At 63.9% G+C, this 115,343-nt stretch carries 95 protein-coding genes (1 of these 95 cut by a window edge); 63 read left to right on the top strand and 32 right to left on the bottom strand.

Features of this window, described 5'->3' with window-relative positions:
* Nucleotides 1-329: 329 nt before the first annotated feature.
* Both FHW96_RS09750 and FHW96_RS09755 read left to right on the top strand, forming a co-directional pair.
* Nucleotides 330-2,543, top strand: coding sequence for a TonB-dependent receptor (locus FHW96_RS09750; protein WP_172340376.1), 2,214 nt, complete (start codon nt 330-332; stop codon nt 2,541-2,543).
* A 112-nt stretch (nt 2,544-2,655) separates the two neighbouring features.
* Complete coding sequence (locus FHW96_RS09755; protein ID WP_172340377.1) at nt 2,656-6,084, top strand: glycosyl hydrolase; 3,429 nt, start codon at nt 2,656-2,658, stop codon at nt 6,082-6,084.
* A 103-nt stretch (nt 6,085-6,187) separates the two neighbouring features.
* On the opposite strand, the gene FHW96_RS09760 is transcribed toward FHW96_RS09755, so the two are convergent.
* A complete protein-coding gene (locus tag FHW96_RS09760; RefSeq protein WP_172340378.1) occupies nt 6,188-7,174 on the bottom strand; it encodes a DUF1080 domain-containing protein in 987 nt (328 codons plus the stop codon).
* Between the two features lie 33 nt (nt 7,175-7,207).
* Entirely contained in the window at nt 7,208-8,425 is a 1,218-nt protein-coding gene (locus tag FHW96_RS09765) for a Gfo/Idh/MocA family protein (RefSeq protein WP_172340379.1), read from the bottom strand.
* 313 nt (nt 8,426-8,738) lie between these two features.
* On the opposite strand from FHW96_RS09765, the gene FHW96_RS09770 reads away from it, so the two are divergent.
* The 4 genes from FHW96_RS09770 to FHW96_RS09785 all read left to right on the top strand — a co-directional run bounded on the left by FHW96_RS09770 (nt 8,739) and on the right by FHW96_RS09785 (nt 12,256).
* Nucleotides 8,739-10,196, top strand: a complete 1,458-nt coding sequence (locus FHW96_RS09770; protein ID WP_172340380.1) for an MFS transporter — start codon at nt 8,739-8,741, stop codon at nt 10,194-10,196.
* 33 nt (nt 10,197-10,229) lie between these two features.
* Complete coding sequence (locus FHW96_RS09775) at nt 10,230-11,132, top strand: sugar phosphate isomerase/epimerase (protein WP_273620335.1); 903 nt, start codon at nt 10,230-10,232, stop codon at nt 11,130-11,132.
* A gap of 21 nt (nt 11,133-11,153) precedes the next feature.
* Entirely contained in the window at nt 11,154-11,558 is a 405-nt protein-coding gene (locus FHW96_RS09780; RefSeq protein WP_172340381.1) for a DUF6379 domain-containing protein, read from the top strand.
* Between the two features lie 92 nt (nt 11,559-11,650).
* Nucleotides 11,651-12,256: a TetR/AcrR family transcriptional regulator gene (locus FHW96_RS09785; RefSeq protein ID WP_172340382.1), complete on the top strand. Its 606-nt coding sequence runs from the start codon at nt 11,651-11,653 to the stop codon at nt 12,254-12,256.
* 9 nt (nt 12,257-12,265) lie between these two features.
* On the opposite strand, the gene dld is transcribed toward FHW96_RS09785, so the two are convergent.
* The 6 genes from dld to FHW96_RS09815 all read right to left on the bottom strand — a co-directional run bounded on the left by dld (nt 12,266) and on the right by FHW96_RS09815 (nt 18,292).
* On the bottom strand, nt 12,266-13,957 hold the full coding sequence (gene dld / locus FHW96_RS09790; RefSeq protein WP_216650846.1) for a D-lactate dehydrogenase: 1,692 nt from the start codon (nt 13,955-13,957) through the stop codon (nt 12,266-12,268).
* Nucleotides 13,958-13,970: 13 nt separating this feature from the next.
* The gene (locus FHW96_RS09795; RefSeq protein ID WP_172340384.1) at nt 13,971-14,750 is read right to left on the bottom strand and encodes an SDR family oxidoreductase; all 780 of its coding nucleotides are present in this window, start codon (nt 14,748-14,750) and stop codon (nt 13,971-13,973) included.
* A complete protein-coding gene (locus FHW96_RS09800; RefSeq protein WP_172340546.1) occupies nt 14,747-15,481 on the bottom strand; it encodes an SDR family oxidoreductase in 735 nt (244 codons plus the stop codon). Before FHW96_RS09800 ends, FHW96_RS09795 begins: the two co-directional genes overlap by 4 nt.
* 5 nt (nt 15,482-15,486) lie before the next feature.
* Entirely contained in the window at nt 15,487-16,341 is an 855-nt protein-coding gene (locus FHW96_RS09805; RefSeq protein WP_172340385.1) for a fumarylacetoacetate hydrolase family protein, read from the bottom strand.
* Between the two features lie 64 nt (nt 16,342-16,405).
* Nucleotides 16,406-17,068 carry a TetR/AcrR family transcriptional regulator gene (locus tag FHW96_RS09810; RefSeq protein WP_172340386.1) on the bottom strand — a complete coding sequence of 221 codons (663 nt, stop codon included), beginning with the start codon at nt 17,066-17,068 and terminating at the stop codon, nt 16,406-16,408.
* A gap of 18 nt (nt 17,069-17,086) precedes the next feature.
* Nucleotides 17,087-18,292 (bottom strand): MFS transporter, encoded by a 1,206-nt coding sequence (locus FHW96_RS09815; protein ID WP_172340387.1) that lies wholly within the window; start codon nt 18,290-18,292, stop codon nt 17,087-17,089.
* A 567-nt stretch (nt 18,293-18,859) separates the two neighbouring features.
* On the opposite strand from FHW96_RS09815, the gene FHW96_RS09820 reads away from it, so the two are divergent.
* Both FHW96_RS09820 and FHW96_RS09825 read left to right on the top strand, forming a co-directional pair.
* Nucleotides 18,860-19,639, top strand: coding sequence for a TIM barrel protein (locus FHW96_RS09820; RefSeq protein WP_172340388.1), 780 nt, complete (start codon nt 18,860-18,862; stop codon nt 19,637-19,639).
* Nucleotides 19,640-19,810: 171 nt separating this feature from the next.
* A complete protein-coding gene (locus tag FHW96_RS09825; RefSeq protein ID WP_172340389.1) occupies nt 19,811-20,917 on the top strand; it encodes an alkaline phosphatase in 1,107 nt (368 codons plus the stop codon).
* A 45-nt stretch (nt 20,918-20,962) separates the two neighbouring features.
* Here the strand turns inward: FHW96_RS09825 and FHW96_RS09830 are convergent, their stop codons facing one another.
* From FHW96_RS09830 to FHW96_RS09845, 4 genes are all read right to left on the bottom strand, one after another.
* Nucleotides 20,963-23,446 carry a glycosyl hydrolase 115 family protein gene (locus FHW96_RS09830; protein WP_172340390.1) on the bottom strand — a complete coding sequence of 828 codons (2,484 nt, stop codon included), beginning with the start codon at nt 23,444-23,446 and terminating at the stop codon, nt 20,963-20,965.
* Nucleotides 23,447-23,470: 24 nt separating this feature from the next.
* On the bottom strand, nt 23,471-24,592 hold the full coding sequence (locus FHW96_RS09835; RefSeq protein WP_172340391.1) for an acyltransferase family protein: 1,122 nt from the start codon (nt 24,590-24,592) through the stop codon (nt 23,471-23,473).
* Complete coding sequence (locus FHW96_RS09840; protein ID WP_172340392.1) at nt 24,589-26,874, bottom strand: alpha-N-acetylglucosaminidase; 2,286 nt, start codon at nt 26,872-26,874, stop codon at nt 24,589-24,591. The genes FHW96_RS09835 and FHW96_RS09840 overlap by 4 nt, the downstream gene beginning before the upstream one ends.
* 112 nt (nt 26,875-26,986) lie before the next feature.
* Nucleotides 26,987-29,650, bottom strand: a complete 2,664-nt coding sequence (locus FHW96_RS09845) for a TonB-dependent receptor (RefSeq protein WP_253950856.1) — start codon at nt 29,648-29,650, stop codon at nt 26,987-26,989.
* 540 nt (nt 29,651-30,190) lie between these two features.
* On the opposite strand from FHW96_RS09845, the gene FHW96_RS09850 reads away from it, so the two are divergent.
* From FHW96_RS09850 to FHW96_RS09880, 7 genes are all read left to right on the top strand, one after another.
* Nucleotides 30,191-31,216: an SIS domain-containing protein gene (locus tag FHW96_RS09850; protein ID WP_172340394.1), complete on the top strand. Its 1,026-nt coding sequence runs from the start codon at nt 30,191-30,193 to the stop codon at nt 31,214-31,216.
* The gene (nagA, locus tag FHW96_RS09855) at nt 31,213-32,352 is read left to right on the top strand and encodes an N-acetylglucosamine-6-phosphate deacetylase (protein WP_172340395.1); all 1,140 of its coding nucleotides are present in this window, start codon (nt 31,213-31,215) and stop codon (nt 32,350-32,352) included. The genes FHW96_RS09850 and nagA overlap by 4 nt, the downstream gene beginning before the upstream one ends.
* A gap of 1 nt (nt 32,353) precedes the next feature.
* Complete coding sequence (ptsP, locus tag FHW96_RS09860; RefSeq protein WP_172340396.1) at nt 32,354-34,861, top strand: phosphoenolpyruvate--protein phosphotransferase; 2,508 nt, start codon at nt 32,354-32,356, stop codon at nt 34,859-34,861.
* Entirely contained in the window at nt 34,861-36,564 is a 1,704-nt protein-coding gene (gene nagE, locus FHW96_RS09865) for an N-acetylglucosamine-specific PTS transporter subunit IIBC (protein ID WP_172340397.1), read from the top strand. Before ptsP ends, nagE begins: the two co-directional genes overlap by 1 nt.
* Nucleotides 36,565-36,701: 137 nt before the next feature.
* Complete coding sequence (locus tag FHW96_RS09870) at nt 36,702-37,460, top strand: GntR family transcriptional regulator (protein ID WP_172340398.1); 759 nt, start codon at nt 36,702-36,704, stop codon at nt 37,458-37,460.
* 215 nt (nt 37,461-37,675) lie between these two features.
* Complete coding sequence (locus tag FHW96_RS09875; RefSeq protein WP_172340399.1) at nt 37,676-39,880, top strand: TonB-dependent hemoglobin/transferrin/lactoferrin family receptor; 2,205 nt, start codon at nt 37,676-37,678, stop codon at nt 39,878-39,880.
* A 36-nt stretch (nt 39,881-39,916) separates the two neighbouring features.
* Nucleotides 39,917-40,903: a DUF6607 family protein gene (locus FHW96_RS09880; protein ID WP_172340400.1), complete on the top strand. Its 987-nt coding sequence runs from the start codon at nt 39,917-39,919 to the stop codon at nt 40,901-40,903.
* 55 nt (nt 40,904-40,958) lie between these two features.
* On the opposite strand, the gene FHW96_RS09885 is transcribed toward FHW96_RS09880, so the two are convergent.
* The 4 genes from FHW96_RS09885 to FHW96_RS09900 form a co-directional block, all read right to left on the bottom strand.
* Nucleotides 40,959-42,383: an efflux transporter outer membrane subunit gene (locus tag FHW96_RS09885; protein WP_172340401.1), complete on the bottom strand. Its 1,425-nt coding sequence runs from the start codon at nt 42,381-42,383 to the stop codon at nt 40,959-40,961.
* An 11-nt stretch (nt 42,384-42,394) separates the two neighbouring features.
* Nucleotides 42,395-45,574 carry an efflux RND transporter permease subunit gene (locus FHW96_RS09890; protein WP_172340402.1) on the bottom strand — a complete coding sequence of 1,060 codons (3,180 nt, stop codon included), beginning with the start codon at nt 45,572-45,574 and terminating at the stop codon, nt 42,395-42,397.
* Between the two features lie 19 nt (nt 45,575-45,593).
* On the bottom strand, nt 45,594-46,865 hold the full coding sequence (locus FHW96_RS09895; RefSeq protein ID WP_172340403.1) for an efflux RND transporter periplasmic adaptor subunit: 1,272 nt from the start codon (nt 46,863-46,865) through the stop codon (nt 45,594-45,596).
* A gap of 438 nt (nt 46,866-47,303) precedes the next feature.
* The gene (locus FHW96_RS09900; protein ID WP_172340404.1) at nt 47,304-47,945 is read right to left on the bottom strand and encodes a TetR/AcrR family transcriptional regulator; all 642 of its coding nucleotides are present in this window, start codon (nt 47,943-47,945) and stop codon (nt 47,304-47,306) included.
* 160 nt (nt 47,946-48,105) lie between these two features.
* On the opposite strand from FHW96_RS09900, the gene rutB reads away from it, so the two are divergent.
* The 5 genes from rutB to FHW96_RS09925 all read left to right on the top strand — a co-directional run bounded on the left by rutB (nt 48,106) and on the right by FHW96_RS09925 (nt 52,975).
* Nucleotides 48,106-48,846, top strand: coding sequence for a pyrimidine utilization protein B (gene rutB / locus FHW96_RS09905; protein ID WP_172340405.1), 741 nt, complete (start codon nt 48,106-48,108; stop codon nt 48,844-48,846).
* Nucleotides 48,846-49,229, top strand: coding sequence for a pyrimidine utilization protein C (gene rutC, locus FHW96_RS09910; protein WP_172340547.1), 384 nt, complete (start codon nt 48,846-48,848; stop codon nt 49,227-49,229). Before rutB ends, rutC begins: the two co-directional genes overlap by 1 nt.
* Nucleotides 49,229-50,035 (top strand): pyrimidine utilization protein D, encoded by an 807-nt coding sequence (gene rutD, locus FHW96_RS09915; RefSeq protein WP_172340548.1) that lies wholly within the window; start codon nt 49,229-49,231, stop codon nt 50,033-50,035. The genes rutC and rutD overlap by 1 nt, the downstream gene beginning before the upstream one ends.
* A gap of 4 nt (nt 50,036-50,039) precedes the next feature.
* Nucleotides 50,040-51,098 carry a pyrimidine utilization protein A gene (rutA, locus tag FHW96_RS09920; RefSeq protein ID WP_172340406.1) on the top strand — a complete coding sequence of 353 codons (1,059 nt, stop codon included), beginning with the start codon at nt 50,040-50,042 and terminating at the stop codon, nt 51,096-51,098.
* Nucleotides 51,099-51,217: 119 nt separating this feature from the next.
* The gene (locus FHW96_RS09925; RefSeq protein ID WP_172340407.1) at nt 51,218-52,975 is read left to right on the top strand and encodes an amidohydrolase family protein; all 1,758 of its coding nucleotides are present in this window, start codon (nt 51,218-51,220) and stop codon (nt 52,973-52,975) included.
* Here FHW96_RS09925 and FHW96_RS09930 read toward each other — a convergent pair.
* The 6 genes from FHW96_RS09930 to FHW96_RS09955 form a co-directional block, all read right to left on the bottom strand.
* On the bottom strand, nt 52,962-53,519 hold the full coding sequence (locus FHW96_RS09930) for a nucleoside 2-deoxyribosyltransferase domain-containing protein (protein WP_253950857.1): 558 nt from the start codon (nt 53,517-53,519) through the stop codon (nt 52,962-52,964). The two genes, FHW96_RS09925 and FHW96_RS09930, sit on opposite strands and share 14 nt — an antisense overlap.
* Nucleotides 53,520-53,556: 37 nt before the next feature.
* Nucleotides 53,557-54,678, bottom strand: a complete 1,122-nt coding sequence (locus tag FHW96_RS09935; protein WP_216650847.1) for an adenosine deaminase — start codon at nt 54,676-54,678, stop codon at nt 53,557-53,559.
* 11 nt (nt 54,679-54,689) lie between these two features.
* Nucleotides 54,690-56,000 (bottom strand): NCS2 family permease, encoded by a 1,311-nt coding sequence (locus FHW96_RS09940; protein ID WP_172340409.1) that lies wholly within the window; start codon nt 55,998-56,000, stop codon nt 54,690-54,692.
* Nucleotides 55,997-57,112: a nucleoside hydrolase gene (locus FHW96_RS09945; RefSeq protein WP_172340410.1), complete on the bottom strand. Its 1,116-nt coding sequence runs from the start codon at nt 57,110-57,112 to the stop codon at nt 55,997-55,999. Before FHW96_RS09945 ends, FHW96_RS09940 begins: the two co-directional genes overlap by 4 nt.
* Nucleotides 57,113-57,131: 19 nt before the next feature.
* Nucleotides 57,132-58,430 carry a M20/M25/M40 family metallo-hydrolase gene (locus tag FHW96_RS09950; protein ID WP_253950858.1) on the bottom strand — a complete coding sequence of 433 codons (1,299 nt, stop codon included), beginning with the start codon at nt 58,428-58,430 and terminating at the stop codon, nt 57,132-57,134.
* A 62-nt stretch (nt 58,431-58,492) separates the two neighbouring features.
* Nucleotides 58,493-60,823 (bottom strand): TonB-dependent receptor, encoded by a 2,331-nt coding sequence (locus tag FHW96_RS09955; RefSeq protein ID WP_172340411.1) that lies wholly within the window; start codon nt 60,821-60,823, stop codon nt 58,493-58,495.
* 285 nt (nt 60,824-61,108) lie between these two features.
* Between FHW96_RS09955 and FHW96_RS09960 the strand changes: the two genes are divergently transcribed.
* From FHW96_RS09960 to FHW96_RS09980, 5 genes are all read left to right on the top strand, one after another.
* Complete coding sequence (locus tag FHW96_RS09960) at nt 61,109-61,774, top strand: response regulator transcription factor (protein ID WP_172340412.1); 666 nt, start codon at nt 61,109-61,111, stop codon at nt 61,772-61,774.
* Nucleotides 61,764-63,299 carry an ATP-binding protein gene (locus FHW96_RS09965; RefSeq protein ID WP_172340413.1) on the top strand — a complete coding sequence of 512 codons (1,536 nt, stop codon included), beginning with the start codon at nt 61,764-61,766 and terminating at the stop codon, nt 63,297-63,299. The genes FHW96_RS09960 and FHW96_RS09965 overlap by 11 nt, the downstream gene beginning before the upstream one ends.
* Before the next feature lie 41 nt (nt 63,300-63,340).
* On the top strand, nt 63,341-64,615 hold the full coding sequence (locus FHW96_RS09970) for a dicarboxylate/amino acid:cation symporter (RefSeq protein WP_172340414.1): 1,275 nt from the start codon (nt 63,341-63,343) through the stop codon (nt 64,613-64,615).
* A 67-nt stretch (nt 64,616-64,682) separates the two neighbouring features.
* Nucleotides 64,683-65,777 carry a Gfo/Idh/MocA family protein gene (locus FHW96_RS09975; protein WP_172340415.1) on the top strand — a complete coding sequence of 365 codons (1,095 nt, stop codon included), beginning with the start codon at nt 64,683-64,685 and terminating at the stop codon, nt 65,775-65,777.
* 8 nt (nt 65,778-65,785) lie between these two features.
* Nucleotides 65,786-66,085 (top strand): Dabb family protein, encoded by a 300-nt coding sequence (locus FHW96_RS09980; RefSeq protein ID WP_172340416.1) that lies wholly within the window; start codon nt 65,786-65,788, stop codon nt 66,083-66,085.
* Here the strand turns inward: FHW96_RS09980 and FHW96_RS09985 are convergent.
* Nucleotides 66,058-67,668, bottom strand: coding sequence for a sigma-54-dependent Fis family transcriptional regulator (locus FHW96_RS09985; protein ID WP_172340417.1), 1,611 nt, complete (start codon nt 67,666-67,668; stop codon nt 66,058-66,060). The genes FHW96_RS09980 and FHW96_RS09985 overlap by 28 nt on opposite strands.
* Before the next feature lie 303 nt (nt 67,669-67,971).
* Here FHW96_RS09985 and FHW96_RS09990 point away from each other — a divergent pair, with 303 nt between their 5' ends.
* The 14 genes from FHW96_RS09990 to FHW96_RS10055 all read left to right on the top strand — a co-directional run bounded on the left by FHW96_RS09990 (nt 67,972) and on the right by FHW96_RS10055 (nt 79,854).
* Nucleotides 67,972-68,304 carry a hypothetical protein gene (locus tag FHW96_RS09990; protein ID WP_172340418.1) on the top strand — a complete coding sequence of 111 codons (333 nt, stop codon included), beginning with the start codon at nt 67,972-67,974 and terminating at the stop codon, nt 68,302-68,304.
* Between the two features lie 6 nt (nt 68,305-68,310).
* On the top strand, nt 68,311-68,643 hold the full coding sequence (locus tag FHW96_RS09995; RefSeq protein ID WP_172340419.1) for a cytochrome c: 333 nt from the start codon (nt 68,311-68,313) through the stop codon (nt 68,641-68,643).
* 20 nt (nt 68,644-68,663) lie between these two features.
* The gene (locus FHW96_RS10000; protein WP_172340420.1) at nt 68,664-70,235 is read left to right on the top strand and encodes an FAD-binding oxidoreductase; all 1,572 of its coding nucleotides are present in this window, start codon (nt 68,664-68,666) and stop codon (nt 70,233-70,235) included.
* Between the two features lie 27 nt (nt 70,236-70,262).
* Entirely contained in the window at nt 70,263-70,655 is a 393-nt protein-coding gene (locus FHW96_RS10005) for a cytochrome c family protein (protein WP_172340421.1), read from the top strand.
* A complete protein-coding gene (locus FHW96_RS10010; protein WP_172340422.1) occupies nt 70,652-72,112 on the top strand; it encodes an aldehyde dehydrogenase in 1,461 nt (486 codons plus the stop codon). The genes FHW96_RS10005 and FHW96_RS10010 overlap by 4 nt, the downstream gene beginning before the upstream one ends.
* Before the next feature lie 62 nt (nt 72,113-72,174).
* A complete protein-coding gene (locus tag FHW96_RS10015; RefSeq protein WP_172340423.1) occupies nt 72,175-73,116 on the top strand; it encodes a transporter in 942 nt (313 codons plus the stop codon).
* 45 nt (nt 73,117-73,161) lie between these two features.
* Entirely contained in the window at nt 73,162-74,235 is a 1,074-nt protein-coding gene (locus FHW96_RS10020; RefSeq protein ID WP_172340424.1) for an FUSC family protein, read from the top strand.
* Nucleotides 74,228-75,136: a LysR substrate-binding domain-containing protein gene (locus FHW96_RS10025; protein WP_172340425.1), complete on the top strand. Its 909-nt coding sequence runs from the start codon at nt 74,228-74,230 to the stop codon at nt 75,134-75,136. Before FHW96_RS10020 ends, FHW96_RS10025 begins: the two co-directional genes overlap by 8 nt.
* Nucleotides 75,137-75,208: 72 nt before the next feature.
* Nucleotides 75,209-75,949 (top strand): MgtC/SapB family protein, encoded by a 741-nt coding sequence (locus FHW96_RS10030; protein ID WP_172340426.1) that lies wholly within the window; start codon nt 75,209-75,211, stop codon nt 75,947-75,949.
* 37 nt (nt 75,950-75,986) lie between these two features.
* Nucleotides 75,987-77,033: an FUSC family protein gene (locus FHW96_RS10035; protein WP_172340427.1), complete on the top strand. Its 1,047-nt coding sequence runs from the start codon at nt 75,987-75,989 to the stop codon at nt 77,031-77,033.
* Nucleotides 77,034-77,137: 104 nt separating this feature from the next.
* Entirely contained in the window at nt 77,138-77,725 is a 588-nt protein-coding gene (locus FHW96_RS10040) for a YceI family protein (protein ID WP_172340428.1), read from the top strand.
* Between the two features lies 1 nt (nt 77,726).
* A complete protein-coding gene (locus FHW96_RS10045; RefSeq protein ID WP_172340429.1) occupies nt 77,727-78,311 on the top strand; it encodes a cytochrome b in 585 nt (194 codons plus the stop codon).
* Nucleotides 78,312-78,329: 18 nt separating this feature from the next.
* A complete protein-coding gene (locus tag FHW96_RS10050; RefSeq protein WP_172340430.1) occupies nt 78,330-78,881 on the top strand; it encodes a YceI family protein in 552 nt (183 codons plus the stop codon).
* 13 nt (nt 78,882-78,894) lie between these two features.
* Nucleotides 78,895-79,854: a glutathione S-transferase family protein gene (locus FHW96_RS10055; protein ID WP_172340431.1), complete on the top strand. Its 960-nt coding sequence runs from the start codon at nt 78,895-78,897 to the stop codon at nt 79,852-79,854.
* Between the two features lie 42 nt (nt 79,855-79,896).
* Here FHW96_RS10055 and FHW96_RS10060 read toward each other — a convergent pair whose 3' ends face one another.
* Nucleotides 79,897-82,359 carry a TonB-dependent siderophore receptor gene (locus FHW96_RS10060; RefSeq protein WP_253950859.1) on the bottom strand — a complete coding sequence of 821 codons (2,463 nt, stop codon included), beginning with the start codon at nt 82,357-82,359 and terminating at the stop codon, nt 79,897-79,899.
* A 269-nt stretch (nt 82,360-82,628) separates the two neighbouring features.
* Here FHW96_RS10060 and FHW96_RS10065 point away from each other — a divergent pair, with 269 nt between their 5' ends.
* Complete coding sequence (locus FHW96_RS10065; RefSeq protein ID WP_172340432.1) at nt 82,629-83,234, top strand: alpha/beta hydrolase; 606 nt, start codon at nt 82,629-82,631, stop codon at nt 83,232-83,234.
* A gap of 10 nt (nt 83,235-83,244) precedes the next feature.
* Here the strand turns inward: FHW96_RS10065 and FHW96_RS10070 are convergent, their stop codons facing one another.
* Complete coding sequence (locus tag FHW96_RS10070; RefSeq protein ID WP_253950860.1) at nt 83,245-84,393, bottom strand: ThuA domain-containing protein; 1,149 nt, start codon at nt 84,391-84,393, stop codon at nt 83,245-83,247.
* Nucleotides 84,394-84,638: 245 nt separating this feature from the next.
* Between FHW96_RS10070 and FHW96_RS10075 the strand changes: the two genes are divergently transcribed.
* From FHW96_RS10075 to FHW96_RS10095, 5 genes are all read left to right on the top strand, one after another.
* Nucleotides 84,639-85,352, top strand: a complete 714-nt coding sequence (locus FHW96_RS10075) for a glycosyltransferase (RefSeq protein WP_172340433.1) — start codon at nt 84,639-84,641, stop codon at nt 85,350-85,352.
* Nucleotides 85,353-85,422: 70 nt separating this feature from the next.
* Entirely contained in the window at nt 85,423-85,623 is a 201-nt protein-coding gene (locus FHW96_RS10080) for a hypothetical protein (protein ID WP_168601450.1), read from the top strand.
* A gap of 60 nt (nt 85,624-85,683) precedes the next feature.
* On the top strand, nt 85,684-86,544 hold the full coding sequence (locus FHW96_RS10085; RefSeq protein ID WP_172340553.1) for a DMT family transporter: 861 nt from the start codon (nt 85,684-85,686) through the stop codon (nt 86,542-86,544).
* A 111-nt stretch (nt 86,545-86,655) separates the two neighbouring features.
* Nucleotides 86,656-87,870 carry an MFS transporter gene (locus FHW96_RS10090; RefSeq protein WP_172340434.1) on the top strand — a complete coding sequence of 405 codons (1,215 nt, stop codon included), beginning with the start codon at nt 86,656-86,658 and terminating at the stop codon, nt 87,868-87,870.
* 99 nt (nt 87,871-87,969) lie between these two features.
* Complete coding sequence (locus FHW96_RS10095) at nt 87,970-88,827, top strand: cupin domain-containing protein (RefSeq protein WP_172340435.1); 858 nt, start codon at nt 87,970-87,972, stop codon at nt 88,825-88,827.
* Here the strand turns inward: FHW96_RS10095 and FHW96_RS10100 are convergent.
* Nucleotides 88,821-90,050 carry an MFS transporter gene (locus FHW96_RS10100; RefSeq protein WP_172340436.1) on the bottom strand — a complete coding sequence of 410 codons (1,230 nt, stop codon included), beginning with the start codon at nt 90,048-90,050 and terminating at the stop codon, nt 88,821-88,823. The two genes, FHW96_RS10095 and FHW96_RS10100, sit on opposite strands and share 7 nt — an antisense overlap.
* A gap of 172 nt (nt 90,051-90,222) precedes the next feature.
* On the opposite strand from FHW96_RS10100, the gene FHW96_RS10105 reads away from it, so the two are divergent.
* The 6 genes from FHW96_RS10105 (at nt 90,223) to FHW96_RS10130 (ending at nt 96,866) form a co-directional block, all read left to right on the top strand.
* Nucleotides 90,223-91,038 (top strand): alpha/beta fold hydrolase, encoded by an 816-nt coding sequence (locus tag FHW96_RS10105; RefSeq protein ID WP_172340437.1) that lies wholly within the window; start codon nt 90,223-90,225, stop codon nt 91,036-91,038.
* Entirely contained in the window at nt 91,035-91,682 is a 648-nt protein-coding gene (locus FHW96_RS10110; RefSeq protein WP_172340438.1) for a hypothetical protein, read from the top strand. The genes FHW96_RS10105 and FHW96_RS10110 overlap by 4 nt, the downstream gene beginning before the upstream one ends.
* 109 nt (nt 91,683-91,791) lie before the next feature.
* Nucleotides 91,792-93,177: an MFS transporter gene (locus tag FHW96_RS10115; protein WP_172340439.1), complete on the top strand. Its 1,386-nt coding sequence runs from the start codon at nt 91,792-91,794 to the stop codon at nt 93,175-93,177.
* Between the two features lie 171 nt (nt 93,178-93,348).
* Entirely contained in the window at nt 93,349-95,517 is a 2,169-nt protein-coding gene (locus tag FHW96_RS10120; RefSeq protein ID WP_172340440.1) for a TonB-dependent receptor, read from the top strand.
* Between the two features lie 57 nt (nt 95,518-95,574).
* Nucleotides 95,575-95,961, top strand: a complete 387-nt coding sequence (locus tag FHW96_RS10125) for a cytochrome c family protein (RefSeq protein WP_172340441.1) — start codon at nt 95,575-95,577, stop codon at nt 95,959-95,961.
* Nucleotides 95,958-96,866, top strand: coding sequence for an alpha/beta hydrolase family protein (locus FHW96_RS10130; protein ID WP_371815684.1), 909 nt, complete (start codon nt 95,958-95,960; stop codon nt 96,864-96,866). Before FHW96_RS10125 ends, FHW96_RS10130 begins: the two co-directional genes overlap by 4 nt.
* Before the next feature lie 90 nt (nt 96,867-96,956).
* On the opposite strand, the gene FHW96_RS10135 is transcribed toward FHW96_RS10130, so the two are convergent.
* Complete coding sequence (locus tag FHW96_RS10135) at nt 96,957-97,337, bottom strand: hypothetical protein (protein ID WP_172340442.1); 381 nt, start codon at nt 97,335-97,337, stop codon at nt 96,957-96,959.
* An 8-nt stretch (nt 97,338-97,345) separates the two neighbouring features.
* Nucleotides 97,346-98,575, bottom strand: a complete 1,230-nt coding sequence (locus tag FHW96_RS10140) for a class I SAM-dependent methyltransferase (protein ID WP_172340443.1) — start codon at nt 98,573-98,575, stop codon at nt 97,346-97,348.
* A gap of 204 nt (nt 98,576-98,779) precedes the next feature.
* On the opposite strand from FHW96_RS10140, the gene FHW96_RS10145 reads away from it, so the two are divergent.
* Nucleotides 98,780-99,820: a DUF1838 family protein gene (locus FHW96_RS10145; protein WP_172340444.1), complete on the top strand. Its 1,041-nt coding sequence runs from the start codon at nt 98,780-98,782 to the stop codon at nt 99,818-99,820.
* A 66-nt stretch (nt 99,821-99,886) separates the two neighbouring features.
* On the opposite strand, the gene FHW96_RS10150 is transcribed toward FHW96_RS10145, so the two are convergent.
* Nucleotides 99,887-101,446, bottom strand: a complete 1,560-nt coding sequence (locus FHW96_RS10150) for an FAD-binding oxidoreductase (RefSeq protein WP_172340445.1) — start codon at nt 101,444-101,446, stop codon at nt 99,887-99,889.
* A 191-nt stretch (nt 101,447-101,637) separates the two neighbouring features.
* On the opposite strand from FHW96_RS10150, the gene FHW96_RS10155 reads away from it, so the two are divergent.
* The 9 genes from FHW96_RS10155 (at nt 101,638) to FHW96_RS10195 (ending at nt 110,683) form a co-directional block, all read left to right on the top strand.
* Nucleotides 101,638-102,258 carry a cytochrome b gene (locus tag FHW96_RS10155; RefSeq protein WP_172340446.1) on the top strand — a complete coding sequence of 207 codons (621 nt, stop codon included), beginning with the start codon at nt 101,638-101,640 and terminating at the stop codon, nt 102,256-102,258.
* Nucleotides 102,255-102,824: an ureidoglycolate lyase gene (locus FHW96_RS10160; protein WP_172340447.1), complete on the top strand. Its 570-nt coding sequence runs from the start codon at nt 102,255-102,257 to the stop codon at nt 102,822-102,824. The genes FHW96_RS10155 and FHW96_RS10160 overlap by 4 nt, the downstream gene beginning before the upstream one ends.
* The gene (locus FHW96_RS10165; RefSeq protein ID WP_172340448.1) at nt 102,817-103,179 is read left to right on the top strand and encodes a hypothetical protein; all 363 of its coding nucleotides are present in this window, start codon (nt 102,817-102,819) and stop codon (nt 103,177-103,179) included. The genes FHW96_RS10160 and FHW96_RS10165 overlap by 8 nt, the downstream gene beginning before the upstream one ends.
* A 13-nt stretch (nt 103,180-103,192) precedes the next feature.
* Nucleotides 103,193-104,398 carry a class I SAM-dependent methyltransferase gene (locus tag FHW96_RS10170; RefSeq protein ID WP_172340449.1) on the top strand — a complete coding sequence of 402 codons (1,206 nt, stop codon included), beginning with the start codon at nt 103,193-103,195 and terminating at the stop codon, nt 104,396-104,398.
* A 105-nt stretch (nt 104,399-104,503) separates the two neighbouring features.
* A complete protein-coding gene (locus tag FHW96_RS10175; RefSeq protein ID WP_172340450.1) occupies nt 104,504-105,583 on the top strand; it encodes a DUF3089 domain-containing protein in 1,080 nt (359 codons plus the stop codon).
* The gene (locus FHW96_RS10180) at nt 105,580-106,542 is read left to right on the top strand and encodes an alpha/beta fold hydrolase (protein WP_172340451.1); all 963 of its coding nucleotides are present in this window, start codon (nt 105,580-105,582) and stop codon (nt 106,540-106,542) included. Before FHW96_RS10175 ends, FHW96_RS10180 begins: the two co-directional genes overlap by 4 nt.
* Nucleotides 106,543-107,008: 466 nt before the next feature.
* Nucleotides 107,009-109,441 carry a TonB-dependent receptor gene (locus FHW96_RS10185; RefSeq protein ID WP_371815685.1) on the top strand — a complete coding sequence of 811 codons (2,433 nt, stop codon included), beginning with the start codon at nt 107,009-107,011 and terminating at the stop codon, nt 109,439-109,441.
* 106 nt (nt 109,442-109,547) lie between these two features.
* Nucleotides 109,548-109,841: a DUF1330 domain-containing protein gene (locus FHW96_RS10190; RefSeq protein ID WP_172340453.1), complete on the top strand. Its 294-nt coding sequence runs from the start codon at nt 109,548-109,550 to the stop codon at nt 109,839-109,841.
* Nucleotides 109,838-110,683 carry a DUF1838 family protein gene (locus tag FHW96_RS10195; RefSeq protein WP_172340454.1) on the top strand — a complete coding sequence of 282 codons (846 nt, stop codon included), beginning with the start codon at nt 109,838-109,840 and terminating at the stop codon, nt 110,681-110,683. Before FHW96_RS10190 ends, FHW96_RS10195 begins: the two co-directional genes overlap by 4 nt.
* Here FHW96_RS10195 and FHW96_RS10200 read toward each other — a convergent pair whose 3' ends face one another.
* Genes FHW96_RS10200 through FHW96_RS10210 form a run of 3 tightly spaced genes read right to left on the bottom strand, consistent with a single transcriptional unit; the run spans nt 110,684 to nt 113,806 of the window.
* Nucleotides 110,684-112,018 carry an MFS transporter gene (locus FHW96_RS10200; protein WP_172340455.1) on the bottom strand — a complete coding sequence of 445 codons (1,335 nt, stop codon included), beginning with the start codon at nt 112,016-112,018 and terminating at the stop codon, nt 110,684-110,686. It abuts the gene before it with no gap.
* On the bottom strand, nt 112,018-113,031 hold the full coding sequence (locus FHW96_RS10205; RefSeq protein WP_172340456.1) for a phosphotransferase: 1,014 nt from the start codon (nt 113,029-113,031) through the stop codon (nt 112,018-112,020). The genes FHW96_RS10200 and FHW96_RS10205 overlap by 1 nt, the downstream gene beginning before the upstream one ends.
* Entirely contained in the window at nt 113,006-113,806 is an 801-nt protein-coding gene (locus FHW96_RS10210) for an alpha/beta fold hydrolase (protein ID WP_172340457.1), read from the bottom strand. The genes FHW96_RS10205 and FHW96_RS10210 overlap by 26 nt, the downstream gene beginning before the upstream one ends.
* Nucleotides 113,807-113,975: 169 nt before the next feature.
* Here FHW96_RS10210 and FHW96_RS10215 point away from each other — a divergent pair, with 169 nt between their 5' ends.
* A complete protein-coding gene (locus FHW96_RS10215) occupies nt 113,976-115,064 on the top strand; it encodes a Gfo/Idh/MocA family protein (protein WP_172340458.1) in 1,089 nt (362 codons plus the stop codon).
* Nucleotide 115,065: 1 nt separating this feature from the next.
* Nucleotides 115,066-115,343 carry the beginning of a formylglycine-generating enzyme family protein gene (locus FHW96_RS10220; protein WP_216650851.1) on the top strand. 622 nt of this gene lie beyond the right edge of the window, so the window shows 278 of its 900 coding nt (coding positions 1-278); it begins with the start codon at nt 115,066-115,068; the stop codon falls past the right edge of the window.

The raw sequence follows: 115,343 nt of genomic DNA on the forward strand, positions 1-115,343 counted from the left end.
CGACCCTATTGGGCAGCGGCCACCCGGCAGCCATTCTGAGGGGGCCACAGATCGGCTTCAAATTTGCCATCCATGTTTGCGCCTGAAGGTATGAGCAAAGCTGGGGTGGGCGTGATTGGGCCGGGTGCGTCCGTAATCGGTCCGTTCGTCAGGGCTGACCTCTCACAGTCTCCAATCAAAATTTCGCTGCCTGCCACGCTTCGAGTTGACTCGTGTTTAGATAACAATTAAACGACGTTTAGATAAGGCGTGGACCGGCCGATAGCACGGTACCCAAAAGCCTATGAGGAGCGCGCTCGAAAAATGAGCGGCAAAATGGGAGGAGCGATATGAACAAAATTTTCAACGTCATAATGGCCTCGACGGCGCTTGCTGTCTGTTCGCCTGCGTTGGCGCAGACCGCGCCGGGCAAGCAGGCAAAGGGCGAGGACAAAGGCGTGCCTGACATTGTTGTGACCGCCAATCGCGTGGAATCCAGCGCGCAAAAGACGCCGGTCGCGCTCACCGTTTATCGAGGCGCGGAACTGACCGCGGCGGGCGTCACCAGCGTTGCCAATCTCTCGCGCGTCGATCCCAGCGTCAATTTCACCGCGCGCAATGGTGCGGGCTATATCGCGGTGCGCGGCATTGCCTCGACCGACGTAACCGAAATCGGCGATCCTTCGGTGCCGATTGCCCGCGACGGGTTTTTTACCAACCGTTCCTTCAGCATCAACACATCCATGTATGACCTTCAGCGCGTCGAAGTCCTGAAAGGACCGCAAGGCACGTTGTTTGGTCGTAATTCCACCGGCGGTCTGGTCAGCCTGATCACCGCGCGCCCGGGCAAGCAACTGGGGGGCTTTGTCACGATCGAGGCAGGCAATTACCGGGAAATGAATGTCGATGCAGCGGTCGACCTGCCCTTGTCCGACAAGGTGCAGTTGAGGTTGGCAGGGATTTCCCATCGCCATGACGGCTATCGCGAACTGCTCTCGATCGGCGGTCGCGGCGACGATGATGCAACGCTTTCTGGCCGCGCCACGCTGGCCTTTCAACCCTTCGAGAATTTTGAAGGCCTGATCCAGTATCAGCATGATGATATCGACAATGTGGGCGACGTGGCCTTTAATACGACCATCGCCACGGTGCCGACCAATTACGATCCCAAGCGCTTTGCCAGCTATGCGCCGACCAGCAACCGCCTGACGGGTGATCGCATTCGCTGGGAATTTGCGCTGCACGGCCTGCCGCTGGACGCTACCCTGTCCTATGCGGGCGGCTATGATAAGCAGAAGTGGGCGCACAAGCTGGACGGTTCGGGTTCGGCCTCGTCGCCTGCCACTTTCATTCAGAGCGAGCAGCCCGCGACATGGAACCATGAGGTTCGCATCGCCACGCCGCAGGACCGCATGGTGTCGGCGCAGGTGGGCTATTTCCACTTTGACGAAACCAGCCCGCTTTCAGCCGGTTTCCAGAACCTGTCGGGCGCCTATGCCGGTCAGTATCTGGTCCACTTCAATTATTTGACGAAGACCCAATCGGACGCCGTTTTTGGCCAGTTCGGCTTTAAGCCGGCCGAAACGATCCGTCTGACCGCCGGCGCGCGCTACACCTGGGACAAGAAACAGCGGACGGGCGACTCCCAGTTGCGCTGTGATATCGCGGGCATTCCGCCGTTTCTGTATGGCGTCATCGGTTGCTCGGGTACGCCGCCGATCCATCCTGCCACGGATGCGGGCAACATTGCCCAGTCCAAGCCGACATGGCTGCTGGGTGCCGACTGGACGCCGACCAACCGCAATATGGTCTATGCCAAATTCTCGACTGGCTACAAATCGGGCGGCTTTAATTCCAACGGCTCTGCGCCGCCGGTGCCCTATGGCGCCGAAAATATCACCTCGTGGGAACTGGGCACCAAGAACCGGCTGCTGGATGGGCAATTGCTGCTCAACGGCGATGTGTTTTATCAGACCTATCGCGGGTATCAGGCATCGCAGGCCACCCCGGCGGTTTCCAGCGGCAGCGGCGTGTTTAACGTCGGCAATGCCACGATCTATGGCGCCGAAGCGCAGGCCGTGTTCAATGCGGGCGATCTTCGTTTTGAGCTGAACGGCACCTACCTGCACACCGAATTCGGTGCGGGCACTCAACCAATCCTGACCACCGATCCGGCCACCGGAAATGGCATCTCGCGCAATGTGGTTGGCCATCGCCTGCCCAACGCGCCGGGGCTGGCGGTCTCGGCCTCGCTGGAATACCGTTTCGACATGGGCAAGTCGGGGTCGCTCACCCCCCGCATCGACGGCAAGTATAGCTCGACCTATTATTTCGATGTGTTCAACGATGTGGACACCGCGCAAAAGAGCTATGCCACCGGCAATCTCAGCCTGACCTATCAGCCGACGAGCAGCAAGTTGCAGATCGCCGTTTTTGTCCGCAATTTCACTGACAAGACCGTGTTCGCCAGCGCCCAGCGCAACTTTACGCCCACGCCATTCGTCAACGCCTATCAGTTTCAGGCGCCCCGCACATTTGGCGCGCGTGTGAACTACTCCTTCTAAACCCAATCGAAATTCTCACCTTCGGGCCTGCCGACGATCCTGCGGCAGGCCCATTTTTCTGTAATTCCATGTCATTGGGGAGAAATCCGTGGCCCAATTGTCCAGATCCTCCATGCCCAGATTCTCCATGCATCACCTGCTTTGCGGCGTCGCGGTGTTTTCGATGTTTGTGGCGGGCGACCATGCGCGCGCCGCCTCGCCGCTACCGGCTTCTCCCGATGCCGATCGCATGGAGGAGGGGTTCCGCGCCCCGCCCGCTTCGGCGCGCCCGCGGGTATGGTGGCATTGGATGAACGGCAATATTACCAAAGAAGGCATTGCGGCCGACCTTGCATGGATGAAGCGCGTGGGCATCGGCGGTGTCCAGAATTTCGATATCGATCTGGATACACAGCAGATAGTCGACCAGCGCCTCGTCTATATGACCCCGCCATGGAAAGACGCCTTCCGCTTTGCCGCCTCCGAGGCCGAGCGTTTGGGGCTGGAACTGGCCATTGCCTCTTCGCCCGGCTGGTCCGAAACCGGGGGGCCTTGGGTCGCGCCGGAAGATGGGCTCAAGAAACTGGTTTGGAGCGAGACACTTGTCCAGGGCGGTCGGCGCCAGACTATTCGCCTCAAACAGCCTCCATCAGTTGCCGGACCTTTTCAAGATCTGGGCAGCCAGGTTGAGGTGACGGAGCTGATTTCGGGCGCAGCGCCCAAGGCCGGACCCGCCTTCTATCGCGATGTGAAGGTGTTGGCCGTGCCGGTCCAGTTGGCTGAGCCATTGCCTGCGCCGCAATTGACCGATGGCGAAGGCAAGGCGCTGGTGGCCGCAAAAGATCAAAGGGGGGCGCTGGTCGCCAATGTTCAGCTTGGGCCGGTGATCGCAAAGAAGGCGCCTGAGCTTAGATTGGATTTTGGCCGTCCCGTCACCGTCCGCACTGTCACGCTGCATATTCCGGGCGGAGCCATCCCCCTCATCGGCCCGCTCCTCGCCCCGGTCTTGCAATCAAGCGCAGACGGCAAGACATGGTCCGACATCGCCACCGTTCCGCTCGAAGCGACCCCGAGCACGCTGGCCCTCAACCCGGTCACCGCCCGCTATTTCCGGCTGGTGATCAAGCCCGCTCACGCCGCCGCCAACGGCAATCCGGCGCCCGACGAGCACACCGGCGATCTGGCCATGGGCGATGTGTTCGGCAAGGGCATGGGCCGTCTGATCTCTGCGCCGGTCACCATTGGATTGCTGGATTTCGGCGTGGAAACAAAGATCGACCGCTATGAGGTCAAGGCGGGTTTTTCCATCGCCCCGGACTATTACGCGCTACCTGGCGTGAAAGACGGCGCCACCGGCCCGGCGGCGGACCGCACGCTCGATCTGACCGATCGGATGAAGCCGGATGGCACGCTGGACTGGACCCCGCCGCCTGGAACGTGGAAAGTCTTGCGCTTTGGCTCCTCGCTGGTGGGCAAGACCAACCATCCGGCCCCGGCAGAGGCCACGGGATTGGAGGTCGACAAATATGACGCCGGTGCCGTCCGCCGCTATCTTGAACATTACCTTGCCAATTACCGGGATGCGGCAGGGGAGGGCATGATGGGCGCGCAGGGCGTGCGGGCGCTGCTGAACGATTCCATCGAGATCGGCGCGGCCAACTGGACGCCGCGCATGATCGAACGGTTCAAAAGCCTGCGCGGCTATGATCCGGTGCCGTGGATGCCGACGCTGGCCGGAACGCTGATGGGCACGCGCGAGGAAAGCGAGCGCTTTCTGTTCGACTATCGCCGCACCCTGTCCGACCTGATGGCCAGCGAGCATTACGGCACCATCGCCGATGTGGCCCATCACCACGGCCTGAAAGTCTACGGCGAGGCGATTGAGGGTAACCGGTCGAGCTTTGGCGACGACATGGCCATGCGCCGCTTTGCTGATTATCCGATGGCGGCCATGTGGGCCTTTCCGGCAAAGCAAGGCCCCGCGCCGTCCTATGTGATCGATGTTCGCGGGGCGGCCTCGGTCGGCCATCTGTATGGCCAAAACATCATTGCGGCGGAATCGATGACCGCCGGCATGGCGCCCTGGGCGTTCGGACCCTCCGATCTTAAACATATTGCCGATCAGGAATTCGTGCTGGGCGTCAACCGGCCGGTCGTCCACACCTCGGTGCATGTGCCGGTCGAGGATCGCAAGCCGGGCCTGTCGCTGGGCGGGATCGGACAATTCTTCAACCGCAACGAAAGCTGGGCCGAACTGGCCAAACCCTGGGTGGATTACCTGTCGCGCAATGCCTTTATGCTGCAACAGGGGCGCAACTGGGCCGATGTCGCCTATTTCTATGGCGAGGAGGCGCCTCTTTCGGGCCTGTACGGCACGCGGCCCGTGGCCGACGCGCCGAGCCGTTACGCCTATGATTTCGTCAATGTCGATGCCCTGACTTCGGCGCTGACCAATGATGGGGATGGATTGGTCTCGCCCGGTGGCGCGCGCTATCGCGTCCTTTATCTGGGTGGATCATCGCGCCGGATGACATTGCCGACCTTGCGCCGGATTGCCGAATTGGTCGAAGGCGGGGCGACGGTGATCGGTATGGCGCCGGAAAGCTCGCCGGGGCTGATGAACGACCGGGCGGAATATGATGCGCTGGTGCGCAAACTGTGGCCCGCATCGGGCGGGACAGGCGCGGCGGTCCGTGTCGGCAAGGGGCAGGTCATCGCCTCGGCCTATATTGACGGGGCGCTGGCGGATCTGGGTATTGCGCCGGACTTTCTTGCCGTGGGCGCCTCCGACAAGGCCGATATCGCCTTTGCCCACCGCCACTTTGCCGATGGCGAAAGCTATTTTCTGGTTAACCGCACCGGGCGGACCGAGCGCTTCGAGGCCCATTTCGCGGTATCCGGCAAGGCGCCGCAGCTGTGGCATGCCGAAACTGGTGCGATTGAGGAGGCATCCTATCGGATTGCCGGGAATGAAACCATTGTCCCGATGGAGCTTAAGGCTGGCGATGCCGTGCATGTGGTGTTCCGCCGCCCGGCCGAAAGCGGCGGGCGGCGCACCGCACCGGCCACCGGGGGTGCAGTGGCCACACTGACCGGCCGATGGGAGGTGCGGTTTGAAGCGGGACGCGGCGCCCCGGTGCAGATCGACATGGCGGCTCTGGCGCCGCTTGATCAGAATGCCGATCCACGGGTCCGCTATTTCTCCGGCATCGCCACCTATTCCACGAGCTTTGCTCCGCCCAAAGGATGGCGCCCGGGTCAACCGCTTTCCCTCGATCTGGGCGAAGCGCGGGAAATTGCCGAAGTGACGGTGAACGGAAAAGCGGCAGGCGCTGTCTGGCGGGCGCCCTATACGGTCGAGGTGGGCGCCTTCACCCGGCCGGGCAAGGCCAACCGTTTGGAGATCCGCGTGGCGAACCTGTGGGTCAACCGCCTGATTGCGGATGCCGATCCTGCGGTGAAGGACAAGGTTTCGTGGACATCTGTGCGTACCTACAAACCTACTGCGGCCTTGCGCCGTTCCGGTCTGATCGGGCCGGTCACGCTTCAGACGGGGCGGTGAGAATCCGGGCGACGTTGGAAAGTCCCGCGTCGCACGAATATACAAAAACCGGCGGACCCTGTTGGGACCTGCCGGTTTTTATTTGCCGCTATGATCGCTGTGATCAAGGCTTGCGCGTGATCCTGGGCAGATGGTCGATGGGTTGCAGGGTGATATTGCGGAAATAGGTTTCCGCGCCTTCCGATTGCAGTTGGATGCGTCCTGCCGTCAGCGGGATCACCTTGCCGGTCTTTTCATCCTTGGTGGTCAGCGCGCCTGCCGCCATCACCGGCACGCCATTGACCACGTGGATCGACTTGTCCCCATACACATAGAGATCAAGCGTGTTCCATTCGCCCAACGGCTTTTCGGCATCGGTGCCCGCATCCACATTATAGGCGGGGAACTGCACCGGAGCCAGCTTGCCCCCCGGCATGTAGCGGCGGCCGGGATAGATGATGGCGGGATCATGCGCCACTTCCACCTTGGCCCCCACGCGCCAGTCCACCGTGGTGAAGGAATGCGTGCCCTTGGAATCGCCCACTGTCAGCAACATGCCCACCGAATGAGGCACGATCTCGAATTCCACCGCCGACATCCATGTGCCGAAAAACGCGCCATAGCCGCCATGTGAATGATAGAGCACGCCATTGTTGCGCGGCATGGGCATCCATTGGCCCGCGCCCCATTTGAACTGCAGGTGCAGATGGTAATTGCGATAGGGCTGTTTGGTGATCAGGCCGCCGAACAGCTTGCCGCTGGAATAGATTGCCGGGGTGCCATCCTCCTTCACGACCTTGAAGACACCATAAGTATCATGGTTGAGGCCGATGGGCTCGCTGCTGGGCGTGCCATAGGTGGTGGCGGGCACTGTATAGCCCAGCCAACTGTCCCAGCCGGTCAGATCGCGCCCGTTGAACAACGCCACCGGCTTTGCCTTGCCCTTGGGCAGGTCGGTCAGCGTCAGGTGCATCGGCTGATAGGCAGGATCAGCCGCGATGGCCGCCTTCTGCTCCGGGGTGGAGCCATCGGGCGGCCCCTCCTGGGCATGGGCGGGGGTAAGGGTGGCCGTCAGCAAAGTGCAGCCCAGCAGGGACTTGCGAAAAAGCATCAAATATCTCCGATAGGATCAAAAGAGGGGCGATCAGGACGCTTCGGCATCCAGCGGGGTCAGATGTGGCTTTGCCTGTGACAGTGCATCGGCCAGATCAAAGGGCGATGGCGTCAGCGCGATCAGATCGGCATCGGCCACCGGATCGATTGGGTCGGGGCGGCGGCACCGGGTTTGCATGGCGATCGATTGGCCGATGCGTGCCGATTGCGCGATGGCTTCCATCACTTCCACCGCATGGACGATGAAGTCGGGCGCGGTACGGTGTCGGCGGCCATTGCGCAGCGCAAGGACCAGATCGGTCAGACCGACGCCGCGGTAATCGGCCACGGGCTGGCCCGCGTGGTTCAGGCGATTGGGCTGGGAAAAGGGCAGATCATTGCCGGGCAGGGCGGTGCGTCCTTCGCCGGGGCGCAGCAGCGACGGCTCGCCGCTGAAAAAGATCGGATCGGCCAGCGAGAGAATGCCCTGCGCGCCATACAGTTCGCCCGGCCGCTGGATCGGCGCCACCACATCCAGCGACATGGTCAGATTGACGAAGCCGGTTTCAAATTCCAGCGTGGCATTAAAGGTGGTGTCGACCTCAACGTTAAAGGAGGTGCCCTGCAGCGGCCCGCGCCGGATGGTGCGTTGCGCCTGCCCGTTGCCCGATGCGGCGAACACACGGCGCACGGGCCCCAGCAGATGCAGCCACATCGTGATGTAGTACGGGCCTACATCGAAGGGCGGCTCGCCGCCAGGTTGATAGAAGGCCGCCGGATTGGGGTGGAAATGTTCCAGCCCCGGCAGGCCCAACAGCGATGTGCCGAACACCGGGCGGCCAATCGCGCCGCCATCCAGCGCGCGGCGCGCGGCCTGATGTGCGCTGCCATAGAACGTGTCGGGCGCCGATCCGATCAGCACGCCGCGCGCTTCGGCCCGTTCGGCCAGTTCCTCTGCCACTCTGCGCGACAGGGCGAAGGGCTTTTCGGAATAGACATGTTTACCCGCCTCAATCGCGGCGCGGTTGATCTCTTCATGCGCGCTGCCGGGGGTCAGGTTGACGACCAGTTCGATCGCGTCATCGGCCAGCAATTCCGCCACGCTGCACCCGGTTGCGCCATAGGGCGCGGCGATGGCTTGAACATTGTCGCGGTTGCGGGTGGCGATCTTGCGCAGCGTCACGGCCGACGAGCGCGCGATGGCGCCCAGATACACCGCACTGATGTCGCCTGCACCGATCACGCCGATGCAGACCGGATCGATAGCCATAATTTCTCTCCCGGACTGTTATCTAAACAATGTTTAAATAAATCCGTTTCACTGTCAATGGCGAAACTGTGTCTGGCGATCAAAGAGGGAGGGATGGCCTTCGCATCGTCAAAACGCGGCTGGTTCGGCCCCGCAATTCAAGGGAGAAGCTGCGCCTGCCGGCCCAGCTTGCGCGCATTTGACATTGCCCGCCCCTTAATCTAAACGACGGTTAGATTAAGGGGCGCCGCTCTATCCATAGCTTGGCCCGAACTGCGGGGCGCGTCGGTTATGGCGTCTCCCGCGATTTGCCCGAAGGTTGAGGTTTGTCATCATGAAGACCCCAGTGGCGCCTGCCCCACTGTCGATATCCTTGCATCGCCATGGCGAGGCGGCGGCGGAACTGTCGGCGCGGCAGAAGTCGCTGGCGTTTTTTACGCTGCTGACGGCTCTGGCGCTGGAAATCATCGACCTCACCATCGTCAACACGGTGCTGCCGGCCATCGAACATGACCTCAGGGCCGATTCTGCTCAGTCGCAATGGGTGATCGCGGCCTATTCGCTCAGCTTTGCCGTACTGCTCATTCTGGGCGGACGGCTGGGCGATCTGTTTGGCGGGCGGCGGATGTTCCTGGTGGGCGTGGGCGGGTTTACGGCATCCTCGCTGCTCTGCGGACTTGCTTCAACGCCGCATCATCTGATCGCCGCTCGCGCGCTGCAAGGCATGACCGGCGCGATGATGGCGCCTCAGGTGATGACCATGATCCAGCTGCTTTATGATCCGGTGGAGCGCATCGGGCGGATTGCGTGGTTTGGCGTGGTGGGAGGCCTGTCGGCCATCGTCGGGCCTTTGCTGGGCGGGGTGTTGATCGCGCTGAACCTGTTCGGGCTGGGATGGCGGGCGGTGTTCCTGCTGAATGTGCCGATCGGGCTGTTGGCGGTGCTGGCGGGGATCGTTTTGCTGCCTCGTGCCGAGCGCCACCCGGATCGCAGGATAGATATTGTCGGCACGGCACTGTTTGGCGCGGGCTTGTTCGCCTTCCTTTTTCCGATGATTCAGGAAAAGCGCCATGGTTTTGATGCGGCGATGGTGGTGTGGTGGCTGGCCGCACTGGGTTTGGCCGGGGCAGGGCTGATTCATCAACGCCGCCGTCAGCGCAAGCGACAGGCCACCGTTATCGAGCCGGGCATGTTTGCCAACGATACTTTTCGTCTGGGCGTCCTGATCTCGTTGAGCTTTTCGGCAGCCAACACGGGGTTTCTTTTCGTGTTCGCCTATGCGCTGCAACGCGAACTGGGCTTTTCCGCCTTGCAGACCGGCCTGTTGCACGTGCCTTTCAGCGCCGGGGTGATGTTTGCCATGGCCTTTCTGGTGCGCCGGTTTCTCACGCAATATGGCCGTATGGTGCTGATCGTTGGCGCCATCATCATGGGCGCAGGGTGCATGGGCATTCTGGGGTGGATGGCTCTTGGCGCTGTCCGGCCGGTGCTGCTCATTCCGGTTCTCTTGCTGGCCGGGGTGGGCATGGGGCTGGTTTCGGGGCCTTTGGGCGCGGTTTCGGTGGCGCGGGTGGAGCGACAGCAGGCAGGATCGGCCAGCGGCATCATCAAGACTGTCCAGCAAATGGGCGGGGCGCTGGGCATTGCCTTGGTCGGCTCGGCCTATCTCCAGTTTGCCGAAAACGGGCGGGGCGAGGCGGCTGCGCTTGCCGTGATGCTCGCCCTGTTGGCGCTGTGCCTGTTCTGGGCTGCGCGGCTGCCGCAGGAAATTTTCCCGCGCAAGGCGGGTTGAATATCAAACCATTGAAGAAAAGGAGAGTTTCAGGTGGAGGATCGCTTCAAATACGGCGTGTCTCTTTACAGCTTTACCGAGGATTTCGGCAGCGTCATGTCGATCGAGGAAGGCTTTGACCATATTGCCGACACTGGCGCCACAGGTATCGAGATCCTGGGTGAAACCCATGTGACGGGCTATCCCACGCCGGACAAGGCGTGGCTGGACCGCTGGTTCGGCCTGCTGGACCGTACCGGGCTGGAGCCGACCAACATGTGCTCGTGGGTGGACACCAAGCTGCGCCTTGGCCAGTCGCTGTCGGTGGACGAGGGGGCGGCCGAGCTGGTGCGCGATCTGACGCTGGCGCATCAGTTGGGCTTCAAGTTTCTGCGGCCCAAATTCGGCGTGATCTCCGCCGATCTGGTGCCGGACCCGATCTGGGCGCCCGCGGTAGAGCGCGTGCTGGATCTGGCGCACAAGCTGGACATCGTGATCTGTCCTGAAATCCATTCGCCAACGCCGATCAACCATCCGGTCGTCCATGGCTATATCGATTTCATCGAACGCACCGGCACCAAGAACTTCGCCTTGCTGATCGACACCGGAATCTTTCAGGACCGGCCGCTGAAGAGCTGGGTACATGAGGTGCCCGAAGGCGACAGCGACCATGCCAAGCTGATCAACGGCATGAAGGTGAACCCCGAGGAACTGGTGGGCATCGCGCCCTACATCGCCTTTATCCAGGCCAAGTTCCATCACATCGACGACAACCTCCATGACGAGAACATCCCGTGGGAAAAGGTGATCCCGGTGCTCAAGCGCATTGGCTACACCGGCTATCTGTCGAGTGAATATGAGGGCGTGCGCGAACCGTGGGTGGCGATCGACCAGGTGCGCCGACAGCATGTGCTGCTGCGCCGGCTTGAGGCTGCCTGCGACGCTGTGCCCGCCTAACCCCTCTTCAGGATGACCATCATGTATGAATTCCAATTGATCCAAAGCACCGGTTTTCGCAACCACGGACCAGAGGGCGCGCGCGATGGCGTTGAAGTGCGCCTGCGCCTGCCCAATTATCGCGGCATGCGCCTCTCGCTGCTGGACGGTATCGACGTTACGCTCGACGGCGAGTTCTTCAGCCACGAAGTCACCAGCCTGATCCTGGGCGGCACGGTGTATGACCTTGCCGCCATGCGCGATGCCACCACTGTGCGCTGGGCGATGGGCGAACATGCCAGCGTGCTGGTGCCCAAGCCGGGCGGGCTCCTGCCCGGCATTCACCATGTCAAGGTGGCCGCCCTGGTGCGCTCGCCCTATTTCCCGCCGCATCTGCAACCTTTGCCGGTGCATGGCGAGCGTCTGGCCACCATCGTGCTGCCCTGACGATTGCCGGGAGTGGGTCGGGGCCGGTCAATTCTGGCTGGCCCCGATCCGATTTGCTGCTAAGGGAACCGGCATATCGCAGGAAAGACATCATGGCGGAAAAGAAGCCCTATCACCGTGAAAACCTAAAACGGGATCTGTTTGAGGCAGGGCGGGACTTTGTGCAGAAGCACGGCCACCATGAGCTTTCCATGCGCACGCTGGCCCAGTTGGCAAGCGTATCGCCGGGCGCCGCCTACCATCACTTCGCTGATCGACGGGCGATCCTTTTGGCTGTGGCGATCGACGGTTTCGAACGGTTGCTCCATCAGGTCATCGAGCCGCAGGAAACCGAGCTTTCGCCGGTGGAGATGATCAAGGCCGGGGCATCGCGCTTTGTCCGCTTCGCATTGGAAAACCCCTATCTGATCGAACTGATGTATGAGAGCGAACTGACCCGTCCTCAGATCGATCCTGCATTGCACCACTATCAGGAAATCAGCCACGCCAAGGGGGTGGCGGTTATCCGGCAATTCCTGCCCAATATCAGCGACAAGGAAGCCGATCTTCGCAATATCACCTTGTGGACGTCGATTTATGGTCTGGTGTCGATGATCAACAAGGGCATCATCAGGCCGTTCGAGAATGGCAAGGCCACCATTGACGACATTTCCGATTGGGTGCTTGAACGCGCCGCCCGCAGCACGATCGGCGATTGAGCAGGGACACTAACAACAACCTTCCTGATCGCCCCAGTGCCGCTGTCGACTGGTGTGTCCGATGCCGGGGTTCAGCCGATTGCCCGGGTCCAGCGCCCGATAATGGGCGGCCAGCTCAGGCCCGGCCTCGTAGAGATGCCCTACATTGTGTTCCGCAGGATAACGCGCGCCGCGTTCATCCAGCAGGTGCCACATGCGATGCTCCAACGCGATGGGGTCGACGCCGGGTTTCAGCACGTAATCCTGATGAAAGACGTGGCAGAAGAAGTGCCCGTAATAGAGTGCCTTATCGATGCAGGCGGCGATGTCGGGGGGCAATTGTTCGCGCCAGTCGCGTTCATTGCGGCGCAGTGCAACGTCCAGCGCGATGATTTCGCCCACCGCCGGGGTGTGCATGGCGCGATAGCGCAAGGCCGCGCCCGCCACAGCAAAGCGTTGGAGAAAGGCCTTTTGCGCCTCCGCCGGCGTACATTCGAACAGATCGCCATCGGCGCTGGGGAACAGCGATGCGAGCAGGGCGCGCGTCTCATCGATCCCTTCATCGGCGACCTTGAGGATCAGGTGATGTTCGAAGCGGTCGCGCCACTGGCGCATGCGCGGCGGCAGATGTTGTGGCAACAGCCTGCTGACGGCCTGCAAGACCCGATCGGAAACATGGTCGGGCAGCCACCGCAGCCTGTCTCCCAGCCGGTCCAGCCGGTTCTTGAGCGCAAAGAACAGCGGCAGGCGGTCCGTACCGAACCGTTCGATGGCGACGAACACATCCTTGCCATAGGTGGCCGCGACATCGAACGCCTCGCGGTGGATATACTCGCCCGAAACCGGCAAATGCCGCAATTCGCCCAGCGCCCGCCGCCGCAGCATATCCAGTTCGGCCGGATCATTCGTGCCGATATAGAAAGTGGCGGTGCGCTGGTCCTTGGGGAATGTGTCGAGCCGCACGGCCAGCACCATCAGCTTGCCCGCACAGCCCGATGCCTCGAACAGGCGCGTGGCATCGGCGTTGAAGCGGGCGGGGGAAGGGGCATCGACTGCCCGCACCCGCTCGGCATAATCGGGGGTTGAGGCCGTGCCCCCGGCCGCCCCCGCCGTGAACCGCCCCTTGGCCACCGCGCCCAGCATCGCTTCGGCATCGGCGCCCAGATCAAGCCCCAGATGGTTGACCAGTTCCACCCGCCCGTCCGCCGTGGCGCGGGCATAGAGCGCCAGTTCGGTATAGGCTGGGCCGCGCCGGATCAGCGCGCCGCCTGAATTGTTGCAAACGCCCCCGATCACCGATGCGCCGATGCACGAGGAACCGATCACCGAATGCGGCTCGCGCCCGATGGAGCCCAGCACGCGCTCCAGTTCGAACAGGGTGGCCCCGGCAAGGCACACCACCTGTTCGCCCCCGCCCAGCAGGTGGACGCCCTTGATCCGCATGGTGTTGATGATGACAACCGGGCGATCATACAGCCCGTCCGGCGTTGATCCGCCGGTAAGGCCCGTGTTGGCGGCCTGCGCGATCACGATCACATCGGCCGCCACGCAGGCGGCGAACACGCGGAATTGCTCCAGCGGGGTGGCGGGCCGCACCACGGCCAGCACCGGCCCTGTGCCATAGCGATAGCCTGTGGCATAGGGCCGGGTTGCGCTGTCCTGTGTCAACACATGGCGGTTGCCGACGATGGCGGCAAGCTGATCGAGCAGGGTCTGGGTCATAGCGCCATTCATCTCACTGGGCATAGGGCCACGCGGCGCGGGTAAAGACGCCGCCATCGACCCACAGGGTCTGGCCGGTGACAAAGCGCGATCTGGCGCCGGCAAAGAACAGCACCGCGCCGAGAAGGTCCTCGGGCGTACCCACCCGGCCCAGCGGGGTGATGGGCGCCCATGTCGCGGCATAATTGGGCGCTTCTTCGGCCGTGCGCTCTGTGGCGATGGCGCCGGGGGCCACGCAGTTGACCGTGATGCCATAGCGGCCCAGTTCCACCGCCGCTGACTTGGTGAACTGCTCGATCCCGCCCTTGGATGCGGTGTAATCGACCAGATTGGGGAAGGCGAGCTTGTTGCAGCCCGAACCGATGTTGATGATCGAGCCGCCCTGACCGGCATCGGCCATCAGGCGGCCCACGATCTGGGTATGCAGGAAGCAGCCCTTGAGATTGGTGCGGATCACGTCATCCCAACGCTCTTCTTCCAGATCGAGCAGGGGCGACCATGTCTGGATGCCCGCATTGTTGACCAGCAGCGTGGGCGCTTGGCCTGCCCACGCCACCGCCTGCCCCACAAAGGCTTTGACCTGCGCCTTGATGCCCACATCGCACGGCAGGGCCAGCGCGGTCAGTCCTTCGGCTGCCAGCGCCTGCACACTGGCCTGGGCGGCGTCGGGCGATGAGCGATAGCTGAAGGCCACCGCATAGCCCGCCCGCGCCAGCGCGCCCACCAGATAATGCCCGATGCCGGTGCTGCCCCCGGTCAGGATGGCAAGGGGCCCTGAAACAGGCTGTGTCACAGGCTCATTCCTCCATCAATCACCAGATTGCTGCCGGTCATGAAACGCGCTTCGTCGCTGGCCAGCAGCACGGCGGTGGCGGCGATCTCCTCGGCCTGCCCCATGCGCCCCATCGGTTGGCGGGCGATGAAGGCGGCCCGTGCGGCCTCTGCATCGCCCGTGGCGGCAAAGCGCTGGTGCAGGGAAGGGGTCTCGACCGTGCCGGGGCTGATCGCGTTGCAGCGGATGCCCCGGTCGATGAAGTCGCGCGCCACCGACATGGTCAAGCCGATCACCGCAGCCTTGCTGGTGCCATAGGCAAAACGGTTGGGCGCCGCCATCACGCTGGAAACCACCGAGGCGATATTGACAATCGAACCATCGCCGCGCGCCAGCATCGCGGGCAGGAACGCCCGGATCATCAGGGCCATCGAGCGCACATTGACACTTATGCTGCGGTCGAAATCGGCCATCGCGCCATCCAGAATGGTGCCATGCGCCACCAGCCCCACACAATTGACGAGAACGCCTACATCGCCCAGCGCGGCCGCCGCCCCGGCCACGGCGGCTTCGTCCGTCACGTCAAGCGGCAGCCGTTCAATGCCATCTGTGGCGGGGGGCGTGTCATCAAAGTGCAGATCCGCCGCGATGACCCGCGCCCCTTCGGCGGCAAAGCGCTCTGTGATTGCGCGGCCGATGCCTTGCGCCCCGCCTGTGACAAGACAGGTCTTGCCCCTAAGTCGCCCCTGCATGGCCATCAGACCCCGTCATTCCATGCGCGCACGGTATGGCGCTGGCTGCCCAATTTCTCGATGCCCAATTCCACCACATCGCCTTCCTTCAGGAATACCGGCGGCTTCATGCCCATGCCCACGCCCGGCGGGGTGCCCGTGGTGATGATGTCGCCCGGCAACAGGACCATGAACTGGCTGACATAGCTGACGATGGTGGCGCAATCGAAGATCATGGTGCGTGTGTTGCCGGTCTGCATACGCCGGCCGTTCACGTCCAGCCACATGGCAAGGTTCTGCACATCGCCCACCTCATCCCGCGTGACCAGCCAGGGGCCCACGGGGCCAAAGGTGTCGCAGCCCTTGCCCTTGTCCCACGAACCAAGGCGTTCAAGCTGATATTCGCGCTCGGACAGATCGTCGCACACGACATAGCCCGCCACATGGTCCAGCGCCTTGTCCTTGTCGACATAGGCGGCGCGGGTGCCGATGACGATGCCCAGTTCGACTTCCCAGTCCATCTTGTCCGATCCGCGCGGGCGGCGCACATTGTCATTGGGGCCTTGGATGCAGGAAACGCCCTTGGTGAACATGATCGGTTCGGCCGGGACCGCCATTCCGGCTTCCTCGGCATGGTCGGAATAGTTGAGGCCGATGGCGATGAACTGGCGCGTGCCGGAAAACGGCGTGCCCAGACGCGACGCGCTGTCCACCAAGGGAAGGGTCTGTACATCAAGCGCCTGCAGCGCGGCCAGACGGTCGGGCGCCAGCCAGTCGGGCGTGATGTCTGCGACATGGGCCGAAAGGTCACGCAATTGCCCCTGCGCATCGATCACACCCGGTTTTTCCGCGCCGACAGCCCCATAACGTACCAGTTTCATAGAATTCTCCAAAAATAGACGTGATTTCTTGGTTCAGGATCGCCGCGGCGCCCCATGCGGATGGTCACGGCGCGTGTTGCAGATAGGCAAGACAGGCCAGCGCCAGCTCTGTTCGAAACGCGGCCCAATCGATCCATCGGGCAGAATCGCGCGTCGCTCCCAGCCCGAATTCCCGCGCCAGCGCCGCAAAGATCAGGCGGAACGCGACGTCCGCCTTTGCCCGCTTGCGTGGCCCGCCGATTTCTTCGGGAAAGGCCAGAAAGATCTGCATGGCGGCGGCCACCGAGTGTTCGGCCTGAGCTTTGCCGATACCGGACAGTTCCCGATCATGTTCGGCGCGGTTCATCGCGGTGCGCAGGATCAAGGCATTCGCGGCCAGAAGGTGCCCATACCCTTCGATGTACAGCGCGACCGCCTCGGCCAGATTAAACGCCTTGTTCAGAACGCTTCGGATCATTTGCACCTCTTCTGCGGCAATCCTGTCCAGCTCAAGGCTTAGCGCAGTGCGGATCAGCCTGTCCTTGGAGGGATAGCGAAGGTAGATCGAACCCACGGAAACCTTGCCGGCAAGGGCCACATCCTTCAGCGTGAAATCGTCGCTGCCATGGTGGGCGATCAGTTGGCGCGTGGCGGCAATCATGCGTTCATGGCTGGCCTTGCTGCGGTCCTGCTCGGGCAGTTTGGCCGCCGCTGCGGGGTGTCCTGGATCACCATGGAATGATGGCATGGGCCGCATGGTGATCCCTCAAATAGCCAGGCGAGCTTTTCCGCGTCCCAGCAGACCCCACAGAATGACCACGCCGCAAGACGCCACGGCGATCAATCCCGCGATCAGGAAGCCGCCTCGCATGGAGCCTGCCGCTTGCGCCAGATGGTTGGCAACCCATGCCGAGGCAAACTGGCCCATGAAGAAGGCACTTGTCCACGCGCCCATCCCGCGCCCACGGTGTTCAAAAGTGAATTTCGTCTGCGCCCAGGCGATGAGCGTGGGCACGGCCATACCGGCGCCGATTTGCTGAACGGTGACAGCCATAATCATCGAGGGCAAGTTCTTGGCCATCCCCACGCCGACCAGACCGGTTCCCAGAAAGAGGAGGAAGGCCGTCAACTGGACGGCATTGGACCGCTTGGCCAACATACGAAAGATCACCGCGCCAAGCATGACAAACAGGCTGGGAATATAGGTGAGGCGGCTGAGTTCAGCGGGGTCCTTCACGCCGATTTCGGCAAAGGCGATGCTCCCGTTGACGATGAAAATGTAGTAGAGCGCGGACGCGGAAAAGGTGACCAGTGCCACCGCAATGGTCTCGATCCACGGGAAAGGCGTGCGGGTTCGCGCCGCGGCTTGGGTGCATTGATCTTTGGACTGGGGCTCATAAATGAACGCCAGCATGGCCGCAAAGATCGGAAAGGCGACCAGATAAATCAGGAAGCCGCCGTTCCATCGGACGCCCGCGATCAGACCGGACGCCAGCATGGCCGCAGAGCCGAAAAATGTGCCGACGAAACCTTGCACAAACAGCCAGTTTTTGCGGCCTGTGTCGTCCCAATAGTCTGCGATCAGCGTGTTGACGATGGTGAGAATACCGGCTTCGCAGGCGCCCAGCAGCAGCCGTGTCGCGAAAATCTGATTGATGTCGTCGAGCAGGAACGGCGCGCTGCCCAAGGCGCCATACAACAGCGTGCTGACAAGCAGCAGGCGCCGCCGCCCGAACCTGTCGACAATCAGCCCGGCAAAGGGCGAGAGCACCGCCACGGTGAGCCCCGGTGCGGTCACCATCAAGGGCACCTTGCTGGCCGCGGCGGGATCGTTGCTGAAATGCTGGATCATGGCGGCAACGATGGGAAACATCGTTACAATTGCGAACACCGGCAAAAAACCTGCCGCGATCAGAGTAAGTCCCTGCGGGCGCAGGGGCATACCGGCGAGGAAACGGCTGAACGGGTTCATCTTCTCTCCCTGTGCGGCGTGAGTGCCTGCATGATAGTATGCTTGGCCCCCCGCTCGGCTTTGTCCCGCCGATGTTAAACTAAACGATGTTTAGAACGCGTGAGCACGGACTGGCAAGCGATTCTTTGCTCGGCTCTTTCCAATGGCCCCCACCCGCGAAACATTCGAAACCGCGAACCGTGGCGTGGCCTTGTTCCTCGAAATTCATGGGCTGCCTATGCGGCGGGGCAGGACCGGGAAATAGGGCTTGACCGGTCGCCGGGCGAAAACTAAACATTGTTTATATAGGGCGATCGGCTGCCGATTTAGATTGCTTCGAAAGGGCTTTGACACGGCCACGTCTACGGTTCCGGGAGAAGTCGTTCACCGGGCGCGGCGCTGCTTCAGGCAGCCGTTGGGGGCTTGGCGCCGCTTCTAAAATAGGCGCAGCTGCGGGAAATATTTTCGGTTCCAAGGCAAGAGGTTGCGCTCAAGCCTAAATTGTTGGGCCCTCAAGGAGCGTTGTGAGCGCTTTGGGCACGTCCTGGACTCGGCCTTTTTAACATCCGCCTCCAAGTGAGATAGAGCATGTCTTTCGAAATTTCAGTCAATCTTGAGTATGCATTCCAGGATGCCGGTGAAACAATCGAGCAGAGAATTGATGCCGCCGCCGCCGCCGGGTTCCAATATGTCGAACTGTTCCTGCTGAAGGGGCGCGATCTGCCCGCAATTCGCGACGCGTTGGAGCGCAATGCGGTGCAGCTTGTCAGCACGGTTGCAGATTATGTAACCCAGTTGGTCGATCCGCAAACGCATGATGGCTTTTGCGACATCTTCCGCAAGGCGGCGCAAAACGCGCTCTTTTTGGGCTGCCGCAATGTGGTGGTGACATCGGGACGCGGGGTTCCTTGGCTGACCCGCCCGGTCCAGCTTCGCATTTTCGCGGATGCGTTGGTGCGGTTGCTGCCGATCGCAGAGGAACTGGGCGTCACGATTTATCTGGAATCGGCCAATACGCGCCATGATCATCCCGGGGTGCTGTGTTCGACAACACAGGACAGCGCCTGCGTCGTGGAGATGCTCTCCTCGCCGCGCGTCAGGCTGATCTACGATCTCTATCACTCGGTCGTGGAAGGTGAAGATCCGGCGATAGAGTTGCCGCGCGTCATCCATCTTACCGACCATATCCAGATCGGCGATGTTCCCGGCCGGGGTGAACCGGGTTCGGGCACCATCGACTGGCCCGCGCAACTCGCCTTGTTGAAAACGCTCGGATACAAGGGCCTGATCGGCCTCGAACTGAAACCCACCAGAGCGCCGACCGCCGATGCTCTGGCCTATATCCAACGGATTTGCGCCGACGCCTGACCCTGTTGGCGTAATGAGGGGCGCGGGTTGCAGTGCGGGGCGATGCTCCGGGCTTTGGTGATGCTTGTGTCTTGTAATGGTAATATATATGTCATACCCGTTTCACTGATCCGATGGTGGTGGTGCGCCAACCGCCTGTATTCGGGTAAGATTTGATAAGGGGTTGTTTTGATGAAATTTGGATCCATCGCGGTCATGACGGCGGCGGGCGCATTGCTGGCTGCGGCTCCGGCCTCGGCGCAAAAGGCGCGCAATGTCATCCTGTTTCTGGGCGATGCGGGCGGGGTTCCCACGCTCAATGCCGCAGGCATTATGGCGCATGACCGGCCGCAATCGCTCTTTATCCAGTCCATGCCCCATGTCGCCCTGTCGGACACGTCGTCGCTCAACAATTGGGTGACGGATTCGGCGGCGGGGATGACCGCGATCATGACCGGCAACAAGACCAACAACGGCATGGTGTCGGCCCTGCCCGCGCCCGACGGTGGCAGCAGGCCGCTCAAAACCTTCCTCGAATATGCCGAGCAGCGCGGGCTTTCGACCGGCGTGGTCACCAATATGCCGATCTGGGATGCGACGCCTGCGGCCACCTTTGCCCATGTCCCCTCGCGCAAGGACAAGGATCAGATCTTTCGCCAGATGCTAGCGCCCCGCTTTGGCAATGGCGTCGATGTGCTGATCGGCAAGGGGCAGGCCGATGCTGTGGCCTCCTTTGCCAAGGACGGCGTGACGCCCGATCAGGCCTTTGCCAAAGCGGGCTATCGCTTTGGCCATGACATGGCGCTGGTGGGCGGCGCGGGCCGGGCGGCGGTGCTGCGCGACGAAGATTTTGCCCCAATCCCGGCGGTGGAGGCAACGCTGCGCCAGCTTGCGCGCAATCCCAAGGGCTATTTCCTGATGGTCGAATGGGACATGCATACCGATGACCCGCAAAAGGGCCTGCGCCATGCGGCCGAGATGGATGACATGATCCGCCGCATCAGTGCGATCGCGGGCAAGGACACGCTGATCCTGTTCACCGCCGATCATAGTTTCGGGCTGCGCATGGGCGGCGGCAAGCGCAATGCGCCGATGGCACAGCAATATGCCGAAGCCGCCGCCAAGCCGGGCACGACCATTGCCGGCAATCCGGTCATCAGCGTCGAGGATACCCACACCGGGGAAGAAGTCATCGCCGCAGCCAGCGGGCCGGGCGCAAACCGGGTCCATGGCTTCCTTGCAAACACCAGCCTTTTCGACGTCATGCTGGCGGCGATGGGGTGGAAGAAAGAGAATTGATCCGATGTTGCGGGCCGGATGGCGCCATCCGGCCCGCAACAGAATTTAAGGCCCGAATATCAGCCGGTCGAGTGCGATGCCTCCGCTGCGCGCGGTAATGGCAATGTGATGCGCGCCCGGCGTCAGCGTGGCCGGCACGGGAACGCGCAGCAGATTGGCCAGTACGCCCGTGACCCAAGGCGCGCTGCCCACCTGACGCGGCACGGCGATGGTGATGGGCGCGCCGCCGTCGATGGTGACCTCCAGCTTCAACTCGCGGTCCTCACCATCGGGAAACATCGGCAGCAGGCCAAGCGTGATGCCGTTCTGGCCCGCCGCCAGCGTGAAATTGGCCGACCATGGTGCCCCTGGCGCATCGGCGATCATCACGCCATGGCCGCGCCCCATGCCCTCCACCTTGCGCCAGCCCTTGGCGGGAATGTCCCCGGCCTCGATCCCCGGCGATGGCGGTGTTTGCGTGGCATCGACGCGGGCAAAGAAGCGATCCGGCGCGCTGCGCAGCGAGGCGGCGGGCGTGACCAGCGGGCGCGGACGATAGATGCGCCATTGCGGGTCGGCGGGCTCTGCTGGCATGATGTTGCGCCATTTGCCGCCTGCGATCCTGTTGTTGAAACGATCGGTGATTGCGGCGATTTCTTCGTCCGCCCATGCCATCGCGCCGCCTGCCGAATAGGCTTCGGCAGGGATGACCTCGATCATTTCGTCATAATATTCCGCCGCGAAATAGCGGATATTGGCCGCCGAGGCGGCGCGGATCGGAAATTCGACCAGCTCGAACCATGCATCCTGCCGGTCGGCGGGCACATTTGCGGCGATGGCCCGCGCTTGGGCCGCCAGAGCGCGCCAGCGGCGTAGGCGGTCATGCGCCTCGGCCAGGGTAAAGTCGGAGAGGTGGCGGTCCTCGGCCTTGGCGGGCCATTCGAGATGTTCGGGGCGGCGGGCGAAATTCAGGCGGAAATATTCATCCATCATTGCGCTTGCCTGCGCGCCCAGTTCCGGCCCGAAGGCATCGCCCAGCCAGCCCCTCAGGTAATCCTGCTGGCTCTCGCTCCGGTGCTTTTCCACGTCCCATGCCATGTCGAGGAAATGGGTCGTGCCGATCTCGGCGGGCTTGATATCGCCCACATTGACGATCCAGATGTTGCGCGCACCCTTGTCATAGGCGCGCGTCATTTCCTCGCGCACCAGCGCGGGCGGGGTGGTGGAAAGCCAGAGATAGGAGAGCGGATAGCCCAGGTAGGACAGGTGATAATAGACCCCGGCGCCGCCCGAACGATGGGCCTCCGCCTTGCTGGGGAATTGGCGGATATAGCCGAAATTGTCATCGGGCCAGACGATGGAGACATTGTCCGGCACGTTCAGGCCCGAGCGATAGATGTCCAGCACCTCTTTATAAGGCACGAAAATCTGCCCGGCCTTTTCGGCCCCGCCCGCCACATGCTGGTCGAGCAAGGCGCGCTGGTCCTTGATGACGCGGTCAAGCAGGGCGACCTTTTCCGCCATCGTGCTGGTGCCCACCATGCCGGTGTCGTGCAGGCCCCGCATGCCAATGGTCCAGAGGTTCTCATAGGCCCCGTTCTTCTGCACCCGCTCCTCCCAATAGAGGCGGATCTTTTCGGGGTTGGCGGCATAGTTGAAGGCCTCGGGCGCCTCCTTCCATTCGCCCACATTGTTGCGCAGCATCACCTCGGAATGGGACGAGCCCATGACGATACCGTAATCATCGGCCAGTTTCGCATTGGCGGGGTCGGAATTGAAGGCCGCCGTGGTCTTGTGCATCGCGGGCCAGAGCGTGTTGGCCTTCAGCCGCAGCATCAGCTCGAAAATGCGGGCATAGGTCTTGGGGCCGATATCCTTGCGCTGCGGGTCAAAGGTCTGCGCGGCCCAGGGGAACAGGCCCCAATCCTCGTCATTCACGAAGATGCCGCGATAGCGCACCGAAGGCGGGCCGAAATGATGGAGGCCGGGCGCGGCATAGATCGCATCATGATGGCGTGGGGCCAGATCGGCCCACCAGCTCCACGGATTGACGCCCATCGCGCGCGAGACTTCATAGGCGCCAAAGGCGGTGCCGCGCCGGTCGCTGCCCGCCACCACCAGCGCGCGGGCAACGCCGGGCAGGGGGTTTTTCACCGAGAGGATGAGGAAACTTTCCCATTTGCCCGCCAGCGCTTCGGGCTTGATGGCGCCCTTTTTGACCATGGCGTCGATGATCGGGCTTTGGCCCAGCGTGCCGATGATGATCGCGGCGGGGGCGGGCGTGGCTTGGCCCAGAACCTGCGGGGTCTGCCCGGTCACCTGCGCCATGTCGCGGGCCAGATCCTGCGCGGCATGGCGCACGGCCATGCTCTCGCCCGGCGCGACGATGATGGGGGCGATGCGGTTATGATCGGCCCCATGCTCGACCAATGCAAAGCCGCCCTTGACCGGGGCAAAGCGGAGGATCTCATCCCCGGCGGCGCGCGCGGGGGTGGAAAGGCTGGTCGCGCAAAGCACGGCGGCCAGCAGGGCGTTTTTGGCAATCTTCATGATACTCTCCCGGCCTGATCGGCCTTATGCTTTGAGGATCAAACCCTTGCGGTCCATCCACCAGCCCACCGCCCAGCACGCCATCGTATAGGCCAGTGCGCAGAGCAGCGAGCCCAAGGCGCCGGGCGCCACGGCCTGAAACAGGCGGATGCCGATCCAGTCGTAAACGCCGTCCTCGCCCACCGGCACCATGTTGAGTACGGTCACGAACATTTCGGAGAACAGATAGATCGCCAGCGGATTGCGCCCCAGAATGGTGAAGAAACGGACGCCTCCCCGCTTGCCGCGCAATTCAATGATCCAGATCGTCCAGGCCAGCAGCAGGAGATCAAGGCCCGTGGTCAGCAGGACAAAGGGGCTGGTCCACAGTTTCTTGGCGATGGGGAACGCAGGCTCCCACGCATGAGCCGCTGCGATACAGGCAAGGCCCGTCACCAGCATCATGCGAAGGGCATCGCGCAGATCACCGCCCCGCTGGACCAGCAATCCGGCCAGATAGCCTGCCAGCACATTGACCACGGCGGGCAGCGTGCCAAGGAAGCCTTCGGGGTCAAACCCGCCATCCTTTTTATACAGATGCCCCGGCGAGAGCAGCCACATATCCAGCCGTGTCCCCGCATTGCCCATCTTGCCATAGACATCGCCCGGCGCGCCGAAATGCAGCAAGGTCGCCCAATAGCCCAGCAGGAGCGCGCCGCAGGCCCCCAGCACCACCCGCCAGTCGGCCCAGCGCACGATGACGCCCGCCAGCACATAGCACAGCGCCAGCCTTTGCAGCACGCCCGGCACGCGGGTCTGGGCAAAGGGGATCATATCCCAGCCGGCCTCGGTGTGATGCACAAAAGGGAACCAGTACATCAGGAAGCCCAGCGCAAAGATGATCGCGCCCCTGCGCAGCAATCGCGCCAGATAGGGCGCGGCGGGCAGGGGCTTGCGCATGGCAAAGCTCATCGCATTGCCCATGGCGAAGAGGAAGGTGGGAAAGATCAGATCGGCCAGCGTGAAGCCGATCCATTTGGCATGGATCAGCGGCTCATAAGCCCGCGCGCCCGGCCCTGCCGTGTTGACGAGGATCATCAGAAACATCGTCGCCCCGCGAAACACGTCAAGCGAGACGAAACGCTGGGGCCTGGCGAGATCACTCATGGCAGTTCTTTCAGCAATTGCGTGGCGGCTTTGACCGGATCGGCGGGGGCGGCATGGGGATAGGACTGGCCATTGGCCACCCATTGCTCTTCCCATGCGCGGATGCGGGCGATGGCGGCGGCTTCATCCAAAGGCTTATGGGCGATGGCGGCGGCGCGCGCATCCTCCAGCATCATTTGCCAGCGCGGCAGATAATAATCCGCATAAAGCCCCGACCATGCCCGCGAGGCATAATCGGACAGATGGCCCGTTCCGCCCCAGATGGTGACGATGGCCTTGGCCTGCGTCGCGTAATCGGATTTCTCGCGCGAGCTGTCGCCATAGGCGCGGGCGTCCTTGACCCAGCTTGCCAGCGTTTCCTGCTGATTGGCGGCCAGCGTGTCGATTTTGCGCGCCAGATCGGAGATTTGCGCGCGCGCGCGGTCGCCGCCCGCCACATCGCCTGCCTTATAGGCCGAAAGCGCCGCCTTGAGCCGATCGTCCAGCATCATGCTGGCATAATGGCGGGTGAGATCGACAATATCTTTGGCGAAAAGCGGCGAAGGATGCGCAGGGGCGGCGGCCAGCATCGCCTCGATCCCTCGGCGCAGCGCCGCCGGATCGCCCGGCGCGGTGGGATAATCCGCGCCCGTGAATGAGGGCCGTTTGAAGAACAGATAGGCCCCCGCCATCTGGTTCCACCAGCGCGGGGTCCAGTAGCGGGTCTGATAGGCGCCGCCGATCGCCGCCTGCCACGCGGAAACCAGCGCGGGCGAGGTCGCCCCATAGCGGGCGGCGGTGTAATTCTTCAGCCATTCGCCCAGATCGCGCTTTGGCCCCCATGCCAGATCATAGGCATAGGCATAAACGATGCTGTTCGAATGCAGCCCTTCGGGGAACAGGCCAAAGCCCGCCATATGGCCCTTGCCCGGATGGTTCAGCGCCGCCGCAATGTCGGTTTTATAGAAACCAAGATCGCCATAGGCCGGGTTGCTGCCGCCATAATTATGGACATAGCCATAGACCCACTGCTTGCCGTAAAAAGCCTGGGTCTGCTGCCAGATGCCGGGATAGCGGTCATTGCCGATGTCGAGCACCAGCATCTTGTCATCGGGCACCTTCGACAGGAAAGCGCGCACGGCATCGGGCGTCCAGAACGCCTTGTCCGCGCCGAACAGCCAGCCTTGCATCACCCAAGTCGCTTTGGGCGCCGCCGCCGTGATCGAATGATAGAGCTTCTCGCCATAGGCGGCCAGACGCGCATCGCGCACCGCGGGCGGCAGGGTAGCGACCTTTTCGGCCTGGGTATTCGCGGCGGCGGTGTTGGCGATGGAATCGCCATATTGCGCATTGGTTGCGTCCGATCCGTCCTCGGCAATCGGGGGGACCATTTCGTTGAACGCATCGGCAAGGTAATAATCGCCCGCGCCATACGTAGCGTTGTAGATCTCGATGAAGCGCTTGGCCAGACGCGCAAAAAGCGGATCGGACGGGTCGAGCCAGTAGGTCGGCGGGAAACCTTCCCAGCTGCGCATCTTATAGATTCGCGCCTTGGGATGGGCCTTGGCGAAGCCTTCGGGCACATAGCCGGCAAAGGCGGGCAGCACCGGCTTCATGCCAAGGCTGCGCATCCGGCCAAGGATCTGGATCTGAAGCTGATGCTTCTTTTCGATCCAGCCGGGCGAGAGCGGCGCGCGATAGCCCGCGATATTGCCCATCCGCTGCCACGGCAGAAAGGGCGCGGCGGACAGGCTTTGCCCGATGGCGGCCTCGTCCATGCCCTCCTCGCGCCAGAGCGCGCGCCAGACATATTCCTGCCCTTCCATGGCCAGCGGCGTGTCGACGCCATGCGCAGCCATCCAGTCGATTTCGCTGCTCCATCGGGCCCAGTTCCACCACGGCGTGGTGTAGCCATAGGTGCAGGTGTTGAGATAGGCGCGCAGATCGAAGGGGGAGGAAACCTCGCCGCTGTCGAAATTGTCGGCGCGCGAAAGGGGGGCGGCGCGGCGGCCTTCCCAGCTTAAATGCAGTTTGCCCTTGGCCTCCAGCGCCTGCGCCACGCCATGCACCAGCGCTAGGGCTGAGGAGCCGGTGGCGGCAATCGCGCCGTGGCGGATGCGTACGCGATAGGTGGGATGGGCGGCGGGGCGGATGGCAAGATTGACCTGCGCGGCCTTGACCCCAAGGCGCGCAAGGGCGGCCCGCGCGGCGGCCACATCGGGCGTATCAGCGGCCTGCGCTGTGCTGCTTAACGCCAGAGCCAAGGCGAGGCTGGTAACACGCAAGGTGGGCAGGATCGGCATACGGGGGTTTTCTTCCGTGCAGGCGGGCAGGACAAGCGGGCAAACACAAAAAATCCGGCGAGGGAAAGAGCGACGCATCGCTCTCCCCCCGCCGGACAGTCAGGGTAGGTTCTTAGAACTTGTAGGAAGCCGAGGCATAGAAGCTGCGGCCATAGAAGCTGCTTTCCTGCCACACGGAGGTGCCGGTGTAGTTTGCCTTCTCGCTGCTGTTGTTCAGGTTGATTACGCCTGCGGTAAAGCTGAGATGGGCGTCGGGCGTATAACCGGCGCTCAGGTCAATCTGGGTGCGGGCCTTGACCGTATGGCCTTCGCGGGCAAAGAAGCTGTCCGCGCTGTTCTGGTCATAGGCGCTGCGATAGTTGAGCGAAGCGCGCAGCGAGAACATGCGGTTTTCCCAATAGGGCGTCACGTTCCACGTCACCTTCGACAGGTTGCGGATGGTATAGCCCGTGCCCACAGCCAGCTTTTGCGGGATCACGCGGGTATAGTTGGCAATGAGGCCAAAACCCTTGACCGGCAGCATCTTGTCGAACGAATGGTTGAGGCTGATTTCATAGCCCTTTACCTTGATCGTGCTGGGATCGTTGAGCGACTGGGTGATGTCATAGGCATTGCCTGCGGCATCGGCGCAATCGCCCGCCGAGTTCTTGGCCAACGCCGTGCCGTTGAACGAGGAGGGGCAGATCAGCGAGGTGTAGGTGCCGTTCTTGATCCACTTGTAGAAGCCGTTGATGGCAATCGCGCTGGAGCGTTCATAATACCATTCCACGCCCAGATCGACCTGATTGGCGGTCAGTGCCTTGAGGCCCGCCTGACCCAGATCGACGGTATAGGTGCGCTGGCCGCCGCTGACCGAGGAGGAGGAGGTCTGTGCCATCGAAGTGTTGCTGTCCATGATCGGACGCACCAGCACCTTGGCGGCGGCAAAGCGCACCTGAACCGCCTTGGCCGGTTCCAGCACGAGGTTCATGCTGGGCAGCAGATTGCCGTATTTCTGGCTCAGGTTGTAATTGCCGATCTTTTCCTGAACCTCGCTATAGCCATCGCTGCGCGGGCCGGTCACGTTGCCCTGCACCTTTTGCGTGGTGTATTCATAGCGCAGGCCGACGTTGCCGCGCAGCGGCATGCCTGCGATTTCCGTCTCGATCGTGGCCTGACCATAGACCGAGGGCATATAGCGATCGACGTGATACGAGGCTTCGGGCGCGAAGATTTCGGGCACCACGATGCCTGCGGTGGCCAGCGCCTTGTCATAGGCGGCCAGATCCGGCGCGACCCATGCGTTGGGGATGCCCGATGCATTGTTCAGAAAGCCGGAGACCGAATAATTATAGGTCGCCATCGCCGGGAAGATGCTGCTCGACGCGGCGGGCTGGGCCGAACCCAGCGCGATCAGGTCGTGGCGCGAAACGAAGCGGTTGAACGTTTCGTGGCGGAACTTGACGCCCGCGGCCAGCTTGCTGATCGGGCCGAAGCCGACTTCCTTATAAAGGTCCGCCTGCCCCGACCATTCGGTCGTGCGCATCTGGCGGGTGGCGCCATTGGGATATTCGTTGCGCGTCAGCGTCGAGGGCGCATAGGTCGCGGTCGAATTCAGCGCCGAAGAGGTGTTGAAGCTGATCGCCTCGGGGTTCGAAATGTCCAGCGTGGCGCTGGCGATATTGATGCCCACGATGGCGGCCGCTTCGCGCTGATACGAGGTGCCCTTCGAATAATTGGCAATCGTGCGCCCGCTCCAGCCATTGTCGCCCTTCCACTTGGCCGACAGGGTGTAAAGCTGGGTCGTCAGGTTGCGGTCTTCGTGCTGGCGGTTGTTTTCCATGGTGAAATTGGTGGCGGTCACATTGGTGGCCGCACCGTTGGAAACCGAATTGACCGTGATGCGCGAGGTGTCGAACAGGAACACCTGCTGGTTCACGTCATAGGTGGTCTTGTCCTTGGCATAGATCGCGTTGAAGCCCACCTCGATGCGATCCGAGGGGCGCCATTGCAGACCGCCGCTCGCCATCAGGCGTTCGGTTTCGCGGTCGATACGGCGATAGCGCGGACGGCGCGGGGTCAGGATGCCGCTGACGCCGCCAACGGTCTGGGTGGTCCAGCGGTCCATCCACATGTAGTCGGCGCGGTCATTCAGCTTCTGATAGCCAAGGTTGACATAGACGCCCAGCGTGCCGTCAAGGAACTGATCGATATAGCTGACGCCCACCTTGGGCGTGATCTTGCCCCCGGCATATTGCGAATTCTGCGCTTTGGCCGAGACGACCAGCTGACGCTTGTGATAATCGAGCGGCTTGGTGGTTTCGATGTTCACCGTGCCCGACAGGCCGCCCGCGTCCATATCGGCGGTGGGCGACTTGATGACCTGAATGGCGCTGGCCAGTTCGGTCTGGATGATGTCGAAACGGAAACCGTCGGTGAAGTCGGCGCTCTTGATGGTCTGACCGTTGATCGTGGTCATCGCATATTGGGGGCCAAGGCCGCGAATGCTGATCGTGGCGCCGCGACCGTTGATGTTCGACATCTGGACGCCGGAAATGCGCTGGATCGATTCGGTGATGTTTTCCGCCGGGAACTTGCCGATGTCTTCGGACGAGATGCCGTCCGAAACGCGCGTATCCTTGCGCTTGGCGTCCAGGGCGGACTTGAGGCTGGCGCGGAAACCGGTGACGACGATGCCATCGCTGGCATCAGCAGCGGGCGTCGCGGGCGCGGTTTGCGCATGGGCAACGCCTGCGACCATCAGGGCCGAAACGCCGCAGGTGGAAAGCATGGCCATTCTGGCAGCACGTGAAAGCGGCGAAACAAGCGAAGCACGCAAGATCGTCATAAAACCCCCTCAAGAAATTGAGCTGAACCCTGTATCCTCCCGGGGGTGGCGCATATCTGTGCCGTATCTGCCCCGTTCGCCGTCAAGAGATCCGTCGGAAGGACGAGTCTGTCAAGTCATTTCAATGACACATTTGTTCAAATTGGTATTGCAAATATGGGCTGAATGATGACGAAAAGGGCTGATTGGCCTGTCCAAAGCGGACGTTAAAATTCTATAAATCAATGAATATGTGCTGTTTTATGGTCTTTCCGGGGGCATCTGTCTGTGGTTTATCCCGATCTGTGCCAAATGCGCCTGATACGTCAAATTGCGAATGCAGATGAAAGCTGTTGCAATGATGACGAGCTTAAAATAATACCAATTGCATATCACTTGCCGACATATTGGCATGACAGACTCGTCCCCTTCGCGGGGGCAGCGCAAGGCAGGACCCCATTCGTGACACCTTCACTTGATGACCATCGCCCCCCTCTCGCCTCAACCCTGATGTATGCCGAAGCCGCCGAGGCGGGCGCTGCTGTTGCGCGCTTTGTCGCTGGCAATCAGGCTGAGCTGGCCCGGCTGGCCGCGCATCTGGCGCAATGCCCGCCCGCCTTTGTCATCACCTGTGCGCGCGGCTCGTCCGATCATGCTGCCACCTACGCCAAATATCTGATCGAAACGCGCCTTGGCCTGCCCACGGCATCGGCGGCTTTCTCGACCGTTTCGGTCTATGACGCCCCCGTGGTCCACCCGGCGGGCGGCGCGGCGCTTTGCCTTGCCATTTCGCAATCGGGCCGCAGCCCGGACATGCTGGCCACGGTCGAGCGGCAGCAGGCCTCGGGCGCAACCGTGGTCGCGCTGGTCAATGACGAGACTTCGCCTTTGGCCCAGATGGCCGATTTCACCCTGCCGCTTTATGCCGGGGCCGAACGTTCGGTGGCTGCCACCAAGTCCTATATTACCTCGCTGGCCGGGATTGCGGCAATTGTCGCGGCATGGACGGGCGATGAAGCGCTGGCCGGCGATGTCGAGGGGCTGCCCGCGCTGCTCGATGCGTCTTTCGCGCTCGACTGGACCCCGCTGATCAGCGGTCTGCTTGATGCCTCGAACCTGTTCATCCTTGGTCGCGGCTATGGTCTGGCCATTGCGCAGGAGGCCGCGCTCAAGCTCAAGGAAACCTCCGCCCTGCATGGCGAGGCTTTTTCCGCCGCCGAGGTGCGCCATGGCCCGATGGCGGTGGTGCGCGAAGGTTTTCCGGTGCTGGCTTTTGCGGGCGGCGATGCCACGGGCGATGATGTGCGCAAGATTGCGGGCGAATTTGCGCAGCGCGGCGCGCATGTCTGGCTGGCCGATGCCAAGGATGCCGCGCCTGAGGGCGTGACCCATCTGCCCGCGATTGCGGCGCGTGATGAACTGGCGCCGATCTTGATGATTGCCAGCTTCTATCGCATGGCTAACGCTTTGTCGCAGGCGCGGGGCCATGATCCCGATCAGCCCCCCTATCTTGCCAAGGTGACGCGCACGCGATGAACACGGTTGATGTCCTTAACGGTCAGGCCCTGATTGCGGGGCAGTGGCGTTCATCGGTCCGTCTCACAATGGATGGCGGGCGGATTGTCTCGGTGGATGGGGCGGGCGATGCCGATCAGGTGATCGATCTGCAAGGCGGCTATCTGCTGCCCGGCTTTGTCGATACGCAGGTCAATGGCGGCGGCGGGGTGCTGTTCAACGATTCCCCGACGGTCGATGGCGTGGCCGCGATTGCGGCGGCCCATGCGCGCTTTGGCACCACGGCGCTGCTGCCTACGCTGATCAGCGATTCGGTCGAGGCGGTGGCCGCCGCGCTCGATGCGGTTGACGATGCTATCGCGCAGGGCGTGCCGGGCGTTGTCGGCGTCCATATCGAAGGCCCCTTCATCAACCCCGCGCGCAAGGGCATCCACAGCGAGGCGCGTCTGCGCCGCCTTGACGATGCCGCCATGGCGCTGCTGACCCGCCCGCGCCGGGGCGTGGTGATGCTGACCATCGCGCCCGAGCTGGCTGCACCCGAACAGATTGTTGCGCTGGCCCGTGCGGGCGTGATCATCAGCGCCGGCCATACGGACGCCACCTATGAGGAGGCCATCGCCGGTTTCGACCATGGCGTGCGCGGCGTCACCCATCTTTATAATGCAATGACACCTTTGCAGCATCGCGCGCCCGGCATGGTGGGCGCGGCTTTCGACCGCGACGATGTCTATTGCGGGTTGATTGTCGATGGCATTCATGTGGCCACGCCTGCGGTGCGTCTGGCCTGCCGGGTCAAGGGGGCGGAGCGGCTGATGCTGGTGACCGATGCGATGCCGGGCGTGGGCAATGGGGGGCAGCCCTTCATGCTCGATGGCCGCCCGATCTATGTGCGCGACGGCATGTGTACCGATGCCGCCGGGACGCTTGCGGGATCGGGGCTGGATATGGCCACGGCTTTGCGCAATACGATCACCATGACCGGCCTGCCGATGGAGCAGGTCTCGAAAATGGCTTCGGCCACGCCTGCGGCCTTTCTTGGGCTGGAGGCGCATATCGGCCGGATCGCGCCGGGCATGGCGGCGGATTTTGTTGCGCTGAACGCTGATCTGGGCGTGGCGCAGACTTGGATCGGCGGCGTCTGCCGCTTTGCAGGATAAGATGATGGCTCTGGATCTGCGCGCGCCGATGGACGGCTGGATCAGCCCTCTGGCCGAAGTTCCCGACGATGCCTTTGCCGGCGGGTTGCTGGGGCCGGGGCTGGCGATTGATCCGCTGGCCGATACGGTCTGCGCGCCCGCTGCGGGCGAGGTGTTGGCGGTGCATTCCGCAGGTCATGCGGTGACCCTGCGCCTTGCGCCGGGGCTGGATGTGCTGCTGCATTTCGGGCTGGAAACGGTGCGGCTGGGGGGCGAAGGTTTTGTCCCGCTGGTGAGCGTTGGTCAGCATGTCGCTGTGGGCGATCCCTTGCTGCGCGTCGATCTGGGTGCGGTGGTGGGCCAGGCGAAGAGCCTTGTCATGCCGATCATCCTGATCGAGGCCGAGGGGTGGCAATGGCAGCCGGCGATGGCGCAGGGGCTGGTGGCCAAGGGTGATGTGCTGGGCCGGATTACCGGCGCGGGCGCGGTGGAATCGGGCGCGGATGCGGGCGGCGAGGCCTTGTCCTGCACCCTGCGCGTGCCTTTGGCGCATGGGCTTCATGCCCGGCCGAGCGCGCGTCTGGCCGCCCGCGCGCGCGAATTTGCCGCGCAGGTGCGGGTGGAAAAGGGCGAGGTATCCGCCGCGATCACCAGCCCCAGCGCGATGTTGCGGCTGGGCGTGGGCCATGGCGACACGATCCGCTTGTTGGCGCGCGGCGCGCAGGCGAGCGAGGCGCTGGATGCGCTGGGCGAGATGATCGCGGGCGGAATGGGCGAATTTTTGGCGGTTCCCGAAGCGGTGACGCAGCCCGCAGCGCCTCCCGCCGCGCCATCCACGCCGCAGCCAGGCGACCGTTTGAGCGGCGTAACCGCCGCGACCGGTATCGCGGTGGGCCATGTCTGGCGCCCGCGCCGCCCCGAACCCGAATTGGCCGCGATCAGCAAGGGTGCGGCTGTCGAAAGGGCCTTGCTCGATGAGGCTCTGGCCGGATTGCGCGGGGCTCTGGCCGCGCAGGCCGAGGCGGGTACGCCCCAGCAAAAGGCGATTCTGGGCGCGCATCTCGCGCTGCTCGATGATGAGGAACTGGTGGGCGAGGCCTATGCCGCTATCGCCGCCGGGGCCAGCGCCGCGATGGGCTGGCGCAAGACATTGTGGGCGCAGGCTGAGGCTTTGCGCCAATTGCCCGATCCGCGCTTTGCTGAAAGGGCGGGCGATCTGTTCGATCTGGAATTGCGCCTGCAATGGCAATTGTGCGGCGGAGAGCCCGAGGCGCCTTTGCCCCCGCATGGCGCGATTCTGGTGGCCGAGGATCTGATGCCCAGCGAGGTGGCCGCGCTCGATCTTTCCCGCGTGGTCGGTCTGGCCACGGCGCGCGGCGGGCCGACCTCGCATGTGGCGATCATCGCGGCGAGCCGCGGTCTGCCCGCGCTGGTGGCGCTGGGCGAGGGGCTGATGCTGGTCGAGGAAGGCACGCCGCTGGTGCTGGACGCCGATGGCGGCGCGCTGGAAATAGCGCCCGAGGCGCATCGGCTGGTCAGTGTCCGCATGATGATCGAGGCGCGCGCTGCCCGCCGCGCCGCCGCTCTGGCCAGCGCGCATGAGCAAGGCCGCACCCGTGACGGCACCCGCATCGAGGTCTTTGCCAATCTGGGCAAGCTGTCTGAGGCCGCCCCGGCTGTGGCCAATGGGGCCGAGGGCTGCGGATTGCTGCGCACCGAATTCCTGTTCCTCGACCGCCAGAGCGCGCCCGATGAGGACGAGCAGACCGCGCAATATTCTGCCATCGCCGATGCGCTGGAGGGACGGCCTCTGATTATCCGCCTGCTCGACATCGGCGGCGACAAGCCTGCGCCCTATCTGCCCATTGCCCCTGAGGAGAACCCGGCAATGGGCCTGCGCGGCCTGCGCGTGGGGCTGGCGCGGCCCGATGTGCTGGCCACGCAATTGCGCGCGATTCTGCGCGCGGGCGCCGGACGCAAGGTGAAGATCATGGCCCCGATGGTGGCCCGCGTTTGCGAACTGCGCGAATTGCAGAGCGTGGCGGCGGCGCAGGCGGCCGCATTGGGCGTGGATCTGCCCGAGATCGGCGTGATGGTGGAAACGCCCGCCGCCGCCGTGATGGCCGATGCGCTGGCGGCGCAATGCGCTTTCCTGTCGATCGGGACGAATGACCTGACGCAATATGCGCTGGCGATGGATCGCGGCAATCCGGCGGTGGCGGCGGGACTGGATGGGCTGGACCCCTCGGTCCTGCGCCTGATCGCCCAGACCTGCGCCGGAGGGGCGCGGCATGGCAAATGGGTGGGTGTGTGCGGGGGCTTAGCCTCCGATCCGCTGGCGGTGCCGATCCTGATCGGGCTGGGCGTGGGCGAACTGTCCGCCGCGCCCGCGATGGTGGCGGAAATCAAGGCTCTGGTGCGCGCGCTGGACGTGGGCGATTGCCGCGATCTGGCCGCCCGCGTGCTGGAGGCCGATGGCGCGGCGCAGGTGCGCGCGCTGGCCGCGGAATTTATCGGAGGGCTGGCGTGATGACATCTGCGTTCCATGGTGCCGCGCAGGGGCTGCAACGCCTTGGCCGCGCGCTGATGCTGCCGATTGCGGTGCTGCCGGTGGCCGCGCTGCTGCTCCGGCTTGGCCAGCCTGATTTGTTCAATCTTCCTTTCGTCAGCGCGGCGGGCGATGCGATGTTCGCCAATCTGGGGTTGCTGTTTGCCATTGGCGTGGCGACCGGCTTTGCCCGCGACGGCAATGGCGCGGCGCCGCTGGCCGGGGTCGTATGCTTTCTGGTGGCCAGTGAGGGCGCCAAGGCGCTGCTCAAAGTGCCCGCCGATGTGGTTGCGGGCGTGGCAGAGGCGGCGCGCGGGGCGGTTCAGGGCGCATGGCGTCAGGGCCAGATCGGCCGTGTGGCGGTGCCTTTGGGCATTATTTCGGGCATGATCGGGGGCCTTGGCTATAATCGCTTTTCCGGTTTCCGCCCGCCCGATTTCCTCGCCTTTTTCGGCGGCAAGCGCTTTGTGCCGATCATCGCCGGGGCTTGCGGCGTGCTGCTGGCGGCGCTGGTGGGGTTCAGCCATGAGGCGATCAATGCGGGCGTCGATGGCGCCTCGCGCGCGGCTTTGAACAGTGGGGCGTTTGGCCTGTTTGCCTATGGCCTGCTCAACCGGCTGTTGCTGGTGACGGGGCTGCACCATATTCTCAACAATATCGCATGGTTCGTGTTGGGCGATTATCATGGCGTGACGGGCGATCTGCGGCGCTTTTTCGCGGGCGATCCCGGCGCGGGGGCCTTCATGAGCGGCTTCTTCCCGGTGATGATGTTCGGCCTGCCCGCCGCCTGCCTTGCCATGTATCGCAGCGCGCGGCCCGAAAAGCGGCGCGAGACCGGCGGCATGCTGGCCAGCCTTGCGGCGACCTCGTTCCTGACCGGCGTGACCGAGCCGATCGAGTTCAGCTTTATGTTTCTGGCCCCTGCGCTCTTTGCGCTGCATGCGGTGCTGACCGGGGCGGCTATGGCGTTGATGTCGATGCTGAACGTCCATCTGGGCTTTGGTTTTTCGGCGGGCCTGTTCGACTATGTGCTGAACTTTTCCAAGGCGACCCGGCCGCTGGTGCTGATCCCGGTGGGGCTGGCCTATTTCGCAATCTATTATGCGGTGTTCCGCTTTGCGATTGTCCGGCTGGATCTGAAAACGCCGGGGCGTGAGGAAGACAGCGCTGAGGTGAGCGTTTCAACCGAGCAGGGCCGGGGCGCGGCTTTCGTCGCGGCGCTGGGCGGGGCGGGCAATCTGGTTGAGGTTGGCGCCTGCACCACGCGGCTGCGGCTGGTGATCGCGCGGCAGGAGGCTGTCGATGAGGCCGCGCTCAAAGCCTTGGGCGCGCGCGGGCTGATCCGGCCTTCGGCGCAGGGGCTTCAGGTGGTGCTTGGCCCGCAGGCCGACAGTGTGGCCAGCGAGATGCAGGCGGCCATAGCGGGCGGGCCGGTGGTTCGCGTGGCCGCTCCGGTGGCGGAAAGTCTGGCAGCCCTGTCGCCGCAATCTCTGCCTGCGCCGGTTCGCGCCGCGCTGGGGACGGTCACATCGCTGCGTGCCGGGTACAGCCGCCTGGTGGTCGAAGGCCCATCCGCGCCCGATCTGGAGGCTTTGTCGGCCCATGGCCTGCGCGGGGGCGTTCAACTGGGCGGGCAATGGCACCTTCTCTTTGCCCCCGAGACAATTTCCGCCTGGCACAGATAAACAACCGACGGGCGTTTGCAGGAGGGGGCTTGGCAAGACATATTAAGGTCTTGCCGAGCCCCATTCCTTTTTGGATAAGACAGATAGCAGACCGCGCAGGCCCGACCATCTGGGCAAGGGCCGGGCAAGGGAGTATTATGGCCTTTATAGATCAGGTCGGTGTTCTTGATGAAGACGAGGCCGGGCCGCGCTATCTGCGGCTGCAAAAGCTGTTGCGCAATGCCATCGACAGCCGCCGCCTGCCCGTCGGCAGCGCCTTGCCCAGCGAGCGCGAATTGGGCGAGGTCTATGCCCTCTCACGCGTGACGATCCGCAAGGCGATCGACAAACTGGTCGATGAAGGCCTGCTGGAGCGGCGTAAGGGCGCGGGCACCTTTGTCGGCGGTGCGGCCCCGGCGCAATCGGGGCGCGTGGAAAAGAGCATTTCCAAACTCTCCTCCTTTTCCGAAGACATGCTTTCGCGCGGGCGCAAGCCGTCGAGCCGCTGGCTGGACCGCAGCGAAGGCGCGGTGACGCCCGACGAGGCGCTTTCGTTGGGCCTCTCGCCCGGATCGCCGGTCTATCGGTTTCAGCGCATCCGCTATGCCGATGGCGAGACGATGGCGCTGGAGCATGTCGCGGTTCCGGCCTGGGGCCTGCCCTCGGCCGAGGCGGTGGAGGAGTCGCTCTATGACGCGCTCGATCTGCGCGGGTTGCGTCCGGTGCGGGTGTTGCAACGGGTGCGCGCGATTGGCTTTAACGCCGAACATGCCGCGCTGCTGGGGGTGGAGGAGGGCGATCCCTGCCTGTTCATCGACCGCCGCGCGTTTCTGCCCGATGGGCGGGTGATCGAGGTGGCGCAATGCTATTATCGCGGCGATGCCTATGATCTGGTCGCGGAATTGAGCCAGTCCTGAGACTGATGGCGGTTGGCGGGCCGATGGCTGGGTGGCCATCGGCGGTTTTGTCATGCGCGCCTTCCATGGCACATAATTGAGAATAATTCGCAATAACTTGACCTGAGGCGGTCTAACCGCTTGACCACATGCGCTCGCCCTCTTTAAACGCTACTGCGAATCAATCGCACTTTTAAAGGGGCCGTGTCATTTCCGTCTTCCGTTCTCGTCGCGCCATGCTCAGCATCTTTGTCGCCCCCGCTTTCTGCGCGCCCATGTTCTCCGTCCCCGCCATGGCGCAGGATGGCGACCCGCTGGTCACGCTCAACCCGATGAACGCCATCACCGTCACCGCTACCCGCCGCCCCACCACCATCGGCGAAGTCCCCGCCACCGTCTCGGTGATCAGCGCGCGCCAGATTGCGGACCAGATGGCCGCAGACATCAAGGACCTGGTCCGCTTTGAACCGGGCGTTTCGGTGCATCGCGCCCCGGCCCGTTTTGGCGCGGCCAGCGGCACCACCGGGCGCGACGGCAATGCGGGTTTCAACATTCGCGGGCTTGAGGGTAACCGGGTGCTGATGCAGGTCGATGGCGTGCGCGTGCCCGATGGGTTCGAATTTGGAGCGCAGGCCGCCGGGCGCGGCGATTATGTCGATCTGGGCCTTGTCAAATCGGTCGAGATCCTGCGCGGCCCCGCCTCGGCGCTCTATGGCAGCGATGGTCTGGCGGGCGCGGTCAGTTTCATCACCAGCGACCCCGAGGATTTCCTGAAAAACGGGCGCAACATTGCCGGTCTGGCCCGCGTCGGCTATGATTCCGCCGACAACAAGGCCACCGAAACCGGTATTCTGGCCGGACAATCGGGTGCATGGTCGGCGCTGGTCGCCTATACCCGCCGCGATGGGCATGAGCAGGAGAACAAGGGCAGCAATTATGCCGCCAATTCCACCCGCACCGCCGCCAATCCGCAGGACACCCAATCGAACGCCGTACTGGCCAAGCTGGTCTTTACGCCCTCTGCCGGACATCGCCTGCGCCTGACGCTCGATCATCTCGACAATCACACCTACACCAACGGGCTTTCCGGCATCGCGCCCGCTGCCGGCGCTTCGACCAGCGTGATCGGCCTGATCGGGCGCGATACGGTCCGGCGCGACCGGGTCAGCCTCGACTGGCGCTGGCAGGGGGCGGGCGCGATCGAGATGGCGCAGATCACCGGTTGGTATCAAAAATCCGACAATCGCGAATATTCGGCCGAGGATCGCTATACGGCGGCCGACCGCACGCGGCTCAACACTTTTGCCAATCGCGTGCTGGGTCTTTCGGCTGAACTGCACTCCAGCCTGAACACCGGGGCGCTTTCCCATGCGCTGGTCTATGGCGCGGATGCCAGTTTTACCCGGCAGGAGGGCCTGCGCGACGGCACCGTGCCGCCCACCAATGAGACCTTCCCCACCCGCGCCTTTCCGCCCACCGATTTCACGCTGGCGGGCTTCTATCTGGGCGATGAGATCGCAGTGGGGGGCAAGGTGTTGACGCTCTATCCGGTGCTGCGCTTCGACCATTACCGGCTCAGCCCCAAATCGGACGGCCTGACCTCGAACTTCACCGGGCAGGGGCAGAGCGGATCGCGCATCTCGCCCAAGATCGGCGCGCGGGTCAAACTGGGGCTGGTCAGTGTTTTCGGCAATTACGCGCAAGGCTTCAAGGCCCCCGCGCCCACGCAGGTCAACCAGTTCTTTGAAAACCTCGCCTATGGCTACACCTCGGTGCCCAACCCGAACCTGAAGCCGGAAACCAGCGAGACTTTCGAAGGCGGCATCCGCATCGCCCAAGGCGGCATCAGCGCCGGGATCACCGGCTTTACCGGCCGATACCGCGATTTCATCAGCCAGCAGGTGGTGAGCGGGGCATTCACCCCCAGCAATCCGGCGGTCTATCAGTTCATCAACCTCAACCGCGTGCGCATTTCGGGCGCCGAGGGGCAGATCGCGCTGCGGGCGAAGAACGGTCTGTCGGCCCGCATGGCCCTGTCCTATGCCACCGGCACCGTCACGGGCACCGATGGCGCAAGAACCCCGCTCTCCACCATCGACCCGCTCAAGCTGATCATGGGCCTGGGCTATGACGCGTCGGGGGGCCGCTTTGGCGGGCAGATCATCATGACCCATTCGGCACAAAAGGACATGTCGGCCACCAATGCCGCCGATTGCAGCAACAGCCTGTGCTATCGCCCCGGCGCTTTCACCATTCTCGACGCCACCGCCTATGTCCGCCTCGGACAGGCGCTGACGCTGCGCGCGGGCGTGTTCAACCTGACCAACGCCAAATACGCCTGGTGGAGCGATGTGCGCGGCCTTTCGGCCAGCTCGACCGTCACCGATGCCTATACCCAGCCGGGGCGCAATGCCTCCGTCTCGCTGACCGCGCGTTTCTGATCCCCATTTCCCCCCAATTCCCCAAGGACAATTCCCATGAAGAAAGCCCTTCTTGCTTCCCTCCTGCTGGGTCTGGCCATGACCCCGGCAGCGCCCGCCATGGCCGACGGCCCCGTCGCCCCGCGTTCAGCACAGGCCGATGCCCAGGCCTTTGCCGCTGATCGTGCCGCGATTTTGGCCATGGCGGGCGATTACAAGGTCACTTTCGATCTGCGCGAAACGACGAGCTGGCGCGGCGATTACACGCCGATCCCGTCCAAACTGTCGGGCGGGCATGAGGTGGTTCGTGTGATCGAGGATACCGGCCCCCATATCGCCCTGCAACACCTGTTGGTGGTGAAGGACGAGGGCGGCAGGACCATGGTCATCAAACATTGGCGGCAGGACTGGAATTACCAGCCGGAAAACGTCCTGACCTATGCGGGCAAGGGGGAGTGGAAGCTGGAGCCCATCCCGGCGGCGATGCGCGCGGGCCGCTGGTCGCAGACCGTGTGGCAGACCGATGATTCCCCGCGCTATGGCGGATGGGGCCAATGGAGCGATGAAGGCGGGGTGCGTCGTTGGCGGTCGAGCTGGACGCTGCGCCCGCTGGCCCGGCGCGATGCTGTGCGTCATCCGGCCTATGACCGCTATCTGGCCATCAACCGCCATTCGCCCACGCCCACCGGCTGGATCCACTGGCAGGACAATATGAAGGAAGGCCCCGACCCGGCAGGCTCGGGCAAGATCGTGCCCTTTGTGCAGGAATCGGGCCTCAACACCTATGTCCGCGACGGCAAGTTCGATGTGGCTGCGGCGGAAAGCTATTGGGCCGCGACCAAGGACTATTGGGCCGCAGTGCGCGGGGCATGGGACGAGATGATTGCGCGCCATCAGGGCGTGAAAGTGGCCGAAGTGGCCGAGACCGGATCGGCGGGCGCGGAAAGGCTGATGGGGCTGGCCGATGAGGTGAAGGCGGGAAAGATCACCACCGACAAGGCGGTTGCCGCCGCCCGCGCAGTGATTGCCGAGGTTACGCGCTAAGAGCGGCAGTTTGAGGCGCAAGGGCGGGGGAAGGCGATGCCCCCGCCCGTTTTGCTCAGGTCGTCTGCCAGCCTCCGGCCAGAGCACGGAACACATCCACCTCGGCAAAGGCGCTGGCGCGGCGCGCGGCCACCAGATCGGCCTCGGCCCCGGCCAATGTGCGCTGCGCGTCCAGCACGGTCAGGAAATCGACCTGACCTTCGCGCTGGCGGGCAAGGCTGATGCGGGCGGCGCGCATCGCTTCATCGCGGGCGCGCTTCAGAGTGTCGGCGCGCTGGCGGGCGTGCGAGAGGTTGGAGAGCGCCCGCTCGGTTTCCTCCAGCGCGACCAGCACCGCGCCATCGAATTGCGCCAGCGAGGCCTTGGATTCGGCCCGCGCCGCCGCGATCCGCGCCCGTGCCGCCACGATATTGGGAATGCTCCAACTGACCAGCGGACCTAGCGACCAGCGTGAGGCCGAAGAGCTGGTCACATCCATCCCGCCCAGCGCGCTGGCCCCGGCCGAGGCGCCCAGCGTAATGCGCGGGAATAGATCGGCCGTGGCCACCCCGATCCGCGCCGTATCCGCCGCAAGCCGCCTTTCGGCCGCGCGCACATCGGGCCGCCGCGCCAGCAATGCCGCGCCATCACCCACCGGAATGGGCTGCTTGAGCGTCGGCGTGGCAATCACGCCGCGCAGCGCGGCGGGCAGATCGCCCGGATTGCGTCCGGTCAGCGTGGCAAGGCGCAGCAGCGCGGCCTGACGGTCGGCCTGCAATTGCGGGATGGCGGCGGCCTGCTGGTCGCGCAGGGCCGTGACCCGGATCAGGTCGAGCCGGTCTGAGCGCCCCACATCGACCCGCGCCCCGGTGATGCGGATCGAGCGGTCGAGCAGGTCCACCGTATCGCGCGCCACCTTTTCGCGCTGGGCGCTGGTGGAGGCGTCGAGGTAGGCGCGTACCGTATCGGAGACCACCGCGAGGCGAACGGCATCCTCATCGGCTTGGGCTGCGGCGGCATCGCCCTTGGCCGCCTCGATCCCTCGACGCAGACGGCCAAAGGCATCGACCTCATAGGACAGCGCAAGGCCCCCATCATAGGCCCAGCGCTCGCGCGACTGGCCCGGAATGGTCTGGATCGAGGAGATCCGCTGGCGATTGGCCGAGGCCGAGAGCGTGGTTTCGGGCAGCAGGATCGGTGCGCGCGCGCCGGTCAGGCTGGCGCGGGCCGCCTCCACCCGTGCGGCCGCCACGCGGATGTCGGTGTTGGCGGCAAGGGCATCGCCCACGAGGCCGTCGAGCACCGGATCGCCATACATGGTCCACCAGTGATCGGCGGCGGGGGCGGCGGCAAAGGCCGGGGTTTCGGCCCCCATAAAGGGGGCCTTGGCCGAGGTGGAGGCAACGGGGGCCTTGTAATTGGGCCCCACGGCGCATCCGGACAACAGGCTAGTGGCGGCCAGCAGGCTGGAAGCCAAAGCCAAGGGAATGATGCGTGTCATCGCAAACTTCCTTATTCGGCCGGTTGCAGCGCGCCGCCGTGGCCCCGGCGACGCCGGGCCAGACGCAGCGCCAGTTTCCGGCACAGCACATAGAAGGTGGGGGTGAAGATCAGGCCAAAGCCGGTGACGCCTGCCATGCCGAAGAACACCGCCGTGCCCAGCGCCTGACGCAGTTCCGCCCCCGCGCCCGTGGCGATCACCAGAGGCACTGCGCCAAGGATGAAGGCAAGGCTGGTCATCAGGATCGGGCGCAGGCGGGTTTGCGAGGCATAGACCGCAGCATCCACCGGGTTCATGCCCTGCTCGTCCTCGGCCTGCTTGGCAAATTCCACCACAAGGATGGCGTTCTTGGCCGCCAGAGCGATCAGCACCACAAGGCCGATTTGCGTCAGGATATTGTTATCCATCCCCCGCAGATTGACCCCCAGCATGGCGGCCAGCAGACACATGGGTACGATCAGGATGATCGAAAGCGGCAGCGTCAGGCTTTCATATTGCGCAGCCAGCACGAGGAAGACGAAAAGCACGGCCATGCCAAAGACCATCGCGGCGGTGTTGCCCGCATGGGCCTGTTGATAGGCGATGTCGGTCCATTCGCCACCATAGCCGGGCGCCAGCGTTTCATCGGCCAGCTTTTCCATCGTGGCCAGCGACTGGCCGGTGGAGAAGCCGGGTGCGGTGTCGCCATCAATTTCCACGGCCGGTTGCAGGTTATAGCGCACCACGCGATAGGGCCCGGTCTTGTCCTCGAAATTGGCGACCGCACCGATGGGAACCATCTCGCCGGTGTTCGAGCGGGTTTTCAGGTTGGCAATATCGGCCACGGTCGAGCGGTGTTCCGGGTCGGCCTGCGCGGTGACGCGATAGGTGCGGCCCAAGAGGTTGAAGTCATTGACGAAGGCCGAACCGAGATAGACTTCGAGCGCTTCGAAGATACGCTCGGGCGGCACGCCCAGCAGGTCGGCTTTCTGGCGGTCGATATCGGCATAGACGCGCGGGGTGCCCACATCGAACAGAGTATAGACCTGCTTCAATCCGGCCTGCGCATTGGCCTTGGCGATCAGCGCCCAGGCCTGCGCATTGAGCGCATCATAGCCGCGCCCTTCGCGGTCCTGCAGCATGAAGCGATAGCCGCCCGCCGCGCCAAGACCCTGAATGACCGGGGGCGGCACAAGGATGATGCGCGCCTTGTCATAACCTGCCATGGCCTTGTTGGCCTGATCCATGATGCCCTGATAGGTCACGCCTTCGGCCTTGCGTTCGGCAAAGCTTTTGAAGGGGAAATAGATCGCGCCCGAATTGGGAGCCGAGGTGCGCGAAGGTCCGTGGAACCCGGCAAACATCACCGCCCCGCGCAGGCCCTTGATGGGCAGGATGCGCGCCGCCACATCGCGCACCACGCCGTCCGTGCGTTCGAGCGAGGCGCCCGAGGGCAATTGCACGATGGCCAGGAAATAGCCCTGATCCTGCGCCGGGATAAAGCCCGAGGGGGTGATGATGAACAGGCCCGCCGTGGCCGCGATCAGCACGCCATAGGCCGCCATCATGCGCTTTGGCATGGCCAGCAAACGGCGCGTCAGGCGGGCATAGGCCGCGCTCATCCGGTCAAAACCGGCGTTGAACCGGTCCGCGCCCGTTTGCAGCATCCGCCGCCAGCGCGACATATGCACATGGGCGGCATCCACATGGCCGCGCAGCAAAAGCGCCGCCATGGCAGGCGAGAGCGTCAGGCTGAGCAGCAGCGAGATGACCGTGGCGGTCGAGATGGTGACGGCGAACTGCTTGTAGAACTGGCCCGAAAGGCCGGTGATGAACAAGGTGGGCACGAACACCGCACACAGCACCAGTACGATGGCGACCAGGGCGGCGGCCACCTCGTCCATGGATGTGCGCGCCGCCTCAAGCGGGCTCATGCCCAGCGCCATATTGCGCTCGACATTTTCCACAACGACGATGGCGTCATCCACCACGATGCCGATGGCCAGCACCAAGCCAAACAGCGAGAGATTGTTGAGCGAGTAGCCGACAGCGGCCAGCATCACCGCCGTGCCGATGAGAGAAACGGGGATGGCCAGCACCGGAATGATCGCCGCGCGCCAGCTTTGCAGGAAGATGAGGATCACCAGCACCACCAGCACCACCGCTTCGAACAGCGTGTGATAGACCGCATCGATCGACTGGCTGATGAATTCGGTGGGGTTATAGATGGTGGAATATTCCATCCCCTTGGGGAAGGTCTTGGCAATCGTGTCCATCTCGGACTTGATGCGCGCGGCGGCGGCCAGAGCGTTCGAGCCGGGGCGCTGCATCACCGCGATGACCACGGTGGGCTTGTTCGAGAGATAGGTGTTGATGCCGTAATCCTGCGCGCCCAATTCAACGCGCGCCACATCGCGCACGCGGACCTGATGGCCGGCGGCATCGGTGCGGATCACCACATCATAGAACTGCTGCGGATCGGTCAGGCGACCTTGCGTTTCGACGCCAAGCTGGAAAGCCTCGCCTTTGGAATAGGGCGGCTGGCCCAGAGCGCCCGAGGACACCTGCACATTCTGTGCGCGCAGGGCCGCGACGATCTCGCCCGCCGTCAGGTTGAGCGCGGCGGCGCGCGAGGGATCAATCCACACGCGCATCGCATAATCGCGCCCGCCGAACAATTGCACATCGCCCACGCCGTCAAGCCGGGCCAGACGGTCGCGCACCTGCGTCAGCGCATAGTTCGAGATATAGTCGCGCGGCAGGCTGCCGTCGGGCGATTGCAGATTGACCACCATCAGGAAGTCAGGGCTGGTCTTGCGCGTCACCACGCCCAGCCGCTGAACCTCTTGCGGCAGGCGCGGCACGGCAATCGCCACGCGGTTCTGCACCAAGACCTGCGCGGCATCGAGATCCGTGCCGATCTTGAAAGTGGCCGTGATCGTCACCTTGCCGTCGCCGGTCGACTGGCTGCTCATATAGAGCATATTGTCGACGCCGTTGATTTCCTGCTCGATGGGCGTGGCGACGGTGGCCGCCACGGTTTCGGCCGAAGCGCCAGGGTATTGGGCGGAAACGGTGACCGTGGGCGGCACCACTTCGGGATATTGCGAGACGGGCAGGCCGATAAAGGCCAGCGCGCCCACCACGGTGATAAGCACCGCCAGCACCGCCGCAAAGATCGGGCGGTCTATGAAGAAACGGGAAAAGCGCATGGGGGGATGCCCTTTGGGTTTATCGCGCCAGCGTCGCTTGCGCGGCGGCGGGGGTGTTGATCGCGGTGGGGGCGGCGGTGGGCGCCTGCGCGGTGATGGTGGCGGGGCGGGTGTTCACCTTGGCGCCCGGCATGGCGGCCTGAAGATTGGTGATGGCCACGCGGTCGGTCGGGGCAAGGCCCGAACGGATTACGCGCAGGCCCCGCACCACCGGACCCAGCGTAACGGGCTTGGCAGCCAGCGTGCCGTCCTTGCCGACCACCAGCACGGTCTTGCGTGCCTGATCGGACTGGATCGCTTCGTCGGGAACCAGCAGTGCCTGCACCGTGCCGCCATGACTCAGACGCATCGCGCCGAACATGCCGGGGGTCAGGAACAGGCCGGGGTTGGCCAGCAGCGCGCGGCCGCGGATGGTGCCGGAATGCGGATCAAGGCCATTGTCGGTAAAGTCCAATTGGCCCTGATGGCGGTAATCGGCCTCGTCCTGAAGCTTGATTTCGACCTTGGTGCTGGTGTTGCCATTGGCCCGGTCGCGCTGGGCTTTCAGGTAAAGCGCTTCGGAGGAATCGAAGGTGAAATAGATCGGATCGAGCGCGTTGATGGTGGTGAGCAGCGTGGCATTGGCGCCTTCGCCTGCGGCCACCAGATTGCCGACATCGACGCGGCGGTCGGAAATGCGGCCTGCAATGGGGGCGCGGACCTGGGTAAATTCCATGTCCAGCGCGCGGGTCTGCTGGCGCGCCTCTGCGGCGGCAAGGGCGGCCTGTGCGGCCTGAAGCCGGGCCTTGAGTCCATCGAGTTCGCCCGCCGAAATCGCTTCATCGCCTGACAGGCGCGATGCGCGGGCCAGATCGTTGCGGGCCAGCGCCAGCGTGCTGCGCGCCGAGGCGACATTGGCCGCAGCCTCAGCCAAAGCGGCGCGATAGGGGCGCTGGTCGATGGTGAAGAGCAGTTGGCCTTTTTGCACGATGTCGCCATCGCGGAAATGGCGCGCCGTGATCTGGCCGCCCACGCGCGGGCGCAGTTCTACGCTCTGGCTGGGGGCGAAACGGCCCACGTAATCGTCCCATTGCGTGACCGATGCGACCATCGGCGCGGCCACGCCAAGGGTGGGCGTGGGCATGGCGGCGGCGGTGGCGCTGTCATGATGCAGCGCTCTCCAGCCAAACCCGCCGGCAAGCGCAAGCGCGAGCGTCACCCAGGTGATGCGGCGGAAAAGGGGGGATTGGCCGGTATCACGCTCTGTATCGCGCTGATAGGCATTGTCGAGGTGAGAGGTCAGCATGTCCATTGGATCGGCTCCGGGCAGGCAGGAAAACGCGCAAGGGACGGCTGCGCCGCGCGCTATCAGAGGCACGCCAACGGACCTTCCCCGGCGCGCCGGGTAGAGATGGATGGCGGGCGTGATGCCCGCGCAGGGATGGGATAAAACCGGCCCCGTCCGCGACGCGCGGGGGGGTGGGGGGGATTGCGCCCCGGACGGGAACCGGTCTGGGCAAACGACGTTTGGGGTAAACGCCGCGCCTTGGGTCGGACGCGCTGTTCAGGCGCCCGTTGAAAGGGACGAACCGGGCAGGAACGGACGGTCCTGCACTTGGTGGACGGGGGGGTAGTCGGCCCGTGCCCTTTCAATACCAAGCGGTATAAAATAGGACGGCCCGGTCGTCAATAGTATTTTTATACCGAGCGGTATTTTTAAATCATGTTATTGAAAATAAATTGATTTATCTTAACGGCCGGGCCAGATCGCCAGAGTCGTCGCCACCAGCCGTTCCAGTTCGACCGGGGTAGCGCCCGAGCGGGCCTGCACCGTCATGCCCTGAAGGATCGCGGTCAGGTAATGGGCCATGGCCGCCGGATCGACGCCGGGGGGGAAATCGCCCTCATCGCGGGCGCGTTCAAAGCGCTCGATGATCGCGCGGTCGGTGGCCAGACGCAGCGAGGTAATCTCGTCGCGGATCGAGTCGGCGTAATTGGTGCAGGCCACTGCGCTCACCACGCTCAGGCATCCGCGTGGGTCATTGCCGGTCTGCATCGCCAGCGATCCGCGCAGGAAAGCCTCGGCCACGCCCTTGGCCGTGGGCGCGGTCAGCCCGGCGCGCACATAGGCCAGCTTTTCCTTTTCATACAGATCCAGCGCCTTGCGAAACAAGGCTTCCTTATTGCCGAAACAGGCGTAAAGGCTGGGCTTGGTGATGCCCATAGCCTCGGTCAATTCGGCCATCGAGGCGCCTTCATAGCCCCGTTCCCAAAACACCTTGAGCGCGGCGGTCAGGGCGGCATCGGGACAGAACTGTCGCGGGCGGCCCCGATGGGAAGAGCCCTGATGCGATGAATTGGGCGCCACGATGGTGTCAGGATCGAATTTCATACCACGCAGTATATAAGAGTTTTGTGACATGGTCCATAGCACTTGCCGCGACCTGCCGCAGGAATCCTGACGGTTGTCCGCTTTGCTGCGATGCAGCATGGGGCTTGCGCCAATGCCATCTTTCTGGGAAACTTCACGAATCGCGTGAGGAGAACCGGTTATGACGGGGATCATCGACCCAACGCCCGGCCCGGCTGTGCCCGGTGGCAAAAGCGCCATCCTGCCCGCGCGGCCCGAGGCGATACGCATCGACCCGGCCGGCACGGCGGTGGTCGTCATCGACATGCAGAATGCCTATGCCTCGCCGGGCGGCTATGTTGATCTGGCCGGGTTTGACATTAGCGGAGCGGCGGGCGTGATAGGTCGTATCGCGCAGGTGCTGGATACCGCGCGCGAGGCCGGGGTTCAGGTGGTTTTCCTGCAAAACGGCTGGGACGGCGATTATGTCGAGGCAGGCGGGCCGGGATCGCCCAACTGGCATAAATCCAATGCGCTCAAGACCATGCGCGCAAGGCCCGAATTACAGGGCAAGCTGTTGGCGCGCGGGAGCTGGGATTATGAACTGGTCGATGCGTTAAAGCCGCAGCCCGGCGACATTCGCGTTCACAAGACACGCTACAGCGCCTTTTTCAACTCGCAACTCGACAGCGTGCTGCGTTCGCGCGGGATCAGGACCATCGTCTTTGTCGGCATCGCCAGCAATGTCTGCGTCGAATCGACCCTGCGCGATGCGTTCCATCTGGAATATTTCAGCGTAATGCTGGAGGATGCCACTCACCATCTGGGCCCCGATTTCGTCCTTCAGGCCACAATCTATAATGTCGAGAAATTCTTCGGCTGGGTCAGCACGGTGGGCGATTTCTGCGGCAGTCTGGGCCAATTGCCCAAGGGAGGGGAATGATGCCTTTCGAGCCGATCAATCCGCCGGAATTTCCCACCCCCATCGCGCCCTATTCCGCAGGCGCGAAGGCGGGCAACATGGTTTATGTCTCAGGCGTGCTGGCGCTGGACGAGGGAGGCGTGGTGCTGCATGTGGGCGATGCGGCGGCGCAGACGCGCCATATTCTGGACGTGATCGCCATCACGCTGGAGGCGGCGGGTGCGACCATGGCGGATGTGGCGATGAACCATATCTTCCTGAAAGACCTGAATGATTACGCCGCCTTCAATCAAGTTTACGCGCAGTATTTCCCCGGCGACAAGCCTGCGCGCTATTGCATCCGGGCCGATCTGGTCAAACCTGATTGTCTGGTCGAGATTGCCAGCGTGGCGCATATCGGGTGATGCTGGCGGCGGCGGACCTTTATTATGAAGAACATGGGCGAGCCGACGCGCCGCCCCTGATCCTGTCGAGCGGTCTGGGCGGATCGGCGGCCTATTGGCGGCCCAATCTGGCCGCGCTTTCCCGCCATTTCCGCGTTATTGCCTATGATCATCGCGGCACGGGGCGCAGCGACAGGGCCTTGCCCCAGCATGTGACACTGGCCGATCTGGGGGCTGATATGTTGGCGCTGATGGACAGGCTGGGCATCGCGCGGGCCGGGATAATCGGCCATGCGATTGGCGGGATGGCCGCGCTGGAGGCAGCGCGCGCCGCGCCGGACAGGGTTGATCGGATCGTCATCATCAACGGCTGGGCGCGGCTTGATCCGCAGACAGCGCGTTGTTTCGATGTACGGCTCAAGCTTTTGCGCAAGGCCGGAGCACAGGCCTATCTGGAGGCACAACCTTTGTTCCTCTTCCCGCCCGACTGGCTGAGCGAGCATGACGCGGCCCTGCGCGAGGAGAGCGAGTATCATCTGGCCCACTGGCCGGGCGATGCGGCGATGGAAAAGCGCATCGCGGCTGCGCGCGCTTTTGATGCCACGCGCTGGCTGTATCACGTCGCCTCGCCGGTTTTTGCCATCAGCGCGGCCGACGATCTGCTGGTGCCCTGGCGCAATTCGCAGGCCCTCGTTGAGGCGCTGCCCCATGGCGTCCATCGTCATCTCGACTGGGGCGGCCACGCGCTTAATGTCACCGCATCCGAACGGTTCAACCGCGACATCCTCGACTGGCTGACCAGTGGGGCCACACCTTTTAGGAGCTAGCCTCATGCAAGTCGGCGTTTTCGTGCCCATCAACAACAATGGCTGGCTGATCAGCGAGAACGCCCCGCAGTACCACCCCAGCTTCGACCTCAACAAGCAGATCGCGCAAAGCGCCGAGAAATACGGGCTCGATTTCCTGCTCTCGATGATCAAACTGCGCGGGTTTGGCGGCAAGACGCAGTTTTGGGAATATGGGCTGGAGAGCTTCACGCTGATGGCGGGGCTGGCGGCCGTCACGGAAAAGATCAAGATCTACGCCACTTGCCCCACGCTGGTCATTCCGCCCGCCTTTGCCGCGCGTATGTGCAGCACCATCGACAGCATCAGCCATGGGCGCTTTGGCCTCAACCTCATCACCGGGTGGCAGCCGCCAGAATATACCCAGATGGGCGTGTGGCCCGGCGATGAGCATTTCCGCAACCGCTATCAGATGCTTGACGAATATGCCCATATTCTGCGCGAATTATGGGCAAGCGGCGTGTCCGATTTCAAAGGCGACTATTACCGGATGGAGGATTGCCGCGTCCGGCCCCAGCCCGAAGGCGATATGAAGATCATTTGCGCCGGGTCATCCGATGCCGGTCTGGCCTTCTCGGCCAAATGGGCGGATTATGCTTTCTGCCTCGGCAAGGGCGTCAACACGCCGACGGCCTTTTCCTTCAACAATGACCGTCTGGCCAAGGCGCTGGAGGCGACGGGGCGCGATGTTCAGGTCTTTGTGCTGGTGATGATTATCGCCGCCGAGACGGATGAAGAAGCGATGGCCAAGTGGAAGAGCTATAATGACGGCGTCGATCTGGAAGCCATCGCATGGCTGGCCGAACAGGGGGCCAAGGATAAGGTCAACACCGACACCAATGTCCGCCAGTTGGCCGCCCCGGAAGGCGCGGTGAACATCAATATGGGCACGCTGGTCGGCTCCTATACCAGCGTGGCGCGGATGCTGGATGAAATGGCGCTGGTGCCTAATACGGGCGGGGTGCTGCTGACTTTCGACGATTTTGTCGAAGGGGTGGAGGCTTTCGGCACCCGCATCCAGCCTTTGATGGCCAGTCGCGCATGAAAAGCCGGAAATAGCAGGGCAATACGCCAAATTGCATCCGAACCTTTTGCCGAACTCGCTTGGCAAAGGGCGCAAAGGCATGAAAACAGGGATGATCCTATTGGCCAAGGAATCCCGCTATGCCGAAACTGTTTCCGATCCTGCTTTGCGGCGCGGCGCTGATCCCGGCGCAGGCCATGGCAGCCACCCCGGCCATCGCCTTTATCGACGCCACCGTGTTCGATGGCACGGGCGCGGCGCCGGTCCGGGAAAGCGTACTGGTGCAAAATGGGCGGATCGTGGCGGTGGGGGCAAAGCTCAAACTGCCCGCAGGCACGCGCAAGGTGGCCGCGCAGGGCAAGGCGCTGCTCCCCGGCTTCTTCGACGTTCACACCCATTGGACGCCGGGCGGATCGCCCGAAACCACGCCCCAGATCGCCACCGCCTATGTCCAGTCGGGCATCACCACGGTCAATGATTTCCACCAGCAGCCCGAATCCTATGCCCCGCGCCGGGCATGGCTGGCGCAATTGGTGGCCCCTCATGTCAATTTCGCCGCCCGCATCAGCACGCCGGGCGGCCACGGCGCCGACTGGGCCGATCAGGCCACTACAATCTGGATCAACACGCCCGAGGCCGCCCGCGCAGCGATCAAAAGCCTCGAAGCCTATAAGCCCGACCTCATCAAGGCCTTCACCGACGGCTGGCGCTATGGCGCCGCGCCCGACAACACCAGCATGGACCGCTGGACGCTGAAAGCTCTGAGCGATGAGGCGCATAAGCGGGGCTGGTCGGTGCTGACCCATACGGTGACGGTCGAGCGCGGGGTGGCGGCCTCGATGGCGGGGGTGGATTCGCTGGGGCACGTCATTCAGGATCGCCCCGCCACACCTGATGAAGTGGCCCAGATCGCCAAAAGCGGGATGGGCATGGCCCCCACGCTGGCCGTCTATGACCCGGACAAGCCCGGCCAGCCCAAGGCCGATGAAACGCGCCAGCGTAAATTCTCCTATGCGCTCAAAAATGTGAAGGCGCTGTTTGACGCAGGCGTGCCGATTTCGGTTGGGACGGATGCGGGCATGCCCGGCACGCCCCACGGCCTCTCCACCCTGCATGAACTCGAACTGCTGGTGCGCGCGGGTTTGACGCCCGCGCAGGCGCTGGTGGCCGCCACGCAGACCAGCGCGAAAGTGATGCGTCTGGACGGCGATCGCGGCACGATTGCGCCGGGCAAGCGCGCCGACATTCTCCTGATCGACGGCAAGCCATGGGAGAATATCGGGGACATTCACAAGATCGCGCAGGTCTATATTGACGGCCGTCTGGTCAGCGGGGCGGGCGCGCCGCCCTTGCCCGCCGCCAATCTGGCCAAGGCGCTGCCCTCGGTCAAAATCGCCGCGCTGGTCGATGATTTCGAGCGCAAGGACCGCCGCTCCTCGCTCGACACTTTGCGGCTGGAAACCGGCGATGGCGGCATGGACCGCACGGTCGAGATCACCCAGACCGTGCCGCGCGAGGGCGGGGGGCAGGCTTTGCTGCTTTCGGCGAAAATGGCTATGAAGGGCGATGCCTATGCCGGGTTTGCCGTGCCGCTGACGCGCGGTTCGGTGGTGCCGGTCAATCTGGCGGGGTATAAGGGTATCCGCTTCGATATCCGGGGCGAAGGGGCCTATGTCCTGCGCCTCAACGGTCTGGACGGCGTATGGAGCGCGCCGGTGTCGGGCGGCGCGCAATGGGCCAGCGTTGAGGTGCCTTTCACGGCGCTGGTCGCCGCCGCACAGCGGGGCAAGACGGGGCCTGCCTTTACCGGCGATGGCATCGTACAGCTCGAACTGGGCGGATCGCGTGAGGGCGGTCAGCGGCTCTGGGTCGAGGTGGACAACATCACATTCTATTGATCGCCCTATTGATCGCGGGCACCCGGCGTTTCACCGCGGCAATCAGCTCGGGCAGGCTTGACACCTGCTCGACCCCGTAACGCGCGCCGGTGATGTCCACATTGCCCTTGCGCCAATATCCGGGCGGACACAGCACGATCAGCTTGCCGCCGCGCGCGTAGAGGCCCATTTCCAGCAGGCTGATCGGGCTTTGCGATCCGGGCGAGAAATAGAGGACGATGACATCGGCGCTTTCCAGCGCGCCCAGTTCCCATTCGACCTGACGGCGAAATTCCGGTTCATCGGCCTCGGGGCGCCACTTGGGGTTCCAGTCGGGGCGGCGGGGGTTGAGGATCACCACATTGTCGGGCCCCAGCGCTTCGATCATGCCCTTTTGCCAGTCGGGCGCATTGCCCATGTCGATGCTGCCGCCCAGAAAGACGCGGGGGAGATCATGCGCGGCGGGCAAAGGCTCGGGGGAGGTGATGACCGTCGAGGTTTGGGCATGGGCAAGGGGAGCGCCTAAAAGCAGGGCGCCAAGAAGCAGGGAGGGGGACAAAAGCATTCTCATGGGCCCGCGATAATGCCCAAGCGCCCCGCGATCAACGGCGGCTTGCCGCGTCTTCGTCCCATGCTGCCTGCGCGGCGAGGCGGTCAAATTCCCCCGGCCAATCCGCCGTCCATGCCGCCTTTTGCGCCTCATCGGCCCAACTGGCGCGGATCCCGGCCATCATCATCGCACGCAGATCATCCCGGCTCGCGCCCATATGGCTGTACATCAATTCCCACGCGCCCGCCGGGCTGACGCGGTGCAATTGGGGATCGTCGCTGTTCGGGTGGATCGAGAGACCCATGCCCAGCATCGCGCGGATCGGGTGATGCCGCGCCCAATCATCGGGCGCCATGGTGCGCAGGTAATAGGAATTGGTCGGCACCACGGTGAACACCATGCCGCGCGCGCGCAGGCTCTCGGCCAAGGCGGGATTGTCGATCACCGTATAGCCATGGTCGATCCGATCGACGCCCAGTTGTTCGACAGCGATGGCGACATTGGTCCATGGCATGCCGAATTCCCCGGCATGGGCGGTGGCACGCAAACCATTCGCCCGTGCCAGTGCATAGGCGGGGGTGAACCACTCGGGCGGGCCGTCATTCTCGCGATAGTCGATGCCGATGCCCGCCACGCGCTTGTGGCGATGGGCCTGCATCGCCTCGACCATGGCGATGGCCTGTGCAGGCGGGGCCTCGCGGTCGATGGCGGGGATGAGGAGCGAGGAGATCGGCGCGGCTTCCATCGCTTCCACCATCGCCTGCTGGATCTCGCCATAGGGGATGCCATGGGCGGCAAGGGTTGCGGTGGGGTTCCAGAAGAATTCGGCGTGGCGCACATGATCGGCCGCCGCATCCTCCAGATATTCGCGCACCAGCCGGGCGATGTCCTCCGGGCGGCGCAGCAAATGCTGCTCCATCGCGCGCAGGGCGTGGAGCACACCCATCGGCTTGCGCCCCCGCCTGTAAAGCCCTGCGGCCATATCCGCCGGGATCGGCGCATCATGACGCCGCGCCAGATCACGAAAGGTTTCCTCGCGCATCGCGCCCAGCAAATGACAATGCAGTTCCACCTTGGGCAGGCGCGTGAAGAAGGCGCGCTGGTCTGCGCTCATCACCCGGCCCGTGGCCGAGGGGGGCAGCACCGCCAGCGTTTCTTCCATGACAATCGGCATCGCGGCGGCTTTCAACGGTGGACGGTGGTGTAAAGATAATAGGCCAAGGGCAGCGAGAGCAGCAACAGGCCCGGCGACACCTGCCGCGCCCGCCCGCCGATCAGGCAGGTCAACACATAGGACACCAGTCCGACGGCAATGCCCGTCCCAAAACTGTTGGCGATGAGCGTGGCCAGCAGCATCAGCACCGGGGGCAGGGTCTCCTCCAGCCTTTCGCCGCCTAATTGCCGCAGCGACCCCATCATCCCCGCGCCCACCAGGATCAGCGCCGGTGCAGTCGCCTGCTTGGGGATCGCCATGGCCAGCGGGATGGCCAGCAGCGAGGCCAGATAGCAAAGCGAGGCGGTGATCGGCACCAATCCGGTGCGCCCGCCCGCACTGGCGCCCGCCGCAGATTCCACCAGCGCGGTGCCGCCCGGAATGCCCAGCACCGGGCCGAACGTGGCCGCCAGCGCATCGACCAGAAACGGGCGGTCGATCTGGGGCAGATTGCCCTCCGCATCGGTCAGCCCCGCCTTGGCCCCCACGGCCAGCGTGGTGCCCATGGTGGAGAAGAATTCGGCGACGAAATAGGCGAAGAGATAGGGCAGGGCCTTGATGGTAAAGACCGCCGCCCAATCGACATGGCCCAGCACCGGCCCCACCCCCGGGGGCAGGGCGAGCGGGGCGGCGGGCGCGTGGGTCACGCCCAGAACCGCGCCCAATCCCGCCGCCGCGACGATCCCGGCAAGGATCGCGCCGGGCACGCGCCGCGCCTGCAAGGCCACCGCCACGCCAAGGCCGACCAACGCCATTTGCGGACCCGCTTGCGAAAAATCGCCAAGGGACAGTGCATTGGTCTTGGCATTGACCGCCACCATGCCCGCATCACGCGCGCCCAGCAGCGCGATGAACATGCCGATCGAGGCGCCAAGGCCCAGCTTGATCTCACGCGGGACCAGCCGCATCACCCAGCCGCGCGCGCCGGTGATCGTCAGCAGCGTGAACAGCACCCCCGAGGCCATCGCAATGCCCAGCGCCGAGGGCCAAGGCAGATGTTCGACCTGCGTCAGGGTGATGCCCAGCAGCGCCGCTCCGCCGATGCCCGGCCCGACGATAAAGGGCAGGTTGGCGTAAAGCCCCATCGCCAGACTGCCCAGCGCCATGACGATCAGCGTGGCCGTGGTGGCCGCGCCCTGATCCATGCCCCCGCCCGAGAGCAGGCGCGGGATCACCACCACGAGATAGGCCGAGGCCATAAAGGTGGTGATCCCCGCCACGGCTTCGCGCGGCAGGGTAGTGTTGCGGTCATCGAGGCGTCGGCGCCAGAGTTTTGCGATCATTGGCGGGCCTGCGCGGTGAAACGGGCGAGGAAACGAGGAACATCGATGTTCTCGACCACTTCGACGATCTGCTCGCCGCGATGGGGGGCCAGCTCGTCCTTCCACATCTGCGCCGTGCCATAGCCCGCGCCGGGCATCAGATCGACATCCATGCGGGCGGTGAATTTCTTGGTCACCAGTGTCGGGTCGAGCGCTACGGCCACGGTCATTTCATCCCACAAAGGCTGATCGATGCGGGCATATTGGGCGATATAGCGCGCGGTGTGCGTGCCCGATGCGCCGATCTGGTCGGCCAGCGCCCGCGTCATGCGCGCCGAAGTGGTGACATTGCCGACAACGGTGATCTTCTTCCACGGCGCGGTCAGCACGATATGGGCGGCCTCCGGGTCAAAGACGAAGTTGAAGTCGGTGGCATAGTCGGCATTGTCCAGCACGCGCGCGGCCTGCATGTCATAGCCGCCGCCCTGCATGGTGATGCCCTTGGCCTTGGCGGCAATATCGGGGGCGATGCGCAGGGCCAGCGCGATATTGGTGAGCGGCCCGGCGCAGATGATCTTCACCTGCCCCGGATGGGCGCGCACGGTGTCGATCAGGCGGTGGACGGCATCCTGCGCGACCGGCTTGATGGAGGGCGCCCCCTCGGCCATCGGGGGCACCAGATCGGGGTCTTCGGGGTGATATTGGCGGCCGGGCCTCTGCGCGTTCCATGCGCCCTTCCACGGGATCGGGCCAAAGCGGGCCTCCCACGCCTTCATTTCGGGCAGGGAGCGGATCAGCGGCGTCTGCGCGCCCTTTGCCACCGGCACATCGGCGCGGCCCGCGATTTCGAGAAAGCGCAGGGCATGCTGCGTTTCCTCCTCCAGCCATTGGTCGCCGGTGACAACGCCAATGCCCAGAAGATTGACATTGGGATCGCGGATCAAAGGGATCAGGGCCTGAAGATTGCTCTGTCCGGGGCCGAGGAAGTCATTGTCGAACCAAACAAGGGTTCGATTGTCTGGGTTACGACTGGCCGCCTCGGCAGGACGGCTGACGGCGCGGGGCGGCGCGGCCATGGTGAGGGAGCCCATGGCGAGGGACGCGCTGCCCAGCAATGCCAGCCACAATTTCATGCCCTGATCCCCCTCCTGCTTATTTCGCTTCGGCCAGAACCAGCACGGTGGCCAGTTCATTGTTGAAGTTGCGCAGGTTGACCGTCTTTTCCAGCTTCAGCCCTTCGTCCAGCGAGTGGTTGCGGAAGGTTTCAAAGCCCGAACCCAGCGTGAGCGCGGAAATGCCCTTGCTCATGGGAATGTTGCTGTCGGTCGAGCCGGCGCTGTACTTGGGGGCGAAACCATTGGCCTTGGCCACCGCATCGGCCACCTTGACGATGCGCGCGTCCATCGGCGTGGTGCCGCCGGGGCGGTCGCCCACCAGCTTGGCGTCATAAGTGATCTTGCCCTTGGCGGTCGAGCGTGCGGCGTTTTCGGCGGCCACCGCTTCGGGCAGGATCGACAGGAACGTCTTTTCTTCCGCGTCCAGTTCCGCCTTGCCGTTCGAGCGCATGTCGATGGTCATGGCCGTGGCGAACGGGATCGAATTGACCGAGGTGCCGCCCTCGACAATGCCCACGTTATAGACGGTGCGCGGTTCGCTGGGCACCTGCATCTTGGCAAAGGCGGTCATGGCATTGGCCATCGCATAGGCGGGGTTCACCAGTCCGAAATCGCCCATCGAATGGCCGCCCGGGCCGTTGAACGTCACCTTGTAGCGGCGCGAACCGGTGCCGGCATTGGTGATGCGTTCGGGCTGGCCGGGTTCAAAGCTGATGAAATGGGTGATGCGGTCCTTGTACTTGCCCTGCGAGAACAGGTAGCGCACGCCGCGCAGGTCGCCCGGACCTTCTTCGCCCACATTGCCCATGAACAGGATGTCGGCCTTGGTCGAGAAGGCGCCCGCCTTCATCGCGCGGATAAAAGCCAGCAGGACCGGCAGGCTGCATGTGTCATCACCAATGCCGGGGGCGTAAAGCGTATCGCCATCGCGGCGGACCTTGACGTTGGTGCCTTCGGGGAAAACTGTGTCGAGGTGGGCGGTGATGACGATGAGGGGCGTAGCTTCGCCCTTGCCGCCGCCGGTGCCGCGACGAAGACCCATCACATTGCCGACGCCGTCCATTTCGACGTCTTCCAGACCCTCGGCCTTGAGCATCGCCATATAGGCCTTGGCGCGCGCCTCTTCCTTGAAGGGCGGGGCGGCGATCTCGGTCAGGGTGATGATGTCGGCCACAATGCGGTCATAATCGCCCGCCAGCGAGGCGGTCGCCTTGGCGAACTTGGGGCTCTTGAGCAGCGCCTTGGCGGCCGCTTCCTCGGGGGTGGCGGCGCTGGCCTGGGGCGCGATCATGGCCACAGCCGCCAGCGATGCAAAGGCAAACAGAGTGTTACGCATAGGAGACATCCTCGTTTGGATAGTTCCCGGCCGGACGGGCGCCCGACCGGGATTTCAGGATTTTAGAAATTGCCGCGCAGGTTGACGCCGATGGTGCGCGGGGTGGTGGTGGCGATGTAATCGGGCGTGCCGCTGACGGCCGAGTAATAGCTCAGCCCCTTGGCATCGAGCAGGTTGCGCACATAGACATAGACGCCGTAACGCTCATTCTCGATCCCTGCGCGCAGGTTGACCTGCGAATATTTGCCATAGGTGCGATAAAGCGCGTTGGTGGGGTTAAGCTGCGTGGTCATCTTGCCGGTGTAGCTGAAATCGGCACGCATCATGCCCTTCCAGTCGCTGTTGATGGTCCAGCCATATTCGGCGCCCGCGCTGGCGGTGGTGCGCGGAATGCCGGTCAGGATGTTGCCCACGCGGCCTGCCGCCGTCACTTCGGAATTGACCTGATCGGCGGTCAGGCGCGGATAGACCACCGAGAGCGAACCGTTGAGGAACAGGCCCTTGGTGGGCGTGCCGCTCAGTTCAGCCTCGAAGCCTTCGATGCGCGCCGCGCCCACATTGCTGATATAGCTGAAATTGCCATAGGTGGCCTGGACCGAGGTCTGCATATTGGTCCAGTCGATGCGATAGGCGTCGATGTTGAACGTCAGCTTGCGGTCGAACCACTGGGTCTTGAGGCCCAGTTCATAGTTCCACAGCGAGTCGGCCTGATATTGCGTGGCCGAGGCCGGGATGCCCGGCGTCAGGTTCGCGCCGCCGGGGCGGAAACCCTGCGATGCGGTGGCATAGACCATCAGGTTGCGGGTGGGTTTCAGTTCGACGTTATATTTCTGGATAAAGCCATCGGCGCTGGCGTTCACCTCGGTGTAATTCATCGGCGTCTGGCCGTTGAAATAATTGTAGCCGAGGTAAGCGCCGCCCACGATTTTCTTATAGTGATAGTGGCGCAGGCCCGCCGTCACGGTCAGGATGTCGATGGGGCGATAGGAGAGTTCGCCAAATTGCGCGGTCTGGTTGATGACATCGCGCACAAAGCGCGAGCCGAGATCGACCAGCGGATCGCGCATCAGGCCCGTGCCCGGAACGCCGGCAAAAACGGTGGTGTCCACGCGGTCCTTGCGGTTTTCAAAGAAGGCGCCCAGCGTATAGTTCAAACGGCCCTTGCCATCGGAATTGAGGCGCAGTTCGTTGGTGACATTTTCCACCCAGCGCGGCTGATAATTGCCGATGGGCATCTGGCTGTTGGCCCAGCCCAGATAATTGGCGCGAAGCTGGGCCGAGGTGTAACCGCCTGCGCTCGACGCGCAATTGCTGGACGAGGTAGTGGTGCCCGACGCGCCGCTTTGCAGCAGCGAGCCCGAATAGGTGTTCTGATAGAGGCCGCAATAGCGATAGGAATTGGCCACCGACTGATAATTGTCGCTGTTGTCGTTGGTCTGGCGCACATCCCAGCGATAGTAGCCATTGGCCAGCGAGATCGTGCCGATGGGCGTGGTCCACTTGGTGTCGAGCGAGAAGATCTTCTGCTTGTCGATGGCGGGCGTATAGATGCGCAGGCCTGACGTATAGGTGCCCACCGAAGGCGCCCAGAGCGAGGTGCCGCCCGTGTGTTGATCCTGAATGATGCCCATGAAATTGATGCGCAGATTGTTGGTCGGACGGAAGCCCAGCATCAGGCGGCCGCCCGTGGTCATCACGCTGTTCATGTTATAGCGGCCGATCGAGGGATCATCGACAAAGCCGCCCGTGCGCTGGCGATACAGCACCAGACGCGCGGCCAGCATGTCCTCGATGATCGGCACGTTGACCGCGCCCTTGATGCTGTAGCCGGTGCCGCCATTCTTGGTGGTTTCCATGCCCGCATCGACGGCGGCTTCATACTTCTTCAGGTTGGCCTGTTTGAAGAGCACGCGCAGGGTGCCGCCCATCGAGCCGGACCCGTAAAGCGTGCCCTGCGGCCCGCGCAGCACTTCGAGGCGCTCGGTGTCGAACAGGTTGAGGTTGGGGGTCGAGCCCGAAGGATCCGAGGTGGTGCCCGCAGGACCCGTCAGCGGCACTTCGCCGAAATAGACGCCCACGGTGGCTTCGCCGGCGGTCTGAATGCCGCGGATCGACACGCGGGTGCGGCCCGACTCGCTGGCCAGCAGGTTGAGGCTGGGCACCGAACGCGCCACATCGGCAATGCCCGCCGCGCCCATGTTGTTGAGCATATTGCCGCTCATCGCGGTGATCGCCAGCGGGGTGTCCTGCACGCGGGTTTCGCGCTTCAATGCGGTGACGACGATATCGTCGCCCTGGCCCGCCGTCTGCGCCATCGCGGGCGTTGCCCCCAGCGTTGATACAGCCAATGTCGAAACTGAAAGCAGCAATGCTGCACAAAGCTTAGTGTTCATAGTCCATCCCTCATTGGCGAGTCCCAAACCGACGCGGGGGCCACGATGGCTTCGCGCGCGCCTTCTTTCGGGCGGCGCGGTCCATCGTCCGGCCATGCGGGTTTGTGCTGCTTAACCCTGTCCGTCCTCTCGCTGAATCGCAGGCTAAGGCTGCGCGCCTGTCATCAAGCTGTCATGCCGGGGCTAGGCAGGGGGCGCGTTTTGCGTATTTTGGGGGCATGGCCGGTGATGCCATGGGCGGTTGATGCCGTGGGCCTATGCCGGTGTCGGGGAATGGAGGGAACATTGCGCATTCTGATCGTGGAGGATGATCCGCGTCTGGCGCGTGGCATGGCCGCCTCGCTGGAGGCCGCCAGTTTTGCCGTCGATGTCGCGCACAATGGCGAGGATGCCGCCGCCTTTGCCGCCGCCGATCCGTTCAATGCGATCATCCTCGATCTGGGTCTGCCCGATGGCGATGGGCTGGAATTGCTGCGGATGCTGCGCCGCCGGGGCGATACCACGCCGATCATGATCGTGACCGCGCGCGATGCGGTGGACGACCGGGTGGCGGGGCTGGATTACGGCGCGGATGATTACATGGCCAAGCCGTTCCACCCGCGCGAGCTGGAATCGCGGGTGCGCGCGCTGGTCCGGCGCAGCATCGGCAGCCCCGACCCGGTGCTGCGCGTGGGGGCACTGACGCTGGACCGCTCGACGCGGCGGGTAGCGCTGGCCGATGCGCCGGTCGATCTGCGCCGCCGCGAGATGGCCGTGCTGGAAACGCTGATGGGGCGGCCTGGCAAGGTCGTGCCCAAGGATCGTATGGCCGCCGAGGTCTTTGCCCTGTCCGAGGCGGTCGCGCCCAATGCGCTGGAGGTATATGTGGGCCGCCTGCGCCGTAAACTGACGCCGGGCGGGCCGACCATCCACACGGTGCGCGGGCTGGGCTATATGATTGATGCCCATTAAGAAGCGGTTTCTGCCCAAATCGCTACGGGGCTACCTGACGGTCGTCGTCATGGTGCCGCTGGTGGTGCTGGTGTCGATCTTTGCCACGATCACCTGCTGGATGATCGATTCCTCGATGAACGATACGTCTGACCGGATTCTGGTGGGCTCGACCCGTTTGATCAGCCGGGCGGTCAATTATGATCCGATCCTTCAGGAACGCCTGCTGCCGCTGGCCGTGGGGCTGCTCCAACGCCGATCCGCGCCGGTCACGCATTACAGCATCTATGACGGCGACCGTTTGATTGCGGGCCGCGCCGATCTGCGCCCGCCGACCGATTATTCTGCCGACGGGCGGCTGACCGGCCCGCTCCATCCCGGCGCAAGGTTCACGCTGACCTCTCGCGATCCGGTGATGGTGCGCGGCTATGTCGATCCGCGCGATGCGCAAGGCGTGGTTCAGCCCGCCTATCTGCACAATGGAGTGTTGAACGGGCGCCCAGTGCGCATCGCCACGGAAATGCGCCGCCTGACGGGCAATGGCCATCTGGTGGCGGTGCAGGTGGCCGATTTCCTTGAAAATCGGGAAATTTCCACCCGCGCCTCTTTCCAGCGCGTGGTCAGCGCCAGCGTACTGGTTACGCTGATCGCGCTGCTGCTGTTCTATTCGGCGCTTGCCTGGGGGCTGATCCCCTTCGCCACGCTGACCGAGCGGATTGCCGCCAGCGTGCGCGATCCGCTGCATTTTCAGCGCCTGCCCGATGGCGATGGCCCGCGTGAGGCGCAGATGATCGCCCGCGCCTATAACGCGCTGATGGCGCGGGCCGAACGGGCGGTCGGCTCGCTGCGCCAGTTCACCTCGAACGCCTCGCATCAGTTGCGCACGCCGCTGGCCGTTCTGCGGGTGCATCTCGATGTGCTGGAAACCTATGGCGCGCAAAGCCCGCAGGGGCAGATGGCGCTGGATGACATTGCCCATTCGGTCGATACGCTCGAACGGTTGCTGCAGCAATTGCTGGCGCTGGCCCGCCTTGACGAGCAGGTCGGATGCAGCACCGGCCAGTTTGATCCCGCCCTGGTGGCCACCGATGTGATCGCCGCGCGCCTGCCCGCGTTGCAGCGCGCCGATGTGGACATCAGCTTTGAGGAAAGCGGCCATGGCCTTGCCTCGGGCGAGGCGGCGCTGGCGGCCGAGATGGTGGGAAACCTGCTCGACAATGCGGTGGCTTATAACCGGCCGGGCGGCAAGGTGGTGGTGCGCGTGCTGTGCCGGAAGGAATCGGTGCGGGTGGAAATCGAGGATGACGGCCCCGGCATTCCTCCCGCCGAGCGCGACAAGGTGTGGGAGCGATTCTACCGCATGGCCGCCAATGCCAACAGCAGCGGCAGCGGGCTGGGCCTGCCCATCGTGCGCGCGCTGGCCGACCGGATGGGGGCCAGGGTTGCGCTGGATGAAGGGGCCGGGGGGCGGGGCACACGGGCGGTGATCGATTTCGGCCTTGGCGGCGATGCAACGACGCCCATCGTTCTGGATGCCTTTCCGTGACAGGGTGATGACAGGCTGGCTGTTTCACACCATCCCTTCCCATGGCCACACTCAACCCATCCTCGCCCCAATCTTCCCCGCCCCAATCGCCTTTGCGCTGGTCGCGGCCTTTGCCGCATTGGCCCTTGCTGGCCGGGCTGGTGATCGGCACGCTGGCGGGGGCGCTGGTGCATGTGGTGCCGGTGGACCGGGCGGTGCTGGATTTCGTGCTGGTCAATCTTGCCCGCCCGATTGAACAATTGTTTCTTCAGGTGCTCTTCCTGCTGATCCTGCCCATGGTGTTTTCCGCGATTGTCACGGGCCTTGCGCGGCTGCGCGGGCGAGCCATGGTGCGCGATCTGCTGCTGCGCCTGTTTGCCGCGATGGTGGGCATGACGGTGGTTTCGGCGGTGATCGGCATGGCGATGGCCAATCTGTTCCGCCCCGGCGAAGGCATGGCCATCGACCTGCACCAGAACCCCGGCGCGGGCGCGCGGGCGGGAGGGGAGGGCAGCCTGCTCGACCTGTTGCTGGCGCGGCCGATGATGGCGCTGGTGGTGATGTCGGTGCTGGTCGGCTTTGCCATCAGCCGCAGCCGAAACCGTAACATCCGCCATCTGGTTATGACCACCGAGGGCCTGTTCGAGGTGGGCATGTCGATTGTCACGCTGGTGGCGCGCTTTGCGCCTGTGGCGGTGCTGTGCGTGATGTTCGATATGACGGCGGTGTTCGGCTGGACGCTGCTGGTGCATCTTTCGGGCTATTTCAGCGTGGTGGTGGCTGCGCTCTGCCTGCATCTGCTGGTGGTTTCGGTGGGGCTGGCGTGGATGGGGGGCGATATCAGCCCGGCCCGGTTTCTGCGCTCGCTGCGCTCGGTGATGGTGATCGCCTTTACCACCTCATCGTCCTTTTCCACGCTGCCCGCCGCGCTCCATGCCGCTGAGCAGGATCTCGGCCTGCCCGCGCGGGTGGCGCGGCCCACGCTGGGGCTGGGATGCGTGGCCAATCAGGGCGGCACGATCATCTATACCACGGTGACGGTGATCTTTCTGGCCCAATGTTTCGGGATGGAATTGAGCGTCTGGCAGCAGTTCATGGTGTTTGGCCTGTCGATTCTGGCGGGGCTGGGCACGATGGGCGTGCCCGCGGGCAGCCTGCCGCTGACCACGATGCTGCTGGCGCTGCTGCATGTGCCCAATGAGGGGATCGGCCTTATTATCGGCATCGACCGATTGATGGACATGTGCCGCACGGTGCCCAATGTGGTGGGCGATCTGGCCGTGGCGGCGGCGCTGCGCCACAGCGGCGAGGAGGGGGGCGTAAGTTCTGCCTTGTGAAATGCTCGCGCTTGTGGAAACGCGGGGCAGGTTTTGCATGCAGGTTTTGCATAAGGCGTGGAATAATATGGCGACGAATGACCGGCCCCGACTGGCCATGCTGGGCGGCGGGCCGGGGTCCTTTATCGGGGGCATCCACCATTTGGGCGCGCGGATCGCCGGGATCGACCTTGTGGCGGGCGTGTTCAGCTCCGACCCCGAAAAATCGGCCCGCGCCGCGCAGGATTACGGCGTCGCGCCCGATCGCTGCTATGCCAGCGCGCCGGATATGTTCGCCGCCGAGGCCGCGCGCGAGGACGGCATAACCATGGTGGCCATCGCCACGCCCAACCATCTGCATCTTCCCGCCGCGCTGATGGCGATCGAGGCAGGGGTGCATATTTTCTCGGACAAGCCAGCGACCGCTACGCTGGCGCAGGCGCTGACCCTGCGCGATGCGCTGGCGCGGGGGCGCAGCGCCTATGCGTTGAGTTTCACCTACAGCGCCTATCCGATGGTGCGTGAGGCGCGGGCGCGGATCGCGGAGGGCCAGATCGGCACGGTGCGCAAGGTGCTGGTGAATTATGCGCAAGGCGTGATGGCGGGGCCATCGGCGGGCTGGCGCACCGATCCGGGCATGAGCGGGGCGGGCGGATGCATCGCTGATCTTGGCACCCATGCTTTCCATCTGGCCGAATTCGCCACCGGGCAGCGGGTGGCCGAAGTGCTTGCCGATCTGGGCAGCCATGAGGGGCGCGTGCTGGACGATGACGATGCGGTGCTGCTGCGCTTTGCCGGGGGCGGGCGGGGCATGATCCACGCCTCGCAGATCGCCTTTGGCCAGCGCAATGCGATCAGCCTGCAGGTCTATGGCGACAAGGGGGCACTGCATTGGGAATTTGAAACCGCCGATCAGTTGCGGCTGGTGCGCGCGGGCGAGGTGCGTTTGCTGGGCCCGGCCAGCGCGGATCTGCTGGTCCGTGTGCCGGGGATGCGGGGCATCGGCGAAGGGCTGATCGCGCCTTTCGCCACGCTCTATCGTGAATTTGCGGCGGCCTGTGGCGGCGCGGTGCAAGAGGCGTTGCCCGGCATTGCGGCCGGGGTGCGCAGCATGGCCTTTGTCGAAAGCGCGGTGGAAAGCAGCGCGCAGGGCGGGCACTGGCTGGCCATGAATGAACCATAGGAGGCAGCATGTTTCACCACGTCTTTTTCTGGCTGGACAGGCCTGAGGATCGCGATGCGCTGATCGCGGGGCTGGAGAGCCTGCGCGCCATTCCGCAAATCCGGGCTCTGCACATCGGCATCCCCGCTGCGACCGAGCAGCGCGATGTGGTCGAGGGCGGTTTCACCGTGTCCGAACTGATGCAGTTCGACAGTCTGGCCGATCAGAAAGCCTATCAGGACCACCCGCTCCACTTGCGCTTTGTCGAGCAATGCGGGCATTTGTGGTCGCGCGTGGTGGTCTATGATGTGGAAACCGTTTCGCCCTGATATTGCTCCAGCCGGTAATAGAGCTGGGCGCGGGTGATGCCCAGCAGGCGGGCGGCGCGGGCCTTGTTGCCCCCGCTGCGCGCCAGCGCCTCCTCGATCATCCGCCTCTCGCTGCGCCCCAGATCGAGGTCGTCCCCGCCTGAGGTCTTTTGCCCGTTTTCCACTCGCCCTCCGGCGCGGACACGGAAGGGCAGGGGGCCAAGCGCCTCGCCCCCGCCAAAGATATGGTGCAGGCGCAAGGGTTCTCCATCACGCGCCATGATGACGCCGCGTTCGATGACATTTTCCAGCTCGCGAATATTGCCCGGCCAGCCATAGCCCAGCATGGCCGCCACCGCATCGCCTTCAAACCCGGTGACCGCCTTGCCATAGCGGGTGCTGTAGCGGTCGAGGAAATATTCCATCAGCAGGGGCAGATCGGCCCGCCTTTCGCGCAAGGGCGGTATGCGGATGGGAAAGACGTTGAGGCGGTAGAACAGGTCGGCGCGAAAGGTGCCCGCCTCGACCGCGGCGCGCAGATCGACATTGGTGGCCGCCACCAGCCGCACATCGGCCCGATGCATCCGCACCCCGCCCACGCGCTCAAACTCGCCCTCCTGGATTGCGCGCAGCAGCTTGCCCTGCGCGGCCAGCGAGAGCGTGGCTATTTCGTCCAGGAAGAGCGTGCCGCCCTCGGCCCGTTCAAACCGGCCCGCGCGGGCGGCATGGGCGCCGGTAAAGGCCCCCTTTTCCACCCCGAACAATTCGGCCTCCAGCAGGCTTTCCGGGATCGCCGCGCAATTGACCGCGACAAAGGGCTTGTCCGCTCGCCGCCCCATGGCGTGCAGGTTGCGCGCGAAAATCTCCTTGCCCACTCCGCTTTCGCCAAGGAACAGCACCACCGCATCGGTATCGGCCACATGATGCAGCATGTCGAAGGCCACGTTGAACCCCGCCGAGGCCCCCACGATCCGCTGCTCGCCGCCGCCCTGCGCAGATGTCCGGGCGATCTGGTTGAGCGCCTCGCCGCGCATGAAGCGCAGGTCCTCCTCGCCCTCTTCCCATTCCTCGGCGGGCAGGCCCCGGACGCGGCAATGGGGGTGGCCCATGGCGATGCATTCCACCTCGCGGAACAGGATCGGGCGGCCAAGGAACACGCTGGCATAGCCGCTGGCGTAACCGGCCAGCGACCAGCCCGCAGGATAGGCCCCGCGCCCGGCGGTTTCCAGATGCGCCCCGCATTCCGACGAGCCGTGCCAGAGATATTCGGCGGAAAACTCGCCCCGCTCGACATCGAATTCGACATGCAGGGCTTCGGAACGGACCATGCCTTCGAGCATATGGAGTTCGGGGCCGACCGCGAACATGTCGGCAATCGTGGCATGGGGGCGCAGACGGGCCGCGCTCTCGGCGTCCAGCGCGCCCGAGTGATAGCCCTGCCGGGTAAAGATCGCGCGGGCCTGTTCCAGCCCCAGCGCGTCGATCACCTCGCGCCGCAGCAGCGCGAAGGCGCGGGCGTGGAGCAGCATCATCCGCTTGCCCGCCAGCCAGATGTGCCCCTGCGCGGGGTCGAAATGGAGATGGGAGAAGAGATCCTGAGGCATGGTAAAAGTGTAGAATATTCTTCATGCCTCGGCAAGATTATGTCTGAAATTCGACGTATCAATCGCGCTCATAGTCTAGGTGAGGGCGATAGGATCATAAATTAATTCATGAAAAACAGATAAATATAAAATTTATCGCTTCCTCCGCCCCGCTTGGCACAGGCTTTGCGACGATCCGGTCAGGCCGCGCCACAGCGGCCACGACAAGGGGAGAGGATCATCATGCCAGAGCATCGCGCACCCCCTTGTTGCACCCGTTGTCGCATTCGGCCCCCAAGGCTGCATCAAGGAGACATCCCACCTATGGACCCTGCCTTTTCCCACCTGACGCGGCGGACCTTCCTGTCCGCCAGCGCGTTGGCGACGCTGGCCACCGCCGTTCCGGCCGCTGCCGCCGGATGGGCCCGCATCGCCCCGGTCGCGATTGCCAGCCATGTCGGGGCGCTGCCCGCAGGCTGGAGCGGGCAGACGGTCCTGCTCAAGGGCTCCTATCTGGCCCGCCTGTCGCAGATCCGCGCGGCCATCGCCCACCATGGTTCGGCCCATCTGACGCCCTTCCTCGACGCCGATGATGCGGTGCTGCTCGACATTGCCCGCCACGATGCCGTGGGCGCCCCTCTTTCCGGACAGGAGTGACCGGCCATGAAATTTCGTCCTATTGCCCTTGCCGCCATGCTGACGCTGGGCTCCGCCTCTTCGGCCTTTGCCTCGCCTACGGGCGTGTGGCGCGGTCCGAATGAAGCCTGGGAAAAGGTCTGTTCGCGCTGCCACCTTTCGGGAGTCGGCCCGGAATTGCGCGGGCGTCAATTGCCGCCTGAATATATCAAGCAGGTCGTGCGCCACGGCTTTCTGGCCATGCCCGCCTTTCCCCATGGCGCGATTGATGATGCCACACTCGATGGGGTGGCGCTCTACGTCTCCAAATCGCGGCTGAATGCGCCTGTCAAAACTGCTGCGCCCGCCAAGAAATCCTGAAAATTCCGGGAGAAACCGATATGACCACGCAAAAAGCCGTTCCCGTTCCTGCGGCCCCCACCATTCTGCCCCCCGGCGTCAGCGCAAGTGATTTCGCCGGGGCGATCCGCGAATTCATCGAGATTCTGGGCGCTGAAAACGTGCTGACCGATGCCGACCATCTGGCCCCCTATACCAAGGTGATGGTGGCCGAGAGCGAGGACCTGCATCGCCCCGCCGCCGTCATCATGGCGCGCACTGTCGAGCAGGTGCAAAAGATCATGGCCGTGTGCAACCGCGTGCGCGTGCCGATCTGGCCGATCTCGACCGGGCGCAACTTTGGCTATGGTTCGGCCGCGCCCCAAAGTGCGGGTCAGGTCATCCTCGACCTGCGCCATATGAACCGCATCATCGAGGTCGATCCGGTGATGTGCACCGCGCTGGTCGAACCGGGCGTGACCTATCAGCAGCTCAAGGACTATCTGGTCGAGAACAACATCCCGCTCTGGTTGTCCTGCCCGGCGCCTTCGGCAATTGCCGGGCCTTTGGGCAATACGGTCGATCGCGGCGTCGGCTACACCCCCTATGGCGAGCATTTCATGATGCAATGCGGGATGGAGGTCGTGCTGGCCGATGGGCAAGTGCTGCGCACCGGCATGGGCGGCGTTGAAAACACCAACGCCTGGCAAGTCTTCAAATGGGGCTATGGGCCTTATCTCGACGGCATCTTCACCCAGTCGAATTATGGCGTCGTCACCAAGATGGGCATGTGGCTGATGCCGCAGCCGCCGGTCTACAAGCCCTTCTCGATCCGCTATGACAAGGATGAGGACATCCATGACATTGTGGAAACGCTGCGCCCGCTGCGTATCGCAGGCGTGATCCCCAATGCGATGGTTTTCGCCAATGTGATGTGGGAAGCGGCCGCCATCATGCCGCGCAGCAAATATTATCAGGGCACCGGCACCACGCCCGACCATGTGCTGGAGGAAATCAAGGCCAAGGAAGGCATCGGCGCCTGGAACGTCTATGCCGCGCTCTATGGCACCAAGGAGCAGGTCGAGGTCAACTGGAACATCATCACCGGCGCGATCAAGGCCAGCGGCAAGGGCCGGATCATCACCGAGGAGGAAGCGGGTGAGACTGAGCCCTTCAAGTATCGCGCCAAGCTGATGCGCGGCGACATGACGCTTCAGGAGTTTGGCCTCTATCGCTGGCGCGGCGGCGGCGGTTCGATGTGGTTTGCCCCCGTGACCGTGGCCAAGGGTTCGGAAACCAGGGACCAGACCGAGCTGGCCAAGAAGATCCTGGGCGAATTCGGGCTGGATTATGTGGCCGAATATATCGTGGGCATGCGCGACATGCACCACATCATCGACGTGTTGTTCGACCGTTCCAACCCCGAGGAAATGGAGCGCGCCCACGCCTGTTTCGCCAAGCTGCTGAGCGAATTCGGCAAGCGCGGCTATGCGGTCTATCGCGTCAACACCGCCTTTATGGACCAGACTGCTGATCTCTACGGCCCGGTCAAGCGCCATGTTGACCGCGCTCTGAAACGCGCTCTGGACCCCAATGGCATTATCGCGCCGGGCAAATCGGGCATCCGTATCTGAGGCTTATCGCCTCAAAAGGATAATTGCATGACACACCAGATTTTCCGGGCCGCCTTCGCGGCGGCCCTGCTTTTTGGCGCGCCTGTGCTGGGTGCAAATTCGGCGCAGGCTGGGGGCGACCCGGCGCGTGGAAAAGCGGCGTTTCAGGCCCAATGCGCGATCTGTCACACCACGGTTCCGGGCAAGACGCTGGTCGGCCCCAGCCTTGCGGGCGTGGCGGGGCGCGTCGCGGGCAAGGGGGCGGGCTTTGCCTATTCCCCCGCGCTGGCCAAGGCCGGGTTCAAATGGGACGCGGCTCATCTCGACCAGTGGCTGACCGCGCCCGCCAAATTGGTGCCGGGCAACAAGATGCCCTATGCGGGCATGGCCAATCCGGCCCAGCGCGCCGATGTGGTCGCCTATCTGGGCACGCTGAAATGAGCGGGGCGTTTGATGTCGCCCTGCTGATCGGGGGTGAGGACCGGGCGGCGAGCGATGGCGCCACATTCGAGCGCCACGGCCCGCTGGGCGATGGAGTGGCCTCGCGCGCGGCGGCGGGCACGGTGGCGGACGCGGATGCTGCCGCTGCTGCTGCGGGATCGGCTTTGCCCGCATGGGCGGCGCTGGGGCCGAACGCCCGCCGCCGCCTGCTGCTGGACGCCGCCGATGCGATGGAGGCGCGCGCGGCTGATTTCATCGCCTGTATGGCGGCGGAAACCGGGGCCTCGGCGGGCTGGGCGGGGTTCAACGTCCATCTGGGCGCGGGCCTGCTGCGCGAGGCGGCGGCGCTGACCACGCAGGTCAAGGGCGAGACGATCCCCTCGGACCGGCCGGGTTGCTATGCCATGACGGTGCGCCGCCCTGCCGGGGTGGTGCTGGGCATTGCGCCGTGGAATGCGCCGGTGATCCTTGGCGTGCGCGCCATCGCCACGCCGCTGGCCTGCGGCAATAGTGTGGTGCTCAAAGCTTCCGAGCAATGCCCGGCCACCCATCGCCTGATCGGCACGGTGCTGCGCGATGCTGGATTCCCGGCGGGCGTGGTCAATGTCATCACCAATGCGCCCAAGGATGCGGGCGCGGTGGTTTCGGCGCTGGTCCGGCATCCGGCAGTGCGGCGGATCAACTTTACCGGATCGACCCATGTGGGCCGGATTATCGCCACGCTGGCGGCGCAGGAGTTGAAGCCCTGCCTGCTCGAACTGGGCGGCAAGGCGCCGATGGTGGTGCTGAGCGATGCCGATCTTGATGCGGCGGTCGCGGCGGCGGGTTTCGGCGCCTATATGAACAGCGGCCAGATCTGCATGTCGACCGAGCGGATCGTCCTTGAACAGCCGATTGCGGACACCTTTGTCGCGCGTTTCCGTGAACGTGTGGCGGGGCTGGTTGCTGGCGATCCGCGGCGGGAAAACGCGCCGCTCGGCTCGGTGGTGGATGAGGCCACGGCCGATCGCATCCGTCATCTGGTGGCCGATGCGGTGGACAAGGGGGCGGCGGTCTATGGCGACTGGTTGCGCCCCGGCACGCTGATGCCCGCGATCCTGCTCGACGGCGTGACGCCGGAAATGCGGATCTATGCCGAGGAGAGCTTTGGCCCGGTCACCACGATCCTGCGCGCCGCCGATGAGGAGGAGGCGGTGCGGATCGCCAATGACACCGAATATGGCCTGACCTCGGCGGTGTTCAGCCAGAACATCGCACGGGCGATGCGCGTGGCAGAAAGGATCGAGGCGGGCATGGTGCATATCAACGGCGCCACCGTCCATGACGAGGCCCAGATGCCTTTCGGCGGCACCAAATCCTCCGGCTATGGCCGATTTGGCGGCGAGGCGGGGATTGCCGAATTTACCGAGCTGAAATGGCTGACCATCGACACGCAGGCGCCGCATTGGCCGATCTAAACTAACGGCCGGGTGCGGTCAAACGCGCCCGGCCATTTTCACAAAAACAGGGAGATATGAGAATGTTGCGCAAGTTTGCTCTGTTGTGCTGCGCGCTGTTCGCCGCTGCTCCGGCCTATGCCACGGAAAGCGGCGGTGGGGTCTATCCGCTGGGGGCCGAAGGGGCACTGGGCGGGGCTTTGCCGCCGCCGGGAGTCTATTATCTGGACTATCTTCAAAATTACGAGGCCAACCGTTTCAATGATGGCAAGGGCGACAAGGGCCTGCTGCCCGATTTCCATGTCGATGCGCAGGCCGCCGTCAGCCGCCTCGTCTGGGTGACCGACCGCAAGGTGCTGGGTGGGGATTTCGCTATGCATGTGGTGGCCCCGCTGGTCAGCGCGCAAGTCCGCGTGGCGGGCGCTCAGGGCCAGCAGACCGGCTTTACCGATGTGACCATCGACCCCTTCATTCTGGGCTGGCACTGGAAGAACGGGCTGCATGTCATCACCGGGATCGACGTGAATGTGCCCATCGGCCGCTATGACCGCACCAATCCGGCCACGGTCAGCCGCCATTACTGGAATGTCGAACCGATCATCGCGCTGGCCTATACCGGGCGCAAAGGGTTGCAGGTGGATGTCAAAACCATGTTCGACATCAATTTCACCAATCCCGATGCCCAGATCAACGGATTGAACCCCACCGGCGCGCGCTATCGTTCGGGTAATGAGTTTCACCTCGAATATGCCGTGACGCAGGCGGTCACGCCCAAGGCGAGCCTTGGCCTTGCGGGCTATTACTATGTCCAGACCTCATCGGACCGGGTCAATGACGCCTCAGCCCAGCGGGTGCTCGATGCGCTGGATGGTTTCAAGGGCGAGGCGGTGGCCGCCGGGCCGACGCTGCGCGTGGGGTTGGGCAAGGCGCAATTGATCGGCACATGGCAGCATGAATTCACCGCCCGCTATCGCCCGCAAGGCGACAAGCTCTGGCTCAAGCTGATCCTGCCTGTGGGGCGTTAAAGCAGGCCCCTTGCCAGCGGGCCGGGGGCAAGGCACTTGTCGGCCATGGTAAGCTTGTCCCCATCACAGCAATTATCGGCCCTGGCGCGCAGGGAGTGGGCCGAACTCTCACGCGTTAATCCCAGCCCGCGCCCGTGGCAGATGCCATTTATGGCGGGCGTCATCTCGGCGGCGCCGGTGGCGTTGGGCCTGTGGCTGGGGGCCTTTTCGCAAGGGCTGATGGCGGCGCTGGGGACGATGGTGTTCGTCTATCTCACCAATGCCGGAATGGAGCGTCGCCTGCTGACGCTGATGGCGATGAGCTTTGCCATCACCGCCTGTTTTGCCCTCGGCCTGATCGCGGCGCTGGTCCATTTTGCGCCGGTGCCGGTGATTATGGTGACGGGTGCGCTGGTCTCGATGGGCTGCCGCTATCTGCGCCAAGGGCCGCCCGCCGCGATGTTTCCGGTGATGGCCTGCGCCATCGCGCTGTTTTCGCATGTGTCGTGGGACCAGATTCCCGCGCGGGTGGGCATCCTGTTCCTTGGCGCGATGTTCGCCGCCGCGATGGGCTTTTGCTACAGCCTCTATATTCTGAGCCAGCGCCCGCCCGAGCCGGAAAGGCCCGCGCCGCCGTTGTGCTTCGAGATATTGGTGTTTGAACCGGTGATGATCGGCCTTGCCGCAGGTCTGGCGCTGGGGGTTGCGCAGGCGCTGGAGCTGGACAAGCCCTTCTGGGCCCCGGTCAGCGCGATTGCCGTGATCCAGTCGGCCAGCATGCGCATGATGTGGACCAAGCAGATGCACCGGATCATCGGCACCGGCCTTGGCGTGGCGCTGGCATGGGGCATCCTCAGCCTTGAGCTTTCGCATGGCGCGCTGGCGGTGATGATCGGCGTGCTGACCTTTGTGATCGAGATGGCGGTGGTGCGCCATTACGGCTTTGCCACGATCTTCATCACCCCGCTAGCCATCCTGCTGGGGCAGGCGCAGGCCGGCGTGGCCGCTTCGCCCGGCGCGATCACGCTGGCGCGGCTGGAGGATACGGTGGTGGGTTGTTTCATCGCAGTGGCCGTGGGCATGGTGATGCATGCGCCGCGGGTGCGGGCATGGGCGGCGGGGCAATGGGCGCGTGGCTGACCGGCTGACCGGCATCGAGGTCTTTGTCCGCGCGATCCGGCGGGGCAGCCTCTCGGCCGCCGCGCGTGAGATGGCCATGTCGGGCGCGATGGCGGCCAAACATCTGGTCCAGCTTGAGGAAAGGCTGGGCGCGACGCTGGTGCACCGCACCACGCGCCGCCTGTCGCTGACCGAGGCGGGGGCGCAATTTCTTGAACGCGCCGAGCGCATCATCGCGGACCTCAGCGAAGCCGAGAGCGAGGTTTCGGCCCATTCCGTCGCCATCGAGGGCCTGCTGCGGGTCAGCGCGCCGGTGTCCTTTGGGGTGCTGCATCTTGCGGGACTGGTGGCCGAATTTCATCAGCGCCATCCCAAAGTGACCATCGAACTGGGCCTCAACGACCGTTTCGTCGATCTGCTGGAGGAGCGCTGGGATGTCGCGATCCGCATCGGGCGTTTGGCCGACAGCACGCTGGTGGCGCGCAAGCTGGTGAGCGAGAGTTTCACGCTTTGCGCTTCGCCTGTCTATCTGGCCGCGCATGGCGCGCCGCAAAGGGTTGAGGATCTGTCGGTCCACCAATGCCTTGGCTATACGCTGGCGCCGCTGGTGGGGGTACGCGAATGGGCCTTTGGCCCTCATGGTACGATCCGAGTGCCGATCAATGCGCCCCTTATCGCCAACAATGGCGAGGCGCTGGTGCGCGCGGCCTGTGCGGGGCAGGGGATCGTTTATGCCCCGCGCTTCATGACCGCCGAGGCGATTGCGGCGGGTCGATTGGTGGAAATCGACATGGGCGTGCCGCTGCTCGATCTGGGCGCGATCTATGCCGTTACCCATGCCACGCGGCGGCCTGCGGCGCGCACGCGGGCGTGGATCGACTTTCTGGCCGAGCGATTACCCGCCATCGCGCGCCATTGGTGATGGCGCTGTCGCCTTGTGTTCATATTGCCGGGGCAAAGAGGCGTCCTTGGCCCGTCTGACAGGATTTCGCGCATGAATACCCCCAACCCGGCCCAGATCGCCGCCTTGTTCGATGTCGATCTGATCGGCCTGATCACCAGCTTCATCTGCCTGCTGACCGCCTTTGTGCTGGGCACGCTGATCGGGCTGGAGCGGCAATGGCGACAGCGCACGGCAGGGTTGCGCACCAATGTGCTGGTGGCGGTGGGGGCGGCGGCCTTTGCCGATCTGGGTCTGCGCGTGGCGGGTGTCGATGGCGGGGTCCGGGTGATTTCCTATGTCGTGTCGGGCATCGGCTTTCTGGGCGCGGGGGTCATCATGAAGGAGGGCACCCATGTGCGCGGCCTGAACACCGCGGCAACACTGTGGGCCAGCGCGGCGGTGGGCAGTTTTGCCGGGGCGCGCAAACCGGCCGAGGCGGTGCTGGTGGCGATCTTCGTGCTGGCGGGCAACACGTTGCTGCGCCCGCTGGTCGATGCGGTCAACCGCCGCCCGATGGACCCGGAGGAGACCGAGGCGCTCTATCGTGTCCATGTCGTCTGTCCCTCCGGGGGCGTGTCCGAGGCGCGCGATCTGTTGTTCGAGGAGCTGGAAACCCACCATTACCCGATCCGCGACATAGAAACGCTGGCCGATAGTGAGGCCCATGTCGAGTTGGCGGCGATATTGGTGCCCTCCACGGCCAATCCGGTGGATCTGGACGCGATCACCGCCCATATCGCCCGCCACGACGGCATCATCAGCGCAACATGGACCGTCAGCGCCACCAACTGATGTGGCCTTTGGCGGCAGGGCGGCCTAGGATGCGCCCATGCCTTTTGCTTTTCCCACCCGCAGCCGCCTTGCCATCGCCCAGACCATCCGCGTTATGGCCGCTTGCCTTGCCACCTATTGGCTGACCGGGCTGATGGGGGTGAAACAGGGCTATTGGGCGATTTTTACCGTGCTGATCGTCATGCAGGGTTCGCTGGGGGCAACGGCGGCGGCGGCCTTTGACCGGCTGATCGCGACAATTGCCGGGGCGGTGCTGGGCGGAGCGGTGGTGATGGTCACACCCCGTGATCCGCTGGCCGTGGGGGCATCGCTGATTGCCGTTTCGGGGGTGCTGACCTTTGCCGCCGCGCGCCAGCCCCGGCTGCGCGGGGCGGCGCTGACCTCGGCCATTGTGCTGTTGACGCGATCGCCTGATATTCCGGTCGGGGTCTTTGTCGTGGACCGGATTGTCGAGATCACGCTGGGCGGGGCGATTGGCGTGATGGCAAGCCGGTTCATCCTGCCCATGCGCTCACGCGGGACGATGATTGCTCGCTTTTGCGAGATCCTGAACACGATGGCGCAATTGCTGAACGCGCAGGCCGATGCGCTGGCGCGGGGCGAGGCGCTGGTTTCGGCCGAGGCCAATATCGCCCTGCGCCAATCGCTGGTGGCGACCGAGGCGGTGTTGAATGACGCGCGGCGCGAAAGGGCGATGGGGCTGGTCCGCGAGGATGTGTCCGATGCCATCCCGCGTACGCTTTGGCGCATCCGCAACGGCATTGCCCAGATCGGCCAGATTCTGGGCAGCCCATTTCCGCCGACTGCGCTGGCGATTGTCGGCCCGGCGGTGGAGGCAATGCTGCGCGCTCATGCGCAATCGGCGCGGGATGCGGCGGCGGCCCTGTCGGATGGCGCGGCGCCAGCGCAAAATTCCGAGGCTGCCGAGGCTTTCGAGCGGGCCTTTGTCACCCTGCAACATTCCGACGAAGCGCGTGCAATCCCCTTTGATGCGATGGGGCGGGTGTTTGGCATGGCCTTCACCCTGCGGCGGATGCAGCAGGACTTCCACGATCTGGGCGAGCGGATCGCGGAGTGCCGATAGAATTTCCAACTTAGAGTTGAAGATCATTCAAAGAGATAGGTAATTATCGCCTTGAGGTAAGGAGCGTAGAAGCCTGGCATCCCTTCTTCACGGAGCCTTCCCCCATGAAACTGTTTGTCCTTGCCGCCGCTCTCGCGCTGCCCATCGCCGCCCATGCCCAAACCGCCCCGGTTCTGGGCGGCACCTACAAGGTGGAATCGCATCACACGCTGGCCCAGTTTTCGGTCAACCACTTTGGCTTCAACGATTTCTTTGGCGTGATCCCCGATGCCACCGGCACGCTGGTGCTCAACCCGGCGCAGGGTCTGGCGGGCACCTCGCTCGATGTCTCGCTGCCGGTTGACCGGATCTCGACGACCAATGCCGTGCTGGACGGCGAGCTGAAAAGCGCCGACTGGCTGGACGCCGCCAAATTCCCCACCATCCGCTTTGTCTCGCAAAAGGTTGAGCAGACCGGGCCGCGCACCGCGCGCATCACCGGCACGGTCACACTGCATGGCATCAGCAAGCCGATGGTGCTGAGCGCCACGCTGGGCGGTTCGGGCGTCAATCCGATGACCAAGGCCTATACTGTGGGCTTCAGCGCAACCGGCACGATCAAGCGTTCGGAATTCGGCGTGACCAAATATGTCCCCTATGTGGGCGACGATCTGGCCATTTCGATCACCGCCGCCTTTGAAAAGGCCAACTGACATGGGGGCCAGCGTTGAAAGCCTGCGCTATTCGGCTGTTGCCATGGTGCTGCATTGGCTGGTGGCGGGCTTTCTGCTGGCCAATCTGGCGCTGGGATGGTGGATGAAGCAATTGATCGGGCTGGACCAGTTTGAGGCGTTTCAACTGCACAAATCCATCGGCATGAGCGTGCTGGCGCTCTCCATTCTGCGGCTGCTCTGGCGCGTGAGCCATCGCGCGCCGGCCCTGCCCGAAACGATGAATGCGTTGGAACGTTTCGCCGCCCATGCCACCCATCTGTTCTTCTATGCCATGATGATCCTTATGCCATTGACCGGCTGGGCGCTGGTGTCGGTCAGCCCTTTCAACATTCCCACCCTGCTCTGGCACACGATTCCCTTGCCCCATATCGCCATGCTGCATGATCTGGCGGGTCCGGCGCGGGCCACGGCGGGCAAGCTGTCGGGCGGGGCGCATGTCGCCATGGCGTTTGGCGGCGCGGCGCTGATCGGCCTGCATGTGGCCGCGGCGCTCAAGCATCAATTCATCAACCGCGATGGCGTGCTGGGGCGGATGGTGCCGTTCCTTTCGGCCACACCGCGCTGAGTTTTCCGGAGAATTTCCATGCGTTATGCTTTCCTGCTGGCGGCGTTGGTCGCCAGCCCCGCTCTGGCCGCAACCGCTCCGTCTTGGGCGGTTAATAAGGCCAAGTCGCGCCTCGGTTTCGTGGCCTCGATGAATGGTCAGGCGATCAATGGCGCCTTCCGCCGCTTTGACGCGCGCATTCAGTTCGATCCGGCCAATCTGTCCGGCTCGTCCGTGGTGGCCACGATCGACACGGCTTCCGCCTTCACCGGCGAGGCCTCGCGCGATCAGTCGTTGCCCACTGCGGACTGGTTCAACATCAAGGCTTTCCCGCAGGCAGAGTTCAAATCCAGCCAGTTCAAAAAGGTCGGCCCGGATCGCTATATCGCGCAGGGCAATCTGACCATTCGCGGCATCAGCCGCCCGGTTGCGTTGCCCTTTCAACTGGCGGTCAAGGACAGGCTGGCCGTGATGCGCGGGAGTCTCACCATCGACCGGCGGACCTTTGGCGTGGGGCAGGGGCAGTTCGCGGGCACCGAAGCGGTTGCCGCCAATGTCCGGGTTGATATTGCTGTCGAAGCGACGCGCTGAAAGGATTGAACCCATGCTGGTCGAAGGCAAATGGAGCGCCAATTGGCAGCCGGTGCAGGCCACCGATGAAAAGGGCGGCTTCGTCCGCCAGATTTCCGGCTTTCGCCACTGGGTCACGCCCGACGGCAAGGCGGGGCCGACCGGAAACGGCGGTTTCAAGGCCGAGGCGGGGCGCTATCATCTCTATGTCGCGCTGATCTGCCCATGGGCCTCGCGCACGTTGATCGCGCGGGAATTGAAGGGCTTGCGCGATGTCGTTTCGGTCTCGGTGGTCGAACCGGCGCTGACCGATGAAGGGTGGCGCTTTGGCGATTATCCCGGCGCCGGCCCCGACCCGCTCCATGGGGCGACCTATATGCATCAGGTCTATACCCGCGCTGATCCGGTCTATACCGGCCGCGCCACCGTGCCGGTACTGTGGGACAAGGCCAGCGATACGATGGTCAGCAACGAATCGGCCGACATCCTGCGCATGTTCAACAGCGGCTTTGGCGATCTGGCCAGCGATGCCTATGACCTCTATCCGGAGGCCCTGCGCGAAGAGATCGACGCGCTGAACGACCGGATTTATCCCGCGCTCAACAATGGCGTCTATCGCGCCGGTTTCGCTACCACGCAGCTGGCCTATGAGGAAGCCTATCGCGACGTGTTTGCCATGCTGGACGAACTGGAGGCGAGGCTGGCGGCGGGCGGGCCTTATCTGTTTGGCGATGCGCTGACCGAGACGGACATTCGCCTCTTCGTCACGCTGGTGCGCTTCGATGCGGCCTATCACGGTCTGTTCAAATGCAACCTGCGGCGTCTGGCCGAATATGGCGCGCTCAGCGCCTATCTGGCGCGCATTCTGGCCATTCCCGGTGTGCGCGAGACGGTCAGCATCGATCACATCAAGCAGGGCTATTATTCTATAAAATCTCTTAATCCCAATGGTATTGTGCCGGTGGGGCCGGACCTGAGCGCGCTGGGCCTATGAGGCCATGGCCCCCCTGCGGCAGGCGCAAGGGGGCCATGATCGTTACAGAGCAATAGACAGCCGCGCGTAATAATAGCCGCCATTGATCCCAAAGGGCGAAAGCGTGTTGGGCGCGTTCAGCACCGTCCCGCCATTGATCAGCGTGCCCCCGCTGGTGGCCGTCACGGTGCCGGGGATCAGCGGCACCAGCGGCGGCTTGCGATTGAACAGATTGTTTGCGCCAATCGCCAGATCGATTGCGCTGCTCAGCTTGTATCCCAGCTCCAGATCGGTGATGACGCTGGGGGCGATGCGCGATGTGTACCATGTCGCGCCGCTGTTGGGCGAGACGCGGGCGCTGACCGGGCCATAGAGCGTTTCGCGCAGGTTGACCGTCCACTTGCCGCTGGTCAGCAATCCGCCGAGGCCCACCTTATAGGGCGCGGCCGCCGTTTCCAGATTGCTGACCGCGCCCTCGTTGAACAGGGTGCTGCCCAGTCGGTTGCGCGTGAGCTTGGTGTCATTGACGCTGCCCGCCAGCGAGAGGTCGATTTTGCCGATGGCGGTGCTGACCGGATAATTGGCCGAAAATTCCGCGCCCAGCGTGCGTGTGTCGGCGCCATTGGCAAACAGGCTGACCCCCGCATAGGTGGCCGCCGGGTCCAGCACATTGCCATGCGCAGCCACCGCGTCCAGCACTGCCTGACTGACGATGGTGGTGCCGCTCTTGCCCAGAATCGTGCCTGTGGCGACGATGCGGTTGCGAATCCATGTGGCATAGGCGTCCGCCGTGATGGTCAGGCGCGGGATCGGATGGGCGACGAAACCGCCCGAAATGCCGGTCGAGCGTTCCGGCTTGAGGTTTTGAAAGCCCAGCAATTTGGCCGCATCCGAATTGGCGGGCAATTGCACCACCGCGCTGGTCGGCGAAACGCTGGTGGCCGAATAATATTGTTCGCCAAGGTTGGGCGCGCGAAAACCGGTGTTGACCGTGCCGCGCAGGGCAAAGTCGGGGCCGAAATCATAGCGGCTGTTGGCGCGGAAGCTGAAGGCATTGCCAAAGTCGGAATAATGCTCGAACCGGCCCGCCAGATTGACCTGCCATGCCGCCACCGGTTTGGCCGAAATGTCGCCATAGAGCGAGAAGGCGCGGCGCGCATGGCGGCCTGCATCGGTGGGCTGGAAACCGGGATAGGCCTGCGGGCCTTCCTTGTAGATCGAGGGGCCGTCGCCTTGCACGATGCCATAGGTTTCGCGCCGGAATTCCGCGCCCGCGGCCAGATGCAGCGGCTCGACAAAGCCGACCTCGACCGGATAGGTCAGGTCCAGATTGTTGGTCCACTGGCTGGATGTGAACTGGCCGTCATAGAAATTGCGCGGGGTGTATCCGGTGTCGGTATAGAGGCTGGCATTGGCCGAATTGAGCGTCCAGACGTCGATCTGATCCTTGCCATAGGTGCTGGAAAGATCCCATGTGCCCTTGCCCAGCGCGCCTTTGAGGCCGACCGTGCCGGCGTAATCCTGTTCGTGGATGCCGATCAGGGGAACAAAGCCGCCGGGATAGAGATAGGAGCCGTCGCTCTTCAGGATGCGGTTGGGCAGGCGGTAATTCTGTTGAGAATTGGCGACGCGGCGGCTGAAACTGCCATTGGCATAGGCCTGAACCGCGCCGAAATCATAGCCTGCATTGGCAAAGGCGGTGGTCAGATAATTCTGCGCATCGCCCAGAATAGGGTTGAGATTGGGCGATCCGGCAATCGCCCCCCAACTGGCCGGAACGCCCGAAAGGATGCTGCCGTCGACATTGCCAACGCGCCGGTCCGCGCCGCCTTGCTGGCTGTATCCGCGATAACGGTGCTGCACTGTCAGGTTGAGGAAACCCTTCTCGCCCAGCTTCGTGCCCAGATTGGCGCTTTGCGCGTTGGAGGATCCGCCGCCCTGATAATAGCCGCCGCCCGTCACGCTGGCGCTAAAGCCGTGGTCGGCATCCTTCAGGATGATGTTGATGACGCCCGCGATGGCGTCCGAGCCATATTGCGCCGCCGCGCCATCGGTCAGGATCTCGATCCGGGCAATCGCCGAGGGCGGGATCAAGTCGATGTCGGGCGCTGCGCCGCCCTGAAACGCGCCGCCTGATACCTGAAAGCTGGCGGTATTATGGCGGCGTTTGCCGTTGACCAGCACCAGCGTATGGTTGGGCGAAAGCCCGCGCAGCCGCGCCGAAAGCGTCAGATTGGACACGTCCCCGCCAAATTGCTGGGCGGCAAAGCTGGGAGCGATCTGCGTCAGGGCCTGATTGAGGTTGGGCTGGCCCACGCGGGTCAGCGTGCCGGAATCGATCAGCGAGATGGGCGCGGCGCTGTCGGCGGCGCGGATGCCGGTCTGGCGGGTGCCGGTGACGATGATAGCCTCGCCTGGATTGTCGCCCGCGCTGTCATTGTCCGGTGCGGCCTGCGCGCTCTGGGCCGTGGCGGCCAGAACCAGAGCCGAGGCGGCAGAAAGGAAATTCCCCAATCGTTTCATCATTTTCCCCCTGTAAGGACGAGGCGCATATTTGCGCGGAACGGTTTCCTGCCCGTCGCAAGAAAACTCTATTAATTTGATAGTGATTGAAGGATTGCGCGGGCAAATGAGTTTTGCGCGCGCGAAATTGGCGGCACTCAACCGTTTTGCATTTCTGATTTCAAAGGGGTGGGGGGACAAATTTCGCTTGGGGGTGGACAAAGAGGAATAGTTGGCACCGCGCCTATACTCTATTATATTAATAGACATTATCCCTTTGCGCGGAGTCCATCATGTCCTCCCATCCTGAATTTCCTCTGGTGCTGACCGTGCCGGGCCTCGACAATTCCGGCCCGAACCATTGGCAGACCCGCTGGGAAGCGTTGCACCCGCGATGCGAGCGGGTGGAACTGGGCCTGTGGGACCGGCCGCATCGCAATTCATGGGTCAATCAGCTCAACCTTGCCCTGCGCCGCGCGCCGGGGCCGGTGCTGCTGGCCGCACATAGTCTGGGCTGCCACGCGGTGACGGCATGGGCCGCGATGGAGCCGGATGCCGCGTCGCTGGTGGCCGGGGCCTTGCTGGTCGCGCCGCCCGAGGTCGATTTCTTTCCGCTCGACACCCGCGTCAGCGCCTTTTCGCCCACGGCCTCGGGCCCCTTGCCCTTTCCTGCGCTGCTGCTGGCCAGTCGCAACGATCCCTATTGCGGGCAACCGGCGGCGCGGGTTCTGGCGCGCATGTGGGGGGCGCAATTCCTCGATGCGGGTGCGCTGGGCCATATCAATGCCGACAGCGGGCTGGGCGATTGGGAGGATGGCTGGCGGCTGTTGACGCAGTTGGTCGAGGGGGCTGCGGCGGGGCCAGTTGCGGGCGTGCAGGCGGGTGCGCCTGCACGCTAAAGGCTGAGGTCTATTTGGCGCATCCGGGGTCGGGTTTCCCAGCCCATTCCACCGCCTGCGTCAGCATCCGGCGGTAATTGGCGTCGGCAAAGCTGGACGGCGGATGGCCGATGGCCGAATAAAAGGCGCGGCCCCGGCCCACGCAATGTTTCCACGCGATGGGATGATCGGCCCCCATGCGCAGATTGGCAGGCGGATCATAGCTGGCCTCATCCAACGTGGCCAGCACGCGCACACCCTTCAGGCGGGGATTGGCGCGGAAGGAATACCATTCGTCGGTCATCGCGAATTGCGTCGGGATGCCGCGCGTCACCGGGTCCTCGCCTTCCAGATGCAGCGTGGCAGGACGGAATTGCGGATTGGCCGGATGGCCCAGAAACGCCGCACCTACCAGACTGTCTGTGTACCAGTCCCAGAAGGTGGCCGGATCGCCCGCCGCGCCATGGATGCCGACAAAGCCCCCGCCATGCTCGACCCAGTCTTTAAGCGCGCGGCGCTGGGGCAGGGTCAGCGCATCACCACTGATATTGTTCCACACGACCAGATCATAGCGGGCCAGCACTTTGGGCCGGATCGCGCCGCCCTTGTCGGTCACCTGCATCGACCAGCCGTTTTCCTGCGCCAGCCCCATTAGCGCCTCACGCGCGGCGCCCACCGATTTGACGTCGAGGAAGCCGTTGATCTTTTCAAACACCAGCACATGCAGCCCCTTGCCCGAGGGGCGTGGATCGGCGGGCTCATGGTCATAGCGCGCGCATCGGGCCAGTTGGTCGGCGCTCGAGACGGGCAATTGGCGCAGCCGCGCGTCCAGCCGGGCCAACAGAGCGGGATCCTTGGGCGGCCCGGCCTGGCCGCTGGAAAACACCCCGCGCAGCGAGACGATGGCGCTGAAGGTGGGGGCCTTGGTGCCGGTCAGGAAGGGGTTGAGGCCGGTGAAGCTCTCGCCCAGTTCGGCCGCGGCCGCCGCCTTGGCCGCCGGGTTGATCAGCACGTCGATGAGCGGGCTGTCGATCGAATAGGGCGCCTGCGCCATCGGGCAATCCTTGACGGCATTGGCGGTGACCGCATCGGCGGCAAAGGCGGGCGTCGTCAGGACAGGCAATGCGAAACCCGCGCCCATCGCCCCGATCAACAGCTTTGTCGTTCTTATCATGCTCATATTCGGCCCCTCTCTTTATGGATTTGGTATCATCATGCTCTGATTGCGCTACCATTGCCATAGGAGATTGCACGCAGCCGCGCCGGTCGGGCCATCGCGGCGAAAAAGAAACATTGGGAGATGGCCCCGCCGCGCTGGACATTGCCGGGGGTAGGGCGATATAGCGCGCGCCAATTCCCCATTGGCAGGAGCATATAAGACCATGCTGTTGCGCAAGCATTAAGACCGCCGGACACCAAGCTTTCATGCCGACTATCAGCCTGATTATCCCTGCCTTCAACGAAGAAGATTATCTGCCCGCGTGCCTTGACGCGGTCATGCGGAATGTGGCGGGCAAGGCGTTCGAGATTATCGTTGTCGATAATAACAGTACCGACGGCACGAAGCAGGTGGTCGAACGCTATCCGGGCGTGACCTATGTGTTTGAGGCGGAAAAGGGCATCACCCGCGCCCGCCAATGCGGTTTCAAGGCGGCAAAGGGCGAGATTCTGGCCTATGTCGATGCCGATACGCGTCCGCCCGCGGGCTGGGTCGAACAGATCATCGAGCAGTTCGACAAGAATGACAAGCTGGCCTGCCTGTCGGGCCCCTACAGCTTTTACGATGTCAGCGGTTTGCGCAATGCCATCTCGAACGCATGGTTCGTGGCCGCGCGCCCGCTCTATAATTTCACCGGCTATATGCTGGTGGGCGGCAATTTCGCCATCCGGCGCGAGGCGCTGACCAAGATGGGCGGGTTTGACGCCACGATCGAATTCTACGGCGAGGACGTGGACATCGCCAAGCGCGCGAAGAAGCAGGGCAAGGTCCTCTTCTCGCCCAGCTTTGTCATGCCCACATCGGGCCGCCGCATGGCGCGGCAGGGCTTTGCCAAAACCGCCGCGATCTATTTCATCAATTATTTCTCGATCGCCTTGCGCGGCAAGCCCGCCACCAAGAGCTATCTGGACATTCGCTAAGGCGTCTGTCCTTCTGGACCCAGATTGCCGCCCATGCCGATGGGCGGCCTTTATGATGACAGGAAAACCCGTGACCAAGGCAATCAAACTGACGCTGACCGAGGACGAAGCCGAAATCATCGTCGATGCTCTGGAAGCCGACATGGAAGGCTATCTGGAATCCGCCAAGGAAGCGCGCGGCAATGCCAACCGCGAAGACGTCAAGACCTTCAGCGAAGCGGCCGAGCGTATCGGCGCGCTGATCAACAAGGTGCGCGCGCTGCTGGATTGAGCCTGATGCGTGCCCCTGCGCCATGCGGGGGCCGGCTCCATGGGAGGACCGGCGCCCGTGATGAAGCGCGCAGGCAAGACTGACGGAACCGCGCTGGCTGCCCTATGCATGGCGGGCGCGCAGGTATCGGTCAATGTCGGCGCGGCGCTGGGCAAGACCTTGTTCGCCAGCGTTGGTCCCGAGGGCGTGGCGGCGCTGCGCACCTCGATTGCGGCGATCCTGCTGATGGCGATTGCCCGGCCATGGCGCGCGATGCCGTCACGTGAGCAGATGGGCTGGCTGGCGGTCTATGGGCTGACGCTGGGCAGCATGAACCTGCTGATCTATGCCGCCTTTGCGCGGATCCCCATCGGCGTTGCGGTGGCCATCGAGATTTGCGGGCCGCTGGGCGTGGTGCTTGCCACCAGCCGTTCCTTGCGCGATTTCCTGTGGCTGGGGCTGGCGATCGGCGGCTTGCTGCTGCTGGCGCCATGGCCGGGCGGGGCAATGCGGCTCGATCCTGCGGGCATAGGCTTTGCGCTGGCGGCGGCGCTGACATGGGCGCTCTACATTCTGGTCGGCAAGCGCGCAGCGCAGGTGCGCGGCACCACGGCGGTGGCGTTGGGCATGACGATTGCCTGCTGCGTCACGCTGCCCTTCGGCCTGTCGGCGGCGGGGGGGCATTTGCTCGATCCTTCGGTGCTGGGGCTGGGCATCGGCGTGGCGCTGCTGTCCAGCGCCTTGCCCTATGTGCTGGAAATGAAGGCGTTGGGTCATTTGAGTGCGCGGGTCTTTGGCGTGCTGACCAGCGCCGCGCCCGCTGTGGCGGCTTTGGTCGGCTTCATCATTCTGGGCGAGCGACTGACCGCCGCGCAATGGCTGGCCATCGCCCTGATGATCGCGGCCAGCGCCGGCGGATCGCTGGCGGGGCGGCGCGCCTGATTTCCTTGGGGAAACCGGGCAAAGGCGCCGTCACCGGAATTTTTCATAACTATCCGCCTGTCGGATAGACCCGGCTTGCAGCGCGACGGCGATGCCCGCAATCATGACCCCATGACGGATCGCAATTCCCCCATCACCGCGCGCCAGGAACTGGCGCGTCATTGGCCCATCGTGCTGGCCGCCGCGCTGGGCGTTGGTTTTGGCACGATGGGCATCGGCTTTTACTCGCTGGGCCTGTTTGTCAAACCGCTTCAGGCCGAATTCGGCTGGAGCCGCGCGGCGGTTTCGGGTGCGGCCACGTTTCAGCAACTGGGCATTTTCCTCTCCGCGCCGCTGATCGGGCGGCTGGCGGACCGTATCGGGCTGCGCCCGCTGGCGATTGCCTCCTATATCGCCATGCCGTTGGCGCTGGTGGCGCTTTCGATGGCAGGGCCTTCGGTGTGGGGCTGGTATGGGCTGTGGCTGCTGGTCTCGCTGGCCGGATGCGGCACGACACCGGCGGCATGGGCGCGGATGGTTTCGATGCGTTTCGATGCGGCGCGCGGGCTGGCGCTGGGGCTGATGCTGGTGGGCACGGGGCTGGCCGCAGCGCTGGTTCCGGCGCTGCTGGGGCCGATCTTTGCCCATGATGGCTGGCGCACGGCCACGCTGGTGATGGCCGGGGCCGCCGCGCTGGTGGGCATCCCGCTGGGCCTGATGCAAAGCCGCGAGGTGCCCGCCCCTGCTGTGGGCGAACAGGGCGGTCATTTTGCCAGCCGCGAAGGCGGCCATTTTGAGCGCAACCGGCCCGTCTTCATGCTGCTGGCCATTGCCTTTCTGGTGGGGGTGATCGTGGCGGGGCTGATCATCCATCTGGTGCCTATGCTGGTGGACCGGGGGATGGACGCGGGGTTGGCGGCGAAAATGGCGGCCAGCATTGGCCTTGCGGTGATTGCCGCAAGGGTGATCGTGGGCTGGCTGTTCGACCGGTTTCATGCGCCCTATGTGGCGGCGGTGTTTCTGGCCATGCCGGTGGGCTCGTGCCTGCTGCTGGGGCTGGGCGGGCCGGTGCTGCCTGCCGCGCTGATGCTGGGGCTGGCGGCGGGGGCCGAGGTGGATATGTTGGCCTTTTTCACCAGCCGCTATGCCGCGATGAAGAATTACGGCGCTACCTATGGCGTGATCCTTGGCACGTTCAGCCTTGGCGCGGCGCTCGGACCGATGATGGTGGGATATAGCGTGGACGCCACGGGCGGCTATGGCGCGGCTCTGGCCGGATCGGGGCTGGGGCTGGGGCTGGTGGTGGTGCTGATCGCTTGTCTGGGGCCGTATCGCGCGCAGGAATAATCGGTTCTCTCCGCCTGTCGGATGCCGCTTTTGCGCTGACGCAAAGGGGCAGGCGCCGCGCTGGGCCAGTCTGGGCTCCTGTCACAGGGGAGGACGCCCATGCTGGAACGCGAACATATCGAATTTGTACAGGCCCAGATGCTGCCATGGCTGCGCATCGGCCCCGGCCTTGCGCGGCCCGATGCCGAGATCAAACTGCTCAGCCGCGATGAGGGCGACGGGGCCTGTTCGGTCCTGCTGCGCTTTCCGCCGGGGTGGAGCCGGGAGGGGCCGGAGCATCTGCTGGCTGATGAGGAATTCTATGTCCTCGAAGGCCAGATCGAGCTGAACGGGCAGAATTACGCGCAGGACACCTATGCCTTCCTGCCCGCAGGGTGGACGCGGGGCACGACCTCGACGCGCACGGGCTGCGTGCTGATCGCCTTTTACAGCGCCGATCCCAAACTGGTGGCCCATGCGGGCGATGGCCGGGCTGAACAATCCGCCCGCGCGGTGCCCTATCTGGATGTGGCGGCCATGCCATGGGATATGAGCCTGAACGATCCCAAGCTCAAACATCTGGGCATTAGCCGCAAGGATCTGCGCCGGGATCCCGAAACCGGCGAGCGCACCTTCCTCTCGCTGATCCTGCCGCAGGCGATCCCGCAGGGCAACAAGGGGCCGCAGGAGATGCATCCGGTGGTCGAGGAAAGCTACCTTATTGCCGGATCGCTGACCGGGCCGCAGGGGACGATGTATCCCGGAGCCTATTTCTGGCGGCCGCCCTATATCGCCCACGGCCCCTATGGCGCGCGCTGGGGCAGCGTGTCCCTGATGCGCTTTGTGGGCGGCGCGCATGTCAATATCTGGACCGAGGCGGAGGCGGGCTTTGATTTTGCCGCGCCCTATCGGCCGGACCTGCCGTTGCGTCTGGCACATCTGGCCGATGTGCCTTTTACCCCGCCCGCGCGCTATTGATCAAAGCGGCGGTATTTGCCCAGCAGCAGGAAACTGGCAGCGGAGAGGACCAGCGCCACGGAGGAAGCCGAAAGGATCGCATGGAAATTGCCGGTGGTGTCATGGTTATGGCCAAACACCATCGGCGAAAACCCGGCCCCGGCGGCAAAGCAGACATAGAGCAGGCCATAGATCGCGCCATAACGCCGCAGTCCGAAATAGCGCGCCACAAAGAAGGCCACCATATCGTATTCGATGCCCAGCGCGAAACCCAGCGTGAAGGTGGCAAGCCGCGCATGACCGACATCGAGCAGCCCGCTGCCCAGATACCACAGGCTGATGGCGGGCAGCGAGAGGATGACAAAGCCCACCAGCGGCGCCCAGATCCGATCCAGCAGCCAGCCCCCCACCAGCCGCCCGATGATGGCGGCGAGCCCGATCAGCGGCGTAACCGTCAGCGCCTGTTCGGGCGATAGGCCGCCATCTTTCAGGATCAGTTCCAGATTGGGCACCGGCCCGCCCATGGCAAAGGAGGTGGGCACCAGCGCCGCCGCAATCAGCCAGAAGCGCCAGTCGCGCAGCGCCTCGGGTGTGGTCATGCCGGGGCGCTCGACGGGGGCGTGATGGCCGTCGGGGGTGCTGCGCTCCTCCTCGCGGAACAGAAAAAAGGCAGCCGGAAAGGCGATCAGCACCGGCAGCAGCCCCACCGCCACAAAGCCCATCCGCCAGCCATAGGCCGCCAGCACCGCGCCCAGAAAGGGCTTGCCGAAAATGCCGAACAGGCCTGTGCCCGTCATGGCCAGCCCCAGCGCCAGCCCCTTGGCCCGGTCAAAGCCGCGATTGACCGCGCGGGTAAAGGTGATCGGCAAAGTGGCCGCGCCGACAAGGCCGATGGCCAGCCATGTCAGATAGAACTGCACCAGCGAACCGGTGAGCAGCGAGAGCGAGACAAAGCCCAGCCCCCACAAGGGGATCGCCACCAGAATGATCCGCCGCGCCCCGATCCTTTCGGCCCATGCGCCATAGGACGGCCCGGCCCACAGCGACATCAGCGTGATGATCGACATCGAGGCCATGATCTGACCCACCGACCATCCGAATTCGCGCACCAGATAGGGTGCGAACAGGCCCATCGAATAGGTCGGCACCGCCGCCATCCCCAGACCTATGCCCAGTGTGGAGGCCAGAATGACGCCCCACCCGCGCGAGAATTCCTCGCGGGCGGTAAGGGGTTGTTGGGGCATATTGCTCATGGGGCCTCGGTGCTTGTGGTTTAAGAGGCGATTTGGCGCAGCAGGGCGGCCCGGCGGCAACGATGCCCCGGCCCGCACTCCGCTGTGCGGATAATCCGCGCCGGGGCCGAGGCTTTGGCGCGGCCTATGGGCAGACTGCCCGCCGACCGAGCAGGAGGAATTGATGCGCCGCGCCTATGCCGACGGGCCTTTTGGCCAGATCCATTATCAATATGCATCAGCCAGTCTGGCCGAGGGCGCCCGCCCGCTGGTGCTGCTGCATCAGGCGATCATGGCAAGCGGGCAATTCGACCATGTGTTCGCCCCGTTGATCGCGCATGGTTTTGCGCCCATCGCCATCGACATGCCGGGCTTTGGCCTGTCGGATGCGCCCCCGGCCGCGCCCGTCATTGCCGATTATGCGCGCTGCGTGGCGCCGGTGCTGGATGCGCTGGGCATCGGCCGGGCGGCGGTGGCGGGGCATCACACCGGGGCGCTGGTGGGCACCGAATTTGCCCTTGCCGCGCCCGACCGGGTCGAGGCGCTGGTGATCCACGGGCCGATGATCCTGCCCGAGAATGAGCGCAAGGCGCTGACCGAGGATATTTGCACGCGCGAAATCGCCTTTGCCGCACGGGCCGGGGGAGCGCATTTGGTCGATGTCGCGCGTATCCGCGAAAGGCTGTCGGAAGGGCGGATCGCGCCCGATCGCATCACCGATTATGTGGTTCAGGCGATGCAGGCCTATCGCATGGGGGCCTATGCCTATGGGCATAGCGCGGCCTTTGCCTATGACCATACCGCTCCGCTGCAAAGGCTGGCGCTGCCGGTGCTGATCCTGTCGAACACGGGCGATATGACCCATCCATGGGCGCAGGCCGCCCGCGCCCTTTGCCCCGATTTCGCCTATGCCGAGATTGCGGGCGGCGGTATCGATATTTGCGATGAAGATCCGCAGGGCTGGGCCGATGCCGTCGCACAATTTTTGAAATCGCTGTGATCCTGAGCGGGCGGATCGCCTATCGCGACGCGGCGGGGCAAGAGACGGGGTATGAAACCTTCGACCTCATCGCCGCGCAGGGCCGCCGCCTGCTGCGCGCGCTTTGCGTGATGGAGGATATTGGCCTGATCCGCGAAGTCTCGATCGGTATGGGCGATGATTTCCGCCCGCATGACGGGCAATGCCGCATCTGGCAGGGCGGGGCCGAAAGCCTGATGCGTTTTTCCGTCGGGCCGGATCAGGCGGTCTGCGGCGATCATGTCCTGCCGCTGGGCGCCCCCTTGCCCTATCTGGGTCTGCACCCGCTGTCGGGCGACGCGCTGATCATTCATCAGCGCGGGACCGATGCGCCCGGAGACTATCGCCTCATTGCCGCTATCACCAATTCCATCTCGCCCAATGGCGAGGAGGATCTGCATATGCAGGCAATGGAGATCGCGGTCGCCTATATGGGGCCGGGCGAGATAGACGTGGCGGCGGGGCATTTTGCGGCATGGCATTATCGGCTGCGCTGGCGCGATGACTGGCCACCGGCGGATCTGTGGGTGCGCGCGGGCGACGGCTTGTTCCTGATGATGCGCTGGGCCATGGTTCCGGCATGGTTTGAACTGACCCACTGGTATGATTGTCCGCAGGGCGGATAAGTCTGGGTGAAGACACGCCTATAGCCGCGCTTGCGCAAGAATGCGGATGGGCGGGCCGTTGCAATCCGGCCACCAAGCCTATCCCCCGAAGCCACAGGAAATGCCCGCGATGACATCCCCCGCCACGACCCTTCAGGCCGATCTGCACGACAAGGTGCCCACCGGCGTCGTGCTGCGCTATGGCATCGGCCAGTTGGGCGCGCAGGTGTTTCGCGATACGCCCGCCGTGCTGCTGCCTTTGTTCATGACCACGATGCTGGGGGTTCCGGCGTGGCTGGCGGGGCTGGTGGTGCTGGGGCCGAAATTGTGGCTGATCCTGTGCGATCCTTTGGTGGGGGCGTGGTCGGACCGGGTCAAGGCGCTTTATGGCCGCACGCCTTTCCTGATCGGCGGGGCGCTGGGCACGGCGGCCTCTTTCGTGGCGCTGTTTGCGGCCACCAGTTTTTCCAGCCCCTATTGGGCCGCGGCTACGGTCTGCGCGCTGTTCTTCGTTGGGTCCACGGCCTTCAGCATCTATTCGGTTCCCTATCTGGCGATTGCGGCCGAATTGTCGGGCGATCCGCATCAGCGCAACCGGATCATGGTGCTGCGCATGTTCTTTGCCACGTTCGGCGTGCTGATCGGGGTGGGCGTGGCCCAGCCGATCATCGAGCATTTCGGGGGCGGCGCGGCGGGCTGGCATATGATGAGCTATGTGCTGGGCGCGATCTGCCTTGTTTCCATGCTGACCACGGCCGGCGGGATGCGCCGGGTGCCGCTGATCATGGCGGGCGATGTGCCGGGCAATCTTTGGCAGCAACTGGCGCTGGTGCGTCAGAACAAGCCTTTCCTCGTGCTGCTGGCCACCAGCTTCATTTCAAACATCGGTCAGGCGGCCTCCTATACGGTGATCGGCTTTGTGTTCCTTTATGCGCTGGAGGCGATCTGGCTGATCCCGATCTTCATCCTGTGCATGTCGGCGGCCAGCCTTGCGGCCCAGCCGCTTTGGCTCTGGCTGCCGCGCCGTATCGGCAAGCCGCGCGCCTATATGGTCGCTGCGCTGGTCTGGGTGGCGGTCACGATCACCTGGCTGTGGGCCGCGCCCGCCGATGACGTGGTCGGCCATCTGGGCGCGCAGGCGCTGGGCATGCAGCATGTGCTGGTGCTGGCCCGCGCGGTGGTGATCGGCATGGTCAATGGCGGGTTTATCCTGCTGGCGCTCTCGATGATGACCGATACGGTCGATTATCAACGCCGCCTGATGGGCGTGGCCAATGAAGGCGTGTTTGCCGGGCTGTTCTCCGCCTTTGAAAAGCTGGCCTTTGCCATGGGGCCGGTCATCGCAGGGCTGGTGATGAGCGCTTTCGGCTTTGTTTCCTCGACCGGCGGCGCGGCGGGCCAGACTCCCCATGCGATTACCGGGATCATCCTGCTCTACAGCGTGATTCCCGCCGTGATGCAGGGCCTCGCGCTGCTGGTGTTCAGCCGCTATCGCCTGCCTGTAATTGGCGGATAAGTCATTGTCCTATCTTGGCTTTTCACCGCTATGGCACATGTGTTCGCAGGGCGAACAGAATTTGCCCACCCTGCGGAGAAAGCCCCGTCGGGTGATGGTCCGTCGCCTCAAGTGCCGCAAACTTTCCCCGCATAGGCATGGGATCAACCATGCCAGGGGAGTTAAGCGAACATGAGGAATTCTTACCGGTTCTACGCGGGCGCGGCGTTGTTGGCGCTGAGCATCGGCGGCGCGGCACAGGCGCAGCAGGCGCCCGCCACCACTGCCCCCGCCACCACTGCCCCCGCCACCACGGATAATGCCGACATCACCGTCACCGCCACCCGCACTGCCTCGACCGTGCAAAAGGTTGCCGTGGCGGTGACGGCGCTGGGCGCGGAGACGATTGCCAAGCAGGGCATCACCAACGTCAAGGACATCAGCCAGATCGCGCCCAACGTTCAGATCCGCACCGTTTCGGGCGGCTCGGCGGGCATCACGCCCTATATTCGCGGCGGGGGGGTGACGGATGGCGCGAATGTCACATCGGAACCCGAAGTCGGCATCTATATCGATGATGTCTATCAGCCGCGCGCGGCTGCCTCTTTTATCGACCTGCTGGCTATTGAGCGGATCGAAGTGCTGCGCGGGCCGCAGGGCACGCTTTATGGCCGCAATTCCAGCGCAGGCGCGCTCAAAATCGTCAGCCGCACGCCGGGCGCCACGCCGGGGCTGAAGCTGGAATTCGGTACGGGAAGCTGGGGCGGGCGCAGCATCAAGCTGGTGGGCAATACGCCGCTGTCGGCTGATGGCGCATGGCGCGCCGGGGTCTCGGCGCTCTATCGCGGCCAGGATGGCGGGCGCCAGTATAATGCCACGCTGGGTAAGAAGGTGGGCGCGGAGAATTATTACGGGGTGAAGGGCGATCTGGCCTATGTCGGCGCAGGCCTGACCGCGCGCCTGTCGGGCTATTATTCGACATTGGATGGCGACGGGCTTTATCCTTCGGCGCTTTCGCCCACCTATGCGGGCAATGACTATCTGGCCGTGGCGCCGACCAGCGGCTCGTACCAGATCGTCCTCAGCCCGTCGAAGAGCTTTACCAAGGTGGTGCAATATGGCGCCAACCTTAATATCGAAGCCGATGTGGGCAGCGCCAAGCTGACCTCGATCACGGGCTGGAGCCATCTGCGCGACAATTGGGCGCAGGATTTTTCGGGCGGCGTGCCATGGTCGGCGCTGGGCGTGCCGCTCTCGGGCTATACTTCGCTGTTCGACCGCACCTCCTCGCTGCATGACACATCCTTCAGCCAGGAATTGCAACTCCATGGCGATGTGCTGAACGGCAAGGTCAGCTATGTCGGCGGGCTCTATTTCTTCCGCGAAACGGGCGCGCAGACGCTGCTCTCCAGCATTTTCTTCACGCCCTCGACCACGGTTTTTAACATCGAGACCAATTCCTATGCCGCCTTTGGCCAGATCGGCATCCATTTCACGCCGGAACTGACGCTCTCGCTGGGCGGGCGCTATACGCAGGATGACAAGAGGCTGAACGCTGTGATCACCGGGTTGGCGGTCAATCGCAAGGACAGTTGGGGCACCTTCTTGCCCAAGGCGGCGCTGGAATATCAGGTCACCCCGCGCGTGATGGCCTATGCCAGCTTTTCCGAAGGGTTCAAGGCGGGCGGCTACAATGGTCTGGCCAGCGATGCGGTGGCGCTCAATTCGCCTTTCGCTCCGCAAAAGATGAAGGCCTACGAACTGGGCCTCAAGACCGAGTTTCTTGACCGCAAGGGCAAGCTCAACATTTCGGCCTTCTTCAACGACTATTCCAGCCTGCAGCAACAGAGCGTGACCGGCACCGGCGCCTTCATCACCCAGAATTACGCCGCCGATCACAAGGGCGTCGAGGCCGAATTTTCGATCAAGCCTATCACCGGCCTGACGCTCTGGGCCAATGGCACGTATAATGACGGCAAGTACAAGGCATCGGCCGCCACGGTTGCGGGCGTTGCCTCCTATGTCGGCAATGCGATGACCAATGTGTTCAAATATCAGGTCTCGTTCGGCGCGGATGCTGCTGTGCTCGCTCATGGCGGCGAGGTGACGATGGGCATTAACACCACGGCACGTTCGGATTACTATTCGACGCCCGACAATCTCTACATCGGCCATGTGCCCTCGACCACGATCGCCAATGCCTATCTCGGCTTTGGCAAGGACAACTGGTCGCTGCGCGCCAATGTGAAGAACCTGACCAACCTGATCGTGTGGACCACCGGCTTTGGTTTCTCGGTGGTGCGCCCGCGTTACATGAGCGATCCGCGCACGTGGCAGCTGACGTTTACGTATAAGATGTAAAATACGGGCGGGCGGTGCCATCGGGTGCCGCCCGCCGCGCGCAATGGAGAAAGAGGGATGAAGGTTTCGCGTTTCATGGGGCTGGCCGCGGTGGCCATGGGGCTGGCAACGGCGGGCGCTGCGCAGGCGCAGGGCGCCGATCCGGCGGTGCGGGGCAAGCTGTTGTTTCTGCAATGCGGGGCGTGCCATGCGGTGGTGCCGGGTGCCCCGGCCAAGGTGGGGCCGAACCTGTCTGGCGTATTTGGGCGCAAGGCGGGCGCAGCGGCCGGTTTCAAATATTCGCCCGCGCTGGCCAAGGCCGGTCTGACCTGGGATGAGGGCAATCTGGACAAGTGGCTGGCCGCGCCTGCCAAGCTGGCGCCGGGCACGATCATGCTGTTCCCCGGTCTGCCCAAGCCGGAAGATCGCAAGGCGGTGATCGCTTATCTCAAGACGGTGAAGTGAGCGGGGAAGTGAGCGGCGCGCCGCTTTCCCGTCGCACCATGATCGCATCGGGCGCGGCGCTTGGGGTGGGGGCTGCGCTGCCCGCGCTGGCCGCGCCGGTGTCCGCTGTGTTCGAGATCGAGGCAGCGGGCGGGCGCAAGGTGTCCGTAACGCAATGGCGTCCGGCCCATCCGGTCGGCACGATCCTGTTCAGCCATGGCGCGGCTTCATCGCCGCGCTTTTACGAGGCCCTGATCGGCCCGATGGTCGCGGCGGGCTGGCATGTGCTGGCCCCGCTGCATGTGGACTCGCGCGAGCATCCCGATACGGCCAAATTCGCCGGATTGGCCAGTTGGAAGGCGCGGCTGGAGGATTTTGCGGCGCTGACCGCCCATATCGGCCATCGGCCCTATGTGGCGGTGGGTCATTCCTATGGCGGGCTGACAGCGCTGGTGCTGGGCGGGGCGCAAAGCGTGGCGCCGCAGGGCTGGTCAGGTCCGCAGAGCGACGGCAAGGCCAAGGCGGTCATCGCCTTTTCCCCGCCCGCCGCGATCCCTGTGCTGATCACGCGCGAGGGCTATGGCAAGCTCTCGGTGCCCGCGCTGGTGCAGACCGGGACGCTCGATCTGGTGCCGGGGATGACGGCGACGGATCGCGATGGCTGGAAAGTGCATCTCGACGCCTATGAGGCCGCCGCGCCGGGGGGGAATCGCTATGGTCTGGTCCTGTCGGACGTCAGCCATTATTTTGGCGGGCTGATCTGTGACTATGCGCAAAAGGGGCCGCCTGCGGTGCAGGGGCTGAAGGATGCGAACCGGATCGCGGGCCTGTTCCTTGGCGCCTATGGGCGGGGGGACAGCAAGGCATTGGCTGCGCTGGATCGCGCAGTCTCGCCCGATCTGCCGGTGCGTCTGATGAAAAAATAAGCGTCGCGGGCTTTTGGGCCCGCAACGCCGCATTTCAAAGCCGAAACCATCATGAGGATGCGAGAGCCTGAGGCCCTCGCATCCTTTCTTTTACTGCTCGGCAATTTCCTCAATCGCCTTGGCAAACCCCGCCTCGGTTTCCGCATCGCGCGCTTCCTGTGCGTCCTTGCGGGCAAGATAGAACAGGCGGCCAAGGAAATCCTGACGCCGCGCCTCGCGCTCTTCCAGCGCTTCCTGATCCAGCACCAGCGCCTCGATTCCCGCAGCAAGGTCGATCCCCTGCACTTTTGCCGCGCGTTCGGCGCTGTCCAGCCGGTCGCGCAGAGTCGAGATTTCGCTGGCCAGCACCATGATCATCGACATGGCGGTGTCCAGCCCGTCGGTGTCATAGAATTGCGGGCGCTTGCCCTTGGCGTCGCGGATGACGTGGGGGCGTTCGATGTGGGGCGGGGCGATCGTGTCGGTCATCATCAATCCTCTCAGGCGGCCAGAGCGGCCACGTCGGCCTTGCGGGCGATCAGCACTTCCCAGCCGCCGCCGGGGGCAAATTCGCCTGCGGTAAATTCGCGCTCGGCCACGTCCTCGGCGGCCTGCTGGCTGTAACCATCGGCTTGCGCTGCAAATTCCATCACGGCCATGGGCGCGGTGTCGAATTTCACGGCCGTGCGGTCAAACCCGACCTTTTCCGCCAGAGCGATCTGGTCCATGTCGCGCATCGCGCCCCAGAAGGGCTCGTTATTGTACCAGGTCTCGTTGTCGAGGATAAACTGGGTGAACGGGTCCATCAGGTCAAACGGCGGCAGATCGGCATGGATCATCAGCCCTCCCGGCGCCAGCACACGATGCGCTTCGGCAAAGACGCGGGGCATCGCCTTGCCGCTGGTTTCGTGCAGCAGGATATGGCTGACGACGAGATCGAAATAGCCGTCCTCGAAACTGGTTTCCTCCGCATTCATTGCGGCGAAATTGACCTCCAGCCCCATGCCTGCGGCGCGGGCATGGGCATAGCGCACGCAAGGCACGCCCACATCGATGCCCCAGATCTCGGCGTCGGGGAAATATTCCTTATAGGGTAGGGTCGAATGGCCCACCGTGCAGCCCATGTCGAGAATGCGGCGCGGTTTGAAATCCGGCGCGTTGCGGCGCAGATAGTTGCACACGCTGCGGCCCATGTCGTCATTGTCCGGCCCGGTATAGCCCATCGCATAGAGGAACACGCCGCGATCATAGAGTGCGCCCACCGAGACGTCATCCTTGGCCACTTCGCTGCAATAGCCGCCGGGCATGCAGTGGATGTCGAAGGCCGTGACATAGCGCGGCGGCACGAAGCCTTCGGGAATGCGCAGTTCCGCCTTGGTGCCGGCCGAAAGTTCGCGGGCGCGCTCGATCAGTTCGGGCAGTTGGCGGTCCACCGAGACATTGACCGATTCCCACAGCAATTCCTGCGCGATGCGGTTGGTGGCGGCGTAATGCTGGAAATAGGCGTCCTTGACCATGCCGTTGCGGATGTCGCGGCGGTTTTGCGGCTTGCGGTCATGCTCTTTTTCAAAGGCCTGCGAGACGCGCGTGTTGTAAACCGGCGTCAGGCCGGGGAGCAGGGTGCTCTGAACAAAGCCTTTGAGGCTCTTGGCAAATTCCTGCCGCGCGGCTTCATCGGCCGTCGCGGTGGGGAGCATCTTGTGGCTCGCTTGCTGAAACGTGTTGAGCATCTCGACTCCATCGGAAAAATGGGCACCGGGGGATTTTGATCTGGGACCAGAAATGGGTGGTTGCGGGCCGGATGGCAAGGCGGAGCGTCCTGCGCTATCCGTCTGGTGGACAGCGTCAGCCTGCCGCCGTGTGATGCAGACAGGAATACGGAAAACTGCGCCCAAGATTATCCCCCGCTTGGGCGTATCAGGAGTCGGATGAAGATGGATGAGATGAAGGTAAGTCGGCGCGGCGCGCTGGGCATCGCGGGGGCTGCGGCCGGCGCGGCGCTGGTTCCGGCGGCGGCCGAGGCGGCAGCGAAAAAGGCAGGCGCCAAGGGCAAGCCGGTGATCGATTTCGCGACCAAGATCGACTTCAAGGACCCCAAGTGGACCCGCGACACCTATGCCCGTCTGGATGCGGACGTGGCGCCGGGCAAGGAAAAATGCGGCTGGATCCGCGGCAAGATCTTTGGCGTGCGCGACAATGAGCCGGTGCGCCCGTTGATGAATGTCGAGGGCTTTTCGTTCGTCCGGATCAACCGTCAGGCCGATGGTTCATGGCGCCGGTTGTTGCGCGAGATCGTGTTTTATCGCGACATCAACACCAACGAAATCCTTAAAGAATGGGACAATCCCTATACCGGCGAGCGCGTCCGCGTGGTGCCCATCGCCAACGACCCGTTCAACTTCACCATCAGCGAATTCGTGCCCGAACCGCCCAGCTATGGCGGGTTGCAGACGGCAAAGCGCGAACCCAAGCCCTTCCTTCAGGATTGGCAGTGGGGGCCGGAAGGCACGATGATCCTGAACACCGGGATCGACATGATGTATCCCAACGCGCTCCAGCCCGACAAATGGCCGCGCGAAAGCTCGGGCTTCATGAACCGCGTGTCGGAACAGTTCATCTATGTGGTCAAGAAAGAGGATGTCGAAAATCCCTATCTGACCCACATCCCCCACACCGGGTCGTGGAGCCGGGTGACCCCCTGGCTGCCTTGGATGCTCATGGGGCAGGCGCCGGGCCATATGAATTATTTCACCCATTTCTCGACCATCCCCGATGGCATTGCCGGTCTGCCCAAGGATCTGGCGGCGGCTGCCCGCGCGATGGATGAAAAGTGGCTGCACGCGCCCGAAACGGATTACGGCCCGTCGCTCTCCAGCCTTGAAAACTACGCTCGCGAGCAGAAGCCCGCGCCCGTGCCCGCCGGTTGGGCCCCGCCCCAGCCGCCCGCGCCGCGCAATCCCTTTGCGGCCAAGTAAGGGGTGAACAAAAAAAGGGGGCGGGAAGGATCAACCTTCCCGCCCCCTTTTTGCATCTGCGGCTTATCAGAAACCCAGCGCGCCGGGGTTCATCACGCCCTTGGGGTCAAGCTGATCCTTCAATGCACGCACCAGCACCGAGGCCTGCGGCGTCAGACGCGATTGATAGGGATAGGCCCGGCCGATCTGGAAATGCCCCGCGCCATAATCCTGCATCAGCGCGACAATCGCTTCCTTCAGCTCATTGGCATAGGCCTTGGCCTCAGCGTTGGCCGGATAGTCCTTCAGCCCCGCGATCCAATCCTTGCCCAGTGTTTCGAGATGATAGGGCGTGCGCGCATCGGGCCAATAGAGCGCGATCTCATAGAGAAACCCGCTGGAATTGACCGGCGAGGCCATGGTTCCGGTCCAGATGCCCAACCGGTCCATATCCGCCTTGCGCGCGGCCAGCATCGCCTTGAACGCGCGGTGAAACGGCACGGTCTGTTCGTGGTTCAGCACGCCATGGATCGGCACCCAGCGCTCGCCATTAGGGCCAAGGATATTGCCCAGCGGCGCAAAAGGCATGGTGCGGACAAAGGCGGGGATGGTGTTGGCGATCTCGCGCCCGTCATCGCCTATGATGCGGCGCAGATGACCCGCCCGGTGCGCAGCATCGGCCGCGTCAAAGCCCTCGACGATGAAATGGCACATATACTGGCCCGAACGCATCGGGTCTTCGCCCGCCAGCGCCATTTTCAGCACTTGCGCCAAGCCCTTGATCTTGTTGGGGGCCTTGCTGAACACGCTCCACGCGATCTGCATCCGCGCGCCCACGCTTTGCTGTCGTCCGATCTGGCCCTGCGAAAGGGCAAGGTCGATCATGAAATGGCTGTCGTCGATCCGGGCGATCTGGGCGCGGCGCACGGCGGTGTGATAGGCCTCGAAGCTGTCAAAGGCGAAAGACAGCGCCTCGGCATGGGGCAGGGCGGCGATCAGCGGCAGGCGGATGCGCGCCTTTACCCCCAACGTGCCGCAATCGCCGGTGAACAGGCCGGTGATGTCCGGGCCATAAAAGCGCATCGATTCGGCCGCATTGGTGGTCAGCAATTCGCCATTGGCCAGCACCACGTCAAGCCCCAGCACGCTTTGCGCCGAAATGCCATGGGCGGCGGTGCCGTGGCTGACGCTGTTCTGGCTGACCGAGCCGCCCACGGTGGCCGCGATGCCCGAAAACGGCCCCCAGAAGGGCGTGCGCAAGCCCCGAGCGTCCAAAGCGGCCTTGAGCGCGGCCCAGGTCACGCCCGCTTCGACGGTGACGATGGCGTTGCGCTCGTCAATCTCCATCGCGGTCAGAGCGCCCGTGTCGATCAACACATGGCCGCCCGCCGGAAACAGATAGCCGTCGGTATAGGAGGCCCCGCCCCCGCGCGGCACAATCGCCACGCCCGCCTCGGCGCAAAGGCGCACGGCGGTTTGCAGCGCCGCCACGCTGTCCGGGCGCAGGATGCACAAAGGCGCGCCGCCGGTGCGGTAAACATCGTTGGCCACATAGGCGAGGCGGTCGGCATCATCCACCACCGCCCCCGCGCCTAAAGCCTCAACCAGCCGCGCCATCAGCGTGTCATCCTGCATTGTTGCGCTCATCGGTTCGGGCCTTTCATCTGTGGGGGCATATTCAGCCTCTATCGCTGGCGCAAGCAAGGGGGGCGGGCGAGGCATGGGGGTGATTTATCCGGCCTGCGGGCAAATCGGGCGACGGGCAGCGGGCCGGGCGGGATCGCATGCATCCTCCGATCAAAGCCGCAGATCATACGCGGCGGGAGAAAGAGTCGCCCATGGGAGTATCTGCCATAACCGGCTGGAACCGTATCGCCCGCGCCCTGCATTGGGGCACGGCGCTGGCCGTGCTGGTCGAGGTTCCGGCCGGTTTCATCATGAGCTGGACCTATGCCGCCCGCGATTCCGCAGGCAAGGCCAGCCATATCCTGTCCAGCCAGATCCACCATACGCTGGGCATGCTGCTGCTGATCGCGGTGGTGTTTCGCATCATCTGGCGCCTGTCTCATGACCGCCCGCCGCCGCCCGCCACATCCAGTCGCTTCGAGGTGGTGTTGGCCGCCGCGGTGCAGGGGATGCTCTATCTGCTGCTGCTGGTGCTGCCGCTTTCGGGTTGGGCGGCGCTTTCCTCGATGGCGGCGGGGGCGGGCTATCCGGCGCCCGAAATGTGGTTCTTTGGCACGGATGGCTTTGGCCCGCATGGGTTCATCCCGCATATCGTGCCGCCCGTGGCGTGGAATGCGCCGGTACTGTTCAAATATGGCTTCTTTGCGCGCATCCATGTCTGGGGCCTGTGGCTGGGCGGTGCCTTGCTGGCGCTGCATATCGCGGGCGCGCTGAAACAGCATTTCATCGCGCGCAGCGATGTCCTGATCCGCATGTGGAAGGGCGGGCAATGAGCGAGATCATCACCCTGATCCCGCAACCGGCCACGGCCGAGGCGCTGGCCCCGTTTGGCGCGATCATCGGCGCGGCCAGCGGGGCCAAGAGCGTGGCGGTCGATTTCTATAAAGGCGCGGTGCGGATGAGCTATCCCGCTCCGTTTGAATGCGACCATCCGGTCGAGATCACACTGGCCAGCATGGACCCGCGCCCCGGTGAAGTGCGTTATATGGAGCGTCATGCCCAGCATACCCAGGCTTTTATCCCGCTGGGCGGCAAGCCTTTCGTGGCGGTGATGGCACCGCCCTGCGAAGGCGACCTGCCCGACCTTGCCGCCGTCCGTGCCTTCCATTTCGATGGCAGTGCCGGCTTTGCCATGCATCGCGGCACATGGCACGAATTTCCCTTCGCCTTGCTGCCCGATACGCAGATCGTCGTCTTGCTTTCCAGCCAGACGGGGTATGATCTCAAAGCCAAGGATGAGGTGACCGAGGAGGCCCATGGGCCCGACCTCGACAAGAAAGACATTCGCGCCCGCACCGGGCGCCTGTTTCGATTCAGTTTGGAGCAAGATCTTGGTTGAACGCAAAAATCTGAACCGGACGGCCCGTTCCAAAGGCAGCCAGCCCGTGGTGCTGGAAAGCGCGACTCAGGATGCGCTGGCGGGCATGGTGCTGGCGCTGCTGGGCGAAGTGATGGTGTTGAAGGACCGGCTGGACGCCAATGAGCGGCTGCTCAAAGCCGCAGGGCTGCATGGGCCGGAGGATATTGACGCCTATCACCCCGATGCCGAGGCGCGCGCCTGTCGCGGCGCCTATAAGCAGAAGGCCTATGAGCGCGTGCTGGGCGTGGCCCGTGACCGGCTGCTGCCCGAGGCGCTGGCCGATCAGAACGCCTATGAAAACGAACTGGCGCGTGTCGCCGCTGACGCTAACTGAGGAGGTTCCCCCCATGGCCACTCTTGCTGAATCCGCTCGCCCCAATTCCACCCATTACGGCCATGCCGTGATGCCCCAGGCCACGCATGACGAACAGGCGCTGGAGGACCATTTCCTCGCCATGCGCATGTGGACCAACCAGAAGATGGACCCGCTCGACCGGCGCCTGCTGGACGAGGTGATCGTGCCGGAAGTGACCGCGAAAACGGGCAAGGCCCCCACCCGCAGCACCGAAGTGCGCAATGCGCTGGAAAACCATCCGCTGCACCAATATTGGCTGACGCTCTCGCTGTTCTATCAGGACCGCATCTGGCAGGCGCTGGATGGCGCGATTGACCGGCAATATGATGAACTGGCGGGCAAGGTGGCCGAGCAGAGCGCCGCGCCCAAGGGTTCGTTGCGGCTGAATCCGGATCTGGTCATGCCGCGCTATATCAGCTCGATCGACCATCACCGCATGGCGGGCGGCTATATCACCGATACGTCGGATGCCGATTTCCGTGCGGGCGCTCTGTATGACCGTTTCGCCTCGACCTATCTGCGCAATCTGAACGGCGGGTGGAAGAATGACGGGCGCGGCCATACGCTGGCCAGCCACGTTCAGGGTTTCTTCCCCGATTTCAAGCCCAAGCGGATCCTCGATCTGGGCTGCGCGGTGGGCCATTCGACCGTCGCCATCGCGCAGGCTTTTCCCGATGCCGAGGTCTATGCGCTGGACGTGGGCGCGCCGATGCTGCGCTATGGTCATGCGCGCGCTGAAAGCATGGGCGTTGCCATCCACTTCAGCCAGCAGGACGCCGAACACACTGATTTCGAGGACGGCAGCTTCGATCTGGTCTGCTCTTCGGCCACGCTGCATGAAACTTCGGCCAAGGGGATGCGCCAGATCTTTAAGGAAAGCCACCGTCTGCTGCGTTCGGGCGGGATCATGTGCCATGTCGATGTGCCCCCGCGCCACGAACATCTGAGCCTGTGGGACCAGATGCGCTGCGATTTTGAATCGCATTACAATAACGAACCCTTCATGACCTCGCTGGCCCGCACGGATTGGATGAAGGTGGCTACCGATGCCGGTTTCGCGGCGGACAAGGTGGCCGTCGGCTATCGCAAGGGCAGCTATTTCCTCAACCCGAACACCGAGGATTTCTTTACCGAGGGCCATCCGGAAGGCCGCACCCTGATGGGCAGCTGGTATGCCTGCGCGGCGGTGAAGGACTGATCCTGTCCGCCAGTCGGCTAGAGTTTCGAGCGCAAGACCGGCCGCCATTTTGCCCTGCATGATCCGGGCATGATGGCGGCCGTTTTGGTGGGTAAGGGGTCTGGAATGCGTAAAGCGATTGTTGGGATGTTGCTCGCTGTGGCGGGGGCGGTGTCGGGGCCGGTCAAGGCGCAGGATGGGGTGGCCGTCGTGGCCGCCAAGGCCCCGCCCGCGCCCGATTACGCCATTCGCGCCAATTGGTCGGTGTTTGCCTCCAAGGGCTGGGCCTCGCCTCTGCCTGCGGGTGCGGCCAAACCGGCCCGTGCGCCAAAGGTTGCGGTCTTTTTCCTGCACCCCACCACGCTGCGCAGCGAGACGGGAGAGCTGAACCAGAACCCCGCCGACGCCAAGGCCAGCCAGTGGACCGATGAAAGCAGCATCGCCCGGCAGGCCGGCGTCTTTGCCGCCTGTTGCGATGTCTATGCCCCGCGCTATCGCGCCGCCACCTATAACAGTTTCGCCAACGGCCCGGTGCGTGAGGCGGCCTTTGCGCTGGCCTATGGCGATGTCGAACGCGCCTTTGATGTGTTCCTCAAACAGATCGGCGACCGGCCCTTTATCATCGCGGGCCATTCGCAGGGGGCCTTCCATTCAGCCACCTTGCTGGAGCGGCGGATCGACGGCGCGGCGCTGCAAAAGCGGATGGTGGCTGCCTATATCATCGGCATCAATCTGGCGAAGGGCGATTTCGGCAAGCGGTTCAAGAGCGTAACCCCCTGCGCCACGCCCGATCAGACCGGGTGCGTGGTGCAATGGAACGCCTATCTTGATGGCGTGGCCGATGTGGCGAAAATGGCGGGCTATTCGCAATCGACCTATGTGCAGAAATTTGGCGATGATGCGGGCAAGGTCACGCTTTGCGTCAATCCATTGACCTTTGACGCAAAGCTGAACGAGGCGCCGTCGGCCGCCGCCAAGGGCGCGGTGCCGGGCAGCCCCGGTTTCGGCCCGATGCAGCCGCTGAAAGCGGGAGCGGTTTCGGCGCGTTGCGATTCCGGTCTGTTGCTGGTCCGCCCCGACAAGGCGCTGGGGCTGGAGCCTTTGGCGGGCGGGGCGATGCATTATCATGATCTGGGCCTGTTCTGGGCCGATACCAGCGCCAATGCCGTGCTGCGCGCCCGCGCCTATCTGGCGGGTGGCAAGTGAAGTTCTGGCGCTGGGCGGGGGCCGCGTTGATCGCGGCGGCCTTGGGGGTCGGGGCCTATGTGGGCTCGGCGTGGGCCGGGTGGCTGCGCCCGGATGAGGGCGAAATGCGCGCACGCTATGCCACACCCGCTTCGCGCTTCATCACGGTGGACGGACAGGCGCTGCATGTGGTGGATGAAGGCCCCCATAGCGCCGATGCGCCGGTCGTCATGCTGGTGCATGGTTCCTTTGCCTCGGTGCATATGTGGGATGGCTGGGCGGCGGGTTTGAAGGATCGCTATCGCGTGATCCGTTTCGACCGCCCCGGCATGGGCCTTTCCGGGCCGCAGCCGCAGGGATTGTATAATGGCGATGCCGAGGCGGCGCTGATCACGGCGCTGGCGCGGCAAATGGATCTGCCGCCTTTCGTGCTGGTGGGCACCAGCAGCGCGGGCGAGGGCGTGGCCCATTATGCTGCGCAGCATCCCGAAGCGCTGCGCGGTCTGGTGTTGGCCAATATTGCCGCCGGCCCGTTGAAACCGGCCCCGCATTTCACGCCATGGTTCAAGGCGGTGCTGGCCTTTGACGGTCTGCTGGGCGGGCATCATATACCGGCGATGTGGGACGGGATCTTGCGGATGAATTATGCCGATCCGGCCCGCGTCTCGCCTGAACTGGCGCGTGAATGGGCCGAACTGAACAATCGCGCGCAGGGCTGGCCGCGCCATTTCGGCAAGGCTCCGCCCTTTTCAGGCACGCCCGCAGATCTGGCGGCCATTACCACGCCCACGCTGGTGCTGTGGTCGGATCGCGATCCCGAAGTGCCGCTGGCCAAAGACGGGCGGCAAACGCTGGAAAGGCTGGGTGCAAAGGACAAGGCGATGGCCGTCGTTAAGGATTGCGGCCATATGATGCCGCTGGAATGCCCGCAAGCGTCATTGGCGTCCGTGCAGGCCTTTTTGGGCCGGATTTCCCGCTAAATTGCCCCGTCAACTACGGATTCCTGCGAATTTCACGCTGGGCGCGCGTTGCCTAGCACGCTTTTGTGACCGTTTGGTCGGGCCTCTGCATCCGACAGGCGAATAGGCCGTATTTCCTGCGCCACGCGGGGCGGGGGCAAGGCACTCTCTCTTCAGCCGAAAGGGATAAGCGGAATCGGCCAGATAGGGGAGTTCAAGTAAAGCGGCCTACTTTGGGGCCGGGGTGTTTTACGCGATGCGTAATTCGCCGCATTCCCTGCTGGATGGATCGCGCCAATTGGCGCCGCGTGAACAACAGGCGGATAGAATTTCATAATAACAGATAGCAGCGGGAACTAGAACAAATTCTGGATCGGCCCAATTCAACTGAAATGTGCCGACATAACAATTATCCAGTGAGGGAAAAATGGAAACTCGCTTTTTGAAAGCCTCTGTGGCGACAACGACCTCCGCTCTTGCGATTTTCGTGGCACTTGGGGTTGCCACGCCCGCGCTGGCCGCTGAACCGGCCGCCGCCGCGCCCGTCGAGGATGCCGGCACCATCACCGTCACCGCGCGCAAACGCAGCGAAGACATTCTCAAGGTTCCCGTGACGGTTACCGCGCTGACGGCTGAAACGCTGGCGCAAAAGGGCGTCATTTCGATGACCGGCCTGGCGCAGTCCACCCCGGGGATCAACATCAACGACAATTCCTCGGGCCACGCCGACCGCTCGTTCCAGCAGATCGTGATCCGCGGCTTCACGCCCTCGACCACGCTGGCCACCACCACCTCGATGTTCATCGACGGCGTGGCGGTTGCCTCGCCCTCGGCGATCATGTCGATTTCCGATCCCAAGCAGGTCGAAGTCGTAAAGGGGCCGCAGAGCGCCTATTACGGACGCAACACCTTCGCCGGCGCGATCAACATCAGCACCAAGGACCCGACCTCGGAATGGCACGGCAGCCTGCTGGGCATGGTGGGCACGCGTGACAACTATCGCCTGCAAGGCTCCATTGAAGGTCCGATCTTTGGTGACGTCCTGACCTTCCGCATCACCGGCGACCGCTGGGCCAAGAGCGGCTCGTGGGCCAATAACGCCGCCGGTGGCGGTACGTTGGGCGACCAGAAGAGCACGATCGGCACCGCCACGCTGCTGTTCAAGCCTGCCCCCAACTTCACCCTCAAGCTGTTCGGCCTGATGAGCGAAGACCGCGACGGCGCCCCGGCGCAGGCCCGTCTCTATGCCTATGACATCAAGTCGAGCTCCGGCGCCATCATCGCGCCCAGCCAGTCGAACTGTTCGTTTCAGGGCAACAGCCGCGGCGTCGCCGGTCAGGGCAGCGCCGTCACCAACGCTTATCTTTGCGGCGTTACGCCCAAGCTGGCCTATCCGGTATCGGCCAACGTGACCAACAATGATGCACTGCGCTCGTGGCTGTCCAGCCCGACCAACCGCATCGTGGATCCCAGTGAAGGCGTCGACGGCTATGGCCTGCGCCGTATCAGCCACCATGCCCATGCCAATGCCGAATGGGTCATCAACCCCAATATCACGGCAACGGTTCTGGCCGGTTACAACCGCGAAGTTTGGTCCACGGTGATCGACCTTGACGGTCTCGACACCAGCAGCATCACCTATGCCGCCAACCCCAAGGGCTATTGGGACTATCCCTACCTGATCGAACGCAAGACCAATGACTGGTCGATGGAAGGCCGTTTGAACTACAAGTTCGGCCGACTGCGCGGTGTGGTGGGAGCTTCCTACCTCAAGGCGCAACAGCTTCAGGGCGGCGGCGGCGGTTTTGCCGCGCTCAGCCCGGCCGTGCTGCTGCCGGGCGGCAAGGCGGAAAGCCGCACCACGGGTCTGTTCTTTGGTGCGACCTATGACTTTACCGACAAGCTTTCGGCCAGCGTCGAAGGGCGTTATCAGATCGACTGGCTCGGCGCTTTTGCCCGCCCCTCGGGGCAAACCATCCAGGCCGGTTATCTGCCCGCCGGCACCTATACCGGCGGTAGCCTGCTCGCATCGGCCAAGTACAACAACTTCACCCCGCGCGCGATTGTGAACTATCAGTTCACGCCCAGCTTCATGGCCTATGCCTCGTGGGCCAAGGGCGTGAACCCGGCGCAGTTCAACACCGCTATTCTGGCCACCAGTTCGGCCATTCAGAATGCCGCGATCGCCGCCGGCGGCGCGCTGTCGATCAAGCCGGAAAAGGTCACCAACTACGAACTGGGCGTGAAGGGCAAGCTGCTGGACGGCCGTTTGCGCTATACCGCTGCGGCCTATTATGCCCAGTGGCGCGATCAGATCAACGCGATCTCGATCATCGTGGCCGACCCCACCTCGGCCACAGGCACCAGCTTCCAGAACGTGTCTGCCAACACCGGCAATGTCGACCTTTATGGTGTTGAGGGCGACTTCTCGCTCAAGGTCAATGATCTCATCACGCTGGACGGCGCCGGTGCGATCAATGCCTCGGACATCAAGCAGTATCGCAGCACCACGGTCAGCCAGTTGACGGGTATGTTCGATTTCTCCGGCAAGGAGATGAAGAACACCTCGAAATACTCGGCCAATCTGGGCATCCTGCTGCATGGCGATCTGGCTTCGGTGAGCGACGGCAAGTGGTTTGCCCGGTTCGACTGGAACTTCAAGTCGGGCATGTGGTCGAATGAGGCCAACATCCTGCGCACGCCCGATCGCCACATCTTCAACCTGCGCGGCGGGGTGTCGAAGGGCAATGTCTCGGTTGAGGCTTTCGTGAACAATCTGTTCAATAACCACACCTACACCTCGATTGGCGACAATTATGCCATCGACAACACGCTGGCGCGTTTTGGCTTCTACTCGGCGGCTGTGGTGGGTCTGCCAGAACTGCGGACCTTCGGTCTGCAGCTCAAGGTCAAGATGTAATGGCCCGACGGGGCGGCGGCGCGATCCGCCGCCCCGGGCAGGCAAATGGTTTCAGGCTGGCTCTGCGCATGCGGGGCCAGCCTTTTTTGTCAAAGGAGAGCGGCATATGACAGCCTATATCTGGGCCACGGTAAAAAGCGGCGAGCCTGAACAATTCCTCGCCTATGCCCGCGCGGCGGCGCAGGTCGCGGCGGGCTTTGGCGGGGAATATCTGGTGCGCGGGCTGATCGAAGAAGTGTTTGAAGGCGAATGCGAGGATGCGAGCCGGGCGGTGCTGATCCGCTTTCCCGATGCCGAAGCGGCGCGCGCCTATATGAACAGCGAGGGTTACAAGGCCGCAAAGGCTCTGCGTGAAGGGGCGGGCGGATCGGTCAATTCGCGCCTTGTGGTGGCGTCATGACGGGCGCGTCGCGGCGAGCGGTGCTGGGCGGAGCCTTGGGGGCAGGGGGTCTGTTGCTGGCCGCGCCCGCGCTGGCGGCGGCGCGAGGGCTGGATCTGGCCGCGCCTGCTGATCGGCTCAAGGCTTTCGTGAAAATGCGCGGCAGTCTGGACGACCGGCTGATCGCAAGCTGGGTTTCAGCCCGCTATTACGGCATTACCGGGGATGAGATGCGGCCGCTGTTCAATGTGCGCTCGGCGGTCTTTGCCCGCTATCGTCCGGCCCCCGATGGCGGCTATGAGGCGGTCAATGCCGAAATCGCATGGTTCACCGACCCCGATACAGGCGCGGTGCTGACCCAATGGCGCAATCCCTATACGGGGCGCGATGTGAAGGTGCCGATGGGGGGCTATGCGCCGTCCAAGGTGTTCATCCGCCCTGATCTGGGCTTTGCGCTGGCCAAGCCGGTGCCGGGGCTGGAGATCGAGCATGAGGTGCTGCCCTTCGAGGTGCGGGGCGATGATCTGTATATCACCGAACGTTCGCGCACCGCGATGCGCTTTGCCCCCGGCGCCAAACCTTTCCGCTATTCGGAGAGCAACACGTTCCATGCCAGGCTCTCGGATGTATTGTCCGGCGCCCCCCATGTGCCCAGCGATGTGAGCTTCACCAATGTGTGCAGTTGGCGGCCATGGATGGAGATGGGCGATATTGCGGGCCATATGTCGGCCATCGGCATCGGCAAACAGGGCGCGGCGATGGAGAGCATCCCGGCGGAATGGCAGGCCGCGACCCGCCAGTTCCGCCCGGAAGTGTTGAAGGACCCGGCAGTGCTGCTTACGCCCCTTTGGAACGAAAAGTAATCAGACACCCAGCAGGGCGGCGGTCTCGTCGCCCTGTTTTGCCGCGCGCTGCATGGCGATGCGGCCCATGTTGAACAGGCCCGCCGCCACGATCACCGCAGGCCCCGCCACCAGCGCAATCGCCCAGCCCACCTTGGCCGGATCATGCAGCACCGCGCCATTGACGCCGGCCACCAGCAAGGGCCCGCTGGCCGCGCCCAGCAAGGTGTTGAGCACCAGTGTCAGCGCGATCGAGGTGCCCCGCATCCGCGCCGGGACAATGGCCTGCAAGGTGGCGAACATCAGCGTGCCGCAGACCGCATAGATGGCATTGCCCGTGGCCACGACAAAGGCCGCCGTCCGCGCATCACCCGCCAGCACCGCCAGCGTCGAGGGCAGCGCCAGCAGCGGCATGAAGGAGAGCAGGCGGAAACGCAGCATAGGCTTACCCGCCTTCATCGAGCGATCCAGCAGCCACCCGCCCACCAGCGGCCCCGTGGCCGAAAACAGCATCGAGAGCGGCCCCAGCCATGCCCCGACAAATTGCGGCGAAACGCCAAAGCCGCGCATCAGCATCGTGGGCTGCCACGCCGCCCCGCCATAGGCCGCGATAAAACACACGCCAAAGCCCAGATAGAGCGGCGCCAGCACCGCCCGGTTGCGCCAGAACCACGCTGCGCTCTCGCCCATGCCGGGATGCGCGGCCAAAGGCGAGAGGCCCCGCCGCACCGGTTCGCGCGTGGTCATCATGCCCAGCACGACAACGAGGCCCAGCGAGCCGGAAATGACGAAAACCGTCCGCCATGGGGCCAGCCCGGCCAGCACGGGCCAATGGACAAAGGCGCCCTTGGCCGCCGCGCTCAGCACGATGCCGGTGAACGCAATGCCCAGCCCTTGGGCCAAGGACTGGCCCATCATATAGATGCTGATCGGGCGGCCGCGTTTGTCGGGTGCAAACAGGTCGGAAATCAGCGAGATCGCGCAAGGCCCCAGCGCCGCCTCGCCAAGGCCCACCAGCAGGCGGGCGGCGAACAATTGCCCGAAACCCGCCGCCAGCCCGCTGCCGATCGTGGCCAGCGACCATAGCGCGATGCCCCCGGTCAACAGGTTGCGGCGCGACACGCGGTCGGACGCCAACCCCATCGGCATGCCCATAAAGGCATAGAACAGGCCGAAGGCCAGCCCCTGCAGCAATCCGATCGCGCCATCGCCAATGCCCAGATCATGGCGCACCGGATCGACCACCATGTTCAGGATCGCCCGGTCGATGACCGAACAGATCCCGGCAAGGAACAGCAGCGCGACCATCCACCATGCGGTGGACGCGCGGGGCCAGCTTTCGGCCGGGGCCCGCATCAGAGCAGACCGCAGGCGCGGGCGCGCGTCTTGATGTAATCGCCCAGCCAGTCGAGATTGCGGAAGCGCAAAGTGCCGCGCCCGACCGCCGTGCTGGAATGGGCCATGCCCGCCACCAGACGCAGCGCCTTGCCCATCAGGAACAGCTCTTTGTTGGCGATTTCCTCGGCGGTGAAGGGGCGGACCGACTGATAGCCGTCCTCAAAGGCCGTGCCATAGCTTTCGGAAAAACCGTAGAACAGATTGCCCCAGACGAAGTTCTGAACGTCCTGCATCAGAAAATCCTCACCCGCCGCGTCGAAATCGAGCAGGGTGATCGTGCCGGCATCATCGACATGGACGTTGGAGGGGTGGAAATCGCGATGGCACACGCCCAGCGGAACGCCCGCGGCGGCCAGTTCATCAAGGCGCTTGTCCATATTGGCGGCGATGATCGGATAATCGCGCAGATCGTCCGGGCGATCATACACAAAGTCGATCAGCGCAGGCATGCAGATGTTGTAATCCTTGGCCGTGTCGGTTGTGAACTTGTGGTCCTTGCCCGCCCATTCAAAGCCCTGAAGGTGCAGATTGGCAAAGGCAGCCCCGATGCGGAACGAGGTTTCCTCGCTCAGCATATCGCCGAATTTGCGGCCCGGCGCCCAGTCATACATGGCAATTGCGCGCGCGCCTTCCGGGGTCGCGGCCTTCCAGTACAGCGTGCCGTCATGCTGGGGCACGGCGACGCTGGCGGGGAAGGCCTTATCCTTGAGGAAGGCGAGGAAATCGAGCTCATAGGCGACATCATCGACATCGCGATAGGTCTTGCGCCAGACGCGCAGGGCATATTTCGTCTGCTCGTCCTGAACCAGATAGACATCGTTCATGCCGCGATAAAGCAGCCACACATCGAGCTTGCCCACCACCGGATAGCGCGCTTTGACCTCGCGCGCGATGAAATCGGGATGCAGCACCGAATGCGAAATGTCGGCAATCGGCAGGCCGGATTCAACCAAGGAAGATACGTAATTCACGGGCAAGCACCTCTGGAGCAATGTCGAAAATATCGCGATCCAATTGGGGCAGATCGCGGATGGTGATGTCCGGTATCAAGGCCGCCGCCGCCAGCGCAGGCTCACGCAGGGCTTCATGCGGTTGCAGTAAAAGTACCGGACAGGTGATCTGGCCAAGGCGGGCATAGTCATAGGACCATACGCCGCGATAAGCCCATGTGAAGCGGTCAAGGATGAAAGCCTTGTCCGCAAAATGACGGATCGCGCGCGACAATGGCTGGGCCGGATTGCGCGCCTTGACCACATAGGCCCACAGGCGCGAGATCAGGTCGAGGATGACCGCGCCATCCTCGTCGGGCACGGGAAATTCCTCGGCCTCGCGCAATTTGGCGGCGCGGATCTCGGCGGGATACATGGGAATGCCGGTCAGCCCCATCCGCCGCACCTGATCGGGCAGCGCCAGCGCCAATTCCACCGCCAGCAGCGAGCCGGTGTGATAGCCGTAAAGGTTAATCGGCCCATCCACCCCCAGCGCTGCCAGACCATCGGCAAAGGCAGCCGCATAACCGGCCATGCCGGGAGGGGCGGGCGGCGCATCGCTCATGCCATGGCCGGGCGTGTCAAAGGCGATCACGCGGCGGTCCTGCGCCATGGCGGCGATCAGCGGCTCATATTCCCAGCCCGAGGACGGGTTTTGATGCAGCATCACCAGCGGCGGATGCGCGCCATCAACGCCCGCCTGCCGGTAATGCAGTTGGCCATAGCGACAGGTGGTATAGGCGCGCGACAGGGTCATGATCGGATCGGGGGTGTCCGTACAGTTATCGTCTCAGCATGATCCCGCGCGGATTGTGCAACAGGGTGTCACAGCGGACTCTCCGCAGGGCGGAGATTTGGGCTATCGGCGCGTGGCATTGCGGACGGGCGCGCCATCCTGATGGCTTGCCGCAACAGGAGAATGGCACATGGAGAACCCGCTGGGTTTGGCATTGGTGGGATGCGGGCGGATTTCGGGCGCGCATCTGGGCGCGGTCGGGCAACTGGCGGATCGGGTCCGTCTGGTCGCCGCCGTGGACCGCGATCCGGCCGCTGCGCAGGCCGCGGCCCGCCCCTTTGGCGCTGTGGCGACCGATGATCTGGCGCAGGTGCTGGCCATGCCCGAGGTTGAGGCGGTGATGATCGCCAGCCCCAATGACCTGCATGCCGAACAGGCGATGGCGGCCATTGCGGCGGGTAAGCATGTGCTGGTGGAAAAGCCATTGGCGCCCACCGGCAAGGAGGCCCTTGCTCTGGCACAGGCCGCAGCGGACAAGGGCGTGGTGCTGGCCGCCGGGCATACCTATCGTCAGGGCCCGGCATTCCACTATCTGCTCGATCACTGGCAGGATTTCGGCAAGCTGATGGCGGTGGAGGTCACTTCCTGCGTGCGCTGGAACGGTCCGCAGGCGCCGTGGTGGGCCACACGCAAGCCCGAGGAAGGGCTGATTCTCTCGCTCTTTGCGCCCCATTCGCTCGATTTCGTGCAGATGTGCATGGGGGCGGACGATCCTATCCGGGTCCATGCCGAAGCCGCCCGCCGGCAGACCGGGTGGCAGGGCGAGGATCAGGCGATGATCCTGCTGGCCTATCCGGGGCGGCGCATGGCCACCGTGCACATCAGCTATAACCAGCCCAGCATTATCGACCGCAAGGTTTTGCATTTCAGCAAGGGCGCGGTCGAAATCGAGGATGGCGAATTCCTGCGCTTCAACCGCGAATTGCTGGTGGAGCCCGCGCCCGGCGTGGTGCGCGATGCGCGGGTGATGGGCGGGCGCGATCTGGGCCATTATTTCCGCATCCAGATGGAGGAATTCATCGCCGCCGCGCGAGGGCTGCCCAATCGCAGCGTGAACGGATTTGACGCGGCGCGCACCATTGCGCTGATCGACCGCATTCTGGCCGAGGCGCGGCGTAATGCGGCCGATGCCATCGATCCGCCGCCCCCGCCCGAACTCGCGCTGGACATTACAGCCCAAGTGCAGGCCGATGCCTTCAGCAATCGCAGGGAGGCCTGAGATGCGCGATGTTCTGTCTCGATGGAAGCGCGGCGCGGCCACGATGGCGATGGGCGCGGCGGTGATGGGCGCGGCCCCGGCCAAGCCTGAACTGGGGCCGGACGGCACGCCGATCATCCGTGCCGCGCCCGCGCCTGCCTTTCCTTCGCTGCGCCCCGGATCGGCCTTTGCCGATGGGGCCGATCTGCCCGAAATGGTCGTGGTGCCCGCCGGGCGCTTCATGATGGGCACCACGCCCAAGGACAATCGCTCGGTGGGCGTTTGGCCAATGTTCGATGC

The sequence above is a fragment of the Novosphingobium sp. SG751A genome (assembly GCF_013149295.1).
Taxonomy (GTDB): domain Bacteria; phylum Pseudomonadota; class Alphaproteobacteria; order Sphingomonadales; family Sphingomonadaceae; genus Novosphingobium.

What these genes read in the sequence shown, in the direction of transcription:
- FHW96_RS09750 (WP_172340376.1), top strand. Translation starts at nt 330, where the DNA reads ATGAACAAAATTTTCAACGTCATAATGGCCTCGACGGCGCTTGCTGTC.
- FHW96_RS09755 (WP_172340377.1), top strand. Translation starts at nt 2,656, where the DNA reads ATGCCCAGATTCTCCATGCATCACCTGCTTTGCGGCGTCGCGGTGTTT.
- FHW96_RS09760 (WP_172340378.1), bottom strand. Translation starts at nt 7,174, where the DNA reads ATGCTTTTTCGCAAGTCCCTGCTGGGCTGCACTTTGCTGACGGCCACC.
- FHW96_RS09765 (WP_172340379.1), bottom strand. Translation starts at nt 8,425, where the DNA reads ATGGCTATCGATCCGGTCTGCATCGGCGTGATCGGTGCAGGCGACATC.
- FHW96_RS09770 (WP_172340380.1), top strand. Translation starts at nt 8,739, where the DNA reads ATGAAGACCCCAGTGGCGCCTGCCCCACTGTCGATATCCTTGCATCGC.
- FHW96_RS09780 (WP_172340381.1), top strand. Translation starts at nt 11,154, where the DNA reads ATGTATGAATTCCAATTGATCCAAAGCACCGGTTTTCGCAACCACGGA.
- FHW96_RS09785 (WP_172340382.1), top strand. Translation starts at nt 11,651, where the DNA reads ATGGCGGAAAAGAAGCCCTATCACCGTGAAAACCTAAAACGGGATCTG.
- dld (WP_216650846.1), bottom strand. Translation starts at nt 13,957, where the DNA reads ATGACCCAGACCCTGCTCGATCAGCTTGCCGCCATCGTCGGCAACCGC.
- FHW96_RS09800 (WP_172340546.1), bottom strand. Translation starts at nt 15,481, where the DNA reads ATGCAGGGGCGACTTAGGGGCAAGACCTGTCTTGTCACAGGCGGGGCG.
- FHW96_RS09805 (WP_172340385.1), bottom strand. Translation starts at nt 16,341, where the DNA reads ATGAAACTGGTACGTTATGGGGCTGTCGGCGCGGAAAAACCGGGTGTG.
- FHW96_RS09810 (WP_172340386.1), bottom strand. Translation starts at nt 17,068, where the DNA reads ATGCCATCATTCCATGGTGATCCAGGACACCCCGCAGCGGCGGCCAAA.
- FHW96_RS09815 (WP_172340387.1), bottom strand. Translation starts at nt 18,292, where the DNA reads ATGAACCCGTTCAGCCGTTTCCTCGCCGGTATGCCCCTGCGCCCGCAG.
- FHW96_RS09820 (WP_172340388.1), top strand. Translation starts at nt 18,860, where the DNA reads ATGTCTTTCGAAATTTCAGTCAATCTTGAGTATGCATTCCAGGATGCC.
- FHW96_RS09825 (WP_172340389.1), top strand. Translation starts at nt 19,811, where the DNA reads ATGAAATTTGGATCCATCGCGGTCATGACGGCGGCGGGCGCATTGCTG.
- FHW96_RS09830 (WP_172340390.1), bottom strand. Translation starts at nt 23,446, where the DNA reads ATGAAGATTGCCAAAAACGCCCTGCTGGCCGCCGTGCTTTGCGCGACC.
- FHW96_RS09835 (WP_172340391.1), bottom strand. Translation starts at nt 24,592, where the DNA reads ATGAGTGATCTCGCCAGGCCCCAGCGTTTCGTCTCGCTTGACGTGTTT.
- FHW96_RS09840 (WP_172340392.1), bottom strand. Translation starts at nt 26,874, where the DNA reads ATGCCGATCCTGCCCACCTTGCGTGTTACCAGCCTCGCCTTGGCTCTG.
- FHW96_RS09845 (WP_253950856.1), bottom strand. Translation starts at nt 29,650, where the DNA reads ATGGCCATGCTTTCCACCTGCGGCGTTTCGGCCCTGATGGTCGCAGGC.
- FHW96_RS09850 (WP_172340394.1), top strand. Translation starts at nt 30,191, where the DNA reads ATGTATGCCGAAGCCGCCGAGGCGGGCGCTGCTGTTGCGCGCTTTGTC.
- nagA (WP_172340395.1), top strand. Translation starts at nt 31,213, where the DNA reads ATGAACACGGTTGATGTCCTTAACGGTCAGGCCCTGATTGCGGGGCAG.
- ptsP (WP_172340396.1), top strand. Translation starts at nt 32,354, where the DNA reads ATGATGGCTCTGGATCTGCGCGCGCCGATGGACGGCTGGATCAGCCCT.
- nagE (WP_172340397.1), top strand. Translation starts at nt 34,861, where the DNA reads ATGACATCTGCGTTCCATGGTGCCGCGCAGGGGCTGCAACGCCTTGGC.
- FHW96_RS09870 (WP_172340398.1), top strand. Translation starts at nt 36,702, where the DNA reads ATGGCCTTTATAGATCAGGTCGGTGTTCTTGATGAAGACGAGGCCGGG.
- FHW96_RS09875 (WP_172340399.1), top strand. Translation starts at nt 37,676, where the DNA reads ATGCTCAGCATCTTTGTCGCCCCCGCTTTCTGCGCGCCCATGTTCTCC.
- FHW96_RS09880 (WP_172340400.1), top strand. Translation starts at nt 39,917, where the DNA reads ATGAAGAAAGCCCTTCTTGCTTCCCTCCTGCTGGGTCTGGCCATGACC.
- FHW96_RS09885 (WP_172340401.1), bottom strand. Translation starts at nt 42,383, where the DNA reads ATGACACGCATCATTCCCTTGGCTTTGGCTTCCAGCCTGCTGGCCGCC.
- FHW96_RS09890 (WP_172340402.1), bottom strand. Translation starts at nt 45,574, where the DNA reads ATGCGCTTTTCCCGTTTCTTCATAGACCGCCCGATCTTTGCGGCGGTG.
- FHW96_RS09895 (WP_172340403.1), bottom strand. Translation starts at nt 46,865, where the DNA reads ATGGACATGCTGACCTCTCACCTCGACAATGCCTATCAGCGCGATACA.
- FHW96_RS09900 (WP_172340404.1), bottom strand. Translation starts at nt 47,945, where the DNA reads ATGAAATTCGATCCTGACACCATCGTGGCGCCCAATTCATCGCATCAG.
- rutB (WP_172340405.1), top strand. Translation starts at nt 48,106, where the DNA reads ATGACGGGGATCATCGACCCAACGCCCGGCCCGGCTGTGCCCGGTGGC.
- rutC (WP_172340547.1), top strand. Translation starts at nt 48,846, where the DNA reads ATGCCTTTCGAGCCGATCAATCCGCCGGAATTTCCCACCCCCATCGCG.
- rutD (WP_172340548.1), top strand. Translation starts at nt 49,229, where the DNA reads ATGCTGGCGGCGGCGGACCTTTATTATGAAGAACATGGGCGAGCCGAC.
- rutA (WP_172340406.1), top strand. Translation starts at nt 50,040, where the DNA reads ATGCAAGTCGGCGTTTTCGTGCCCATCAACAACAATGGCTGGCTGATC.
- FHW96_RS09925 (WP_172340407.1), top strand. Translation starts at nt 51,218, where the DNA reads ATGCCGAAACTGTTTCCGATCCTGCTTTGCGGCGCGGCGCTGATCCCG.
- FHW96_RS09930 (WP_253950857.1), bottom strand. Translation starts at nt 53,519, where the DNA reads ATGCTTTTGTCCCCCTCCCTGCTTCTTGGCGCCCTGCTTTTAGGCGCT.
- FHW96_RS09935 (WP_216650847.1), bottom strand. Translation starts at nt 54,678, where the DNA reads ATGCCGATTGTCATGGAAGAAACGCTGGCGGTGCTGCCCCCCTCGGCC.
- FHW96_RS09940 (WP_172340409.1), bottom strand. Translation starts at nt 56,000, where the DNA reads ATGATCGCAAAACTCTGGCGCCGACGCCTCGATGACCGCAACACTACC.
- FHW96_RS09945 (WP_172340410.1), bottom strand. Translation starts at nt 57,112, where the DNA reads ATGAAATTGTGGCTGGCATTGCTGGGCAGCGCGTCCCTCGCCATGGGC.
- FHW96_RS09950 (WP_253950858.1), bottom strand. Translation starts at nt 58,430, where the DNA reads ATGCGTAACACTCTGTTTGCCTTTGCATCGCTGGCGGCTGTGGCCATG.
- FHW96_RS09955 (WP_172340411.1), bottom strand. Translation starts at nt 60,823, where the DNA reads ATGAACACTAAGCTTTGTGCAGCATTGCTGCTTTCAGTTTCGACATTG.
- FHW96_RS09965 (WP_172340413.1), top strand. Translation starts at nt 61,764, where the DNA reads ATGCCCATTAAGAAGCGGTTTCTGCCCAAATCGCTACGGGGCTACCTG.
- FHW96_RS09970 (WP_172340414.1), top strand. Translation starts at nt 63,341, where the DNA reads ATGGCCACACTCAACCCATCCTCGCCCCAATCTTCCCCGCCCCAATCG.
- FHW96_RS09975 (WP_172340415.1), top strand. Translation starts at nt 64,683, where the DNA reads ATGGCGACGAATGACCGGCCCCGACTGGCCATGCTGGGCGGCGGGCCG.
- FHW96_RS09980 (WP_172340416.1), top strand. Translation starts at nt 65,786, where the DNA reads ATGTTTCACCACGTCTTTTTCTGGCTGGACAGGCCTGAGGATCGCGAT.
- FHW96_RS09985 (WP_172340417.1), bottom strand. Translation starts at nt 67,668, where the DNA reads ATGCCTCAGGATCTCTTCTCCCATCTCCATTTCGACCCCGCGCAGGGG.
- FHW96_RS09990 (WP_172340418.1), top strand. Translation starts at nt 67,972, where the DNA reads ATGGACCCTGCCTTTTCCCACCTGACGCGGCGGACCTTCCTGTCCGCC.
- FHW96_RS09995 (WP_172340419.1), top strand. Translation starts at nt 68,311, where the DNA reads ATGAAATTTCGTCCTATTGCCCTTGCCGCCATGCTGACGCTGGGCTCC.
- FHW96_RS10000 (WP_172340420.1), top strand. Translation starts at nt 68,664, where the DNA reads ATGACCACGCAAAAAGCCGTTCCCGTTCCTGCGGCCCCCACCATTCTG.
- FHW96_RS10005 (WP_172340421.1), top strand. Translation starts at nt 70,263, where the DNA reads ATGACACACCAGATTTTCCGGGCCGCCTTCGCGGCGGCCCTGCTTTTT.
- FHW96_RS10010 (WP_172340422.1), top strand. Translation starts at nt 70,652, where the DNA reads ATGAGCGGGGCGTTTGATGTCGCCCTGCTGATCGGGGGTGAGGACCGG.
- FHW96_RS10015 (WP_172340423.1), top strand. Translation starts at nt 72,175, where the DNA reads ATGTTGCGCAAGTTTGCTCTGTTGTGCTGCGCGCTGTTCGCCGCTGCT.
- FHW96_RS10020 (WP_172340424.1), top strand. Translation starts at nt 73,162, where the DNA reads ATGGTAAGCTTGTCCCCATCACAGCAATTATCGGCCCTGGCGCGCAGG.
- FHW96_RS10030 (WP_172340426.1), top strand. Translation starts at nt 75,209, where the DNA reads ATGAATACCCCCAACCCGGCCCAGATCGCCGCCTTGTTCGATGTCGAT.
- FHW96_RS10035 (WP_172340427.1), top strand. Translation starts at nt 75,987, where the DNA reads ATGCCTTTTGCTTTTCCCACCCGCAGCCGCCTTGCCATCGCCCAGACC.
- FHW96_RS10040 (WP_172340428.1), top strand. Translation starts at nt 77,138, where the DNA reads ATGAAACTGTTTGTCCTTGCCGCCGCTCTCGCGCTGCCCATCGCCGCC.
- FHW96_RS10045 (WP_172340429.1), top strand. Translation starts at nt 77,727, where the DNA reads ATGGGGGCCAGCGTTGAAAGCCTGCGCTATTCGGCTGTTGCCATGGTG.
- FHW96_RS10050 (WP_172340430.1), top strand. Translation starts at nt 78,330, where the DNA reads ATGCGTTATGCTTTCCTGCTGGCGGCGTTGGTCGCCAGCCCCGCTCTG.
- FHW96_RS10055 (WP_172340431.1), top strand. Translation starts at nt 78,895, where the DNA reads ATGCTGGTCGAAGGCAAATGGAGCGCCAATTGGCAGCCGGTGCAGGCC.
- FHW96_RS10060 (WP_253950859.1), bottom strand. Translation starts at nt 82,359, where the DNA reads ATGATGAAACGATTGGGGAATTTCCTTTCTGCCGCCTCGGCTCTGGTT.
- FHW96_RS10065 (WP_172340432.1), top strand. Translation starts at nt 82,629, where the DNA reads ATGTCCTCCCATCCTGAATTTCCTCTGGTGCTGACCGTGCCGGGCCTC.
- FHW96_RS10070 (WP_253950860.1), bottom strand. Translation starts at nt 84,393, where the DNA reads ATGAGCATGATAAGAACGACAAAGCTGTTGATCGGGGCGATGGGCGCG.
- FHW96_RS10075 (WP_172340433.1), top strand. Translation starts at nt 84,639, where the DNA reads ATGCCGACTATCAGCCTGATTATCCCTGCCTTCAACGAAGAAGATTAT.
- FHW96_RS10085 (WP_172340553.1), top strand. Translation starts at nt 85,684, where the DNA reads ATGAAGCGCGCAGGCAAGACTGACGGAACCGCGCTGGCTGCCCTATGC.
- FHW96_RS10090 (WP_172340434.1), top strand. Translation starts at nt 86,656, where the DNA reads ATGACGGATCGCAATTCCCCCATCACCGCGCGCCAGGAACTGGCGCGT.
- FHW96_RS10095 (WP_172340435.1), top strand. Translation starts at nt 87,970, where the DNA reads ATGCTGGAACGCGAACATATCGAATTTGTACAGGCCCAGATGCTGCCA.
- FHW96_RS10100 (WP_172340436.1), bottom strand. Translation starts at nt 90,050, where the DNA reads ATGCCCCAACAACCCCTTACCGCCCGCGAGGAATTCTCGCGCGGGTGG.
- FHW96_RS10105 (WP_172340437.1), top strand. Translation starts at nt 90,223, where the DNA reads ATGCGCCGCGCCTATGCCGACGGGCCTTTTGGCCAGATCCATTATCAA.
- FHW96_RS10115 (WP_172340439.1), top strand. Translation starts at nt 91,792, where the DNA reads ATGACATCCCCCGCCACGACCCTTCAGGCCGATCTGCACGACAAGGTG.
- FHW96_RS10120 (WP_172340440.1), top strand. Translation starts at nt 93,349, where the DNA reads ATGAGGAATTCTTACCGGTTCTACGCGGGCGCGGCGTTGTTGGCGCTG.
- FHW96_RS10125 (WP_172340441.1), top strand. Translation starts at nt 95,575, where the DNA reads ATGAAGGTTTCGCGTTTCATGGGGCTGGCCGCGGTGGCCATGGGGCTG.
- FHW96_RS10135 (WP_172340442.1), bottom strand. Translation starts at nt 97,337, where the DNA reads ATGATGACCGACACGATCGCCCCGCCCCACATCGAACGCCCCCACGTC.
- FHW96_RS10140 (WP_172340443.1), bottom strand. Translation starts at nt 98,575, where the DNA reads ATGCTCAACACGTTTCAGCAAGCGAGCCACAAGATGCTCCCCACCGCG.
- FHW96_RS10145 (WP_172340444.1), top strand. Translation starts at nt 98,780, where the DNA reads ATGGATGAGATGAAGGTAAGTCGGCGCGGCGCGCTGGGCATCGCGGGG.
- FHW96_RS10150 (WP_172340445.1), bottom strand. Translation starts at nt 101,446, where the DNA reads ATGAGCGCAACAATGCAGGATGACACGCTGATGGCGCGGCTGGTTGAG.
- FHW96_RS10155 (WP_172340446.1), top strand. Translation starts at nt 101,638, where the DNA reads ATGGGAGTATCTGCCATAACCGGCTGGAACCGTATCGCCCGCGCCCTG.
- FHW96_RS10160 (WP_172340447.1), top strand. Translation starts at nt 102,255, where the DNA reads ATGAGCGAGATCATCACCCTGATCCCGCAACCGGCCACGGCCGAGGCG.
- FHW96_RS10170 (WP_172340449.1), top strand. Translation starts at nt 103,193, where the DNA reads ATGGCCACTCTTGCTGAATCCGCTCGCCCCAATTCCACCCATTACGGC.
- FHW96_RS10175 (WP_172340450.1), top strand. Translation starts at nt 104,504, where the DNA reads ATGCGTAAAGCGATTGTTGGGATGTTGCTCGCTGTGGCGGGGGCGGTG.
- FHW96_RS10190 (WP_172340453.1), top strand. Translation starts at nt 109,548, where the DNA reads ATGACAGCCTATATCTGGGCCACGGTAAAAAGCGGCGAGCCTGAACAA.
- FHW96_RS10195 (WP_172340454.1), top strand. Translation starts at nt 109,838, where the DNA reads ATGACGGGCGCGTCGCGGCGAGCGGTGCTGGGCGGAGCCTTGGGGGCA.
- FHW96_RS10200 (WP_172340455.1), bottom strand. Translation starts at nt 112,018, where the DNA reads ATGCGGGCCCCGGCCGAAAGCTGGCCCCGCGCGTCCACCGCATGGTGG.
- FHW96_RS10210 (WP_172340457.1), bottom strand. Translation starts at nt 113,806, where the DNA reads ATGACCCTGTCGCGCGCCTATACCACCTGTCGCTATGGCCAACTGCAT.
- FHW96_RS10215 (WP_172340458.1), top strand. Translation starts at nt 113,976, where the DNA reads ATGGAGAACCCGCTGGGTTTGGCATTGGTGGGATGCGGGCGGATTTCG.